Raw genomic sequence first — 115343 nt, 5'->3', positions numbered from 1 at the left:
ATGGCGATCGCTACTCGCCACTGGCGCAGATCACGCCGCAGAACGTCAGCAAACTGGTGCCCGCCTGGACCTACCGCACCGGCGACCTGCCTGGCCCGAACGACCCGGGCGAAACCACCGCCGAAAACACCCCGCTCAAAGCCAACGGCATGCTTTATGTCTGCACGCCGCACAGCCAGGTGATCGCGCTGGACCCGGACACCGGCAAGGAACTCTGGCGTTTCGATCCGAAGCTCTCCACGCAAAACGCGGCGAACTTCAAGGGTTGGGCACACATGACCTGCCGTGGCGTGACCTATCACGATGACGCCGCCTACGCGTCCGAGCAGAGCCCTACCGGCACTGCCAACGCGCCAGTGACCAGCGTCTGCCCGCGCCGGATCTTCCTGCCGACCGCCGACACTCGTCTGATCGCCCTGAACGCCGACACCGGCAAAATGTGCGAAGACTTCGGCAACGGTGGCCAGGTTGACCTGACGACTAACATCGGTGAATTCACCGCCGGCGGTTATTACTCCACTTCGCCACCGGCGGTCACCAAAGACCTGGTGGTGATTGGCGGCCACGTCACCGACAACGTTTCCATCGACGAGCCAAGCGGTGTCATCCGTGCGTTCGACGTGCACACCGGCAAACTGGTATGGAACTGGGACAGCGGCAACCCGGACGACACCACGCCGATTGCCGAAGGCAAGGTCTACACCCGCAACTCGCCGAACATGTGGTCCATCTTCAGCGTCGACGAAAAACTCGGCATGATTTACCTGCCGATGGGCAACCAGACCCCGGACCAGTTCGGTGGCGCGCGCACCCCTGAATCGGAACTGCACGCCGCCGGCCTGACCGCGCTGGACATCGCCACCGGCAAGGTGCGCTGGCACTTCCAGTTCACCCACCATGACCTGTGGGACATGGACGTCGGTGGCCAGCCAACCCTGATGGACCTGAAAACCGCAGACGGTGTGAAACCGGCGGTGCTCGCGTCCACCAAGCAAGGCAGCATCTACGTACTGGACCGCAGCAATGGTCAGCCGATCGTGCCGATCAAGGAAATCCCGGTGCCGCAAGGCGCAGTGGAAGGCGACCACACTTCGCCGACCCAACCGATGTCCGACCTGAACTTCGTGCCGCCGACCCTCAAGGAACGCGACATGTGGGGCGTGACCCCGTTCGATCAGATGCTCTGCCGGATCGACTTCAAATCCCTGCGTTACGACGGCATGTTCACCCCGCCGTCGCTGCAAGGCTCGCTCGTTTATCCCGGTAACTTCGGCGTGTTCGACTGGGGCGGCATCTCGGTTGACCCGGTGCGTCAGATTGCGTTCGTGAACCCGAGCTACATGGCGTTCAAATCGAAACTGATCCCGGCCGCCGAAATCGCCAAACAAGGCCCTCGCGTCAGCGAAACCGAAGGCGTGCAGCCCAACAAAGGCGCGCCTTACGGCGTGATCCTCGAAGCCCTGCTGTCGCCAATGGGCCTGCCTTGCCAGGCACCAGCCTGGGGTTACGTGGCGGCGGTCGATTTGACCACCAACAAAACCATCTGGATGCACAAGAACGGCACCGTGCGCGACAGCTCGCCGGTTCCGATCCCTCTGAGCATGGGCGTACCGAGCCTGGGCGGGGCCTTCACCACTGCCAGTGGCGTGGCCTTCCTGAGCGGCACCCTCGACCAGTACCTGCGCGCCTACGACGTGAAAAACGGCAAGCAACTGTGGGAAGGTCGCCTGCCAGCCGGCGCGCAAACCACACCGATGACCTACACCGGCAAAGACGGCAAGCAATACGTGCTCGTTGTTGCTGGCGGTCACGGATCGCTAGGCACCAAGCAAGGTGACTATGTGATTGCGTACAAACTGTCGGAATAAGCGGTAGCGGCAGTAAAACGAAAGGCGACTCCTGAGAGGGGGTCGCCTTTTTTGTGCTCGATTGTTTCAGGTCACCCATCCCCTGTAGGAGCTGCCGAAGGCTGCGATCTTTTGATCTTGTGTTCTTGAAGACGCCGGAAGATCAAAAGATCGCAGCCTTCGGCAGCTCCTACAGACGTGGTGAATTTTTGAGAACTTTCCGACATGTTTTGACGGTTGTCGCTCGGAAGTGGGGTGGATAGGCTTTGGGAGTTGCTGCAAATCAGCGATCGGGCGTCGCGGCCTGAATTTTTACTTGGTGCTTTTCCATTTCCTATTTGGAGCATCGCCATGTCTACACCAGAAACCGACAACGTTTCGCCCTACGAATCCAACGATTCAAAGAAATTCCACGAAGCCGCTAACCGCGCGCTCGATCACTACCTCAACCCATCCGCCCTCAAAGCCCCCGTGGCCCGCAAGCCGAGCACGATGTATATGATCGCGCCGGATATCAAAGACGAAGACCTGCTGGCCCACACCTGTGAATCGTTGGCCCAGGCCAGTGTGATGGCGAGTGATTTTGCAGGGTATCTGGAAGGGCCGCACCGGCACACGGCGATGGCGATTCAACAGATCGTCATGCTGGCCGAACTGGCGGTGAACCGGATGCTGGATAACGTTGCCATCCCAAAAACTGCGCCACACAGCTAGTCCCTGTAGGAGCGAGGCTTGCCCGCGAAGACGGCCTGACATTCAACATTGATGTCGCCTGACACGCCGCCATCGCGAGCAGGCTCGCTCCCACAGTTGAACCGGGTACATCTGCAAGAGATTGGTCGGCTATCAGGCCGCCTTCGCGGGCAAGCCTCGCTCCTACAAGTGGGTCGGCGTATGTCTGAAAGAGATTGGTCGGCTGTCAGGCCGCCAAGACCTGTCAAAACCCTGAACACACAAGCTGAAATATCCAGGCCCATTGAAACCACCCCCCACCTGCCCCATCTAAGACCCATACCCTATTGCGCAGGTGCCCCATGACCGACCAGCAAGAATTCCCCGAAGACACGAGCGAATACGCCGAAACAGACAACGTCGAACACCACTCCACCGGCAAAGGCCTCGCCCTGCCTGGCCAGAACCTGCCGGACAAGGTCTACATCATCCCGATCCACAACCGGCCCTTCTTCCCGGCGCAAGTACTGCCGGTGATCGTCAACGAAGAGCCGTGGGCCGAAACCCTCGAACTGGTCAGCCAATCCGATCATCACTCCCTGGCCCTGTTCTTCATGGACGCTCCCCAGGAAGACCCGCGCCACTTCGATACCAAAGCCCTGCCGGAATACGGCACCCTGGTCAAAGTCCACCACGCCAGTCGCGAAAACGGCAAACTGCAATTCGTCGCCCAGGGCCTGACCCGGGTGCGTATCAAAACCTGGCTCAAACACCATCGCCCGCCGTATCTGGTGGAAGTCGAATACCCGCACCAGCCCACCGAGCCGACCGACGAGGTCAAGGCCTACGGCATGGCGCTGATCAATGCGATCAAGGAACTGCTGCCGCTCAACCCCCTGTACAGCGAAGAGCTGAAGAACTACCTCAACCGCTTCAGCCCCAACGACCCGTCGCCGCTGACCGACTTCGCCGCCGCGCTGACCTCGGCCACGGGCAGTGAGCTGCAAGAAGTGCTCGACTGCGTGCCGATGCTCAAGCGCATGGAAAAAGTCCTGCCGATGCTGCGCAAGGAAGTCGAAGTCGCGCGCCTGCAGAAAGAAATCTCCGCCGAAGTTAACCGCAAGATCGGCGAGCATCAGCGCGAGTTCTTCCTCAAGGAACAGCTCAAGGTCATCCAGCAAGAGCTGGGCCTGACCAAGGATGACCGCAGCGCCGACATCGAGCAGTTCGAGCAACGTCTGACGGGCAAGGTGTTGCCGCCTCAGGCGCAGAAACGCATCGAAGAGGAAATGAACAAGCTGTCGATCCTCGAGACCGGCTCACCGGAATACGCGGTGACCCGCAACTACCTCGACTGGGCGACTTCGGTACCGTGGGGCGTGTATGGCGAGGACAAACTCGACCTCAAACACGCGCGCAAGGTGCTGGACAAACACCATGCCGGCCTCGATGACATCAAGGACCGCATCCTCGAATTCCTCGCGGTCGGTGCCTATAAAGGCGAGATCAGCGGCTCCATCGTGTTGCTGGTGGGCCCGCCGGGCGTGGGCAAGACCAGTGTCGGTAAATCCATCGCCGAAACCCTGGGCCGGCCGTTCTATCGCTTCAGCGTTGGCGGCATGCGCGACGAAGCCGAGATCAAGGGCCATCGCCGCACTTACATCGGCGCGCAACCGGGCAAACTCGTCCACGCGTTGAAAGACGTCGAAGTGATGAACCCGGTGATCATGCTCGACGAGATCGACAAAATGGGCCAGAGCTACCAGGGCGACCCCGCCTCGGCGCTGCTGGAAACCCTCGACCCGGAACAGAACGTCGAATTCCTCGACCATTACCTGGATTTGCGTCTGGACCTGTCGAAAGTGCTGTTCGTCTGCACCGCCAACACCCTGGATTCGATTCCCGGCCCGTTGCTGGACCGGATGGAAGTGATTCGTCTGTCGGGCTATATCACCGAAGAGAAAGTCGCGATCGCCAAGCGTCACCTGTGGCCGAAGCAGCTTGAGAAAGCTGGCGTGTCCAAGGGCAGCCTGAGCATCAGCGACAACGCATTGAAAGCCTTGATCGACGGCTACGCCCGTGAAGCCGGGGTGCGGCAGCTGGAAAAAAACCTCGGCAAACTGGTGCGCAAGGCCGTGATGAAGCTGCTTGACGAGCCGAAAGCAGTAATCAAACTCGGCCCGAAAGACCTGGAAGCCTCACTCGGCCGACCGGTATTCCGCAATGAGCAAGTATTGTCCGGCATCGGTGTGATCACCGGGCTGGCCTGGACCAGCATGGGCGGCGCGACCCTGCCGATCGAAGCAACCCGTATTCACACCCTCAACCGTGGCTTCAAACTCACCGGGCAATTGGGAGAAGTGATGAAGGAGTCGGCAGAAATTGCCTACAGCTACGTCAGCTCCAATCTGAAGCAATTTGGCGGCGATCCGACGTTCTTCGACGAAGCCTTCGTCCACCTCCACGTACCGGAAGGCGCCACGCCGAAAGACGGCCCGAGCGCCGGCGTGACCATGGCCAGCGCCCTGCTCTCGCTCGCCCGCAACCAGTCGCCGAAAAAAGGCGTGGCCATGACCGGTGAACTGACGCTGACCGGGCATGTACTGCCGATTGGCGGGGTGCGAGAGAAAGTCATCGCGGCGCGTCGGCAGAAGATTTTCGAGTTGATTCTGCCGGAACCAAACCGTGGAAGCTTTGAAGAGTTGCCGGATTATCTGAAGGAAGGGATTACCGTGCACTTCGCCAAGCGCTTTGCGGATGTGGCGAAGATATTGTTCTGATAGTCATGTAGCGCCTGCACCGCCGCCATCGCGGGCAAGCCCGCTCCCACAGTGGTCCGGGGTGTTCACAAATCTTGTGTTCACCACAAAACCCTGTGGGAGCGGGCTTGCCCGCGATGACGGCGGCACTGACGACACCATCCCGGTCTGGCTGTCACACTTTGTCTCATCTTCAGTTATGCTCGCCGTTCGTCGTGAATGCCGGAGCCACTGATCTTATGTCCCCCACCCGCCTGTTGATCCCCCTCGCCCTCGCCCTGCTGAGCGCTTGCGCCACGCAATCGAAACAGAACGTGACCGTGGAAAAACAAAGCGAATGCCCGGCGAAGCTGCATAACGGGCAAAACCTGATCCTGACCCTGCCCAGCAACCCGACCACGGGTTACCGCTGGACGATTCAGGATTCGGCCGGTGGCGTGTTGCGCGGGCTCAGCCCCGAGGTTTACAGCAACCCGGAAGACGCCGGTGTCGTCGGCAGTGCCGGCCTTTCGACCTGGCGCTTCCAAGCCTTTGCCACCGGTACTGGCCGCTTGCGGCTGACGTATTCACAGCCGTGGGCACCGGAAGTACCGGCGGTAAAAACCTTCGACTGCGCCATCGCGGTTAACTGATCGTGGGTTGGCTGATTCTGGCGCTGATGGGCGCGGTGACCTTTCTGTATGGCCTGAGCGTGCATGCCGCGTTGCTATGCTTGCTGGTCAAACCGATGCCGGTGCTGGCCCTGCTCGGCTGGCTGCACGACGCGCCGCCCAGTGACTATCGGCGCTGGATCAGCCTGGGTTTGATTTTCTCCCTGATCGGCGATGTGTTGCTGGCATGGCCGGGGGATTTGTTTGTGTTTGGGCTCGGTGCGTTTCTGGTCGCGCATTTGGCATATCTGAAGGCTTATTTGAGCGATTGCCGGCATCTGGCGCTGTTGCCGTTGATCCTCGCGTTGAGCGTGGGCGCGGTGCTGCTGGGGATTCTGATTTCCAATGGCTTGGGACCGCTGCTGATCCCGGTGATCGTCTATGGGCTGGCCATCAGCGCCATGCTCTGGCGCGCCCTGGCCCGCCTCGGCACTGAGGTGCCCAAACGCTCGGCGCTGTTGGCGGCGGCGGGCGCGGTGGCGTTTGTGTTTTCTGACAGTGTGATTGGCATTAACCGATTTGTGATGCCATTCCATGCCGCGCCTTACGTGATCATTCTTAGCTACTGGCTGGGGCAGTGGGGGATTGCGGCGTCGGCGTTTTCGAAAAAAATGCCAACCGATTAAACCCGATTCTGAAAATTTCGCATCCGCAGCAACATAACCAATACATCCTACATAGCGAAAGGTCATATAAAACTATCAGATCTGACAGTACCCCCCCTTCACTCGCAAACTTATTATTTATGTGGCTTTACACAACCACACATCTAACGCAAGGAAGGACATTATGAGTTTTTTTACAAGCAAAAAACGTGGCGCTGCTGATCCGATTATCACTGTCAGTGCTGAAACACTGGCCACTGTTTCCAAACGTGTGAAACTTGAAAGCCAAATCATTGAGTTCGAAGCCGACCCTAACAGTAGCTCGATCGTATTTGCCACTCGTGCAAACACACAAGACTACTCGCGCACAAATAAAAAGGGCTTGGTACTGAAATTCGATAAAAACATTCAATCCGGCACTTACAACAATCAAGAAATCGTTGCGTACTATTTTGAAACAGCCAGTCGCCCAGGCCGTAGTGAATATGTAGAATTTCATGCGACAACTGGATCTTACACCGTAGAAGCAATCGAAAACAGTGATAAAAAACTGCATTATCAAATCGGCTTTGAATTTAAAGGCCTAAACGAAAGTAACGAAGAACTCCAGATCAAGGGTCAATCTACCTATATCGTGTTAATGAAAGCACTGTAATCACACTCTAAACCATGAATGGCGAAGTCTCGGCTACCGGGCTTAGCCATTCAATCATTCATCATTTAGTGTCTTCTCTACATCTGCTCCCTTACCTTCGCTGCTCAGAAGCCTCGCTGGACTTTCCCCACGCTTTATCAGACAACCCGCGCATCCCCCCGTCAATTTGGCTAAAATGCCGGCCTTTTCCACCTACGCCGCTGGAACCGCCGTGAGCAAAGAATCCGATCGCCTTTTCGCCCAGCCTTTGACCCAGGTGCCTGACTTCGCCTTTAACGAGGACGTGGTTCGGGTGTTCCCGGACATGATCAAGCGCTCGGTGCCGGGTTATCCGACCATCGTGGAAAACCTCGGCGTGCTCGCCGCGCAGTTCGCCCAGCCCAACAGCGTTCTCTACGACCTCGGTTCGTCCCTGGGCGCCGTGACTCAAGCGTTGCGCCGTCACGTGCGCACCGACGGCTGCCGCGTCATCGCTGTGGATAACTCCGCAGCCATGGTCGAGCGTTGCCGCGAATACCTCAACGGCCAGGACTCAATGTTCCAGGAGTTGCTGCCGGTGGAAGTGATCGAAGGCGACATCCTCGCTCTCAACTTCCAGCCGGCCTCGGTGGTGGCGCTGAACTTCACCCTGCAATTCATCGCCCCGGACCAGCGCACCGCGCTGCTCTCGCGCATCCGCCAATCGTTGTTGCCCGGTGGCGCGCTGATTCTCTCGGAGAAGCTGCGCTTCAACGACCCCGAAGAACACGCGCTGCTCACTGACCTGCACGTGGCCTTCAAACGCGCCAACGGCTACAGCGAACTGGAAATCGCCCAGAAGCGCAGCGCCATCGAAAATGTCATGAAGCCCGACAGCCTCGAAGAACACCGCGAGCGCCTGCTGGCCGCCGGGTTCTCGAAAGTCGTGCCGTGGTTCCAGTGTCTTAACTTTGCCTCGTTGATTGCCTTGCCATGATTGATCTGTCTCCCCTCGCCCGCCGTCTGGCCGGTACACCGCTGGCCGAATGGGCCAATACCCTGCAAGCACAACTCGACAAGAAAATGGAAAAAGGTCACGGCGACCTGGAACGCTGGCAGAGCGCGCTGGACGCGTTGCCGAAGATTCAGCCGAGCGAAGTCGACTTGCTCAACGGCCTGACACTGGACACCGATTGCGACGACGAAACCCGTGCGCAAATGCGTACTGCGCTGATGGGTTTGTCGCCGTGGCGCAAAGGGCCCTTCGACTTGTTCGGCGTGCATGTCGACACTGAATGGCGTTCGGACTGGAAGTGGTCCCGGGTGGCTCCGCACCTGGACCTGAAAGGCAAACGCATCCTCGATGTCGGCTGCGGCAACGGTTATTACATGTGGCGCATGCTCGGTGCCGGTGCCGACAGCGTGATCGGCGTCGACCCCAACTGGCTGTTCTTCTGCCAGTTCCAGGCCGTGCAGCGTTACCTGTCCGAGCCCAATGCCTGGCACTTGCCGTTTCCCTTTGAGGATCTCCCTCCCAATCTGGAAGGCTTCGACACGGTGTTCTCCATGGGCGTGTTCTATCACCGCCGCTCGCCGATCGAGCATTTGCTGGCGTTGAAGGATTGCCTTGTCAAGGGCGGAGAACTGGTGCTGGAGACGCTGGTGATCGAAGGCGATCAACAGCAGGTGTTGGTGCCGGAAGACCGCTACGCGCAGATGCGTAACGTGTGGTTCCTGCCATCAGTGCCCGCGCTGGAACTGTGGCTGCGCCGCGCCGGCTTCAGCGATGTGCGTTGCGTGGATGTGAGCGTGACCACGGTCGAGGAACAGCGCGGGACGGAGTGGATGAAGTATCAGTCGTTGAGCGACTTCCTTGACCCGCAAGATCACAGCAAAACGATCGAAGGGCTGCCGGCGCCGATGCGTGCCGTCATCGTCGCCCGCAAGTAGTCTCAATCTCCCAGACACCAGAAAAACCTGTGGGAGCGGGCTTGCTCGCGAATACGGACTAACATTCAACAGAGATGTTGACTGATCCACCGCTTTCGCGAGCAAGCCCGCTCCCACATTTGATGTGTGTTTTAGTCTGCTGGCTTGGCTCTACGGGCCTTGAAAAACTCAGTCAACACCGCGCTGCATTCTTCCGCCAATACCCCACCCTCATACAACACCCGATGATTCAAAAAGCCCTGGGTAAAAAATTGCCCCTGGCTCTGCACAATTCCGGCCTTGGGCTCCAGCGCGCCATACACCACCCGCGCGATCCGCGAATGCACGATCAGCCCGGCGCACATGCTGCACGGCTCCAGGGTCACGTAGAGCGTGCTGCCCGGCAGGCGATAGTTGCTGGCGGCCTGGGCGGCAGCACGGATCGCGACCATCTCGGCGTGGGCGCTGGGGTCGTTGCCGCTGATTGGGCAATTGAAACCGCGCCCGATGATTTCACCGTCCTGCACCAGCACCGCGCCCACCGGCACTTCGCCAAGGGCCGCGCCTTGAGCAGCGAGGGCCAGGGCTTCGCGCATGAAGTCGCGATCACGGCTGCGGTCGATAATCGCTGCGGGGCGAATCTGACGCATCACGCCACCTCGATGGCGGCCATCAGGCCGGTTTCCATGTGGTCGACCACATGGCAGTGGAACATCCAGACCCCAGGGTTATCCGCCACCAGCGCCACTTGCGCACGCTCGTTCTTGCCCAACAGGTACGTGTCGGTGAAGTACGGGATAACCTTGTGCCGGTTCGAGGCAATGACCTTGAAGCTCATGCCATGCAGGTGGATCGGGTGTTGATACTGAGTCATGTTCTTCAATTCGAAAATATAGCTTTTGCCCTTTTCGAGCTTGGCAATCGGCCGATCGGCGCAGGTCTTGTCGGTGATGTCCCAGGCCTTGCCGTTGATCTGCCACAGGCTTGGCGGCTTGCCGTTTTCGACATTGACCGACACTGAACCCACCCATTCAAAATTGAAGTTGAGTTTCTGGGCATTGGCCAGGTCCGGCTCGGCCACCGGGTTGGCGGGCAGCGCCGGCGGCCACTCGGTCGGCGCATCGGTGTTCGCTACTGAGCGGAAGGTGCCCAGGCGTACCGGGCCATTGCGCAGGGATAATTCTTCGCCGGCCGGCGGTGCCTTGATCGCCAGGCAAATGCGCATGCCAGGACCCAGCCAGTATTCCTTGCCCAATGGGCGCGGTGCAATCGGATTGCCGTCCAACGCGTAGATCTGCGCTTCGACGCCAGGAATGTTGAGGCGGTACGTCAGCGTGTTGTCGAGGTTGAGCAACCGTACGCGAGTGATCTGCCCGGCGGGCAAATCGATCACCGCTTGTGAGACGCCGTTGATGGTCGACAAGCCCCCCGCCGTGCCGCCACGGGCCGCTTCACGAGGAATGCTGAACGCTACGAAAGCACCCTCTTCATCGACGTGCCAGCTCTTGAGGCTCAAGGTCTTTTCGTATTTGAAACCGGTGGGCTCGCGCTCTTCGATAATCAACGGGCCGACCAATCCGCGACCCAGTTCTTCGCTGCTGTTCACGTGCGGGTGATACCAGTAGCTGCCGGCATCGGGCACGCGGAATTTATAGTCGAAGTACTCGCCCGGCAGCACTGGCAATTGCGAGACATACGGCACGCCGTCCATTTCCAGCGGCAGGCGGATGCCGTGCCAGTGAATGGTGGTCGCCACCGGCAAGTGGTTGATGAAGCGCACCCGCAGCCATTCACCCTGACGCACGCGCAATTCAGTGCCCGGCGCCGATGGGCCGAACGCCCAAGCCTGAGTCTTGTGCCCGGCCACCAGTTCGACGTCCAGCGGTGCGGCGATCAACTCATAGTCGTGGCCGGCGTCAGCGTCGGCCATTTTGCCCAGCCAGTAACGCGACGCGCCACCGGCCCCCACGCCAACCACCACAAGACCGGCCAGACCACCGAGTATTTGTCGACGGGTAAAGGACATGAACTCAACTACCTCACGTATCAGCGACAGGCACGAGGGCCTGCAAAAGGCGAATACGATACACCTGCGGTTGAGAAACAGTAAGGGCAGCGCGGCGGATGGTCACAGGCTGTGGCGAGGCCCTTTAAAAGATCGCAGCCTTCGGCAGCTCCTACGGGGTGTATACCGATCAAATGTAGGAGCTGCCGAAGGCTGCGATCTTTTAAGGCCCACACAGGTATGTCCTGATGAAATGCGATTGCAGGTTTTGGGACCGCTTCGCTGAACGTTATTGAGTCGCTGCTAATCAGCGAATCCCCCTACATCCATTTCCACCTTTCCCGACTTCTTTCCTGATCGATCCCCCGCAAAGTCCCCGCGCCTAATTTTCTGCCTACAGGATTGAAGTCTTCCCATATTTGGCGGTCTGCCTCGATTCCGTAGGAGCGAGGCTTGCCCGCGAAGGCGGTCTTACAGACGGTGAAATTTCTGGGCAAGGTCATCGGAAGTTTCCTTCAACTCGTAGCGGTTTCCATGAACTGGTGTGAAATGCGCTCCATCGATAGTCTTTGGCTGTCACTGCGAATGCAGTGGCAGGGTGTGCTCTGCGCCATTCCATTGCGCGATGGGTGTGATGTGCTGGATGTGATCCACTAACGTTGCTGAATGATCGTTCCCACGCTCTGCGTGGGAATGCAGCCCGTGACGCTCTGCGTCACATCGGTGTCTGGCTCGACAGCGGCGGTGTGGCTGGAACGCGGAGCGTCCCTTGAGGCGTTCCCACGCGGAGCGTGGGAACGATCACCGTGTAGAGTTGGCGACATCAGGATTGTCCGCAGCCCAGCGGGAGCAAGCTCCCTCGCCCCAGGCAAGCCCCCTCACCACAAAGGTCCGGTTATGGCTGAAGACCGGTGATCAGATGAACCACTCCATCCTCCAGCATCATCACTCCCGGCACCCCAGCCACCGTCAACGCCTGCCGATCCATTCGCGTCATATCCCGCAATTCCACCCGCACCCGGGTCAGCGCCACCGGCTGTTGCGACTTGAGGTTATCCACACCGCCCAGCGCGGCCACGACATTCGCGGCCAAACCGAAAACAGGCTGAGCCTCCACTTTCGGCTCATCCATCACCAAATCCGGCGTCAACGCTTTCCAGAACGCCCGCTGCATTTTCTCGAACATGCTCAGTTCTCCAGAATCAATGAAGTATCGACCGTCGCCTCATGGTGCAGCCGCAATGCCTCGCGTACCTGCTCGGCACTTTCCAGCCCCAGCACTTGCTGGGCGATGGCTTGGCAGTCCAGCAGATCCACTTCACGAACCGCCGCTTTGATCGCTGGAATCAACGGCACGCTCACCGACAGCTCATCCACGCCAAGCCCCAGCAACAGCGGCACCGCCAGTTTTTCCGAAGCCATGGCGCCGCACACACCGACCCATTTGCCATGGGCATGAGCGGCTTTCACGGTATTGGCGATCAGCCGCAGAACCGCCGGATGAAAACTGTCGGCTTGACTGGCCAGCCGTGGGTGATCGCGGTCCATGGCCAGGGTGTATTGGGTCAGGTCGTTGGTGCCGATGGAGAAGAAATCCACCTCGGGTGCAAACAGATCAGCCATCAGCGCCGCCGCCGGTACTTCGATCATGATTCCCAGTTTCGGCAGTTCGGTAAGCCCTAATGCCAGCGCCTCTTCTTCAAGCAGCTGACGAGCCAGCCGCAACTCCGACAGCTGCGCGACCATCGGCAGCATGATGTGCAGGCGCGCCGACCCGGCGCTGCTCAGAATCGCCTTGAACTGATCGCGCAACAGCTGCGGACGCTCCAGGCACAAACGAATCCCGCGCATACCCAAAAACGGGTTGGTTTCGCGCTCCATCGGCACATAGGCCAACGGTTTGTCACCGCCGACATCCAGGGTGCGCACCACCAGATTGCGCGCCGGCCCCAAGGCGCGGGCGATGGCACTGTAGGTGGATGCCTGCTCGTCATGGCTTGGCGCGTGATTGCGATCCAGATAAAGAAACTCCGAACGCAACAGACCGACGCCCTCACCGCCCAGCGTCATGGCCTGTTCGGCTTCGGCCAGCGAAGCGATATTGGCGGTGATTTCAAAGTGATGCCCATCACGGGTACAGGCGGCCAGTCCTGCATTTTCCAACTCGTATTGTTGGCGCTTCTTTTGTCGCTGACGATTGGCTTGCAGCTGCTCAATGGCGGCCAGCTCGGGATCCAGCTGCAACTCACCCTTGTCGGCATCGAGCAAAACCCGGGTGCCATTGATCAATGTCAGCACCTGAACCGGCAAGCCGCAGATCGCCGGCAAACCAAAGGCCCGCGCAAGAATTGCCACGTGGCTGGTGGCGCCACCGCCGACCGTCGCGAACCCCAGCACCTTGCGCGTGTCCAGGCCAGCCGTTTGGGAGGGCGTCAGTTGCTCGGCAATCAGAATCGCCCCGTCCGGCAACTCCATCGCACGATCTTCTACGCCGAGAATCAGCTTGAGTACCCGTTGACCGACGTCGGCCAAATCCGCCGCCCGTTCAGCCAGCAAGGCATTGCCCAGGCTTTTGAACAAGGTTGCCGTCGACTCGGTGGCCGCACGCCAGGCGAAAGCAGCGCTTTTGCCTGCATCGATCAGTGCCAAGGCCTGATCCAGCAGGCCAGGGTCTTCGAGCAGTTCCTGATGAGCCTTGAAGATGTCTGCCTGAGCGTCACCCGTGGCGTTGTCACGCAACTGCTGCAAGGCCAGAACCGCCGCCGCCAATGCCCGGGACAAGTGCTCGCGCTCAACTTGTGGACTCACGCCGAACTCATTCACCTCCAGGGTTTGCTCGGCAATCTGCACCACTTGGCCAAACGCCGACCCCGGCGATGCACAGACGCCGCGCAGCACCTTCAGCGATGAGGCCTCAGCAGCAACCGTCTCAACCTCTGCCATCACCGTCACGGCTTCCCCGCAACCGGCGGCCAGCAACTCGGCCAGCGTCTTGATCGCCACTTCGGCATCCGCGCCCGCTGCGCTGACTTGCAGGACGTCACCCTGGGCGGTCTGCAACGCCATGATCGCCACCAAGGATTTGGCGTTCGCGCTGTCCTGCTGTTTATGCAGGCAAATGCTCGCCGAAAAGCCTTTCGCCGCTTGGGCAAACACGGCCGCAGGGCGCGCGTGCAAGCCGTTGGCATTGGGCAGCGTCACCGGTTTGGAGAACAACGCTTCGCCCTCCTGCGCAATCCCCTCATCGGCCGCCACTTCGGATGGATTCAGACTCAGCAGCGGCTGACCGCTTTCCACTACACCCGTTTCGGGCGTCAGCCAGGTGAACGGCTCGCCGCTGACCACCAGCATCAAGGTCAACAAACTGCGGGCGTTCAAGGCGATGTAATCGGCGTCGAACTCGATCAGCGCCTGCCCCACTACTACCCGCTGACCTTCCTCCACCAACCGGGTGAAACCCTTTCCAGCCAGGTTCACGGTATCGAGGCCGATGTGCATCAGCACCTGCACGCCATTGTCGTCGGTGATGCTGACGGCATGCCCACTGACCTGCACATTACTGATCACCCCGGCCAGCGGTGCGCACAAGGTTTGCGAGGTCGGATCGATGCACAGACCGTCGCCGATCACGCGACTGGAAAACACCTGATCGGGCACTTGGTCCAGCGGCATCAGCACGCCGGACAAGGGTGCCAGCAGTTGCAATTGTTGGGGTGTGGCCATGACGTCACCTGCTGTTTTGTTCTTTATAAAAGACGCTTGCGATCTCGCGATACCCGTAGGAGCTGCCGAAGGCTGCGATCTTTTGATCTTCCGCTTGAGATTCAAGTGAGCCCAAGAGAAAAGATCGCAGCCTTCGGCAGCTCCTACGGGGTTATGCGGCGTTCATTTCCACCAATACTCGACCTGCAATCCGACGTTCGCACCGTGTCGCGCTGTGCCGAAGGCGCCGGTGTCGGACAACGCCGAACCTGCCGCCAGTTCATTGGCCGCCCGTTTGGCCGCCTCGTTCCAGCTGGCATAGGTGTAATACAGACGCACCTCGGGGCGCGCCCAGAATTCCGGGCCCTTGGGCGACCACGTCGGGGCGAAGGTGAACTTGCTCAGCTTGCGCGTCCCGCCCGTGGCTTCAACCTGATCGTGGCCCAGTTCGGTCACCAGTTTGAACTGCTCGGTGATCGCATAGGCCGGGCGAATCCCGAGGGAAATCCAGTTCTGGTCGGCGCCGTCCGGGCGAATGTCTTTCTGGTAGACCGCTTCGACTTGCCCGCCGAAACGCGGCGTCACTTGCCAGTCGAAGAACTCCACTACCCGGTAGCTTTTGCTGCTGTCATCCAGCCTCACGTTACCGGTATAGCCCAACCCGGTGCCGGGGCCTTCGCCGTACTGAAAGGCCAGTTTATTCTTGCCGCCCAGAAAGCCCTTTTGCACATGCTGGGTGGTGATCGCCCAACCGCGATGAGCGTCGCGGCTGTCGGGTTTGTCGATGTAGCTCAGGCCGAATTCCAGCTCACCACCAGGGTTAGTGTTGAAGCCGGCGACGTTGAAATCGTGACGGTTGATGTAGTCCTTCTGGTACAGGTTGTCCTTGCGCGAGAAGGCGTAGCTGTACTTCAGATCTCCGATCAGCACATCTTCGATACCGCCACCGGTGGCGCTCTGGTTCCAGTAGTAGAAGTCGGAAATGTGGATATCGTTCCGTTTGTAGTAACGCCGACCGGCCCACAGCGAACCGCCGTTGAGACTGGGCATGTTCGACCACTGCGCATACAGCTGCGGCAGGCGCACCGAGCCGTTGTCACCGTTGAATGTCAGGTCCTTGTCGTACTGGTTATACAGCGATGCCATGCCGTCGACGCTGAGTACCGAACCGTCGTCCAGGGTGAACAGATCCTGGCGCAACTCCAACTCCGCATACTGTTCGCATTCGTTACCCAAGCGGTATTTGGTCTGCGCTCCCGGCAGCTGAAAACACTGCTGTTTACCGCTGTTAACCGAGGTCCCGACGCCGCTGCGCACGTAACCGGCGAATTCCAGCGCCTGGGCCGACAGTGGTAATGCCAGGCACACGCCCGCCGCTACAAGGCTGCGATTTATTGTTGTTTTCAAGAACCACCTCATTATTTTTATTGTGTGATGCAGCAAAAATCGGCGCACAAACTCCCCCGCGCAGCGTTCTGCGTGTTTTTTGAAACGGTATTTTTGTTGGTTAAGGGCTAGTGGTGAGTCAGGTGCAGCACGAACGATTCAAACGGCCGTAAAAACACCTGCTGATTGCGCAGCGGACAGTCCGGGTAGTTGCTGATCACCAGACGTTGAGCCATCGCTTCATTGATCACGTCTGGCGGTAGTTCGACTTCGCACGGCGCGCCGTAGAAGTTGTTCAGCACCAGCAAACGCTCGCCATGGCCTTCACGCACATACACCCAGATTTTCGTGTGCTCAGGCAATAACTGCCGATAAACGCCATCGGACATCAGCGTTTCACTGCGGCGCAGGGCAATCAGTTGACGGTAGTGATGCAGCACCGAATCCGGATCATCGAGTTGATGCGCGACGTTGATCTTCGCCGCGTTGGCCGGCACGCCGATCCAGGGCTCGACCGCACTGAAACCGGCATTCGGCTCGGCGTTCCAGTGCATCGGCGTGCGACCGTTGTCGCGGGACTTCTGCATGATCGCCGCCATGTTGTCGGCGTCGCTGCTACCGGCTTCGCGCTTGAGCCGGAAGATGTTCAGGGTTTCGACATCGCGGTATTGATCGATGTGATCGAAGCCCGGATTGGTCATGCCCAGTTCTTCACCCTGGTACACGAACGGCGTGCCCTGAAGGAAATGCAGCGCCGTGCCGAGCATCTTAGCCGACACCACCCGATGCTCGCCGTCATGACCAAAACGCGAGACCACCCGCGGCTGGTCGTGGTTACACCAGAACAGCGCGTTCCATCCGCCGCCAGCCTGCATCCCGGTCTGCCAGTCGGAGAGGATGCGCTTGAGTGCGAGGAAATCGAAATCGGCGCGAACCCACTTTTGCAGGTTCGGGTAATCCACCTTCAAGTGATGAAAGTTGAAGGTCATCGACAGCTCTTTCGACTCCGGTCGCGAGTAGCGAATGCAGTGTTCCAGGCTGGTGGATGACATCTCGCCGACGTTGATCAGGTCATGGCCTTCGAACACTTCGCGGTGCATTTGCTGCAAGTATTCATGGACGTTCGGGCCGTCGGTGTAGAAGCGCCGACCGTCGCTGTTGTCCTCGGGAAAATCCACCGGTTTGGAAATCAGGTTGATCACGTCCAGACGGAAACCGCCCACGCCTTTGTCGCGCCAGAAACGCATCATCTTGAAGACTTCGGCACGCACCTGGGGGTTGTCCCAGTTCAGGTCGGCCTGAGTGTGGTCGAACAAGTGCAGGTAGTACTGACCGGTCTGGGCCTCGTACTCCCAGGCCGAACCGCCGAACTTGGATTCCCAGTTGTTCGGCTGGTCGCGCCAGATGTAGAAATCGCGGTAAGGGTTGTCGAGGCTGCTGCGGGCCTGCTGGAACCAGATGTGTTCGATCGAGGTGTGATTGACCACGATGTCGAGCATCAATTTGATCCCGCGCTTGCCGGCCTCGGCGATCAACAATTCACAGTCGGCCATGGTCCCGTAGCTCGGGTCGATGGCGTAGTAATCGCTGATGTCGTAACCATTGTCGCGCTGGGGCGAACGCAGGAACGGCGTGATCCACAGGCAGTCGACACCCAGCCAGTGCAGGTAGTCGAGCTTGGCCACGACGCCGAGCAAATCCCCCGTGGGGTTGCCGGCGTGGCTGTGAAAACTCTTCGGGTAGATCTGGTAGATCACCGAACGTTGCCAGTCTTGCATGGCGGGGTTCCCTCTTAAATATGTACTGGCCCCGTAGGAGCTGCCGAAGGCTGCGATCTTTTGATCTTGGTCTTTCAACAACACCGCCGAAGATCAAAAGATCGCAGCCTTCGGCAGCTCCTACGGGCGAATGCGATCTATCAAGCGACCCGATACCCGGGCCGGACAATCCTCATGCTCAACCCGCAGGTCAGAACAAACGGCACGACTATGGCAATCACCATCCCGACCACGAACATCGGAATGAACTGGGGAATGATCGAGATAAAACCGGGCAAGCCGCCGACGCCAATCGCCGAGGCCTGGACCTTGTTCAGCGACAGGAAGATGCAGCCCAGCGCAGAGCCGATCAGGGCCGCATAGAACGGAAATTTGTAGCGCAGGTTGACCCCGAACATCGCCGGTTCGGTGATGCCGAAGTACGCAGAAATCGCCGAGGTCGAGGCCATGCTTTTGTCCCGCACACTGCGGGTCATGTAGAACACCGCCAACGCCGCGCTGCCCTGGGCAAGGTTGGACATGACGATCATCGGCCAGATGAAGGTGCCGCCCTGGGTGGAGATCAGTTGCAGGTCGACCGCGAGAAACATGTGGTGCATGCCGGTGATCACCAGCGGTGCGTAGAGCAGGCCGAAAATCGCGCCGCCGACCATGGGCGCCAGGTCGAACAGGGCGACCACACCTTCGGTGATGAGAATCCCCAGATGGCGGGTCACCGGGCCAATCACTGCCAGCGCCAGCACGCCGGTGACGACGATGGTGGTGATCGGCACCACCAGCAATTGCACCGCATTAGGCACCCGCGCCCGCAGCCACTTTTCGATGACACTCATCACATAGGCGGCCAGCAGGATCGGCAGGATTTGCCCCTGGTAACCGACCTTCTCGATCTGAAACAGGCCGAGGATGTCGAAGTACGGCAGGCTCTGGCCCTCCAACCCCGCCACCGCTTTGCCGTAGTTCCAGGCATTGAGCAGATCCGGGTGCACCAGCATCAGGCCGAGCACGATGCCGAGGATTTCGCTGCCGCCAAAGCGCTTGGCCGCCGACCAGCCCACCAGGGCCGGGAGAAACACGAACGAGGTGTTGGCCATCAGGTTGATCAGACTCCAGAGCCCGTCAAGCTTAGGGTAGGCGTCCAGCAGGGTCTTGCCCTCAATGAACATGCCCTTGGCGCCGATCAGGTTGTTGATGCCCATCAACAGGCCGGCAATGATCAGTGCCGGGAGGATCGGCATGAACACGTCGGAAAACACCCGCACCAATCGCTGCATCGGGTGGATCTTGTCGGCGCTTTTCTGTTTGACGTCGGCGATGGTCGAGGCGGCGAGCCCGGTTTGCCGGCGCAGTTCGGCGTAGACCTTTTCCACTTCGCCGGGGCCGATCACCACCTGGAACAGGCCACCGGTAAAGAACGAACCTTTGACCAGATCGATCTGGTTCAGCGTGGCGCTGTTGACCAGTTTCGGGTCCTTGAGGGCCAGGCGCAGGCGTGTGACGCAATGCGCGGCCTGCTCGAGGTTGTCGCTGCCACCGAGGCTGTGCAGCAGCTCAGAGGCGATATTCGGGTAGTCGTGGCTCATGCTCGTTCTTCCACTGTAGTTTTTTGTTATTGGCAGCACGCCGAAGCGAAAAGTACTCGTCTGTACGAGTTATTGCAACAACTCGTACAGACGAGTTTGATTTTGTTTCCCCCGAACCCGACAGGCGGCGACATTTCCTACCTCCGAAGTCAAAGAAACCCAAAGCCGCATGGACAAACCCCTACCCTGCCCTTAAGGTTCAAAACCTTGAGCACAGCGCGGCACAGAGCCATCCCCATGAGTAAATACAACCAGATCTACAGCGATCTGCTTGCCAGCATTACGACCGAACGTCTGGAACGCGGCGCACGACTGCCTTCCGAAACCGAACTGATGGACAGCTATCAGGCCAGTCGCGGCACTGTGCGCAAGGCCATCGAGCAATTGCAGGAGCGCGGTTTCGCCCAGAAAGTCCACGGCAAAGGCACCTTCGTGCTGTCGACCAACCCGATCGAGTTTCAGCTCGGCGGCATCGTCAGCTTCCAGGAAACCTACCCGCGACTGGGCAATGACGTCAGCACCGAGGTGGTTGAGTTCGCACAAATCCCCCTCGAAGGCCCGCTGCTCGAACACATCAAGGCTGCAGAAGGCAGCCTGATCACGCGGATCAAGCGAGTACGGCGGATCGACGGCAAACGGGTGATCCTCGACATCAACCATTTCGTCAGCGACGTGATTCCCGGTTTGTCCCGCGATATCGCCGAACAATCGATCTACGCCTTCATCGAGCAGACCCTGCAACTGCAAATCGCCTACGCCCAGCGCACCATCGAAGCAGTGCCCCGCAGCAAGGACGACCAGCAACATCTGGACCTCGATGGGCGAAGCCATGTGATCGTGGTTAGTAACCAGACGTTTTTGCAGGATGGCAGGCAGTTCGAGTACACCGAATCGCGACATACCCTGGACAAGTTTTACTTTTCGGATGTGGCCCGGCGCTGAGATGCGCTACGGCCGGATAAAGGGAAATGAAGGCGGTCGCGTGCGTTTAACTTGCACGAACAAATAGGATGGGATGTGTTAGCTGCCTGACACTGGCAGCTAACAATCAATCGATCTTGTAACCCCTGCGCTTATCGAACTCCTGATACTTCTGCGAAATGGCCGGGTCATCGAAGGTTCCTTCAATAGTGTCCACCGAAACGAGTCCATTAAGCCCCTTAACTGACTGAATGGCGGCTTCCCATTCGCCCGGTTCCAGAGGCGGCTCGATAAAGTCTTTCAAGTAATCATCCAGGATTCCCTTGTCGGGCGTCTCGATCTCGCTACTTAACGCCGACAGGTAAGCGGACTTTGTCGTCCTGCTCCAGTTGATTGAAAACCCTGCTCGATCACACAACACCGAGTGAACCACGAGCATCGTTCGGCCATTGCCATCCAGGAACGGATGACCATAGGCAAAAAAACCCATCACTACACCGGGGGATTTTCTGAGCAAGTCTTTGTTCTGACCGAGACGAAGCCCTTCTTCTACAGCCCTTTTAGCCTCAAACGGAGGACAGAAGAATATATCGGCCTTGGAAATGGCCAAATCAGGAGAAGTGCTCAATCTGTCCTTGCCCGCCCAAGGATAAAGATCCCCAAAAAGAAGTTTGTGAACGTGTAAAAAATCACCGTAAGTGATCGTTCTCTTCTTGGCCAGGAAAGCCATTGCATCCAACAGGTTCGCGGTAAACAAGTCGTGCTCAAGGTGTTTGACGATGTTGAGGTCTTTTTCACCCACAACATTCCTGAGATACCCTTTCGCTTCGAAATCCTTGAACGGATCAAACACGCTGTCTTTCTCTCAAGTAGTTGGCGAGCAAATGAACCGCTTCTGTGCCGGTAACCTTTTTCTCTTTTTTCAACGCAATGACCAACTGCTCAATTGAGTCGGTACGAACATCATCCCCGGCCAATCTCGAGACATTTTCTGCCCATTCATCGGCAAATGTTTTGACGTACGAAACCTTGTTGAGCTCGGCGAGATCCAGCACGTATCGTTTGAGTCCAACAGTCGGGATGATCAAGCCACCGGTTTGTGGGTGACGCCTCACTGTATTTTTCGCTTTCCGGGAGGGCGCCCGTTCATTGATGTAAACCACCGACCTTCCGCCCAACGACAATTTGCGGCGGATTCGGCGATTGCCCTGCACGCATATTTTCGCTTCCTTGCGGGCGACCGAACGGCGCTGTTCTGAAGGCGTCATTTGCACTGAAGCGCTCATGCCTAACCGTCTAAATGCTTCGACCGCCAGTGTTTCAAGATCCTCGACAGGCGTAATGAGTCCGGTGTCAGGATTTCTGAACGCTTTGGCATAAACTCCAATGCCCATCCGAACAATTACGCCCTTTTTCTGCAGCTCATCGAGAGCGACGGAAACTTGAGAGTGACCACCCAGCGATGCAACATCCGCGCGCAGGATCACATTACCCGACGTGCGCTGGATGGCCATCCGCATGCGTTCTTCAAGCTTCATGTTCAATCCTCCCGACAGCGAGCGAATACTTTACCACCTGTCGAAGCAAAACTTCTGCTGGCCATGTCGCTCACTTTATACGTTACAGAAACAGACGTTTCAAAAGCAGTTAGGCATAAAAAAGCCCCTGACCGAGACCGGTTCAGGGGCTTTCGCAACGATGACTCTAGTGCGGGATCACTCCCACTCAATCGTCGCCGGCGGCTTGCTCGACACGTCGTAAGTAACGCGGGAGATGCCTTCGATTTCATTGATGATGCGGCCGCTGACGGTTTCCAGCAGTTCGTAAGGCAGGTGTGCCCAACGCGCGGTCATGAAGTCGATGGTTTCCACGGCACGCAGGGCAACGACCCATGCGTAACGACGGCCATCGCCGACAACGCCAACCGACTTCACCGGCTGGAACACCACGAATGCCTGGCTGACCTTGTGGTACCAGTCGGCCTTGCGCAGTTCTTCGATGAAGATGTGGTCGGCGCGACGCAGCAGGTCGGCGTATTCCTTCTTCACTTCACCGAGAATGCGCACGCCCAGGCCCGGGCCCGGGAACGGGTGACGGTAGACCATGTCGTACGGCAGGCCCAGTTCCAGGCCCAGACGACGGACTTCATCCTTGAACAGCTCGCGCAGGGGTTCAACCAGCTTGAGGTTCATTTCTTCCGGCAGGCCGCCCACGTTGTGGTGCGACTTGATCACATGAGCCTTGCCGCTTTTCGCGCCAGCCGACTCGATCACGTCCGGGTAAATGGTGCCTTGGGCGAGGTATTTGATGTTATCCAGTTTGTTGGACTGGGCATCGAAAACGTCGATGAAGGTACGGCCAATGATCTTGCGCTTCTTCTCTGGGTCGCTTTCGCCTGCCAGATTGTCGAGGAACTGGTCCTCGGCGTTGGCGCGAATCACTTTGACGCCCATGTTCTCGGCGAACATGGCCATCACTTGCTCGCCTTCGTGCAAGCGCAGCAGGCCGTTGTCGACGAAGACGCAGGTCAACTGGTCGCCGATAGCCTTGTGCAGCAGCGCGGCAACCACCGAGGAGTCAACGCCGCCGGACAAGCCGAGCAATACGTTGTCGGTGCCCACCTGGGCGCGAACCTGGGCGATGGCGTCTTCAGCAATCTTCGAAGGTGTCCACAGGGCTTCGCAGCCGCAGATATCGAGGATGAAGCGCGAGAGGATGCGACCACCCTGCTTGGTGTGGGTCACTTCCGGGTGGAACTGCACGCCGTAGTAGCCGCGAGCATCGTTGAACATGCCGGCAATCGGGCAGCTCGGGGTGCTGGCCAGGATGTGGAAGTCTTCCGGCATCTTGGTGACCTTGTCACCGTGGCTCATCCATACGTCGAGGCCGAACAGGCCATCGGCGTCGATATGGTCTTCGATGCCATCGAGCAGACGGCTCTTGCCGACCACGTCAACGCGGGCATAACCGAACTCACGCAGCTCGGAACCTTCGACCTTGCCACCCAGCTGTTCAGCCATGGTCTGCATGCCGTAGCAGATACCGAAGACCGGTACGCCCAGGTCAAACACCGCTTGCGGGCAGCGCGGGCTGTCGGCTACGTGCACGGACTCGGGGCCGCCGGCGAGAATGACGCCTTTTGGAGCGAATTCGCGAATCGCTTCGTCGTCCATGTCGAACGGATGCAGTTCGCAGTACACGCCAATTTCACGCACGCGGCGGGCAATCAGCTGGGTGTACTGGGAACCGAAGTCGAGGATCAGGATGCGGTGGGCGTGAATGTCGAGGGCCATGTGGTCAGTCTCGTCTATGCAGTTCGGTGAAGAGAATCAGAAACAACTCGGGGCTGAAAACAGCCCCGGTTACTTAACTTATTGCTGGAAGCCTCAACCTACGCGGTAGTTTGGCGCTTCTTTGGTGATTTGCACGTCGTGAACGTGGGACTCGGCCATGCCAGCGCCGGTGATCCGCACGAACTCAGGCTTGGTGCGCATTTCTTCGATATCGGCGCTACCGGTGTAGCCCATGGAAGAACGCAGGCCGCCCATCAGTTGATGGATGATGGCGCTCAGGGTGCCCTTGTACGGAACACGCCCTTCGATGCCTTCCGGAACCAGTTTCTCGGCGCCTGCCGAGGAGTCCTGGAAGTAACGGTCGGAGGAACCTTGAGCCTGGGACATGGCGCCCAGCGAACCCATGCCGCGGTAAGCCTTGTACGAACGGCCCTGGAACAGTTCGATCTCGCCCGGCGCTTCTTCGGTACCGGCGAACATCGAGCCCATCATCACGCAGGAGGCACCGGCAACGATGGCCTTGGACAGGTCACCGGAGAAACGGATGCCGCCGTCGGCGATCAACGGAACGCCAGTGCCTTCGAGGGCAGCGGCGACGTTGGCGATGGCACTGATTTGCGGGACACCGACACCGGCGACAATACGGGTGGTGCAGATCGAGCCAGGGCCGATACCGACCTTGACTGCGTCAGCGCCAGCTTCGGCCAGGGCCTTGGCGGCAGCGCCGGTGGCGATGTTGCCGCCGATGACCTGCACTTCAGGGAAGTTCTGCTTGACCCAGCGAACGCGGTCGATCACACCTTTGGAGTGGCCGTGAGCAGTGTCGACCACTACTACGTCAACACCAGCGTGAACCAGGGCGGCTACGCGGTCACCGGTGTCTTTACCGGTACCGACTGCAGCGCCAACACGCAGACGACCTTGATCGTCCTTGCTGGCCAGCGGGTAAGCCTTGGCTTTTTCGATGTCGTTGACGGTCATCATGCCTTTGAGGGCGAATTTGTCGTCGACGATCAGCACGCGTTCGATACGGTGCTTGTGCAACAACTCACGGACGTCGTTCTTGTCGGCGCCTTCCTTGACCGTGACCAGACGCTCTTTAGGCGTCATCACTTCACGGACGCTGGCGTCCAGACGGTTCTCGAAACGCACGTCACGGGAAGTGACGATGCCGACCAGGTCGCCATCGTGCAGTACCGGAACGCCGGAGATGTTGTGCTGGCGAGTCAATTCGAACAGTTCACGAACCGTGGCGTCAGCCTCGATGGTGATCGGGTCCTTGACCACGCCGGCCTCGTACCGCTTGACCTTACGCACTTCGGCAGCTTGCTGCTCGATGGTCATGTTCTTGTGGATGATACCGATGCCACCTTCCTGAGCCATGGCAATTGCCAAACGGGCTTCAGTAACGGTGTCCATGGCAGCAGAAACCAGTGGAATATTCAGCTCGATGCCACGGGTAAGGCGGGTCTTGAGACTGACTTCGTTAGGAAGAACCTCGGAATAACCGGGCACTAAAAGAATGTCGTCGAAGGTCAGAGCTTCTTGGCTGATACGCAGCATCGCGGGGGCTCCCGAGCGGGAAAATGGAAGCGCGCCATTATAGTCAGACACCCCCTCGGGTTCAATGTAAAACTCTGTCTATTATTGGCATTACTGACATACGGAAAAACGACACCTCTGTAGGAGCTGCCGAAGGCTGCGATGTTTTGACTTTGATTTTCAAAAACAAGATCAAAAGATCGCAGCCTGCGGCAGCTCCTACAAAGGCGCCCGCGTTCAGAGTTCGACTTTGACCCAGCTCACGGGCTGATCCAGCCAATCGGCAAATTCGTCGATAAAGCTCTGCTTGAACCCAGCCTCGAGCCAGTTGTTGAAGATGAAACCCAAGTTGGAAAAACCGCATTCCTGCAAGAACAGAAACCCGTTGATGTCATCTTCATGCCCGCATTCAGGGCACGTGAAGTTATCGGTGCGCCCCGGCATCCACTCTTCCAGGCTTTCGAACAGCGCTTCGCCGATTTCCTTGCGACACTCGGCGCAGCCGGCTTCTTCGAGGAATCCCTTGGCCGGTGTATAGATGCAGCGCTTGGTGATGATTTCCAGGCCATTGACCGGCTCGCCGAACGGCAGCGCTTCAGGGTGCAGGACCACGGCGCGGGCACCGTCGGCGATGGCGTGGGCCATGCGATTGCCGGTGCGGCCACAGGTGGTCAGTTCTTCTTTAATGATGTTCTTGCGCACCAGCCAACGCACGACCGCCCGGGCCCGGGGTTCGTGTACCGGCAGGGTGGAGATTTTCGGGACGATGATGCTTTGGGAATTCATGGTGCAAGCCTACTGCGTCAAATGGATATTTCTGCGGTGTTCGTCCTGACGCCATCGCGGGCAAGCCCGCTCCCACACGATCTCGGTCGTAAACACATTTGTGCTCACCTGAAATCCTTGTGGGAGCGGGCTTGCCCGCGAAGGCGTCAGGGCGGCCGGCAGCTTAATCCCTGACGAAATCCGGTCAAGTACTCAAATAGCGCCCGATCAAGGCAATCCCGCTGGCCAGCACCAGCCAGGTGACCAGCCGCACGAATGCCTCGCGGGACAATTTCATGGTCAACCGCCGGCCGATCCACAACCCCAGCGCCATCGCTGGCAACAAACACAGCGCCAACACCAACAAGGGTAGCTCGGCATACACACCGGCGACGGCAAACAGGCTCAAACGCACCACGGTGCTGCAACTGATCAGCGCACTCTGGGTCGCCCGGGCCGCGTCCTTGGGCAGCCGACTGTTCAAATAGATCGCATATAAAAAGCCGCCACTGCCAAACAGCGCCCCGAACATCCCGCCCACCGTGCCCATCGGCACCGCCCACCCGGCGGACAATCGCGCCGGACGGGTTTTAATCCACAGGCTGTAAATCGCATAGGCACTGATAAACAGCCCCATCAACAGCAGCAATACATCGGATTTCAGGTTCAGCAGAAAAATCACCCCCAACGTGCAGCCCACTGCCATGCACGGCAGCAATCGCAGCAATTCGGGCCTCGCCACATTCCGTCGTGAGGGCAGCAGATTGCCGAACGCCGCGACGAAATCCAGCAACACCAGCAGCGGCACGATTTTCGACAGCGGCATGAACAGGATCAGAATCGGCCCGGCCACCAGCGCGGTGCCAAAACCGGCGATGCCGAACACGATGTAGGCCAGGGCGACGCCCAACCCGATCACCAGCCAATCCACCGCACCCCACGGCCATTGGTTTAATAACTCCAGCACATTCATCGACACGGCTTCCTTTTATTCCTGCGATGACTTTAGCCAGCGCCGAGCGTTGCGACTAATATCTTCAAAGTCGACTACCCATCTCGAAAAGGCATACCTCGTGCTTTCAACCCGCCAATTGCGTTACTTCGTGGAAATCGCCGAGAGCGGCAGCTTCAGTGCTGCAGCCGAACGACTGTTCATTGCTCAATCGGCCTTGAGCCGGCAGATCAAGGACATGGAAACCCGGCTGCAAACGCCGCTGTTCGAACGCACCGCGCGCCAGCCCCGTTTGACGGCGGCGGGTGAAGCCTTTTTGCCTCGGGCCAGAAACCTATTGAACGAACTGACCAAGGCCAGCGAGATGGCCACCCAAGTGGGCACCGGTCAACTGGGCGTTTTGCGCCTCAGTCACTCCAGCACCGTGCCCATGAGCGGTCGGCTACTGCGAGGAATCAGCGTCTACCTGGATCGGCACGCTGGTGTGTCGATGGACATTGTCAAGCTGTCCTCCGAGGCGCAACTGGAAGAATTGGTCGAAGGTCGCCTCGATGTGGGCCTGTTGCGCCTGCCGGTGCTGCGTCAGCGTGAAGGGGTGCAAATTGTTCCGCTGTACAGCGAGCGCCTGTTGCTGGCGGTGCCGCCAAATCATCGGCTGGCTGTGGATAAGTCCGCGCAAGGCATCGATCTGGCGCAGTTGAAGAATGAAGCGTTTATTTCCATCCCTCATCCACAGCGTGGCGGTCTGAGCTATCTGTCCGCCGAGTTGTGCATGCGCCAAGGGTTCTTTCCCCGGGCGGCTCGAGTGGTGTCGCGCAAAACCACGCAACTGCAACTGATCCAGGCCGGGTTCGGCATTGCGCTGTTGCCCGAATCGATGCAAGACATTGCGCCGCCGGATATCCACTTTCTGTCCTTGGACGACCCGGATTGCCACAGCACTGTCGCCCTCGCCTGTCGGCAGAGTCCCACTGCGCTGGTTCAGCAATTCATTCAGCATTTCACCCAATCCCTATAGGAGCTGCCGCAGGCTGCGATTTTTTCGGCTGACCGACCAGCAGATCAAAAGATCGCAGGCTGCGCCAGCTCCTACGGGGCTTTGAGTGCATCCGCTCAATCAGCGGTGTACTCGGTCAATGTAGGAGCTGCCGAAGGCTGCGATCTTTTGATCTTCAGCAATTTCAGCCTCGCCGAAAATCAAGATCAAAAGATCGCAGCCTGCGGCAGCTCCTACAGGGGGATCGTGCATTGCGCAGGAGATTGCCTTTATCATGCGCCCCATGATTAAAGATCCCTTTGCAAGACTCGGCCTGGACCGGGAAGTCCTGACTGTCAGCCAGCTCAACGGCCGCGCGCGGGTGTTGCTCGAAGACGTGTTCAGCAACATCTGGGTCGAAGGCGAAATCTCCAACCTCGCCCGCCCGGCGTCCGGCCATGTGTATTTCACCCTCAAGGACAGCGGCGCCCAAGTGCGTTGCGCGCTGTTCCGGCAGAACGCCGCGCGGGTTCGGCAGGCGTTGAAGGACGGCTTGGCGGTCAAGGTTCGCGGCAAGGTTTCGCTGTTTGAAGGCCGTGGCGATTACCAGCTGATTCTCGACACCGTGGAACCGGCCGGTGATGGCGCCCTGCGCCTGGCCTTCGATGCGTTGAAGGAAAAGCTCAGTGCCGAAGGCCTGTTCAGTGCCGAGCGCAAAGTGCCGCTGCCGGCGCACCCGCAACGCATCGGCATCATCAGCTCGCCCACCGGTGCGGTGATCCGCGACATCATCAGTGTGTTCCGCCGCCGCGCGCCGCAGATCCAACTGACGCTGATCCCCACCGCCGTGCAAGGCCGCGAAGCCACCGCGCAGATTGTCCGTGCACTGAAACTGGCGGATGCCCGCGGTTTCGACGCGTTGATCCTGGCCCGTGGCGGCGGTTCGCTGGAAGACCTCTGGTGTTTCAATGAAGAAGCCGTGGCCCGCGCCGTGGATGCCTGCGTGACACCGATTGTCAGCGCCGTCGGCCACGAAACCGACGTGTCGATCAGTGACTTCGTCGCCGACGTCCGCGCCCCGACACCGTCCGCCGCGGCCGAACTGCTCGCGCCGGACTCCAGTGATCTGGTGCGTCGCGTCGAAAGTCTGCATCGGCGCCTGGTGATGCGTATCCGCGACCGTTTGATGCGCGATCGGCTGCGTCTGGAAGGCATGGCCCGGCGCCTGCGTCATCCCGGCGAACGACTGCGTCAGCAAGCACAACGTCTGGATGATCTGGACATGCGCATGCGCCGCGCCTTCGAACGCAGCCTCAATACCCGTCGCGAACGTTTGATCCGCCTGGAAACCCGCCTCGCCGGGCAACATCCCGGGCGACAACTGGCGATGCTTCGCCAACGTCTCGACAGCCTCGCCGAGCGTCTGCCCCGGGCCATGCGTGAAGGTCTTAAATCCCGTCGCCTGCAACTGCAAAGTCAGATGCAGACGCTGCATGTGGTCAGCCCGTTGGCGACACTCGCGCGTGGCTACAGCATTCTGCTGGACGAGCGCGGTAACGCGATTCGTAGCGCCGCGCAGACCCATACCGGCCAGCGCCTGAAAGCCAAACTGGGCGAAGGCGAGCTGCAAGTGCGCGTCGAAGACAATCACCTGACGCCTGTCACCCTTTCTCTACTGGATTGATCCATGCCGCGTTTTTTAGCTCCGCTGCTGTTGCTGTGCCTGACCTTCAACGCCCACGCCGACAGTTACATCACCCGCCTGTTGAACAAACCGGTGCCGGGTGGCGTGGCGGTGGTGGATCTGGGCAACTCCGCCCAGGCACCGAAAGCCAGCTATCAAGGCAAACCGGTATTGGTGGTCAAGGAACAGAACAACTGGCTGGCCATTGTCGGCGTGCCGCTGACTGTCAAACCGGGCAGCCAGTCGCTTAGCAGCGGTGGTCGCAACCTGAACTTCACCGTCGGCGGCAAGAAATACCCGGAACAGCACATCACCCTGAAAAACACTCAGCAGGTCAATCCGAACCCGGAGAATCTCAAGCGCATCGAGGGTGAGCTGGCGGAGCAGATCCAGGCCTACCGCAGCTTCATCCCGAACACCCCGAGCAATCTGCTGCTGGACAAACCGGTCAACGGGCCGCTGTCGAGCAAGTTCGGCGTGCGCCGCTTTTTCAATGGCGAAGAGCGCAATCCCCACGCGGGCCTCGACTTCGCGGTGCCTGCCGGCACGCCGATCAAAACCCCGGCCGCCGGCAAGGTGATTCTGATCGGTAACTACTTCTTCAACGGCAATACGGTGTTCGTCGACCACGGCCAAGGCTTTATCAGCATGTTCTGCCATATGTCGAAGATCGACGTGAAGGTCGGCCAGCAACTGGCCCGTGGTGGCGTGGTCGGGAAAGTCGGCGCCACGGGGCGCGCGACCGGGCCGCATATGCACTGGAACATCAGCCTGAACGATGCGCGGGTGGATCCGGCGATTTTTATTGGGGCGTTTCAGCCATAGATAGTTGTTGAGGCTACCGGCCTCTTCGCGGGCAAGCCACGCTCCCACAGTATCTGTGTCGTTCCCAGATTTTGTGTACGACACAGATACTGTGGGAGCGTGGCTTGCCCGCGAAGGCAATGTCACAGGCGCCGCTTATTCCGCCTCAAGGTCCTCAATCCCGTGGACCTCCCTATGCGCCAGACGCTCTTTGATCCAGACTTGAGTTTCCTCCGAGAAACCAGCCAATTCTTCAGATGTGATCAGCTCATGAGTACACAGCCCCAGCAAATGAGCAGGCGCCTCATTGCGTGAGTGTCTGAAAACGCCAAACGCCCAATACAGCTCCTGCTGGCCGGCCTTCAGCCTTTCTTCACTGGCTTCAATACGTTCATAAGGCGCCAGGCTTTTATCCAGCACCGTGCGCTCGACCTCCTCCATGATCCGGATACACATCCGCTCATGGGCTACCGGACGCAATGCGCTATAGAGCTTCCAATCCGACTCGTTCATTGCCAACTCCTGCTTCCTGGTCGCCTGGTTGAGGCTTTAAGAATAGCTGCGTCGACCGAACTACAATCGCCAACTTTCAATTGCGCATCGCTCAAACCTCGCGCAAACATCAATACAATCCCTGTCATTTACCGCAACAAAATCTCAATAAACTCGACTTTTCGAGTATTCCTCTCAATTTTTTTCGACTGCTTGCCATCCTTTCCCCCCGCGGTTAGGGTTGAAGGCATGAAAACCTCTCACACCCTCATTCAGCTTCGCCAGCACCGCAGCCTGTGCCTCGTCAGCGCACGACTGCCAGGCTGAATCGCGGTGCCTCGTCTTACGTTTTATCCCCAGAACATTTGATCCACCGGCAGGCCGCCTTTTTTCGGCCCACACAATAAGGATTTTCCGATGAGCATGCTCAAAGACCCGTCTTCGAAATACCGCGCGTTCCCGACCATCGATATCCCGGACCGCACCTGGCCATCGAAGACCATCACCGCAGCGCCGATCTGGTGCAGCTCGGACCTTCGTGACGGTAACCAGTCGCTGATCGAGCCCATGGACGCGGTCAAAAAGCTGCGCTTCTGGAAAACGCTGGTGCAAGTCGGTGTGAAAGAAATCGAAGCCTCGTTCCCGGCTGCTTCGCAAACCGACTTCGACTTCGTGCGTACCCTGATCGAAGACGGCCACATCCCGGACGACACCACCATTCAGGTGCTGACCCAGGGCCGTGAAGACTTGATCGCACGCACCTTCGAATCCCTGCGCGGTGCCAAGAAAGCCATCGTTCACCTGTACAACGCGACCTCCCCTTCCTTCCGCCGCATTGTCTTCAATCAGGACAAGGACGGGATCAAGGCCATCGCCGTGAACGCCGCCAAGCTGTTCGTCAAATACGCCGCCCAGCAGCCAGACACCGAGTGGACCTTCGAGTACTCGCCAGAAACCTTCAGCGCCACCGAGCTGGAGTTCGCCAAGGAAGTCTGCGACGCGGTCATCGAAGTGTGGAACCCGACGCCTGAGCACAAGGTGATCCTCAACCTGCCTGCCACCGTCGAATGCGCCACCCCGAACATCTATGCCGACCAGATCGAATGGTTCGGTCGCCACATCAACCGTCGTGACAGCGTGATCATCAGCCTGCACACCCACAACGACCGTGGCACTGGCGTAGCCGCCACCGAGCTGGGCCTGATGGCCGGCGCCGACCGTGTCGAAGGTTGCCTGTTCGGCAACGGCGAGCGTACCGGTAACGTCGATCTGGTGACCGTGGCATTGAACCTCTACACCCAGGGCATCCACCCTGAACTGGACTTTTCCGATATCGACGGCGTGCGCAAAGTCGTCGAAGAATGCAACCAGATCCAGGTGCACCCACGTCACCCCTATGTCGGCGACCTGGTTCACACCGCGTTCTCCGGTTCCCACCAGGATGCGATCCGCAAGGGCTTCTCCCAGCAGAAACCGGACGCCCTGTGGGAAGTGCCGTACTTGCCGATCGACCCGGCCGACATCGGCCGTAGCTACGAGGCAGTGATTCGCGTCAACAGCCAGTCGGGCAAGGGCGGTATCGCTTACCTGCTGGAACAGGAATACGGCATCAACTTGCCGCGCCGCATGCAGATCGAGTTCAGCCAGGTCGTGCAGCGTGAAACCGATCGCCTGGGCCTGGAGATGACAGCCCAGCAGATCCACGCGCTGCTGCACAGCGAGTACTTGCAGGCCAACACCCCGTACGCGCTGGTCAGCCATCGCTTGCAGGAAGAAAACGGTCACAGCGCCGTGGAAGTGGAAGTCTCCAGCAAAGGTCAGGGCGAAACCAACCTGCACTGGCGTGGCAAAGGCAACGGCGCGCTGGAAGCACTGGTGGCCGGTCTGCCGATCCCGGTGGAAATCATGGACTACAACGAACACGCCATCGGCGCGGGCACCAATGCCAAGGCTGCGGCCTACATTGAACTGCGCGTAAACGGTGAACGTGCGGTGCACGGCGTCGGCATCGATGAAAACATCACCACCGCCAGCTTCAAGGCCCTGTTCAGCGCGCTGAACCGCTCCCTGAGCCAGCCGGAAGCGAAAGCGGCGTAAGTTTGCGCTGCAACGCAAAAGGCCCCGGGGTGTGAACCTCGGGGCCTTTTTGTTTGCCTGGGATTTTTGTGTTGCCTGTTCTGGCTTCTTCGCGAGCAAGCCCGCTCCCACAGTGGATTTTTGGTGTACACAAAATCTGTGTTCACACCGATCAAGTGTGGGAGCGGGCTTGCTCGCGAAGACGGACGGTCAGGCAGCGAAAGTCTCAGGTGAACTCGAAGGTATCCGCATCCAGATTCGCCGGAAACCGCGTGCGATAAGCAGCCAGCTCCGCCGCATCCAGAACAACCTTGAAGACCCCATCGGCATCACCTGCGCTGAGCAACGTCTCACCCTGAAAATCCAGGACCTGACTGTCACCGGTATACGCAAAGCCTTTGCCATCGGTACCGATGCGGTTCACCGCCGCCACATAGCAGAGGTTTTCAATCGCCCGTGCCGGTAGCAAACGGTTCCAGTGCTGACGTCGTGCGCCTGGCCAATTGGCGGTGTACAACAATAGATCGGTGTCTTGAGGGTCGCGGCTCCAGACCGGGAAACGCAGGTCGTAGCAAATCAGCGGCCGCACTCGCCAGCCCTTCAATTCGAACTGCACCTGACGCTCGCCCGGGGTGAAATGGTTGTGCTCACCCGCCATGCGGAACAGATGACGCTTGTCGTAGTGCCACACCTCCCCGTCCGGCCGCGCCCACAACAGACGATTGCGATGACTGCCGTCAGGCACCTGAACGATGATGCTGCCGGTGATCACCGCATCCAGTTTCGCCGCCTGAACCCGCAGCCATTTACTGGTGGGGCCATTTTCCGGCTCGGCGAGGGTTTCCGATTCCATGGAGAAACCGGTGGTGAACATCTCCGGCAGGATGATCAGGTCAGCGCCGCGAGCCTGTTCCAGCAAGGGCTCGAAATGCTCCAGATTGGCCTGACGATCATGCCAGGCCAGGGTGGTCTGGATCAGCGCAACATTCAGATTGGGCAGAGCACTCAGATCACGCATAGTTTTGCCGCTGCTTCACGCAGGGTCTCCTCGCGTTTGGCAAAGCACAGGCGCACCAGGCGCTGGCCGACCGGTGGCGTCTGGTAGAACACCGAGATCGGGATGCTCGCGACGCCATGTTCGCGGGTCATCCATAGCGCCATCTCGACGTCATTGAGGTCCGGGCGAATCTGCGAGTAATCGACCAATTGGAAATAAGTACCGGCCACGCGGCTGAAACTGAAGCGTGACGGCGCCAGCAGATCACAGAACAGATCGCGCTTGGCCTGATAGAAATCCGGCAACTCTTCGACGTGTTCCGGGTGCTCGGCCATGTAATCGGCCAACGCGTATTGCAGGGGCGTCACGCCGCAGAAACTGACGTATTGGTGAACCTTGCGCAGCTCGGCGGTGAGGGCTGGCGGTGCCACTACATAACCGGTTTTCCAACCGGTGACGTGGTACGTCTTACCGAACGAGCTGACCACAAATGCGCGTTGATAGAGTTCTTCGTGGGCCAATACGCTGACGTGAGGCACGCCGTCGAATACCAGGTGTTCGTAGACTTCGTCGCTGATTACATAGATATCGCGGTCGCGGATCAACGCTGCTAACTGATCCAGCTCGGCACGATTGATCAACGCGCCGCTGGGGTTGTGCGGGGTATTGAGGATAATCATCCGCGTACGCGGCGTAATGGCTTCAGCAAGCTTCTGGAAGTCGATGCTGAAATCGTTAAGGCCCAGTTGCACATGCACGCAACGGCCACCCGCCAGCTCCACCGAAGGTTCATAACTGTCGTAGGCCGGGTCAAACACGATGACTTCGTCACCGCTATGGATCACCGTCTGAATGGCGCAGAAGATCGCCTGAGTCGCGCCAGGGGTGACCGTCACTTCGCTGTCGCCATCGACATGGGCGCCGTAGCTGCGAGCGATCTTCGCCGCAATCTGCTGACGCAACACCGGCAGGCCAGTCATCGGTGAATACTGGTTGTGGCCACTGGCGATATGCCGACCGACTGCATCGCGCAGGGCCTGCGGGCCGTCGAAATCGGGAAAACCCTGGGACAGATTGATCGCCCCGGTTTGCGCCGCGAGCTGAGACATCTGCGTGAAGATAGTGATGCCGACATTCGGCAGCTTACTGGTGATCATCGGTGATTCCCTGCGCTACACCCGGCTCTACGACGGCACGGGAGAGCTCGAGAATAGCCCAAACGGCGCCCATAAAAAAAGGCGCATAAAGCGCCCTTTCTGTAACCCGATCCTGTGGGAGCGTGGCTTGCCCGCGATAGTCACGCCGCGGTGTTACAGGTACACCGCGTTATTGTTCATCGCGGGCAAGCCCGCTCCCACAGGAACCGGGTTAGCCATAAATCAGCGCTTGTCGCGGCGCTTTTTGTCGGCCTTCTTGTGGTGCGACATCATGCGACGCTTCTTGTTGACCTGACGGTCGGTGAGCGAATTTTTGTTGCCTTCATACGGGTTCTCGCCGCCCTTGAACTCGATGCGGATCGGCGTACCGACCAGCTTCAAGACACGACGGTAAGTGTTTTCCAGGTAACGAACGTAAGACTTCGGCACCTTCTCGATCTGGTTACCGTGGATCACGATGATCGGCGGGTTGGCACCACCCAAGTGGGCATAACGCAGTTTGATCCGGCGGTTGTTGACCATCGGTGGCGCGTGCTCGCCAACCGCATCTTCCAGAATCTGGGTCAGGCGGTTGGTCGGCCAGCGGGTGACCGCGGACTTGAACGAGTTCTGTACCGAGGCGTAGAGGTTGCCTACGCCGGTGCCGTGCAGCGCCGAGATGAAGTGGATGTCGGCGTAGTCAACGAAGAACAGTCGACGTTGCAGCTCGACCTTCACGAAGTCGCGCTCGCTCGGCGTCATGCCGTCCCACTTGTTGATCGCGATGACCAGCGCACGACCCGATTCAATGGCGAAGCCCAGCAGGTTGAGGTCGTGGTCCACCACGCCTTCGCGGGCATCCATCACGAAGATCACCACGTTGGCGTCTTTGATCGCTTGCAGGGTTTTGACCACGGAGAACTTTTCGACTTCTTCGTGGATCTTGCCGCGCTTGCGCACACCGGCGGTGTCGATCAGCGTGTACTTCTCGTCGTTACGCTCGAACGGGATGTAGATACTGTCGCGGGTGGTGCCGGGCTGGTCATAAACGATTACCCGGTCTTCACCGAGCATGCGGTTGACCAAGGTCGATTTGCCAACGTTCGGACGGCCGATGATGGCGATCTTGATACCGTCTTTTTCGCTTGGGCCAGGAATGCGCTTGGCTTCCTCGCCTTCGGCAACGATCTCTTCCTCGCCTTCTTCCGGTTCTTCTTCGTCTTTCGGGAAGTCGCTGAGGGCGATTTCCAGCATCTGGGTGATGCCACGACCATGAGCACCGGCGATCGGGATCGCGTGGCCCATGCCCAACGGGGCGAATTCGGCGCGGGCCATTTCAGGGTCGATGTTGTCGACCTTGTTGGCAACCACGTAAGAACGCTTGTTACGCTTGCGCAAGTGCTCGGCGATCATCTGGTCGGCCGCGGTGAAACCGGCCTTGGCATCTACCAGGAATAGAACGACATCCGCTTCTTCAATGGCCAGCAGCGACTGCTCGGCCATTTTTTCGTCCATACCGTGCTCGTCACCGGAGATACCGCCGGTGTCGACCAGAATGTAGGAACGCCCTTGCCACTTGGCCTCACCGTACTGGCGATCACGGGTCAGACCGGACAAGTCGCCGACGATGGCGTCGCGAGTCCTGGTCAGGCGGTTGAACAAGGTGGACTTGCCGACGTTCGGTCGGCCCACCAGGGCGATTACGGGAACCATGCGGCTCTCCACTTCGTTATTTCAGAAAATACAAAAGCCGCTGCGAGGCAGCGGCTGGTGCTCGGGGCAGCGCCTGTAAGCACTGCGAGCCCCGCAAAACGGGGCCGCTTGGGGGTTAAACCCCAAGCATAGTCTTTACTTAATGGTCAGGGCTTCCAGTTTGCCACTGTTGCCATACAGATAAATCGTGTCACCCACCACCAGCGGACGGGCACGCAGGCCGTCGCTGTCAATGCGCTCGCGGCCGACGAAACGACCGTCCACCTGACTCAGCAGGTGCAGGTAACCTTCCATATCACCGACTGCAACATAGCTGGAGAACACTTCCGGAGCCGACAGTTGACGGCGGGCCAGCGAATCGTTGCTCCACAAAGCAGTGGTAGAACGTTCGTCGACGCCTTCAACGGTGCCTGCGGACAGGCTCACGTAGACGCTGCCAAAACCCTGAGCAACGCCGGCATAGCTGGAAGCATCACGCTGCCAGAGTTGACGACCGCTTTCCAGGTCCAGTGCCGCGACACGACCCTGGTAGCTGGCGACATACAGTGTACCGCCGGACAGCAGCAAGCCACCGTCGATATCGACCACACGCTCCAGTTCCGAACGACCTTGTGGAATCGCTACGCGTTGTTCCCATACCGGCACGCCGTTGGAAACATCCAGAGCGACCACTTTACCGGTCGACAGGCCAGCCACCGCGAGGCGGTTGGTGACGATCGGTGCGCTGGTGCCGCGCAGGGTCAGAACCGCTGGCGTGCTGTCGTACAACCAGCGCTGGTTACCGGTAGCGGCATCCAGACCGATCAGACGGTCATCCTGGGTCTGAACCACAACAACGTCACCGTTGGTGGCCGGCGGCGCGAGCACTTCACTGGTCACGCGAGCGCGCCATTTCTCTTCACCGCTGCTGGCGTCCAGGGCAACGATTTCGCCCTTCAGCGTGCCGATCATGACCAGACCGTAACCCACGCCAACGGCGCCGGAAACAGGCAGTTCGAGATCTTTCTTCCATTTGACGTCGCCATTGCTGCGATCCATCGCCATCACCACACCGGTGACGTCGCCGGCATAGATGGTATCGCCATCGATCGCCGGAACCAGCATGTTGTAGGTTTCGCCCTGACCGTCACCGATCGAACGACTCCACTGCTTTTGCAGAACCACTTCTTCTTTGAAGTCGGTCAACTCGGCCGGTGGCAATTCTTTTTTGCTGTTGCTGCTGCAACCCGCGGCCAATATGGCCAGAGCCAGCAATGCTGCATGTTTCCAACGGATCACGTCACGCATCCCCTTTGGCCAGGTCGTCCAGCTTGATTTGTAGGCCACCGACCGCCGCTTCATCCGACAGTGCCGCCTTGGCTTTTTGATACGCCGTGTTCGCTTCGTCGGTACGACCCAACTGCACCAGCAGGTCGCCTTTGAGTTCTTCGCGAGTAGCCAGGAAGGCTTTGTCGGCATCGCCTTCGAGCAGTTTCAGGGCTTCATCGACCTTGTTCTGCGCGGCCAGTACCTGCGCCAGGCGCTGACGGGCAATTTCGCCGAGTGCCGGATTGGCCGGTTTGTCGACAATGGCTTTCAGCTCGCTGACTGCGTCGTCCAGCTTGCCGCTATCGACCGCGACTTTCGCCACGAACAGGCTGCCGTATTGCGCGTAAGCGGTGCCGCCGAACTCGCTGTTGAGCTTGCCAGCCAGATCCGAAACACGTGCAGCATCAGGCTTGCCATCAGGCGTCAGCGTGGTTTCGAGCAATTGCTGATAGAGAATCGAGGCGCCTTGCGACTGATTGCTCTGATACTTCTGAAAGGCCTGCCAGCCGAACACGATGACCAGCGCCAACAGGCCGCCAGTGACCAGGGGCTTGCCGTTGCGTGTCCACCAGTCCTTCAACTCCGCCAGATGTTCGTCTTCGGTACTCGACACCCCAATACTCCTTAATCGCTAAATCGGCTGTTTGACAGCTTCAACCCTGCACGACGCAGGTGGCCAGGTGTGCAGCAAGCGCATCCCAGGCAATGCTTTGTTGTTCGCCCTGGCCACGCAGGGGTTTGAAACCTACCACTTGCTGGGCCATTTCGTCGTCACCGAGGATCAATGCGTACAGCGCACCGCTCTTGTCGGCTTTCTTGAACTGGCTTTTGAAGCTGCCGGCGCCGGCATTGACTTGCAGGCGCAGGTTGGGCAATTGATCACGAACGCGCTCGCTCAGGACCAGACCGGCCAGCTCGGCGGCTTCACCGAAGGCGCAGAGGTAGACATCGACCTGACGGGAGATTTCTTCGGGAATCTGCTCCAGGGTTTCAAGCAATAGCACCAAGCGCTCGATACCCATGGCAAAACCAACGCCCGTGGTCGGCTTGCCGCCCATCTGCTCCACCAGACCGTCGTAGCGACCACCGGCACACACGGTGCCCTGGGCGCCCAACTTGTCAGTGACCCATTCGAAAACGGTCTTGCTGTAGTAATCCAGCCCGCGAACCAGCTTAGGGTTGATTACATAAGGAATGCCGGCGGCGTCCAGACGAGCCTTGAGGCCCTCGAAGTGCACGCGGGATTCTTCGTCGAGGTAGTCGGCCATTTTTGGCGCGTCGGCCAACGCCGCTTGAGTGTCGGGATTCTTGGTATCCAGAACCCGCAGCGGGTTGGTCTTCAGACGGCGCTGGCTGTCTTCGTCCAGTTGATCCAGGCGAGCGGACAGGTATTCGACCAGTGCTTCACGATAACGACCACGGGACTCGCTGGTGCCCAGGCTATTGAGTTCGAGCTTGACCGCATCGCGGATACCCAGCTCTCCCCACAGGCGCCAGGTCAGCACGATCAGCTCGGCGTCGATGTCCGGACCGTCGAGGTTGAAGACTTCGCAACCGATCTGGTGGAACTGGCGATAACGACCTTTCTGTGGACGTTCGTGACGGAACATCGGGCCGATGTACCAGAGCTTCTGCACCTGGCCGCCGCCGGTGATGCCGTGCTCGAGCACCGCACGCACGCAGGCCGCTGTGCCTTCAGGGCGCAGGGTCAGGGAATCGCCGTTGCGGTCGTCGAAGGTGTACATCTCCTTTTCGACGATGTCGGTCACTTCACCGATGGAGCGTTTGAACAGCTCGGTGAACTCGACGATCGGCATGCGAATCTGCTTGTAACCGTAGTTATCCAGCAAACGCGAAACAGTGCCCTCAAAATGACGCCACAGGGGAGTCTGTTCGGGCAGGATGTCGTTCATGCCACGAATGGCTTGCAGAGACTTGCTCACTTTAAATCCTTAAATTCGTTCGACTTAGCCGCGCGCAATGACTGCTGCGTCAGCTTCGACCTTTTCGGCCGCTTTCTGGCGGATCAAGCGTTCAAGCTCATCCACCAGATTGTCATTAGTCAGTTTCTGCGCCGGCTTGCCGTCGATGTAAATCAGGTTTGGCGTGCCGCCGGTCAAGCCGATATGGGCTTCCTTGGCTTCGCCCGGTCCGTTGACCACGCAACCGATCACCGCGACATCCAGCGGCACCAGCAGGTCTTCGAGACGCCCTTCCAGCTCGTTCATGGTTTTGACCACATCGAAGTTCTGCCGCGAGCAGCTCGGGCAGGCGATGAAGTTGATGCCACGGGAACGCAGGTGCAGGGATTTGAGAATGTCGTAGCCGACCTTCACTTCCTCGACCGGGTCGGCCGCCAACGAGATGCGAATAGTATCGCCAATCCCTTCGGCGAGCAGCATACCGAGGCCCACGGCGGATTTCACCGTGCCTGAACGCAAACCACCGGCTTCGGTGATGCCCAAGTGCAGCGGCTGGACGATTTCCTTGGCCAGCAAGCGGTAGGCGGCGACGGCCATGAACACGTCGGAAGCTTTCACGCTGACCTTGAAATCCTGGAAGTTCAGGCGCTCGAGGTGCTCGACGTGACGCAAGGCAGACTCGACCAGCGCGGCTGGAGTCGGCTCGCCATATTTCTTTTGCAGGTCTTTTTCCAGGGAACCGGCGTTGACGCCGATGCGGATCGGAATCCCGCGATCACGGGCAGCATCGACCACCGCGCGCACGCGGTCTTCACGACCGATGTTGCCCGGGTTGATTCGCAGACAATCGACGCCCAGTTCAGCGACGCGCAAAGCGATTTTGTAGTCGAAGTGGATATCAGCCACCAACGGCACTTTGACCAACTGCTTGATCTTGCCGAAGGCTTCGGCGGCGTCCATGTCCGGCACGGAAACCCGCACGATATCGACACCTGCGGCTTCCAGACGGTTGATCTGGGCCACGGTGGCGGCCACGTCATTGGTATCGCTGTTGGTCATGCTCTGCACAGCGATAGGCGCATCGCCGCCCACGGGCACGTTGCCGACCCAGATCTTGCGGGATTCGCGACGTTTGATTGGAGATTCGCCGTGCATGACTTATTGACCCAACTTCAGGCGAGCAGTCTCGCCACTGGTGAACGGAGCGACATCAACCACCTGCCCGTTGTAGCTGACCTGCGCGCCACGGGCGAAGCCCAGACGCACGGAAAAAGGCGGTTTGCCGCTGACAGTAACATTTTCGCCTTTACGCTTGAGACCACTCAACAGCACCTTACCCGTGCCATCGGTCACTTGCGTCCAGCAATCGGCGGTGAATTGCAGTTGAACCTGGCCTTGGCCAGCCACCGGAGCTGCCGGAGCCGGAGCCGGAGCCGGGGCGGTCGGAGCAATCGGAGCTGTGATAACCGGTGCAGGTACAGCGGGAACAGCCGGGGCTGGCGTCGCTGGTGTCGCGACAACCGGAGCAGTGCTGTGGGCCGCAGCCGCAGGCATTACTGCTGGAGCCGCTGACGCTGGAACCGGAGCGCTCGTTTCGGCACTGACTGGCTCCTCGGTCGAAGTCTCGGCCTGAGGCAGCGCAAGAGGCGTTTCACCTTCAGCCTGACCTTGCGCAACGGCCTGATCTTCCGGCTCGTCCAGAGGATGGATCTGGGTGGTGCCGTCGGCGCCTTCGACTTCAACGTGTTCCGGAGCCAGGCCGGTCAGGTCCTTGGTGCGCAATGAAGTTTGATCCTGCCACCAGATAAAACCACCGCCAATCACCGCGAGCAGCAACAGCAGGCTGACAATTCGCAAAATGGTGTGGGAAACCCGAACCGGCTCTTCGATACGTCCCAGGCTGTGGACGTTGCTGCCCTGGGAGTCGGTACCGGTGGATTGGTCGAACTGCTGGACCAGAACGGTTTGGTCCATGCCGAGCAATTTGGCATACGCGCGAATATAGCCACGGGCAAAGGTGTGCCCAGGCAGCTTGTCGAAAGCGCCGGCTTCCAGATTACTCAGGGAATTGACGGTGAGGTTGAGCTTGAGGGCCACTTCGGCCAGCGACCAGCCATTGCTTTCGCGGGCCTGGCGCAAAGTCTCACCGGGGTTAACGCGATTCGCTGCTACAACTTCGGGATGCGCCGCTTTCATCATTGCTCCGACAGGTATTGCTGATATTCCGGCGTACCGGGATAGAGTCGTTTTAATTGCAGGCCAAAACTGGCGGCCTTGTCGCGATCTTCGAACACTTTTGCCAGCCGAACGCCGAGCAATAGACTACGTGCATTTTGTTCGGTGAGCAGGCTAAAACGGTCGTAATAGTCACGCGCGGGCACATAATGCCTGTCTTCGTAAGACAACTCAGCCATTTCCAGCAATGCACGTGGTTGTTGGCGATTCAAACGCAGGGCTTTTTCCAGTTGCTGGCGGGCCAGATCACGCTGGCCAAGCTTTGAAGCGGTCATGCCCAGGTTTTCGAAAACCCGTGAACGCTCAGGATACAGGGTATCGGCGGCGGCCTGTTCGAAGCGTTCGTATGCCTCTTTGTAACGTTTCTCTTCGAAAAGAAAACTGCCGTAGTTATTCAGGATTCGCGCATCGGCGGGACGAGAAGACAGTGCCTTGCGAAAATGCTGATCGGCCAGTTCCGGCTCCATCTCGGCCTGGAACACCAGCCCCAGCGCCGCGTTGGCGTCAGGATCCGAGCTATCCAGGTCCAAAGCCTTCTTCAACGGGACTTTGGCGCGCTCGGTCATGCCTTGCTGCAGATACCCCAGGCCCAGCTGCACGTAAGCGGCACGCGCTTCATCACGGCCCTTGCTGGTCTTCATCGGGTTGAAATCGCCCGACAGGACACAACCAGCACAGAGGCTGGCCAACAGCACAAGCAGCGCGAAGCGCAGGGACATAGAGATCCTCTCTTAATTATTGTTCGCGGCGTTTGTTGCGATATCGTTTTCGGCGCTCAACTCGCGCACGGCGATATAACGTTCGCTGCGACGGGTGCGATCCAGCACCTGCCCTACCAATTGGCCACACGCGGCATCGATGTCTTCACCGCGGGTGGTGCGTACGGTGACGTTGAAGCCTGCATGGTGAAGCTGATCCTGGAAACGGCGAATCGCGTTGTTGCTCGGGCGCTCGTAACCGGAATGCGGGAACGGGTTGAACGGAATCAGGTTGATCTTGCACGGAATGTTCTTGAGCAACTCGATCATCTCAACGGCATGTTCAACCTTGTCGTTGATGTCCTTGAGCAAGGTGTACTCGATGGTCAGCACGCGCTTTTCGCCCAGGGACGACATGTAGCGCTGGCACGACTCGAGCAGCATCTTAAGCGGATATTTCTTGTTGATCGGCACCAATTGGTTACGCAGTGCGTCGTTTGGTGCGTGCAGCGACAACGCCAGGGACACATCGATGTGCTTGGACAGCTCATCGATCATCGGCACCACGCCCGAAGTGGACAGGGTTACGCGGCGCTTGGAGATCCCGTAGCCCAGGTCATCCATCATCAGATGCATGGCGGCCACGACGTTGTCGAAGTTCAGCAGCGGCTCACCCATGCCCATCATCACCACGTTGGTGATGGCACGGTCGGCGGTCGCCGGGATGCTGCCGAACGATTTATTGGCAATCCACACCTGACCGATCACTTCGGCGGCGGTGAGGTTGCTGTTGAAACCTTGCTTGCCGGTGGAGCAGAAACTGCAATCCAGGGCACAGCCTGCCTGGGACGAAACGCACAGAGTGCCGCGTTTGCCCTGGGGAATGTACACGGTCTCGACGCAGCTACCGGACGCCACGCGCACCACCCACTTACGGGTGCCATCGGTGGAGATGTCCTCGCTGACCACTTCGGGGCCGCGGACTTCAGCAATGGCCTTGAGCTTGTCGCGCAAGGCCTTGCTGACGTTCGTCATGGCGTCGAAATCATCAACGCCAAGGTGGTGAATCCATTTCATTACCTGACCGGCACGGAAACGCTTCTCCCCGATTGAGTCGAAGAATTTTTCCATTTCCTGTTGAGTCAGACCCAGCAGGTTGGTTTTTACAGTCGATGTAGTCATGGATTCACCTTCACTCTTAAGCCAATGCTTAGCGAGTGGTTACTTCAGTAGCTGCGAAGAAGTACGAGATTTCGCGAGCAGCAGCGGCTTCGGAGTCCGAACCGTGTACAGCGTTGGCGTCGATGGAATCAGCGAAGTCAGCGCGGATGGTGCCGGCAGCAGCTTCTTTAGGGTTGGTAGCGCCCATCAGCTCACGGTTCAGAGCGATAGCGTTTTCGCCTTCCAGAACCTGAACGACAACCGGACCGGAGATCATGAAAGCAACCAGGTCGCCGAAGAAACCACGAGCGCTGTGCTCAGCGTAGAAGCCTTCAGCTTCAGCTTTGGACAGTTGCTTCAGTTTCGAAGCTACAACGCGCAGGCCAGCTTTTTCGAAACGAGTGGTGATCTCGCCGATAACGTTTTTTGCAACAGCGTCAGGCTTGATGATGGAGAAAGTACGTTGAACAGCCATGGTGTAACTCCAGAAACGGTAATTTGCGAAAAATTAAACCCGCGAATTATACGCGGGTTCTTTGGTATTGCCTAACTGCGTACGGTGCAGATTCAGTCTGCTTCTTCGATCCAGGCGGCCTGAATGGCTTCAAGCACCTTCTCGCCACCGCGGGTCGGATCATCACTGAACTCCGGCAATGCCAGCACCCATTTGTGCAGATCGACGAAGTTCACGTAACGCGGATCCACTTCCGGCTTGGCTTCAGCCAGCTGGATCGCGATTTCAAGCACATCAACCCATTTCAGACTCATGTCGGTTCCTTGAATCAGTGCGGCGCTTCGGCTGCATGGTTGAGCGAGTATTTCGGAATTTCGACGGTCAGGTCTTCATTTCCGACGATCGCCTGACAGCCTAGACGCGATTGCGCTTCCAGACCCCAGGCCCGATCAAGAAAGTCTTCTTCCAACTCATCCGCTTCTTCCAGCGAATCAAAACCTTCGCGGATGATGCAATGGCAGGTAGTGCAGGCGCAGACGCCGCCACAGGCGCTTTCCATCTCGATATGGTGTTCATGGGCCAGTTCGAGAATGGAAATACCGGGCTCAGCCTCCACAACCATGCCTTCCGGGCAGAACTTCTCGTGTGGCAGAAAAATGACCTGCGGCATCAGTTATCCTCGATTTCATTCAGGTTGCGCCCCGCCAGAGCGGCTTTCACCGTCGAGTCCAGGCGGCGGGCAGCAAAGGCATCGGTCACTTGCGACAGACGCTTGGTCTGCTGCTCGATGGCGTAACCATCGGTACCTTTCATCAATTCGGTCAGTTCCTGCATCTGCAATTCGATGACCATGCGCTCTTCGGCGTCGAGCAAACGTTCGCCGTCAACCTCCAGAGCGCCCTGCACCGCTTCGATCAGGCGCTGGGCATCGACCTGCTGCTCACGCAATACGCGGGCGACTTTATCGTCGTTGGCGTGCTGGAACGAATCCTTGAGCATTTTGGCGATTTCGCCGTCGGTCAGGCCGTAGGACGGCTTGACCTGGATGCTGGCTTCGACGCCCGAACCCAATTCGCGGGCCGAGACACTGAGCAGACCGTCGGCGTCGACCTGGAAGGTCACGCGAATCTTCGCCGCACCGGCCACCATCGCCGGAATACCGCGCAATTCGAAGCGTGCCAGGGAGCGGCAGTCGCTGATCAGCTCGCGCTCGCCCTGCAATACGTGGATCGCCATGGCCGACTGGCCATCTTTATAAGTCGTGAAGTCCTGGGCGCGGGCGACGGGGATGGTGGTGTTGCGCGGAATCACCTTCTCCATCAGGCCGCCCATGGTTTCCAGCCCCAGGGACAACGGAATCACGTCGAGCAACAGCAGTTCGCCGCCGTCACGCTTGTTGCCGGCCAGGGTATCGGCCTGGATCGCGGCACCGATGGCGACGACTTGATCCGGATCGATTTCGGTCAGCGGTTCGCGACCGAAGGCGTGCGCAACAGCTTCACGGACGCGAGGCACGCGCGTCGAGCCGCCGACCATGACCACAGCGTGAACGTCCTCCAGCTCGATACCGGAATCACGCACCGCGCGGCGGCAGGCTTTCAAGCTGCGAGCGACCATCGGCTCGATCAGCGCATTGAAGGCTTCACGGGTCAGCTCGGCCTTCCAGTCGCCATAAGCAACTTCGACGGACGAGCAGTTGGTCAGGGCTTCTTTGGCCGCACAGGCGGTTTGTAGCAGATGGCGCTGTGTACCCGGATCGAGGTCGGCCGACAAACCGGCACCCTCAATAATCCAGCCTGCAATGGCGTGATCGAAGTCATCGCCACCCAGGGCGCTGTCGCCGCCGGTAGCCAGCACTTCGAAGACACCGCCGGTCAGGCGCAGAATCGAAATATCGAAGGTGCCGCCGCCCAGATCATAAATCGCGACCAGGCCTTCGGCGTGCTGATCCAGACCGTAAGCGACCGCGGCGGCGGTTGGCTCATTGAGCAAACGCAGCACGTTCAGACCGGCCAGCTTGGCAGCATCCTTGGTAGCTTGACGCTGAGCGTCATCGAAATAGGCCGGAACGGTGATCACCGCACCAACCAATTCGCCACCCAAGGTCGCTTCAGCGCGCTGACGCAGCACCTTGAGGATATCGGCGGAGACTTCGACCGGGCTTTTCGGGCCTTGCACCGTGTCGATGAACGGCATGTGCGATTCGCCGTCGACAAAACGGTACGGCAGCTGATCGCCCAATTGCTTGACGTCGGACAGACCACGACCCATCAAGCGCTTGACCGACAGCACAGTGTTCAAAGGATCGGACGCGGCGGCCAGCTTGGCCGACTCGCCGACTTCGACGTGATCGGCGTGATAGCGCACGGCAGACGGCAGGATGACCTGCCCTTGCGCGTCAGCCAGAGGCTCGGAAAGACCACTGCGCAATGCAGCGACCAGCGAATTGGTAGTGCCCAAGTCGATCCCCACAGCCAGACGACGCTGGTGCGGTTGAGGACTTTGGCCGGGTTCGGCGATCTGCAGTAGGGCCATCGTTATCAGGACTTATCTGTATATCAGGCGTGCGACCGGAGCGGCACTGGGTTAATCGTCGAGGCGCTCTTCTAACTGGCGCACTTCGTAGGTGAGCTTGTCGAGGAACTGCATGCGCCGCATCAGGCGTTCGGCCTGCTCACGTTGCGCTGCATCATCCCAACAGGCTGCGAAGCTTTCGTTCAGTTCATCCTGCGCGGTCTTCAGGCGACGCTTGAACACTGCGACACCCGCCAGATCGGCGCTGTCTTGCAGGTCTTCGAGCTCTTCACGCAACTCCATCTGCTGCAGAAGAAACTCCGGATCATGCACCGTGACCTCCAGCGGCAGCTCGCGACCGCCCATGGCGAGCAGGTAGCGCGCGCGTTTGGGAGGGCTTTTGAGCGTCTGGTAGGCCTCGTTGAGGCTCGCGGATTGCTCGAGCGCCAGCCGCTGCTCACGCTCGGAAGCGTCTGCAAAGCGGTCCGGATGAACACCGCGCGCCAACTCACGGTAGCGCGTGGCCAACTGATCGAGATCCAGACGGAAGCTCGGTTTCAGCTCAAATAAAGCGAAATGACAAGGAGTACCCACGCGCAGCCTCAGATGTTGAAGCTTTCGCCGCAGCCACATTCACCGCGCACGTTGGGATTGTTGAACTTGAAGCCTTCGTTCAACCCTTCCTTGACGAAATCGAGTTCGGTGCCGTCCAGGTAGGCGAGGCTTTTCGGGTCGATGATCACTTTCTCGCCGTGACTTTCGAACACCTGATCCTCTGCCACCACCTCGTCGACAAACTCCAGCACGTAGGCAAGGCCGGAACAGCCCGTGGTGCGAACACCCAGACGAATCCCTTCACCTTTGCCGCGCCCGTTGAGGGAGCGTCGCACGTGTTGAGCAGCCGCTTCTGTCATGCTGATAGCCATCGGTGACTCCTTACTCGTCGCCAAATCTTGAAAGTCAGATCAAGCCTTTCTTCTGCTTGTAGTCGCGAACAGCCGCTTTGATAGCGTCTTCAGCAAGTACGGAGCAGTGAATTTTTACTGGTGGCAGAGCCAGTTCTTCGGCCAGCTGAGTGTTCTTGATGGTCTCTGCTTCATCCAGAGTCTTGCCTTTCATCCACTCGGTCGCCAGGGAGCTGGAGGCGATTGCCGAACCGCAACCGTAGGTCTTGAACTTGGCGTCTTCGATGATGCCTTGCTCGTTGACCTTGATCTGCAGGCGCATCACGTCGCCGCACGCCGGAGCGCCGACCATGCCGGTGCCGACATCAGGATCTTCCGCGTCCATCTTGCCGACGTTGCGCGGGTTCTCGTAGTGGTCGATGACCTTTTCGCTGTAAGCCATGATTCTTAATCCTCACTCATCAGGAGTCGCTCTTGAAGCCCTGCCAATCGTGGATTCGCAGGGCCCGGTTGCGGCGACTTGAATATCAGTGCGCCGCCCACTCGATTTTCGAAATGTCGACGCCATCTTTGTACATGTCCCACAGCGGCGAGAGAGTACGCAGCTTGGTAACGGCCTCGCAGACTTTCTGCGCGGCGTAGTCGATTTCTTCTTCGGTGGTGAAACGGCCGAAGGTGAAGCGAATCGAGCTGTGTGCCAGTTCGTCGTTGCGGCCCAGGGCGCGCAGTACGTACGAAGGCTCAAGCGACGCCGAGGTGCAGGCCGAACCGGACGAAACCGCCAGATCCTTGAGCGCCATGATCAGCGACTCGCCCTCAACGTAGTTGAAGCTCAGGTTCAGGTTGTGCGGTACGCGGGCGGTCATGCTGCCATTGACGTACAGCTCTTCCAGGCCTTCGACCTGCTTGAAGAAACGGTCGCTCAGGGCTTTGATGCGTACGTTCTCGGCAGCCATGTCTTCCTTGGCTACACGGAAAGCTTCGCCCATGCCGACGATCTGGTGGGTCGCCAGGGTGCCGGAACGCATGCCACGTTCGTGACCGCCGCCGTGCATGGTCGCTTCGATGCGAACACGCGGCTTGCGGCTGACGTACAGCGCGCCGATGCCTTTAGGGCCGTAGGTTTTGTGGGCAGAGAACGACATCATGTCGACTTTCAGTTTCGACAGGTCGATCTCGACCTTGCCGGTAGACTGAGCAGCGTCGACGTGGAACAGGATCCCCTTGGAGCGGGTCAATTCGCCGATGGCTGCGATGTCGTTGACGGTGCCGATTTCGTTGTTCACGTGCATGATCGACACCAGGATGGTGTCGTCGCGCAGGGCAGCTTCGACCATCTCTGGAGTGACCAGACCATCTTCACGAGGGTCGAGGTAGGTCACTTCGAAACCTTCACGCTCCAGTTGGCGCATGGTGTCGAGGACAGCCTTGTGCTCAATCTTGGTGGTGATCAGGTGCTTGCCTTTGGTGGAGTAGAAATGCGCCGCACCCTTGATTGCCAGGTTGTCGGACTCGGTGGCACCGGAGGTCCAGACGATTTCACGCGGGTCGGCGTTAACCAGGTCAGCGACCTGACGGCGAGCGTTCTCGACGGACTCTTCAGCTTTCCAGCCGAACACGTGGGAACGGGACGCCGGGTTACCGAAGTTTCCGTCGACCAGCAGGCATTCACTCATCTTTTGCGCGACACGTGGATCAACCGGGGTCGTCGCAGAGTAATCAAGGTAAATCGGCAATTTCATGGACTATCTCCTAAATCAGGCTGGCTGGCGTGCCGCTAGCTCTTTGGCTGTCATTCGACGGCGGACGCTTCAATCTTGTCCAGGCGTGGCGCCTTGCTGTTGCAACGACGCTGGTCCTGACGCTGGGCTACTTCTTGCACCTCACGGCGAGTTACAAGGTCAGCCAAGCTGATACCGCTCAGAAATTCGTGAATCTGCAGGCTCAGATCGCACCACAAGTGGTGGGTCAGACAGGTGTCGCCTTGATGGCAATCGCCCTGGCCCTGGCATTTGGTTGCATCGACCGATTCGTTGACCGCATCGATCACCTGGGCGACCTGGATGCCCTGCATGTCGCGGGACAGCTGGTAACCACCGCCTGGACCGCGAACACTGGACACCAGATTGCTGCGGCGCAATTTGGCAAAAAGCTGTTCGAGGTAGGACAGGGAGATGCCTTGGCGCTCGGAGATATCGGCCAGGGACACCGGCCCGTGCTGCGCGTGCAACGCCAGGTCAAGCATGGCGGTCACGGCGTATCGGCCTTTTGTAGTCAGTCGCATGGACAATTACCACGGAGTTCGGAATGGGGCGAGTATGCAATTCCCGAGTATTTAAGTCAACTATAAGACCTAGTACTTTAGTCAGGTTTACCCGCAAAAGAGCGCGCGCATCATAGCAAAGGCTGACCGCGTACAGCCAGCAATTGCGCGCTATCGTTCTTCGCGGGCAAGCCTCGCTCCTACATGGGTTGCGCGAATCCTGTAGGAGCGAGGCTTGCCCGCGAAGAAACTGACACGGTCTAGCTGGCCTGGCTCTGATCCTTGTCCTTCACACAGGCAAAGTCTTCTTCGCGCAGTTCAGGCAGATCTTTCGCACAGTAATTGCTACCCAGATCCTTCAGCGCCCCGCACATCCCTTCAAGTCGACCATCTACAGCCTGCAGATGATCGAGCAACTGGTTAATGGCTCGGGCCACCGGGTCCGGCATATCCTCACCGACACCGTAGGCATCGAAACCAATCTTCTCGGCCATGGCCTTGCGCTTGGCATCCTGTTCTTCATCGGACTTGACGATGATCCGTCCAGGAATCCCCACCACTGTCGCCCCGGGCGGAACCGCCTTGGTGACCACGGCATTGGAACCCACCTTGGCCCCGGCACCAACAGTGAACGGGCCGAGCACCTTGGCGCCCGCCCCGACCACTACGCCGTCTTCCAGGGTCGGGTGACGCTTGCCCTTGTTCCAGCTGGTGCCACCAAGGGTCACGCCCTGATACAGGGTGACATCGTTGCCGATCTCGGCAGTTTCACCGATAACAATGCCCATGCCGTGGTCAATAAAGAAGCGACGACCGACCTTGGCCCCCGGATGAATCTCGATCCCGGTCAACCAACGACCGAAGTTCGACACCAGTCGCGCCAGCCATTTCCAGCCCATGCCCCACAACGCTGATGACAGGCGATGGATCCAGATGGCGTGCATGCCCGGGTAGCACGTCAAAACCTCAAAAGCATTACGCGCCGCCGGGTCACGATGGAAAACACTTTGGATATCTTCACGCAAACGCTCGAACATCATTAATCCTTCCGCTTTAGAAGCTCGCCACGGGCCGCTTTCTGGGTTTCCGTGAGGATGCCACGCAATATATTCATTTCCGCCCGGCTGACCGAGCTGCGTCCGTACAACCGGCGCAGACGCGCCATCAAGTGCCGTGGTTTTTCCGGGTCGAGGAACTCGATGGCCACCAGGGTTTGCTCCAGGTGTTCATAGAATCGCTCCAGCTCATCCATGGTCGCCAGCTCACCACTCTTGGTGGACGCCACTTCATCCTTCTCGACCTTGCTCGGCTGACCTTCGGCCGCCAACCAGGACATGCGCACTTCATAGCTCAACACCTGCACCGCCGCCCCAAGGTTCAGCGAACTGAACTCAGGGTCTGATGGGATATGCACGTGATAATGACATCGCTGCAGCTCTTCATTGGTCAGGCCGGAATCTTCACGACCGAACACCAAGGCAATCTCGGCACCCTGCCCAGCTTCCTCGACCACTTTCGTGCCGCATTCGCGGGGATCGAGCAAAGGCCAAGGAATGCGACGATCACGAGCACTGGTACCGAGCACCAGATTGCAACCGACCAAGGCATCTTCCAGGGTGGCGACGACCTGAGCATTTTCAAGGATGTCACCGGCGCCGGACGCACGCGCGTCAGCCTCGTGGTGCGGGAACAACCGCGGTTCGACCAGCACCAGCCGCGACAGGCCCATGTTCTTCATGGCACGCGCAGCCCCGCCGATATTTCCGGGGTGACTGGTATTGACCAGGACGACACGAATGTTTTGCAGCAAGGGAGGCGCTCTCGAACACTTTAATGGGAGCAGAATCTTACAGCTCAACCTACCGTTAAGCTATGAAAGCGAACGCCGACCTTCACCTGTAGAAACTTTCTGATAGAATGCCCGGCTTTCTTTAACAACCTTAGGTGACACATCCATGCAGCCCATGCTGAATATCGCGCTGCGCGCCGCCCGCAGCGCCAGTGAATTGATTTTCCGCTCCATCGAGCGCCTGGATACCATCAAGGTCGACGAAAAAGACGCCAAGGATTACGTATCCGAGGTGGATCGCGCCGCCGAACAGAAAATCATCGATGCGCTGCGCAAGGCCTACCCTAATCACTCGATCATGGGTGAAGAAACCGGCATGCACGCCGGCACCGGGATCGAAGGCGAAGAATACCTGTGGATCATCGATCCACTGGACGGCACCACCAACTTCCTGCGCGGCATTCCTCACTTCGCTGTCAGCATTGCCTGCAAATACCGCGGTCGCCTGGAGCACGCTGTTGTTCTGGACCCGGTTCGCCAGGAAGAATTCACCGCCAGCCGTGGTCGCGGCGCCCAACTGAACGGTCGTCGCCTGCGCGTCAGCGGTCGTACCAGCCTGGACGGCGCCCTGCTGGGTACCGGCTTCCCGTTCCGTGACGACCAGATGGACAACCTCGACAACTACCTGGGCATGTTCCGCGCCCTGGTTGGCCAGACCGCCGGCATCCGCCGCGCTGGCTCGGCGAGCCTGGACCTGGCCTACGTGGCTGCCGGCCGTTTCGATGCGTTCTGGGAATCGGGCTTGTCCGAATGGGACATGGCTGCAGGCGCCCTGCTGATCCAGGAAGCTGGCGGCTTGGTGAGCGACTTCACCGGCGGTCACGACTTCCTTGAGAAAGGCCACATCGTCGCCGGCAACACCAAGTGCTTCAAGGCAGTATTGACGGCGATCCAGCCGCACCTGCCAGCCTCGCTGAAGCGCTAAACGCAAAAGCACCTCAAGAAAACGCCCCGACTTGTTCGGGGCGTTTTTTTTGCGCAGAAAAAAGCCCTCAATGCCGCACACCCCCTTGTGGGAGCGGGCTTGCCCGCGAAGGCGGCATACCAGGCAACATCAATGTCGACTGACACACCCTCTTCGCGGGCAAGCCTCGCTCCTACAGGTTCCGCACCATAACGAAAAATGCCCCGCATCTTTCGATACGAGGCATTTTCTTGAATCGCCAGCCTGAACAGGCTGGCGTTTCGGCATCGGAAGCTGGACTTAAGCCAGTTTTTCCTTGATGCGAGCTGCTTTACCGGACAGGTCACGCAGGTAGTACAGCTTGGCTTTACGTACGTCACCGCGACGCTTAACGGCCATGCTGTCGATTTGCGGGCTGTAGGTCTGGAAAGTACGCTCTACGCCAACACCGTTGGAGATTTTACGAACGGTGAAAGCACTGTTTACGCCGCGGTTACGCTTGGCGATAACTACGCCTTCGAACGCTTGCAGACGCGAACGATCGCCTTCCTTCACTTTCACCTGAACGACAATGGTGTCGCCCGGGGCAAAGGTAGGGATTTCTTTGGTCATCTGCTCTGCTTCGAGTGCAAGGATGATTTTGTTAGTCATGCTGTGCTCCTAAGGTAAATCGTCGGATTTACCATCGATACGTTGTTAACTATCGTCCCGCTCGCGGATGTATTCCTCGAGCAGCTTCTTCTCTTCTCCAGAAAGCGAGCGGCTTTCCAGAAGATCGGCGCGTCGTTCAAAGGTCCTACCAAGGGACTGCTGTAAACGCCAACGCCGGATGTGCGCGTGATTGCCACTTAGCAATACGTCGGGAACACGCTGATCCGCATACACCTCCGGTCGGGTGTAGTGCGGGCAATCCAGCAAACCATCCGTAAAGGAATCTTCCTCGGCGGAGTCCGCATGCCCTAAAGCTCCAGGCAGCAGTCGTGTAACCGCATCGATCAGGACCATCGCCGGCAGCTCGCCGCCAGACAGTACATAGTCGCCAATCGACCACTCTTCATCGACATGAGCATCAATAAAACGCTCGTCAATGCCTTCATAGCGGCCGGCAATCAGGATCAATGCATCCAGATTCGCCAACTCGCGTACCGCCGACTGAGTCAGTTGACGGCCTTGGGGGGACAGGTAAATTACCTTCGCCGCCTCCCCGGCTGCTGCCTTGGCCTGAACCAGAGCATCTTCCAGGGGCTTGATCTTCATCACCATGCCCGGACCACCGCCAAATGGGCGATCGTCCACAGTGTGATGTCGATCCGTCGTGTAGTCTCGCGGATTCCAACAGGTGAGCTGCAACAGCCCCTGTTTCACCGCACGACTGGTGATGCCGTACTCGCTGATGGCGGAGAACATCTCGGGAAACAAACTGATCACTTCTACGCGCAGGTTAGCCACGTTTAGAAGTCCGCATCCCATTCCACCTTCATCTCGCCTGCGGCAAGGTCGACAGCCAACACGCATTGCTCCGTATAGGGCAACAGGCGTTCGCGATCATCCAGGCTGCCAGCGCAAGGCTTGACCACCATTACATCATTGGCGCCGGTTTCCAGAAGATGATCGATTTTCCCGAGCAATTGCCCGAGTTGATCAATAACCTTCAGACCTTCCAGCTGGTACCAGTAGTACTCGCCGTCGGTCAATTCAGGGAACAGGTTGCGCGGCACACAGATCTCATAACCAGCCAGAAGACGTGCTTCTTCACGATCATCAAGACCCTTGAGCTTTGCGACCAGGAACTTGTCGTTCCCACGCCCGCTGACCAGCTCGACCTGTTTCACATTGCCTTCGCGCTTGAGCGTCCAGGTTTTGTACTGCAACAGGTTTTCAGTCGGATCAGTAAAGGAATACACCTTCACTTCGCCGCGAACGCCATGAACAGAATAAATTTTGCCAATAACGATCAAATCATCGGCAACAGCTGGCGTCGCGTTCATATAGCTCAGGCCGCAGCCTTAGCAGATTCCTTCAACAACTGAGCAACGCGCTCAGAAGGTTGTGCACCAACGCTCAGCCAGTAGGCTACGCGCTCTTGGTTCACGGACAGACGAACTTCTTGACCACGAGCAACAGGGTTGAAGAAACCAACCTGTTCCTTGTGCGAACCGTCGCGCGGGTTGCGGCTGTCGGTTACGGTCAAGTGGTAAAACGGGCGCTTTTTGGAGCCGCCAAGGGCAAGACGGATTGTTAGCATGTGAACATCGTTCCTGTAGTCGGTGCTGCAAATCTAAAGGCACAGCGGGCATAGGTGCCCGAAAGGCCGCATATTCTAAGGAATATCCGGACTTTTGCAAATGTCTTTTTCCGGCGGCCTATCGGTCGCCATGCAGATTTGCTATAGAGCCGTCGTTGAAAACGGCCAGTCAGCTCCCGCCAAGTGCGGGTTTGCTGGAGATCCCACTTCCATGTGGGAGATGCAAGGGCAAGCCCTTGCGTGAATACTTTACATTTTCGGCATGCCGCCGCCGGGCAACATACCGCCCATGCCGCGCATCATTTTGGCCATTCCGCCTTTCGCGGAGAATTTCTTCATCATCTTCTGCATCTGCTTGTGCTGCTTGATCAAGCGACCGATGTCCTGCACCTGAGTGCCGGAACCCATGGCGATCCGGCGCTTGCGCGAACCGCTGATCAGCTCAGGGTCGCGGCGCTCGGCCGGGGTCATGGAGTTGATGATGGCTTCCATCTGCTTGAACTGCTTCTCTGCCGCGCCCTGGGCGTTGCCCATTTGCGCCAGATTCACACCGCCGATGTTCGGCAGTTTGTCCATGAGGCCGCCGAGGCCGCCCATGTTCTTCATCTGTTGCAGCTGATCGCGGAAGTCTTCGAGGTCGAAGCCCTTGCCCTTCTTCAGCTTCTTGGCCAGTTTGTCGGCTTTGTCTTTGTCGAGGGTCTGTTCGGCCTGCTCGATCAGGCTGAGCACGTCGCCCATGCCGAGGATGCGCGAAGCGATACGCTCAGGATGGAACGGTTCGAGCGCTTCGCTCTTCTCGCCCATACCGATGAACTTGATCGGCTTGCCAGTGATGGCACGTACCGACAGCGCGGCACCGCCACGGGCATCGCCGTCGACCTTGGTCAGGATCACACCGGTCAGCGGCAGCGCATCGCCGAAGGCCTTGGCCGTGTTGGCGGCGTCCTGGCCGGTCATGGCATCGACCACGAACAGGGTTTCAACCGGGTTGATCGCGGCGTGCAGCGCCTTGATCTCGCCCATCATCTCTTCGTCGATGTGCAGACGACCGGCGGTATCGACGATAACCACGTCGATGAATTTCAGTTTTGCTTCTTTAATAGCGGCTTGCGCGATGTCGACCGGCTTCTGGCTCAGGTCGGACGGGAAGAAGGTAACGCCAACTTCACCCGCGAGCATTTCCAGCTGCTTGATCGCTGCCGGACGGTAAACGTCCGCGGACACGACCATGACCGACTTCTTCTTGCGCTCTTTAAGGAAGCGCGCGAGTTTGCCGGCGGTGGTGGTTTTACCCGCACCCTGCAAACCGGCCATCAACACGACAGCAGGAGGAACGGCGCTCAGGTTCAAATCTTCGTTGGCCGCGCCCATCAGGCTTTCGAGTTCGGCCTGGACGATTTTCACGAAGGCCTGGCCCGGCGTCAGGCTGCGCGACACCTCGGTGCCAACAGCGCGTTCCTTGACCGAGTTGACGAAGTCTTTGACCACCGGCAAGGCGACATCGGCTTCGAGCAACGCCATGCGCACTTCGCGCAGGGTGTCTTTGATGTTGTCTTCGGTCAGCTTGGCTTTGCCGGTGACATGGCGCAGCGTCTGCGAGAGACGGTCGGTTAAGTTTTCAAACATTGCGCGATCCTTTCAGGCCCTGTGTAGACCGGGATAATGGCGGCCCAGACCGGAATAAACATGTGCTCGGCGAGCCTGCGGCGTGGGCAGGTCGCGGATTATAGCGAAGACTGCGTCTGGCGGACACCTCGCCGTCAGGTTGCATGGTCTTTCGTGCTGTGGGGGTTCTATGCCAAACTCAGCGCCTTTCGGGCTTGCCTAACAGGATTTATGCTCCCCTTGTCACCCAGTTTGCTTACCACCCTCGCCGCCGCCTGCTTATATGCCGCTGCGACCCTCTATCAGGGCACCCGTCTGGCCACCGGCGCCAAGGCGAACAAGCGCCTGCTGGTCACGCTCGGTGTGCTGGCCGTGCTGGCCCACAGCGTCAGCCTGATCACCTATCTGCTGACACCGATCGGCCTGGCCCTGGACTTCTTCAGCGCCGCCAGCCTGATTGCCGCAGCGGTCATCGCCCTGACCCTGCTGGCCTGCTCGCGGATTCCGGTGGAAAACCTGCTGCTATTGCTGTTCCCGTTGGGCGCCGCCACCGTGCTGCTGGCACAGTTCGCCCCCGCCGGTACGGTGCAGATCATTGACGAAGAACCAGGCATCCTCGCCCACATCCTCTTGTCGATCCTCGCTTACGGCATGTTCACCATCGCGGTGTTCCAGGCATTGCTGCTGCTGGTTCAGGACCATCAGCTCAAACACAAGCATCCGTCCGGGCTGATCAAGAATTTCCCGCCGCTGCAAACCATGGAAAGCCTGCTGTTTGGTTTCCTCTGGGCCGGCTGGAGCCTGCTGTCGTTGTCGCTGATCTCCGGCTGGTTGTTCGTCGAGAACCTGTTCGCCCAGCACCTGGTGCATAAAACCCTGCTGGCGTGCCTGGCCTGGATCGTGTTCAGCGTGCTGCTTTGGGGGCGTAACCGCCTCGGCTGGCGCGGACACAAAGCCATCCGCTGGACCCTTGCCGGTTTTTGCCTGCTGATGCTGGCGTATTTCGGCAGCAAGCTGGTCCGCGAATACATTCTGCATATCTGACGGGCGGCATTAATGGACGACTTGCCCATAGGGCCGATGCTCGCGGTGCTGGCTCTGCTGATTTTATGGTCGGGGCTGTTTACCGCCATCGAAATTGCACAACAGCACTTGCTGGCCCAGCGAACGGCCTCGCGCTCGAGCGACAAGCCAGTGGCCAAGCTGAGTTTCCCACTCAACAGCCTGATCCTCTGCAACACCCTGTGCCGCGCGCTGGTGGTGGTCATCAGCACCTTGCTGGCGATTTTCACCTGGGCACAAAACGGTCCATGGATTGCCTGCCTCGGCGCCAGCGCGGTGCTGCTGGTGTTCGCCGACTACCTGCCGCGCACCCTTGCCGTGCGCTATCCGGATGCCGTCCTGACACTGGGCAACACACTGCTCGGCATACCCTTGAAGATCGTCTACCCGGCGGCCTGGTTACTCAATGCCATCAGCCAACTGCTGATGCGACCATTCGCCCGCAAAATCAACGTGGTGCAGCAAAGCGAAGACGAGATACCGTCAGATCGGCGCGACGATCACGAACACGCAGCCAGTCGCCCGCATTCGCTGTCAGGTATCCACGCGCTGGATAACATCACGGTCAACGATATTCTGGTACCGCGCAGCGACGTCGACGGAATCAATCTGGACGATTCCCTCGAAGAAATCATCGAACAACTGCGCCATAACAGACGCACCCGCCTGCCGGTATTCCACAGCGATATCAACCAGGTCGAAGCGGTGCTTAACACTCGACAGATCCGTCATTTGCTGGCGGATTCGAGCCTGACCCGGGAAGCGCTGCTGACAGCCAGTCACGAACCTTACTTCGTACCGGAAAGCACCCCGCTGCAGCTGCAATTGCTGAACTTCCACAAGCAGCAGCGGCGCTTGGGCATGGTGGTCGACGAGTACGGCGAAGTGCTGGGCATCGTGACCCTGGAAGACATTCTCGAAGAAATCGTCGGTGAATTCGAAAGCCAGCACAGCCTGGATAACCCGCACATCCATCCGCAGACCGATGGGCGTCTGGTCATCGAGGGTGCGGCGTCGATTCGCGAATTGAACAAAAGCCTTGGCTGGCACTTGCCCAGCGATGGCCCGAAAACCCTCAACGGGTTGGTGACCGAGGCGCTGGAAACGATTCCGGACAGTGCGGTTTGCCTGAAGATCGGGCGTTATCGGCTGGAGATTCTGGAGACGGAAGACAATCGCGTCACGCGCGTGCTGATCTGGCATACCAGTTCGACGCCTGCGATTGCCTCCAGCCGTTAGATAGTTAAAAGATCGCAGCCTCGCTTCGCTCGACAGCTCCTACAGTTTGGAATGCGCTCCTCTGCAGGAGCTGTCGAGCGAAACGAGGCTGCGATCTTTTTCAATATCTATGCCCTTGTTCGATCGTTAGCCGCCTTCCTATAATCAAGCCGCTTACCCAAGCCCCCGCCGAACCACGTGCTTACCCCGCGCGCAGCAGGTTCCGGCCAGATCATCGACAATATCCGCACCACTGCGACGACTGTTCCTACCTTGAACAGCGACCGTATCTCAGCCCACATCCCTGGGTATTCGACCATAATAATTCGCTCCACTGGGGCACATGACTGTCAGGGATTACCGCATGACGACCAGCACAACGTTCAGCGACACCGCGCCTGTCCAACCAACCAACTCCGCCACCCGAGTAGCCACCGCGAGTTTCATCGGCACGGCCATCGAGTTCTACGACTTCTACGTCTATGCCACGGCGGCAGCTCTGGTGATCGGGCCGGTGTTTTTTCCGCAGACCTCCGGCACCGCCCAGATGCTGTCGGCGTTCCTCACCTTCGGCATCGCCTTCCTTGCACGGCCTTTGGGTTCGGCGCTGTTCGGCCACTTCGGTGACCGCATCGGGCGTAAATCGACACTGGTCGCTTCCCTGCTGCTGATGGGCGTGTGTACCACGCTGATTGGCGTGCTGCCGGGTTACGACAGCATTGGCGCCTGGGCGCCGATCCTGCTTTGCGTGCTGCGCTTCGGCCAAGGCCTGGGATTGGGCGGTGAATGGGGCGGCGCCGCATTGCTGGCCACGGAGAACGCGCCCAAGGGCAAGCGCGCCTGGTACGGCATGTTTCCGCAACTCGGCCCATCGATCGGGTTTCTGGCGGCCAACGGCTTGTTCCTGACCCTGGCCATGAGCCTGAACGACGAACAGTTCCGTTCGTGGGGCTGGCGGATTCCGTTCCTGCTCAGTGCCGCGCTAGTGATGGTGGGCTTGTACGTACGCCTCAAGCTCCACGAGACCCCGGTGTTCGCCAACGCCATGGCTCGCCAAGAGCGGGTGAAGATCCCATTGGTCGAGCTGTTCAGCCAATACTGGGCGCCGATGCTGCTAGGTGCCGGGGCGATGGTGGTGTGCTATGCGCTGTTCTACATCTCGACAGTGTTTTCGCTGAGCTATGGCGTGTCGACGCTCGGCTACACCCGAGAAACCTTCCTCGGCCTGCTGTGTTTCGCTGTGTTGTTCATGGCGGCCGCGACACCGCTGTCGGCCTGGGCGAGTGATCGTTTCGGGCGCAAACCGGTGCTGATCATCGGCGGTGTGCTGGCGATTCTGTCCGGATTCCTGATGGAGCCGCTGCTGACCCAAGGCTCGACCTGGGGCGTGGCGCTGTTCCTGTGCATCGAGCTGTTTCTGATGGGCGTGACGTTTGCGCCGATGGGCGCGCTGCTGCCAGAGCTGTTTCCGACCCACGTGCGCTATACCGGCGCATCGGCGGCGTACAACCTGGGCGGGATTGTCGGAGCCTCGGCGGCACCGTTCTTTGCGCAAAAACTGGTGGCGATGGGCGGTTTGAGTTATGTCGGCGGGTATGTGGCGGCGGTGCTGAGCTTGATTGCGGTGCTGTGCCTGAAGGAGACGCGGCATAACGATTTGAATCGGGTGGCCTGAAGAAAAAGCAAAAGCTTCGCGAGCAAGCCCGCTCCCACATTAGATTTTGGATGTATACAAAATCTGTATTCACACCGATCAAGTGTGGGAGCGGGCTTGCTCGCGAATGGCGCGCCTCGGTTTAGAGCTCTACACCAACAGCCTGAGAAGCACGGGTCGCTTTAGCCCGGGCAGCCTCGATCGATTCATCACGCGCCAACGCCACACCCATCCGGCGCTGGCCATTGACCTCTGGCTTGCCGAACAGACGCAACGCAGTATCCGGTTCGCTCAACGCAGCGCCCAAATTGGCGAATGCGGTTTGAGTCGACTGCCCTTCCACCAGAATCACCGCCGAAGCCGAAGGCCCGAACTGACGGATCAATGGAATCGGCAGGCCCAGGATCGCCCGTGCATGCAGCGCGAACTGCGACAGGTCCTGGGAAATAAGGGTCACCAGACCGGTGTCATGCGGGCGCGGCGAGACTTCGCTGAACCAGACCTGATCACCCTTGATGAACAACTCGACGCCAAACAAACCACGGCCACCCAAGGCTTCGGTCACCGCTTTAGCAACGCGCTCGGATTCAGCCAGAGCAACCGGGCTCATGGCTTGTGGCTGCCAGGATTCCTGGTAGTCGCCTTTCTCCTGACGGTGGCCAACCGGCGCACAGAACGTAGTGCCGCCAACGTGACGCACGGTCAGCAGGGTGATTTCGTAGTCGAAATCGATGAAGCCTTCGATGATCACGCGACCTTTACCGGCGCGGCCACCTTCTTGAGCGTAATCCCAGGCCTTCTGCACGTCATCGACACTGCGCAGCAGGCTCTGGCCTTTGCCCGAGGAACTCATGACCGGTTTGACCACGCATGGGAACCCCAGATCTTCGACAGCCTTGTTGTAGTCCTCGAAGGTGTCGGCGAAGTAGTACGGCGACGTCGGCAGGCCCAGCTCTTCGGCGGCCAGGCGACGGATGCCTTCGCGGTTCATGGTCAGCTGTGCGGCGCGAGCGGTCGGGATCACGGTGAAGCCTTCGGACTCCAGTTCAACCAGGGTCGCGGTGGCGATGGCTTCGATTTCCGGCACGATGAAGTCCGGTTTCTCGGCTTCGATCACTGCACGCAGGGCCGCGCCGTCGAGCATGTTGATCACATGGCTGCGATGGGCGACTTGCATGGCCGGCGCATTGGCGTAGCGATCGACGGCAATCACTTCAACGCCCAGGCGTTGCAGCTCGATCACCACTTCCTTGCCCAACTCACCACAGCCACACATTAATACGCGGGTCGCGGTTGGCGACAATGGAGTTCCGATACGGGTCATCTCAGGTCCTCAAGAAGCGGATCATCGAGGGAAGCGCGCTTCCCATGGGGAGAAAGCGCGGCATTTTACATGAACCTGAGGGTTTGGCTTCAGCTGACGACGGCCTGATTACGCAAGCGCCAGGCCATGATCAGCCACACGACCGTCACACCTGCGAACTTCGAACCCATGGCGGTGAGGATCACGGCCGGAGTGAACGCATCAATCATGCCGAAGAAGATGAAGGTGTCCAGCGGGATGCTCAGCGCCGAACTTATCCACAGGCGATCATGCAATGGACGCTTGGTGATGCTGAACACCAGCCAGTCGATGCACTCGGACACAGCGAATGCGATGGCGCTGGCCAGCGCGATGGACGGGTCGGAGGTGGCGTACGACAGCACCAACGCCACCAGCATCGCCGCGATCGCGCCGTGACCGAAGCGGGTTTGCACCATGTCGCGCAGCACGAACACCAGACCACCCCAGGCCGACCAGATGATGTCCAGGTGCGGGGCGCTGGAAAAGGCGTAATTGATCAGCACGACGCTGCTGATGTAGGCGATCAGGAAGAGCATGGGGCGGGGAATACCTGTCAATTTTGTGCACAGGGTACCGTAGGAGCTGACGAGTGCAACGAGGCTGCGATCTTTTGACGTTGTTTTTTAAAGGCAAGATCAAAAGATCGCAGCCTCGTTGCACTCGTCAGCTCCTACAGGTCTGGTGTTTTACCCAACATCCAGATCAACCCGCTCGACTTCGCCCGCTCATGGCACAACCCCAACACCTTGCGCCGCTCTGCGTTGTCCATCCGGCTCCAGCGGGTGATTTCTTCCACCGTGCGCTGACACCCGGTGCAAATGTCATCCTCATCCAGCGCACAAATGTTCACGCACGGCGATGGAACAGGTCGTTCAATAGTGCTCATTCTTCCTGCTCGACCAGATCGCGGGCATAACGCTGCGAGTTGTGCACATAGTGGGCGGCGCTGGCTTCGAGCATCTTCTTTTGCGGCTCGGTCAACTCGCGCACCACCTTGCCCGGTGAGCCCATGACCAATGAACCGTCCGGAATTTCCTTGCCCTCACCGATCAGCGAGTTGGCGCCGATGATGCAATTCTTACCGATTTTCGCACCGTTGAGAATCACCGCGTTGATGCCGATCAGGCTGTAATCGCCCACCGTGCAGCCGTGGAGCATGGCGTTGTGGCCGATGGTCACGCCGGTGCCAATGGTCAGCGGGTAGCCCATGTCAGTGTGCATGACGGTGCCGTCCTGCACGTTGCTGTTCTTGCCAATCAGGATCAATTCGTTGTCGCCACGCAACACGGCGTTGAACCAGACGTTGGCGCCCTCTTCCAGTTTGACCTTGCCCACCAGCACGGCATTGGGGGCGACCCAACTCTGCGGATGGGTATCGACGCGGGCGTCGCCCAGGCGGTATTTCATCTTATTTTCCTCAAGGCTCAGACTGCCGCGGGTTCACGGGTTCACGCCATACGCGCGATGGCTTCAGGTTTTGATAAAACTCTTGGGTGGTTGATGCAGGCTGATTTTCGCGTCATAGAGCAGGTTGATCAACTCGACAATCATGATCGCCGTCAGGCCCCAGATCTTGTACTCGCCGTAACGGTAGCTCGGCACGTACCAACTGTGGCCCTGATAGTCGATGCGGTGGGTGTGCTCGCGCGGGTCTTTGCGGAAGAACTCCAGCGGCACGCTGAACACCGCGGCGATCTCGGCATCGTTGGCCTGGTATTCGACGAAATCCGGAATCACGCCGACATAGGGCGTGACCTTGATGCCATGCAGGGAGATCAGTGGGCTCAGCGGGCCGATCACTTCGACCAGCCCCGGTGGCAGGCCGATTTCTTCTTCGGCTTCGCGCAGGGCAGTAAAAATCAGGTCTGGGTCTTCGGGGTCGCGTCGACCGCCAGGGAAGGCAACTTCGCCGCCATGGGTCGAGAGCCCGCTGGCGCGAAGGGTTAGCACCAATTCCGGTTCGTCACTGCGCGTGATAGGCACCAATACCGCGGCTTCGGGGAAACGTCGGTCGGTTTCCAGCGTACGCGGCGTGTGATTGCTTACCCGGTGCAGTAGCTCGTCCAGCATGAGTCTTCTCGATCTGTGCCTTACCCTGCATCATGCACCAATCACACCGGCCGCCCAAGCCCCGAACAGCCTCATGTCGCGAAACGACAACTTGCCGACCGACACCGCTGCACGCCAAGATAGGCGCAGCATTCAGGAACCCAAGCATGAAATTTTGCAGCCAATGCGGCAACCCGGTAACCCAGCGCATTCCCGAAGGCGATTCGCGCCTGCGTTTTGTCTGCGATAGCTGTCATACCATCCATTACCAGAACCCCAATATCGTCGCCGGTTGCGTGCCGACCTGGGGTTCGAAGGTGTTGCTGTGCCGTCGCGCCATCGAACCACGGCTCGGTTACTGGACCCTGCCTGCCGGTTTCATGGAAAACGGTGAGACCATCGAACAGGCCGCCATTCGCGAGACCGCCGAAGAAGCCTGTGCCCGGGTGCGCAACCTGAGCATCTATACGCTGATCGACGTGCCACACATCAGCCAGGTGCATGTGTTCTTTCGCGCCGAGCTGGTGGATCTGGATTTTTCCGCGGGACCCGAGAGCCTGGAAGTGCAACTGTTCGAAGAAGCCGACATCCCTTGGGGCGAACTGGCTTTCCGCACGGTGGGGCGTACCTTAGAATGCTTCTTCGCTGACCGGCGGACCGAGGTCTACCCCGTGCGGTCCGAATCGATCCCACCGCTCGTCCAGCCCGCCATCATTTAACGCGCCTACACGTAAAAGCATCTATAAAATCAATAATCGCGACACCTCTTAGGGATATCGTTTCAATGCGCTGGTTGCTTGCCGTTTTTTGCTTGTCGTTCGTCGCTGTCAGCCAGGCTTCCTCCACGGAAACGCTGGACGGCAAAGTCATCGAAAAAGTTCTGGTTCTGAAATCTGCCCACCAATTGCAATTGATCAATGACGGCAAGCCGATCAAGACCTATCGCATTTCCCTGGGCAAACGCCCCAAGGGGCCGAAGCTGATGGAGGGCGACAAACGTACCCCCGAAGGCTTTTATTGGGTGGACTGGCGCAAGATCAGCGACCGCTTCAACCTGGCGATGCACATCTCCTACCCTAATATCAGCGACGCCGCCCGCGCCCGGCGCGAAGGCGTCGAGCCTGGCGGCATGATCATGATCCACGGCACCCCAGACACCGAAGACAACCCGGAAGACCTGTTCCATACGCTGGACTGGACCGACGGCTGCATCGCCATGCGCAATATGGACATGCGCGAGGTTTGGGGCTTGGTGCCGGATGGCACGATGATTGAGATTCGGCCGTAACGGGTGAAACTTCAAGGCTGATGATGATCGTTCCCACGCTCCGCGTGGGAATGCCACTACGGACGCTCCGCGTTCGGCTTTAAGTGGGACGCGGAGCGTCCCGGGCTGCATTCCCACGCGGAGCGTGGGAACGATCGAGTGACTACCTTCGGTCGGCCTCGAAAAAATAAATTCAAAAGATCGCAGCCTGCGGCAGCTCCTACAGGGTAGATACCAATCCCATCTGTAGGAGCTGCCGCAGGCTGCGATCTTTGCTTTTAAAATCCCCGACCCTAATACCACTTAGAACAAAGCCCCCTAAAGACCATCATGCAGGGCAAGCTTTGCTGCGCCCACAGCAAAGTACTGGCATTGACATGGTATTTAAGTGGTATTAGTTTTCGCCCCACAACCGGGCGACAACAGTCCTACATCCGCATCGGACCAAACCTAAATGAATGACCTCCAGGCCCTACGCCCTGACGACACCCAGCCCACGCCGTTGTACCTGCAACTGGCGCGCAATCTGGAAGCGGCGATCCATGCCGGCCAGTGGAAAGCCGAACAGGCGATGCCATCGGAACGCAATCTCAGCGAACTACTGGGCATCTCTCGCGTCACCGCACGCAAAGCGCTGGAAGTGCTGTTCGAGCAAGGCCTGATCCGGCGCAATCAAGGCTCTGGCACGTTCATCACGCCACGCCTGGAACAACCGCTGTCACGCCTCTCGGGCTTTAGCGAAATGCTCCGGCTCAAGGGTTTCGTCCCCGGCTCGCAATGGCTGGAACGGGAAATCACCCCGCCGACCCACGAAGAATTGATCCGCCTCGGCCTGTCGCCCAACGACAAGGTTGCGCGGCTCAAACGCTTGCGCAAAGCCGACGACACGGTGATGGCGATCGAGATGAGCACCCTGCCCGCCTCGATCATTCCCAAGCCGCAAGCGGTGGGCGATTCCCTCTACGAATACCTCGATGGCATCGGTAAACCGGTGGTCCGCGCCCTGCAACACATTCAGGCGATCAACGCCTCGGACGAATTCGCCGCCCTGGTGGGCATCGCTCCTGGCACCGCCATGCTGCTGATGACCCGGGTCGGCTATATGGAAGACAACACGCCAATCGAAGTCACCGACACCTATTGCCGCAACGACTACTACGACTTTGTCGCAGAGCTTCGTAGATGAAGAGCTTCGTAGATAAAGAGCTCCGCAGATAAAGAGCTTCGTTGCTAAACGAGCAAACGAGAACCGATCATGTCCGAAGACAACATCCTCACCGCCCACGGCTGGGTTCGCGGCCGGCTGATCCACGAACACGGCAAGGTCGTGTCCATCGAAGGCCAACCGTGCGATCCGGCGGACAATGACCTGCCTTACCTGCTGCCGGGTTTCATCGACCTGCACGTTCACGGCGGCGGTGGCAAAGACATCATGGAAGGCGCGCCAGCCTTCGAAACCATCACCAGAACCCACGTGCGCTTCGGCACCACGTCGCTGCTGGCGACCACCATGACAGCGCCGAACGAAGAGATTTCGCGAGTGCTCAAGGACGTCGGAGAGTTTTGCGAACAGCGGCCAAAAGGCAGCGCCCGAGTCCTCGGCGTGCATCTGGAAGGCCCGTACATCAACCCGGGCAAACTCGGCGCCCAGCCGAATTTCGCTCACACCGCATTGATGGCCGAAGTCGAAGAATACCTGGCGCTGGCGCCGATCCGGGTGATCACCATCGCCCCGGAAATCGCCGGCCACGACGGTTTGATCCGTGCCCTCAGCGCTCGCGGCGTGCGCATGCAAATCGGCCACACGCTGGGCAGTTACGAGGAAGGTGTCGCTGCGCTTGCGGCCGGGGCCAGCAGTTTCACCCATCTCTACAACGCCATGAGCCCGCTGCACCACCGCGAGCCGGGCATCGTCGGTGCGGCGCTGGCCCATGCCAAATACGCCGAGCTGATTCCAGACTTGCTGCACGTGCACCCCGGCGCGATCCGCGTGGCCCTGCGCTCGATCCCGTGCCTGTACTGCGTCACCGATTCCACCGCCGCCGCCGGCATGCCGGACGGCGAATACAAACTCGGCAGCCACACCGTGACCAAATGCCTGGGCGGCGTGCGCCTGCCCGACGGCACGCTGGCCGGCAGCACCCTGACCATGGATCAGGCTTTGCGCAATCTGGTGAAGATCGGTTTGCCGATTGCCGAAGCCTCGCAACGACTTTCGCAATTCCCCGCCGACTACCTCGGCCTTCAAGAACGCGGACGCCTGCAACCCGGCGCCTGGGCCGACTGCGTGCGGCTGGATCGCTCACTCACACTGACCGCCGTCATGGTCGAAGGAGAAGACATTGACTTCAAAAATGCTTGAAGAGGCGCTGTCCTCGTTCGAGGCGGTGCAAGCTCAATTGCAGCAGCTCGACCCGCAGATGATCGAAATCGCCGGGCGCCTGCGTCGTCAGCCGCCGCAAGTAGCGATGACTGTCGCTCGCGGCAGCTCCGACCATGCCGCAAGCTACTTTGCCTACCTGACCATGCAGCAACTGGGCATTCCGGTGGCGTCGTTGCCGATGTCGGTGGTGACCATGCAGCAAGCGCCGCTGAAGGTCAGCGGCCAGGTCGCGTTCGCCTTCTCGCAGTCGGGGCAAAGCCCGGATCTGGTGAACAGCCTGCGTCTGCTACGCAAGCGCGGCGCCCTGAGCATTTCGATGGTCAACGCCGAGAACTCGCCTTTGGAAGCCGCCTGCGAATTCAGCCTGCCGCTGTGCGCCGGCACCGAAAGCAGCGTCGCCGCGACCAAGAGTTTTATCGCCACCCTCACCGCCAGCGCCCGCCTGATCGCCCACTGGAAAGAAGACGTGGAGTTGCTGGAAGCTGGCCTTGCCCTGCCGGAAGGTCTGCGCGAAGCGGCAAAACAGGACTGGAGCCTGGCCATCGACGCGTTGCGTGATTGTCAGCGTTTGATGGTGATCGGCCGTGGCGCCGGTTTCGCCATCGCCCAGGAAGCGGCCCTCAAATTCAAGGAAACCTCAGCGATCCAGGCCGAAGCCTTCAGCAGCGCCGAAGTCCGGCATGGCCCGATGGCGTTGATCGACGAGAATTACCCATTGCTGATCTTCGCTCCGCGCGGCGCCGAGCAGGCCGGGTTGCTGAGCCTTGCGGCGGACATGCGCCAGCGCGGCGCCCGCGTGCTACTGGCCGCGCCGGATGACGTCGCCGAACGCGACCTGACCCTGAGCCGCGCCGAACACCCGGCCCTGGACCCGATTCTAGCGATCCAGAGTTTTTACGTCATGGCCGCAGGCTTGGCCCTCGCCCGAGGCATGGACCCGGACCAGCCGCGTCATTTGAGCAAAGTGACGCGCACGCACTAATTCGAATGGCGGGTGAGTAACCCTGTAGGAGCTGTCGAGTGAAACGAGGCTGCGATCTTTTGATCTTGCTCTTTAAAAACAACGTCAAAAGATCGCAGCCTCGTTTCACTCGTCAGCTCCTACAGAGGACACGTTAATCCGTACAGGGCGAGTTGATCCGAACCGTAGTTTTTACTGATGAGACCGAGCCATGCACAACAACAATAAAGAGCTGACCCTCAGCGCCCCGCTCAGCGGCCCGGTGCTCACACTCGCGAAAGTCCCGGACCCGGTGTTCGCCAGTGGCGCCATGGGCGACGGGATCGCCATCGATCCGCTGAACGACACCCTGTACTCACCCTGTGAAGCTGTGGTGACCCACGTCGCCCGCACCGGTCACGCCATCACCTTGCGCGCCGATAACGGTGCCGAGTTGCTGCTGCATCTGGGCCTCGATACGGTCGAGTTACAGGGCGTCGGTTTCTCGATGCTGGTCAAGGAAGGTGCGCGCGTCAGCAATGGCCAGCCGCTGTTGCGTTATGACCTGGACCAGGTCGCGCAGCAGTGCAAAAGCCTGGTCAGCCTGATGATCCTGACCAACAGCCAGGACTTTCAGGCGCGGCCGATTACGCTGAAATCGGTGAAGGTCGGCGATCCGCTGCTGCACATCGTGCCGAAAGTGGCCAACGGTGTGCAGATCGACATTGAGGTCGTCGGCATCGAGGTTCAGGGGCATATTCATGTCGCCCATCGCGGTGGCCTGCACGCCCGGCCTGCCGCACTGATCCGCCAGACCGCCCAACAGTTCAAGAGCAAATCCCGACTGCACTTCGCCGGCAAATCGGCGGCCTGCGACAGTTTGATCGGCCTGATGGCGCTGGCCGTCGGTGAGCAGGATGAAATCAAAGTCAGTTGCCAGGGACCGGACGCCGAGGCCGCGCTGCAAGCCCTGTTGGCGGCGTTATCCACAGCCCTGGCCGAAGACAGCCACGCCGCTGCGCCAGCACCGATGATCCAACGTAATCGCCCTGCCGAAGCGGGCGTGCTGCATGGCGTGTGCGCAGCGCCCGGTCTGGTGGCTGGGCCGTTGTTTCGTCTGAACTCGATCAGTCTGCCGATGGATGCCGGCAATCATGATCGCGAGCAACAACGGCAAAGTCTGGACACTGCACTGACTGGGGTCCGCAGCGACATCGACGCCACTCTGGCCCAAGCGAAGAAGCACAAGAATACTGACGAAGAAGCCATCTTCGCCGCGCACCTGGCGCTGCTCGAAGACCCGGCGCTGCTTGACGCGGCTTATCAATCCATCGACCACGGCACCGCTGCGACTCACGCCTGGAGCCAATCCATCGACGTGCAGTGCGAGGTGCTTCAGCAACTTGGCAGCCCGTTGCTGGCCGAACGCGCCAACGACCTGCGCGACCTCAAACAGCGCGTGTTGCGCGCCCTGCTCGGTGAAACCTGGCAGTACGACGTACCGGCCGGCGCCATCGTCGCGGCCCATGAGCTGACGCCATCCGACTTGCTGCAACTGAGCCAGCAAGGTGTGGCCGGATTGTGCATGGCCGAAGGCGGCGCGACTTCCCATGTGGCGATTCTCGCTCGCGGGAAAGGCTTGCCGTGCATGGTTGCACTGGGTTCGACGCTGCTCGATCAGGAGCAAGGTCAAGCGGTGGTGCTGGATGCCGATGGTGGACGTCTCGAACTGACGCCCAACGCCGCGCGCCTGGCCGAGGTGCATCAGGCGCAACTCGATCATCAACAACGTCGCGCCCTTCAACAGGCTCAGGCTCACACCCCGGCACTGACGCTTGATGGTTTGCACATCGAAGTCGCCGCCAATGTCGCTTCCAGCGCTGAAGCGGCTGATGCACTGACCAATGGCGCGGATGGCGTCGGCCTGCTGCGCACCGAATTTCTGTTTGTGGACCGCAACACCGCGCCGGACGAACAGGAACAACGCGTCGCCTATCAAGCCGTGCTCGATGCCATGGGCGACAAGTCGGTGATCATCCGCACCATCGACGTCGGCGGCGACAAGCAACTCGACTATTTACCGCTTCCGGTCGAAGCAAATCCGGTGCTCGGTTTGCGCGGCATTCGCTTGGCTCAGGTCCGTCCGGAACTGCTGGATCAGCAACTGCGTGCACTGCTGCAGATCAGCCCGTTGTCCCGCTGCCGGATCCTGCTGCCGATGGTCACCGAAGTCGATGAACTGCTGCACATCCGCCAGCGCCTCGATGCGCTGTGCGGGGAACTCGGCCTGACCCAACGCCCGGAACTGGGCGTGATGATCGAAGTCCCGGCCGCCGCATTGCTGGCCGAGCAACTGGCCGAACACGCGGACTTCCTGTCGATCGGCACCAACGACTTGTCCCAATACACCCTGGCCATGGACCGCGACCACGCCGGCCTCGCCTCACGGGTCGATGCGCTGCACCCGGCATTGCTGCGGCTGATCGCCCAGACCTGCGCCGGTGCGGCGGTGCATAACCGTTGGGTCGGCGTCTGCGGCGCCCTCGCTTCCGATCCGTTGGCCACGCCAGTGTTGATTGGCCTGGGGGTCAGCGAGTTGTCGGTGAGCCCGGTGCAGATCGGCGAAATCAAGGACCGCGTCCGCCACCTCGACGCCAGAGAATGCCGACGCATCAGCCAGGACCTGCTCAAGCTGAGCAGCGCCAGCGCGGTGCGTCACGCCTGTCACCAGCAATGGCCTCTGAGCTGAGCGACGACAGTACAAAAACAACAAGAACCCAGGGAGATTCGCCATGTACCAATACTTCATCGAAGGCTTGCAGCGCCTCGGTCGCGCTCTGATGCTGCCGATCGCGATCCTGCCGATTGCAGGGTTACTGCTGCGCCTGGGTGACACCGACTTGCTGAACATCGCGATCATCCACGACGCCGGTCAGGTGATCTTCGCCAACCTGGCATTGATCTTCGCCATCGGCATCGCGGTCGGTTTCGCCAAGGACAACAACGGCACCGCAGGCCTGGCCGGAGTGATTGGCTATCTGGTGATGATCTCCACCCTCAAGGTGCTCGATGCGAGCATCAACATGGGCATGCTCGCCGGGATCGTCAGCGGCCTGATGGCCGGCGCGCTGTACAACCGCTTCAAAGACATCAAGTTGCCGGAGTATCTGGCGTTCTTCGGCGGTCGGCGTTTTGTACCGATCGTCACCGGGTTCGCCGCCGTCGGCCTGGGCGTCGTGTTCGGGTTCATCTGGCCACCGATCCAGCACGGCATCAATGGCTTCGGCGCGTTAATGATGGACAGCGGCAGCTTCGGTGCTTTCGTCTTCGGCGTGTTCAACCGCCTGCTGATCGTCACCGGCCTGCACCACATCCTCAACAACATGGCGTGGTTCGTATTCGGCAACTTCACCGACCCGACCACGGGCGCACTCGTGACAGGCGACCTGTCGCGCTACTTTGCCGGCGACCCGAAAGGTGGCCAGTTCATGACCGGCATGTTCCCGATGATGATCTTCGGCCTACCCGCCGCCTGCCTGGCGATGTACCGCAACGCCTTGCCGGAACGGCGCAAAGTCATGGGCGGGATTTTCTTGTCCATGGCCCTGACCTCGTTTCTGACGGGTGTGACCGAACCAATCGAATTCGCCTTCATGTTCCTCGCGCCGATGCTGTTTTTGCTTCACGCGCTGCTGACCGGGTTGTCGATGGCCGTCACCAATTTGCTGAACATTCACTTGGGCTTTACCTTCTCAGGCGGCTTCATCGACATGGTTCTGGGCTGGGGTGAATCCACCAATGGCTGGCGAGTGGTTCCGGTGGGGCTGGCGTATGCGCTGATCTACTACGTGGTGTTTGATTTCTGTATTCGTCGATTCAATTTGAAGACGCCTGGGCGTGAAGATGTGCCGACCGGTGACAAGGTGATAGTCGCCGAGAATGAGCGCGCCGGGGCTTACATCAAGGCGCTGGGTGGTGCGCAGAATTTGATCACGGTAGGTGCATGTACGACACGGTTGCGGCTGGACATGGTTGATCGCAACAAGGCATCCGATGCGGACTTGAAAGCGCTGGGGGCGATGGCTGTTGTTCGTCCGGGCAAGGGCGGCAGTTTGCAGGTCGTAGTTGGGCCGATGGCAGACAGCATTGCCGATGAGATCCGGTTGGCGATGCCGGCCTTGGGGCGAGCGGTTATCGCCTCCCCCGCTGCCGTTGTCGACGTTCCTGAAACTGCCACTGTGGCGAACACAGAAGCCCAGCAATGGCTGAAGGCACTGGGCGGCGGCGACAATGTGCTGCAAATGGATTGCGTGGCCATGACCCGGATTCGGTTGCAACTGGCGGATGGCAAGGCGTTGTCGGAGGGTCAGTTGAAAGCGCTTGGTTGCATGGGTGTCAGTCAGTTGGACGGTGGGGTTTGGCACCTGTTGATTGGCGACAAAGCGCCGAGTTTGAGTTGTGCGCTGGAAGCTTTGGTTAATCGCAGTGAGGTGAGTGCCAGGGTTTAGGTCGTTGTCGATCTGAAGTCAGTCTTCGCGGGCAAGCCTCGCTCCTACGGGTTATGTGTCGGTCGCATGTTAAATATCGACACCACTCCCCTGTAGGAGCGAGGCTTGCCCGCGAAGAGGCCCTCACGACCACGAAGATCGTGCTTGGACGCTGGCCGGCTTTGGCCTTCTTTTGGGAAGGTGGCGCGAGATAGTGATCGAGTGCACGGATTGCGGCGTCGTGGAGCTTTTTGGAATTGAGGCAGGCGTAGGGGGAAACGGATTCGTTTTCCATGTTTGTTTCCACATCTTCTACGTCTGTTTCTGGGAGATCGGGATTGTCTTTGATCATGGTGGAGCTCCTAAAAAATTGGAGCGACCGACATCACTTATTGATGCGGCGCCTATAAGCGCCTAACGATTCTTCGGGCTTGCAGTCCCGGTCACTGCATTGGCAGCGACAGCCAAAGGTTAGAGAACCCACTTCCGACGGACAACCTGAAAGTATTGTGGGAAGGTTCTGATGTTTTGCCTGATGAATAAACGCCATCACTTATCCAAGCGGACAGCAAAAACCCGACCTAGGCCGGGTTCTTGCCATGCAGCTTAAGCTCAGGAAAACGTTGCGCGCTGCTCAGCTTCGTAGTGCCTAGTCTGGAAAGGCATGAGGGATTGAGCCTTCAAGCCAAGGCCTTCATTCAGCCCCCAAGCAATGGCGAGTTCATCACGGCGCCGACGAAGCGGTACGGTTGCTTGCGGTATCACTTCATGCTTGGAAGTCGAGTGTGCAAAAAGCTCAATAGCGTTAAGGGTTTCCGACACGCGGCTATCAGACACGCAGGCAAAGCGAGTGAATCGTTCGAGCAGATAACCTGCACGTCGAACTTCCACCTCATCAGAGTGGCAGTTCAGGAACGCTGTCACCTCACTTTCAAGATTCAATTTCGAGTACCAAACAGCTTTAGCCGCGCTCACAAGCGCCGCGTCATCTGCTTGATTTAGAGGACGTTTGACCAATGTGTCCAAGGCGGATGAGAGGACGTGGCCGTTAGCGGGCTTCGTCATCTGTATTCTCCAAGTAGTCTTGCAAAATATGGGTAAGAACGGATGCTGGTGGCTCTTTGTTGCCAACATATACATCAATCGCCTGCAATGCCAGTCGACGAAGCTCGGTGGTCACTATGAAGCCAGCCCGGAGAAGCATCATGATATCGCCAACGTCTTGATCTGTGGCCCTGCCCAGTTTGGAGATGGCAATGTCGATAGGTGCCGCAATGTGAACGTGCAACGGAGACTCAACCGGGAACTCTATGAGAGGAATACTCCGTCCCCAGTAATCCTCGTGAATGGGGCCAAAACTTGTGTTGTATTGAAGGTCATAGTTCAGCTCCATCAATCGACCGGTTCGCTCATCGACAAATTGCTCAGGAACCTCCGCGAGCAAGGTCTGAAGATGGAGGCCTTCAGGGACAGAAGCTTCATAAAACTCGGCATCGACGTCTGTGGAAACACGATGATTTGTGTAGAGGTGAACGGCGCACCCACCGAACACGATGACTTTCACCGCCCCTGATTCTGCGCTCTCAAGTGCCAGCTCTGCTTCGACAGATTTGAACATCGAAATCAAGGCCCGTCCCAACGCCGTGTTCGTATTAACGCGGGGAGTGATTACGTCAGGCAATATCATTTTTTTGAACCTCAATCACTGATATGGGCGCCTGACAAACTATCTGGCAGCTTGAATTGGCAGCGATACCGAAACGTTAGAGAGGCCACTTCCGACGGACAACCTGAAAGTCTTGTGGGAAGGTTCTGATGTTTTTTCTGATCAATAAACATCGTTGCCTGTAAGGCCGTCTTCGCGGACAAGCCTCGCTCCTACAAGTAGGGCGGTGTATGTCTGAGAGATTGGTCGGCTGTCAGGCCGCCATCGCGGGCAAGCCCGCTCCCACAGTGGAGCGGCGTACACCCGCCCCTCACCACTCAACAGGCCGAGCGTTAGCTCGCTTGCAGCTTTTGATCTGGCTTTTGATTTTGATCCACCCGCCCCTTCGGGAGGCTGAGTGGAGGTGTTCATCTGGGGATTGGCGCGCAGCGCCGTTCGACGCAGTCGAACCCATCGCATGTAGGTCGTAGCGAAGCAGACCGTAGGGCGATGCCCCCAGATGGATACCGGAGCGAAGGAACGCCGAGCCTCAGCGAGGGGCCGGACGCTTGGGGCGAGACCTTTTGGTTCCTTTTGGGGCGTTCCCTCCGTGTCAGGCTACCTGTCGCCCTTGTTGATTGACTCATTCATTCAAGAGGGCGAAGGTATTTAGCAATGCCCAAACGTTATGACGACAACTTCAAAGACTGGGTTGTCCTGCAGATGATGCCGCCCCTTAATCGCTCGGTGGCAGAGCTCGCGATTGCGCTCAAACTCACGCCACAGTCACTGCGTAACTGGAGACAAATGGCTAGAGATAAAGGTCTGATCGTGCCCGGGAACGGAAAGACCAGTGATCAATGGTCCAGCGCCGACAAATTCAATGCCGTCATGGAAACCGCACCGTTGAGCGAGGTGGAGATCTCTCAATATTGCCGAATAAAGGGCATTTATCCGGAGCAAATCCAGCAATGGCGCGAAGCCTGCCAAAACGCCAACACCTTGGCTGATCTGAAGCCCGGCGCAGAGAAAACTGCCGAGCAACGACGGATCAAAGAGCTGGAGCGTCAGTTGATCCGATCAGACGCTGGTCGGGCCGAAGCGGAGGCTTTGCTGGAACTCAGAAAAAAAGCCAATGCGATTTGGGGCAAGGACAAGGAAGACTGATCAGCGCCTCTGATCGCACGCAAGCCATGAAGTTGATTACTGAAGCGGTCTTGGGTGGGGCTCGCCGATATCGAGCATGTGATGAGCTGGGACTGAGCCTGCGCACGGTTCAACGTTGGCGACACACCGACGGCGACGGGCGCCTGCTAGCTCAGCGGACAGCACCGTCAAATAAACTCAGCGAGGCAGAACGCCAAGCAGTGCTTGATGCCGCTAATCAGGCTGGCTACGCCAGCCTCACACCCCACCAGATCGTGCCCAAACTGGCAGATGAAGGTATTTATCTGGCTTCGGAATCGACCTTTTATCGCGTATTAAAAGCCGCCAATCAAAACGTTCGCCGTGGTCGGGTCAAAGCCCCGAAACGCAGAGTGCTGACGACACATCGTGCTGAGGGCCCCAATCAGGTTTGGTGCTGGGATATCACCTGGTTGCCGAGCACAGTTAAGGGCCGTTTTTTCTACTGGTATATGGTCAAGGACATCTACAGCCGTAAATTGGTAGCCAATGAAGTGCATGAAGTGGAGTGCGCCGAGCATGCATGTGAGCTGCTTGAAAAGGGCTGTCTACGAGAGCAAACAGCGGGACGTCCTTTGGTGCTGCACTCGGACAACGGCCACGTCATGAGAGGCTCTTTATTACGCGAAAGCATGGTTGCTCTGGGCGTCGAGCCTTCATTTAGCCGCCCGCGAGTAAGCAACGACAATGCCTACGCCGAAGCACTTTTTCGTACGGCAAAGTACTGCCCGCTCTGGCCGGACCAACCGTTTGATACGCTCACTGAAGCAAGGCTTTGGGTGCAAAAATTTATCGAGTGGTACAACGAAGACCACCGTCACAGTGCCTTGAAATACGTGACGCCGAACGAGCGCCACGAAGGCAAGGCAACGGCTCTATTACAAGCCAGAGCAGCACTGTATGAAGACGCCAGGGAAGCTAATCCGAGCCGCTGGAGTACCAGAACGCGCAACTGGAAATTGGCAGATGCGGTGTATTTGAACCCCGAACGCCCTGATGTTAAGGCCGCGATGGCATAGCAGCAGGAGTACCAAGGCGACAGGTACCTTGACACGTACCGCGTTTGCCAAAAGGGACTCGCCGTAAGGGCGAAACCATAAGCCGCCGTTACCGCAGCAATGGATATGTACTCAATCAACAAAAACCTGGTCGGCCCTAAGGCCGCCACGCCCTAAATCGCAGCCAATAAAAAACCCGCTGAAATCACTTTCAGCGGGTTTCTCATTTCAGCGGCCAGGAAGATCAGAAATCCTCCAACCGCCACACCTCGTAAGCCGGCGTCTCATAGGGATGGCTCTCTTTCAGAGCCACCACCACCGCCCGAATCAACTCATCGCTGACCACAAGCTCAACCTTCCATTCCTCAACCTGCTCGACCTGCCCCGCTTCACCAATAAACGGCTGACTGCCATCCAAAGGCCGAAACTGACCCAACCCGAACACCTGCCACGCACAATGATCATAAGCCCCTATCCGCCCGCCACCGGCAGCGAACACAGCGCTTTTGACCACCTCGACATGACTGGCCGGAACAAAAAAACTGAGCTTGTACACGGCGCTTAGTTAACCCAGACGCGCGCGTTACGGAACATACGCATCCAAGGTGCGTCTTCGTTCCAGTCTTCCGAACGCCACGAGTTCTGCACGGCGCGGAATACACGCTCCGGGTGCGGCATCATGATGGTCACGCGACCGTCACGGCTGGTCAAACCGGTGATCCCGCGCGGCGAGCCGTTCGGGTTAGCCGGGTAGTTCTCGGTGACCTTGCCATGGTTGTCGACGAAACGCATCGCCACGCAACCCGACAGATCGGCTTCCAGCAACGCTTCTTCGCTGGCGAATTCGGCATGGCCTTCACCGTGTGCGATAGCGATCGGCATGCGCGAACCGGCCATGCCCTGCAGGAAGATCGAGTTCGATTCCTGGATCTGTACCATCGCCACGCGAGCTTCGAACTGCTCGGAACGGTTACGCACGAAGTGCGGCCAGAACTCGCTGCCCGGGATCAGCTCGTGCAAGTTGGACATCATCTGGCAACCGTTGCACACGCCGAGGGTGAAGCTGTCGTTACGTTCGAAGAAGCCCTGGAAGGCATCGCGAGCGCGGCTGTTGAACAGCGCGGACTTGGCCCAGCCCTCACCGGCACCCAATACGTCGCCGTAGGAGAAACCACCGCAAGCCACCAGACCTTTGAACTCGTTCAGGTCGACACGGCCGGCCAGAATGTCGCTCATGTGCACGTCGATTGCGTTGAAACCGGCGCGGTCGAACGCGGCCGCCATTTCCACCTGACCGTTGACGCCCTGCTCACGCAGCACGGCAACCTGAGGGCGAATGCCTTTCTTGATGTAAGGCGCGGCGACGTCCTGGTTGACGTCGTAGCTGAGCTTGACGCTCAGGCCCGGGTTGTCTTCTTCCAGCAGCACGTCGAATTCTTGTTCGGCGCAGTCGGCGTTATCACGCAGACGCTGGATCTGGTAGCTGGTTTCAGCCCACTGACGTTGCAGCAGACGACGCTGACCTTCGAACACGGTGTCGCCGTTGAACGTGATGCTGATCTCGCCGTTGTTCATCGGCTGACCGATCACCGACACGCAGTCACCCAGGCCAGCTGCGCTGAACTGCGCGAGGATGTCTGGAGTAGCGTCCTGGCGAACCTGGATCACAGCGCCCAGTTCTTCGTTGAACAGGATCGCGGCGATATCGGCGGAGGTTTCTGCCAGACCGTCGAGGTTCAGGCTCAGACCGCAGTGACCGGCGAAGGCCATTTCCACCACGCTGGTCAGCAAACCACCGTCGGAACGGTCGTGGTAAGCCAGCAGGTGACCGTCGGCGTTGAGGCCCTGGATCACGGCGAAGAAGGCTTTCAGGTCTTCGGCGTCATCGACGTCCGGAGCCTGCTTGCCGAGTTTGCCGTGAACCTGAGCGAGGATCGAAGCGCCCATGCGGTTCTGACCGCGACCGAGGTCGATCAGGATCAGGTCGGTGGTGCCCTTGTCCATGCGCAGTTGCGGGGTCATGGTCTGACGGATGTCAGCCACGGGCGCGAAACCGGTCACGATCAGCGACATCGGCGAGGTCACGGTCTTGTCGACGCCTTCGTCGTTCCAGCGGGTGGCCATGGACATCGAGTCCTTGCCCACCGGAATGGTGATGCCGAGGTCCGGGCACAATTCCATGCCGACTGCTTTCACGGTGTCGTACAGGCGCGCGTCTTCACCCGGGTGACCGGCGGCAGACATCCAGTTCGCCGACAGTTTGATGTCGGAGATTTTGGCGATGCGCGACGCCGCGATGTTGGTCAGGGTTTCGCCGATGGCCATGCGGCCCGACGCCGGAGCGTCCAGCAGAGCCAGCGGAGTACGCTCGCCCATGGCCATGGCTTCACCGGTGTAGACGTCGAAGCTGGTGGCGGTGACGGCAACGTCAGCCACCGGAACCTGCCACGGGCCGACCATCTGATCACGGGCCACGAGGCCTGTGATGGTGCGGTCGCCGATGGTGATCAGGAAGCTTTTGCTGGCCACGGCCGGGTGATGCAGAACGCGCTCGACGCAGTCGGCGATCTCGAGGGTCGACGGATCGAAATCGTCGCCCAGCTCGTTTTCGCGAACGGCCGAACGGTGCATGCGCGGGGCTTTGCCCAGCAGTACTTCGAGCGGCATGTCCACCGGGCTGTTGCCAAAGTGGCTATCCGTGACAGTAAGCTGCGGTTCGGCAGTGGCTTCACCGACCACGGCAAACGGGCAACGCTCACGTTCGCAAATCGCCTGGAAGCGTTCGAAGTCCGCAGGGCCGACCGCCAGAACGTAGCGCTCCTGGGATTCGTTACTCCAGATTTCGTGCGGGGCCATGCCCGGCTCGTCGTTTGGAATGTTGCGCAGTTCGAAGCGACCGCCACGATTGCCGTCGTTGACCAGTTCCGGGAAGGCGTTGGACAGACCGCCCGCGCCGACGTCGTGGATGAAGCTGATCGGGTTTTTGTCACCCAACTGCCAGCAACGGTCGATGACTTCCTGGCAGCGACGTTCCATTTCCGGGTTTTCGCGCTGTACGGATGCGAAGTCCAGATCCGCCGAGCTGGTGCCGGTGGCCATGGAGGAAGCAGCGCCGCCGCCCAGACCGATGAGCATTGCCGGGCCGCCGAGCACGATCAGCTTGGAGCCAACAGTGATCTCGCCTTTCTGTACGTGTTCGGCACGGATGTTACCCATGCCGCCGGCCAGCATGATCGGCTTGTGGTAACCGCGAACTTCGTCGCCACGCGGGGTGGTGATCGATTGTTCGAAGGTACGGAAGTAGCCGGTCAGGGCCGGACGTCCGAATTCGTTGTTGAACGCGGCGCCACCCAACGGGCCTTCAATCATGATGTCCAGCGCGGTAACAATGCGCTCAGGCTTGCCGTACGGCACTTCCCACGGCTGTTCGAAGCCCGGGATTTGCAGGTTGGACACGGTGAAACCAGTCAGGCCAGCCTTGGGCTTGGCGCCGCGACCGGTTGCGCCTTCGTCACGAATCTCGCCACCAGAGCCGGTGGACGCGCCCGGAAACGGGGCAATCGCGGTCGGGTGGTTGTGAGTTTCGACTTTCATCAGGATATGCACCGGTTCCTGCACCGCGCCGTACTGGCGGGTTTCAGGGTCCGGGAAGAAACGGCCAGCGACGGAGCCGACGATCACCGAGGCGTTGTCCTTATAAGCCGACAAAACACCTTCGCTGTGCATCTGATAGGTGTTCTTGATCATGCCGAACAGGCTTTTTTCCTGGCTCTGACCGTCGATATCCCAACTGGCGTTGAAGATCTTGTGACGGCAGTGCTCGGAGTTTGCCTGGGCAAACATCATCAGCTCGATGTCGTGCGGGTTGCGCTTCAAGCCGACGAAGGCTGCGACCAGATAGTCGATCTCGTCTTCGGCCAGGGCCAGGCCCAGCTCGGTGTTGGCTTTTTCCAGCGCGGCGCGGCCGCCACCCAACACGTCGATCGCGGTCAGGGGCTTGGGTTCGGCATGGCTGAACAGGCCGGCGGCTTGTTCAAGGTTGTCCAATACGATCTGGGTCATGCGGTCATGCAGCGCGCCTGCGATCAGCTGCGCTTCGGCGTCGCTGAACTGGCCGGCGACGTAGAACGCAATGCCGCGCTCCAGGCGCTGGATCTTGGTCAGGCCGCAGTTGCGAGCGATGTCGCTGGCTTTACTCGACCACGGCGAGATAGTGCCGAAACGTGGCAACACCAGAAACAGACGACCGGTTGGCTCTTGTACTGGAACGCTTGGGCCGTACTTCAGAAGGCGCGCGAGCACCTGCTGTTCGTCGCCGGTCAGGACGCCGGTAACTTCGGCGAAGTGAGCGAATTCAGCATATAAGCCACTGACAGCCGGAACCTTCTGGCTCAGTTGCTCAAGGAGTTTGCTGTGGCGAAAGGCAGAAAGGGCAGGAGCGCCGCGCAGGATCAACATCTTCGGGACAGCCTCGGGAAGGGATGTGCTTTGAGGCCGTGCATTCTAGCCTAAACCGCCCGCGACAGCACCCGAAACGGTACGCACGGCTGCACCCGAACGTCGGGCCGGGTATTCGGGCCCTGAACAGGAGCGCTCCGAGGGTTATTTTTTCTGTCACAAAATGCTGTTCGGGCCCATTCCTGCGGGCTCCAAGCGGGTTTTAGACTCTCTAGCAGACAAGCCCTTCGCTGTCGAGATATGGCGCTCGTGGTCCTTTGCGTATACTGCGCAGATGTTTTCCCCAACGGCTTTGCGTCCGCGGTACGCCAAATGGCTGATCGCAACCGGACTCTTCCTGGTGCTCGGTGGCTGTGTTGATAAACCCAACACGCTGGAGCGCGTAAAGGAGGATGGCGTGCTGCGGGTGGTTACCCGTAACAGTCCCGCCACCTACTTTCAGGATCGCAACGGTGAAACCGGCTTCGAATACGAGCTGGTGAAGCGTTTCGCCGACGATCTGGGGGTCGAACTCAAGATCGAAACCGCCGACAATCTCGACGACCTGTTCAATCAGGTGGGCAAGCCCAATGGCCCGGTGCTGGCTGCTGCCGGTCTGGTCAGCAGCGAGCAACGCAAACAGCAGGTGCGGTTCTCTCACTCTTACCTTGAAGTCACCCCACAGATCATCTACCGCAACGGTCAGTCACGGCCGACCGACGCAGGCGATCTGGTCGGCAAGAAGATCATGGTGCTCAAGGGCAGCACCCACGCCGAGCAACTGGCGGAGCTGAAAAAGAAATTCCCTGGCATCCAGTACGAAGAATCCGACCAGGTTGAAGTGGTCGACTTGTTGCGCATGGTCGATGAAGGCCAGATCGACCTGACCCTGGTCGATTCCAACGAAGTCGCGATGAACCAGGTGTACTTCACCAACATACGGGTCGCCTTCGATCTCGGTGACGCCAGCAATCAGAGCTGGGCCGTGGCCGCCGGCGAAGACAACAGCCTGCTCAACGAGATCAATACCTATCTCGACAAAGTGAAGAAAAACGGCACCCTGCAACGCCTCAAGGATCGCTATTACGGGCACGTCGACGTGCTGGGTTATATGGGCGCCTACACCTTCGCCCAGCATCTGCAACAGCGGTTGCCCAAGTACGAACAGCATTTCAAGACGTACGCCAAGAAAGAGAAAGTCGACTGGCGCTTGTTGGCCGCGGTCGGTTATCAGGAATCGCTGTGGCAAGCGGCAGTCACGTCGAAGACCGGCGTGCGCGGATTGATGATGCTGACCCAGAACACGGCGCAAGCCATGGGCGTGTCCAATCGCCTGGACCCCAAACAGAGCATCATGGGCGGCGCGAAGTACCTGGCCTACATGAAGGAGCAACTGGATGAATCGATCCAGGAGCCGGATCGCACGTGGTTCGCGCTCGCAGCCTACAACGTTGGCAGTGGTCATCTGGATGACGCGCGCAAACTGACGGCCAAGGCAGGGTTGAACCCGGACAAGTGGCTGGACGTGAAGAAAATCCTGCCGCGCCTGTCGCAGAAACAGTGGTACAGCAAGACTCGCTATGGCTACGCCCGGGGCGGCGAGCCGGTGCATTTCGTGGCGAACATCCGTCGTTACTACGATATCCTGACGTGGGTGACGCAGCCGCAGCTGGAAGGCAATCAGGTCGCCGAGGGCAACCTGCATGTGCCGGGGGTCGACAAGACCAAGCCGAGCCAGGAAACCCCTCCGCTTTAAATCTTCGCCGCCTTCAAAGACGCCATCGCGGGCAAGCCACGCTCCCACAGGTCCGCGTCGAGCACACAATTGTCGTTCAACCCGGACCCGTGGGAGCGTGGCTTGCCCGCGATGGCAGCGCCGCCGATCTAACCTTTCAACGCAGCCGCCAGAATCAGCGCCTTCATCTCCGACACCGCCGACTTGAACCCGACGAACAACGCGTGGGCCACCAGCGCATGGCCGATGTTCAACTCGTTGATGCCCTTGATCGCCGCAACCGCCTCGACGTTGTGATAGTGCAGACCGTGACCGGCATTGACGATCAGCCCTTGGGCCAGACCGAATGCCACGCCATCGGCCACGCGCTTCAGTTCTTCAGCGACTTCGGTTGGCGTCTCGGCATCCGCATAACGCCCGGTGTGCAATTCAATGGCCGGCGCACCGACACGACGGGACGCTTCGATCTGCCGCTCGTCTGCGTCGATGAACAGCGACACTTCACAACCGATCTTCGCCAGACGATCCACCGCCGCCTTGATCCGCTCCTCCTGCCCTGCCACGTCCAGACCGCCTTCGGTGGTCAGCTCCTGACGGGTTTCCGGGACCAGGCAAATGTGCGCCGGACGGATGCGTTCGGCGAACGCCATCATTTCTTCGGTGACGCCCATTTCGAAGTTCATGCGGGTTTGCAGCACGTCCTTGAGCAGCAGCACGTCGCGCTCCTGAATGTGTCGGCGGTCTTCGCGCAAGTGCACGGTGATGCCGTCAGCGCCCGCCTCTTCCGCGTCCAGCGCTGCCTTGACCGGATCCGGGTAACGAGTACCCCGGGCCTGACGCAGGGTGGCAACGTGGTCAATGTTCACGCCAAGAAGAATGCGATTGCTGGTGGTCACGGAAGCGCTCCTGAAATAAGGGAAAGTTCGGTGCACAGCATACGGGGAGACTACGGCTTGCGAAACAACTCGCGACTGACCAGCGGACGACCGCCCAGATGGACAGCAAGCGCCTGACGCATCAGGCGCTTGGCAGCAGACAACGCGCCAGGGGCGGACCAGTCAGCGTCGGCCATGGCCAGCAGTTCGATGCCATTGAACAAACCGGGTTGCAGCAGATAGACCCGCTCCAGACCCGCGTCCACCTGTAGACGGTAGAGGCCATCCGGCGCGATGGAGTCGCCGTGAATGTCGGTGTTCAATGCAAAGCCATAACCGAGGTCGTCGAGCAGACGCCATTCGAAGGAGCGCAGCAAAGGCTCCAATGGACGGCCTTCGGCCAGGGCGAGCAAGGTCGCGGCGTAGTGATCGAAAACCGCGGGATGAGGGTCTTCGGCCGGTAGCAGACGGATCAGCAATTCGTTGAGGTAGAGGCCGCTGAACAGCGCCTCGCCGTTGAGCCAGGTGGAAACACCGGCGCTTTCCATGCGACCAACGTTTTTCAACTCACCCCGACCACGGAACTCGACTTCCAGCGGTACGAACGGCCGCGCCAGGGTTCCAGCCTTGCCCCGCGCGCTACGCAACACCGCCCGCAGCCGACCTTGCGGCGTAAGGAAATCCACCAGCGCACTGCTTTCGCGGTAGGCGCGGCTGTGGAGGACGTACGCGGGTTGGCCTATGGGGGCTTGAGACATGGAAGTCAGGGTTCTCAATGACGGAGCGCAGTTTTAAAAACAACCCAAAACCAATGTGGGAGCGGGCTTGCCCGCGATGGCTGACTTACATTCAACATCTCTGCTGAATGTTACATCCTCATCGCGGGCAAGCCCGCTCCCACAGGGTTCTACGGTGCAGCGCAGACCGGTGTTACAGGTCGCCGTAGCCCAGCGAACGCAACGCACGCTCGTCATCGGACCAGCCGCCCTTAACCTTAACCCACAGGTTGAGCATGATCTTGGAGTCGAACAGCAGCTCCATGTCCTTGCGCGCCTCGGTGCCGATACGCTTGATGCGCTCGCCCTTGTCGCCAATGATGATTTTCTTCTGGCCGTCACGTTCGACGAGGATCAAGGCGTGGATGTGCAGGGTTTTGCCCTGCTGCTTGAACTCTTCGATTTCCACGGTGATCTGGTACGGCAGCTCGGCGCCCAACTGGCGCATGATTTTCTCGCGCACCAGTTCGGCGGCGAGGAAACGACTGCTGCGGTCAGTGATCTGATCTTCCGGGAAGAAGTGATCGTTTTCCGGCAGGTGCTCGGCGATCACTCGTTCCAGCGCGTCCAGGTTGTGCCCGTGCTGGGCCGAGATCGGCATGATCTGCGCGTTCGGCAGCTGTTCCTGCAACCAGCTCAGGTGCGGCATCAGTTCAGCTTTATCTTCGATACGGTCGGTCTTGTTCAGCGCCACGATCAGCGGGCCGGTCACGTATTGAACGCGCTCGAGGACCATCTGGTCTTCGTCGGTCCACTTGGTGCGGTCAACCACGAAGATCACCACGTCGACGTCTTTCAACGCCGCCGAAGCGGTCTTGTTCATGTAACGGTTCAGGGCCTTTTCGCCACCCTTGTGCATGCCCGGGGTATCGACGTAGATCGCCTGAACGGCGCCTTCGGTCTTGATGCCGAGCATGTTGTGACGGGTGGTCTGCGGCTTGCGCGAGGTGATCGCCAGCTTCTGACCCAGAATGTGGTTCAGCAGCGTGGACTTGCCCACGTTGGGACGGCCGACGATGGCAACATAGCCACAGCGAGTTGCAGTTGAATCAGTCATTGCCATTCTCCACACCCAGGGCAATCAGTGCTGCTGCGGCCGCTACCTGTTCGGCAATACGACGACTCACACCCTGACCTCGGCTTTTTTCATTCAGTAAGGTGATTTCACATTCGACGAAGAACGTCCGGCAATGTGGCTCACCCTGGATATCCACCACTTCGTAACGTGGCAGCTCACAACCACGGGACTGCAGGAATTCCTGCAGGCGGGTTTTCGGATCTTTGTTGGTGTCGACCAGCGTCAAGCCTTCGAACTCCCCGGCCAGCCAGGCCAGCACGCGCTCACGCGCCATGTCCATGCCGGCGTCCAGGTAGATCGCACCGATCAGCGCTTCCAGGGCATCGGCCAGAATCGACTCGCGGCGGAAACCGCCGCTTTTCAACTCGCCGGAGCCCAGGCGCAGGTATTCGCCCAGGTCGAAACCACGGGCCAGTACGGCCAGGGTCTCACCTTTCACCAAGCGTGCGCGCAAGCGCGACAACTGGCCTTCGCGGGCCAGCGGGAAGCGATCGAACAGCGCCTCGCCAGCGACGAAGTTGAGGATGGCATCACCGAGGAACTCCAGGCGTTCGTTGTTGCGCCCGGCAAAGCTGCGGTGAGTCAGGGCCAGGACCATCAGTTCCTGGTCCTTGAAGGTGTAGCCGAGCTGACGCTCTAGACGGCTTAAGGAGACGCTCACGGTTTACCCACGCTGAGTTCGTGGCTGGATTCCACCGCCATCGCCGTGGTGCGGCGCAGGCTTGGGACAATTAACGCTGTGTTCAAAAATAACGTCCTGAATATCGTTGTTTTCATGCTTCTGTCACCGGTTATGCCGACTCCAGAAATGCATTCGGCGCTGTGTTCAACAGCGCCGTGTGTGATTACTTGATCAGGCCAACCCGCGAGAAATTCGGCAGGTGACTGAGTTTGGGTTCCGGCCAGCTCATCCAGACTGCGAAGGCCTTGCCGACGATATTCTTGTCGGGAACCATGCCCAGCAGATCCTTGGGAATACTCGGATCATCCCAGTAGCGACTGTCGTTCGAGTTGTCGCGGTTGTCGCCCATCATGAAGTAGTGCCCGGCAGGCACGGTCCACGAACGATCCGGCGCTGCGCGGTAGCGGCTCATTTCCTTGCGGATAAGGTGCTCGGCGATGCCGAGTTTTTCCTTGTAGAGCTCAGCGCTGCCCAACGTGCCCGGCTCGGAGCCGACCAGTTGTTCGGCGATCGACTCACCGTTGACGAACAGACGCTTGTCAGCGGTGTAGCGAATCTGGTCACCCGGCAGGCCTACCACACGCTTGATGTAATTGACGTTCGGGTCGCTCGGGTAGCGGAACACCATGACATCGCCGCGCTGTGGATCACCGACTTCGATGACTTTCTTGTCGATCACCGGCAGGCGGATCCCGTAAGAAAATTTGTTCACCAGAATGAAGTCGCCGACGTCCAGGGTCGGTTTCATCGAGCCGGAAGGAATCTGGAACGGTTCCACCAGGAACGAACGCAGCACCAGCACGATGAACAACACCGGAAAGAACGACTTGCCGTATTCGACCAGCAGCGGCTCTTTGTTCAGTTTCTCGACCACCACCATGTCAGCCTGGCTGACGCTACCCTGGTAAGAGTTAATGGCAGCCCGGCGCCGTGGCGCCAGGAACAGCAGATCGAGCAACGCCAACAAGCCGCAGACGAACACGGCGATGACCAGCAACAGCGGGAAATTTAGTGACATAGGACCTAACTATCCAACCTGAGCACTGCAAGGAAGGCTTCCTGTGGAATCTCCACGTTACCGACCTGCTTCATGCGTTTTTTACCGGCCTTTTGCTTTTCCAACAGCTTGCGCTTACGGCTAACGTCACCGCCGTAGCATTTGGCCAATACGTTCTTTCTGAGTGCCTTGACGGAAGTCCGCGCAATGATCTGCCCGCCGATGGCGGCCTGGATCGCGACGTCGAACATCTGGCGCGGAATCAGTTCTTTCATCTTCTCGGTCAACTGGCGACCTTTGTAGTGCGCATTGTCGCGGTGCACGATCAGCGCCAGGGCGTCGACCTTGTCACCGTTGATCAGCACATCCAGTTTCACCAGATTAGCTGATTGATAACGGTCGAAATGGTAATCCAGCGAAGCATAGCCACGGCTGGTGGATTTCAGACGATCGAAGAAGTCGAGGACCACTTCGTTCATCGGCAAATCGTAGGTCACTTGTACCTGGGTACCGAGGAACAGCATGTCGTGCTGCACGCCACGCTTTTCGATACACAGGGTGATGACGTTACCCAGGTGCTCTTGCGGCACAAGGATATTGGCCCGCACGATCGGTTCACGCATGTCTTCGATCGACGACAGGTCCGGGAGCTTCGACGGGTTATCGACGTAAATCGTTTCGCCGGTTTTCAGCAGCAGCTCGAAAATTACCGTCGGCGCGGTGGTAATCAGGTCCAGGTCGTACTCGCGCTCCAGGCGCTCCTGGATGATTTCCATGTGCAGCATGCCGAGGAACCCGCAACGGAAGCCGAAGCCCAGGGCGTCGGAGCTTTCCGGGGTGTACTGCAAGGACGAGTCGTTGAGCGTGAGCTTTTGCAGGGCTTCACGGAAATCTTCGAAGTCGTCGGAGCTGACCGGAAACAGACCGGCGTACACCTGCGGCTGAATGCGTTTGAATCCTGGCAGCACGTCAACGTCTGGCGTGGAGCTCAAGGTCAGGGTGTCACCGACCGGTGCACCGTGAATGTCCTTGATACCGGCAATGATGAAGCCCACTTCGCCGGCCTTCAGGTCAACGGTGGCGGTGTGTTTCGGGTTGAAGACACCGACGCTGTCCACCAGGTGGATCTTGCCGGTGGATTTGACCAGAATCTTGTCGCCCTTCTTCACACGACCGTGACGCACGCGGACCAGGGAAACAACGCCCAGATAGTTGTCGAACCAGGAGTCGATGATCAACGCTTGCAGCGGATCTTCGTAGTTGCCGGTCGGCGCAGGAATGGTGTGAACCAGGCGTTCGAGCACTTCGTCGACGCCCAGGCCAGTCTTGGCGCTGCACTCGACCGCATCGGTGGCATCGATGCCGATGATTTTTTCGATTTCTTCTTTGACGCGGTCCGGATCGGCCTGTGGCAGGTCGATCTTGTTCAGGACTGGCATGACTTCCAGGCCCTGCTCGATCGCCGTGTAGCAGTTGGCAACCGACTGCGCTTCAACGCCCTGACCGGCATCGACCACCAGCAATGCACCTTCACAGGCCGCCAGCGACCGGCTGACTTCGTAGGTGAAGTCAACGTGGCCCGGGGTGTCAATGAAGTTCAACTGGTACTTGATGCCATCGCGAGCGGTGTAATAAAGGGTGACGCTGTGGGCCTTGATGGTGATCCCGCGTTCACGCTCCAGGTCCATGGAGTCCAGCACCTGGGCTTCCATTTCGCGCTCGGCAAGGCCGCCGCACATCTGGATGAAGCGATCGGCCAGCGTCGACTTGCCATGGTCAATGTGGGCGATGATGGAGAAATTGCGGATATGACTCAAATCACTCACGGATCAACACTCAAAAAGGCTGCAGGCATAGCCCGCCGAAAAATAGCCGGGAATTGTACCTGATCCACGGCGCAAGCGTCACGTTTGCAGGTCAGACGGCGCGTACAAAAACGCCCCGGTCTTGCGACCGGGGCGTTTTGAGTGACAAGCAATCTCGGGAATAACCCGCGATCAACCGGCCCGGCGCAACAACCAGACCCCGGCCAGGGCACAGACACCGGCCGGTACCAGCACCGCAAACAGCGGCGAGAAACCGAATACCAGGCTCGAAGGCCCGAGCAAATCCTGAACGATGCGGAAGGTGAAGCCCACCAACACACCGGTAAAGACCCGCTGACCGAGGGTCACCGAACGCAGCGGGCCGAAGATGAAGGAAATCGCCATCAGCACCAATGCGGCGGTCACCAGCGGCTGCAACACCTTGACCCAAAATGCCAGCCAGTAACGACCATTGCTCAAGCCCTGGTCAGCCAGGTAGTGGATGTAACTCCACAGACCGGTGATCGAGAGAGATTCAGGCGCCATCACCACAGTGCTCAGCAGTTGCGGGCTCAGGGCTACTTCCCAACGCTCCACCGGAGTCGTCACCACTTCGGTGTTCTTTTCATGGAACAACGTGGTCGTGACATCGCTCAGTTGCCAGTGATCCGTATCGAATTCCGCGCGCTTGGCGAAGCTCGAAGACAACATGTGGCGTTGATCGTCGAAGCGATAACGGGTCACGCCGTACAGCAGGCCATTGGGTTGCACAGAGTTGACGTGAATGAACTCGTCACCCTGACGGTGCCACAGACCGTGCTTGGCGCTTTGCGCGTCGCCACTGCCCTGGGCCAGCGAGCGGTTGGCCTGAGCGGTGACTTCCGTGGCCGGCGCGACGTATTCGCCAATCACCAGCCCCACCGCCATCAGAAGCAGCATCGGCTTCATGACAGCCCAGACGATCCGCCCGAGCGATACGCCCGCAGCGCGCATGATGGTCAATTCGCTGTGGCTGGCCAGACTGCCGAGGCCGATCAGGCAACCGATCAGCGCAGCCATCGGCAGCATGTCGTACAGACGGCGCGGAGCGGTCAGCAGCACGTAGCTCAGGACATCCGCCAGCGTGTAGGTATCGCTTACGTCGCCCATCTCATCGATGAAGGCAAACAACGTTGCCAGACCCAGAATGATCCCCAATACCGCCAGGATCGCCATGAACACGCTGCTACCAATGTAGCGATCGAGCTTATCCACGGGCCACCTCCAGCGCACTGCGGCGACTCGCCATCTTCAAGCGCAATGGCTCCCAGTACAGCAAGCCCAGGCCGATGGCCAGGAAGATTGCATGCACCCACCACAAGCCCAATGCCGGCGCAATCTTGCCCTTTTCGAGGGCGCCGCGAGCGGCAATCAGGATGGTCAGGTAAGCCATATAAAGAAGAATCGCCGGCAGCAGCTTGAGGAAACGGCCCTGGCGCGGATTGACCCGCGACAGCGGCACCGCCATCAGGGTCACGATGAAGACCAGCAGCGGCAGAGACAGACGCCATTGCAGTTCGGTACGCGAACGGATGTCGTCACTGCCCAGCAGGGAACGAGTGGTCATCGCATCGCGATCGGTGACTTCGTCGCTGACGTCCGGCTTGGGCAGCAATACGCCGTACTCCTCGTATTTGATGGCACGGTAGTCGGCCTGACCCGGATTACCGTCGTAGCGGTAGCCGTTATCGAGGATCAGATAACGGTTGCCGTCGGGGCGAATTTCCTGACGGCCTTTCTCGGCCACCAGTACGGAAATCCCGCGATCCTTTTTGTCGGAGTTTATATTTTTCTGCGAAATGAATACGCCGCTCAGATTGATGCGGTCATCCGACAATTGCTCGGTGTAGGTCACCCGAGTACCGTCGCGCAGGGCCTGAAAGCGGCCGGGCTCAAGGGTATCGAACTCAGTCAGTGCGTCCTGTTTGTTCAGCAGCAACTGGAACTGGTTGGCACCTTGTGGCGCCAGGCTCAGGCTCAGCCATGCCACCATCAGCGCAACCAGCGTGGCCGGAAACAAGGTGATGCGAAACAGTCGCTGTTGGCTCATGCCAGTGGCGGACAGCACGGTCATTTCGCTGTCGAGGTACAAGCGACCGTAGGCCAGCAAAATCCCGAGAAACAGCCCCAAAGGCAGGATCAACTGCAGGAACCCCGGCAGACGGAAGCCCATGATCAGGAACAGTGAACCCGGATCCAGCTGGCCGGAAGCCGCCTGGGCGAGGTATTTAATGAAGCGTCCGCTCATGATGATGACCAGCAGCACGGCGCTGACGGCACTCAAGGTCAACAGGACTTCGCGGGATAGGTAACGGAAGACAATCAAACCAGACACTCCAGGGTTGTCAGGCTAAGCGGCCAAACAAACAAACGTATCAGCGGCCCGCAGGGCAGAGCCGCCGAAAAAGATGCGCATTATCCTGTGATTGGGTCCGCCTGTCACTGCGCATGCTCAAGCAGGCGCGTGAACCGCTGAAGTTCGTGCAGCCGAGGGTTGTCAGGCGCAGGCAGCGAGGTTCAAACTGCGGCCTTTGTCGCTGGCACTGCACCGGCGTATTTCTACTTATATAAGCAAGCCTCTGCGCATCGCGCACTTGGACCATTAATTCAGGGACCCGGACATGGAACTGGTTGTAAAAAGCGTTAGCCCGGAAACGTTGAAGACTGCCACGCTGGTGGTTGCCGTCGGCGAAGGCCGCAAGCTCGGCACCGTTGCCAAACAACTCGACGAACTGAGCGGTGGCGCCATCAGCGCCGTACTCAAGCGCGGCGATCTGGCCGGCAAAGTCGGCCAGAGCCTGTTGCTGCACAGCCTGCCCAACCTCAAGGCCGAGCGCGTGTTGCTGGTGGGCGTGGGCAAGGATGAAGAGCTGGGCGATCGCCCGTTCCGCAAATTCATCGCCGGCATCCTCAACACCCTTAAAGGCCTGGGCGGCAGCGATGCAGTACTGGCCCTGGACGAAGTCGTGGTCAAAGGCCGCGACAGCTATGGCAAGACCCGCCTGCTGGCAGAAACCCTGGTAGATGGCGAATACACCTTCGACCAGTTCAAGAGCCAGAAAGCCGACCCGCTCTCCCTGAAGAAAGTCACCCTGGTGACCATCAAGGCCGCACAGGCTGAAGTCGAACGCGCCGTGGCCCACGCCACTGCGATCGCCAATGGCATGGCCTTCACCCGTAACCTGGGCAACCTGCCGCCAAACATCTGCCACCCGACGTTCCTGGGCGAGCAAGCCAAGAATCTGGGCAAAGAATTCAAGAGCCTGAAAGTCGAAGTCCTCGATGAGAAGAAGATCAAGGACCTGGGCATGGGCTCGTTCTACGCCGTTGGCCAGGGCAGCGCCCAGCCGCCGCGTCTGATCGTCATGCAATACAACGGCGGCAAGAAATCCGAGAAGCCATACGCACTGGTCGGCAAGGGCATCACCTTCGACACCGGCGGCATCAGCCTGAAACCGGGCGCCGGCATGGACGAAATGAAGTACGACATGGGCGGCGCCGCAAGCGTGTTCGGCACCCTGCGTGCCGTGCTTGAGCTGAAACTGCCAATTAACCTGGTGTGCATCCTGGCCTGCGCCGAGAACATGCCGAGCGGCAACGCTTCGCGCCCGGGCGACATCGTCACCACCATGAGCGGCCAGACCGTGGAAATCCTCAACACCGACGCCGAAGGCCGTCTGGTGCTGTGCGATGCCCTGACCTACTCCGAACGCTTCAAGCCACAAGCGGTGATCGACATTGCCACCCTGACCGGCGCTTGTGTCGTCGCACTGGGTTCCCACACGTCGGGCCTGCTGGGCAACAACGACGAGCTGATCGGCCAACTGCTGAGCGCCGGCAAATCCGCCGACGACCGCGCCTGGCAACTGCCGCTGTTCGATGAATATCAAGAGCAGCTGGACAGCCCGTTCGCCGACATCGCCAACATTGGCGGCCCGAAAGCCGGCGCCATCACCGCCGCCTGCTTCCTGTCGCGCTTCACCAAGAACCTGAACTGGGCGCACCTGGACATCGCCGGCACAGCCTGGACCAGCGGCGGCAAGGACAAGGGCGCCACTGGCCGTCCGGTTCCCCTGCTGACCCAATACCTGCTGGACCGCGCCAAAGCCTGAAACCGATGACCTTGGGCGGCGTCACTTTCGGGTGGCGCCGCTCAGGGCTCAGGAACCGCAATGACCAAAGTCGACTTCTATATCCTGCCCAGCGCCGATCCTTCGGCACGGCTGGATTTCGCCTGCAAGCTCACCGAAAAAGCCTGGCGCATGGGCCATCGCATTTACCTGCACTGCAGCGATGCCGCCCAGCGTGATGACCTCGATGCACGTTTGTGGGCCTTCAAGGGCGAAAGCTTCGTGCCCCACGGTCCCGCTGAAAGCGAGCCGGAGGGTTTGATTGTCCTGGGTCTTGGCGATGACTGCGGTCAACATCAGGATCTGCTAGTCAATCTGGACCTGAAAGTCCCGGTATTTGCCAAACAGTTCGCCCGCGTGGCGGAAGTGGTGGTGGAAGATCCGACGATTCGTTCGGCTGCGCGGGAGAGTTTCCGTTTCTACCGCGAACAGGGCTATCCTCTGCAAGATCACCGTTTACAGCGACTCTGAGCATTCCGATGGACACTCCAAAACCGCAGCAAAATTCCGCGCATCTACTGGATGACCTCGAGTCGATCCGCCAACTGCTCGGCGATGACAACCTGCAACCGCCGTTGCTGACCGACACGGTCATTGAAGGTGATCAGGAACAGATCCCCATGCTGTTCGACACCGTCGGCAATGCGCCGCAACCGGTCGAAACGACACCACCAGCCGCGCAACCGTCGGCTGCCGCCAGCAAAGGCCCCGACGCCCTGCTGCACCTGGACAGCGAACTGCGCGCCGCCGCGCTATTGATCATGCAAGACGTGATCGACGACTTCGCCCCGCACATCGAAACCGAAATCAAACGCCGTCTTGATGCGCGGATGGAACGGTTGCTCAGCCAGTACGAATAAACACCACCATTCCAATGTAGGAGCTGCCGCAGGCTGCGATCTTTTGACTTTGATCTTCAGTGTTCTTGAAGACGCCAAAAGATCGCAGCCTGCGGCAGCTCCTACAGGGTTAGCCCCCCGCCCCACAAATTGCCTCCACATTTGATTCGCGTTGTTATTGATCTGCGCCCTGTCTGCACCTGCTCGCCCTACGCCCCACGCCCCGCTATACTTGCCGGCTTTTCCTGAATAAATGCCAATAGGGTCCCGCCGCGCATGGATAAGACCTACCAGCCGCACGCCATTGAAACTTCCTGGTACAACACCTGGGAGTCTGAGAATTACTTCGCCCCGCAAGGCGCGGGCGAGTCCTACACCATCATGATTCCGCCGCCGAACGTCACCGGCAGCCTGCACATGGGTCACGGCTTCAACAACGCGATCATGGACGCCCTGATCCGTTTCCGCCGCATGCAGGGTCGCAACACCCTGTGGCAGCCGGGTACCGACCACGCCGGTATCGCCACGCAAATGCTGGTGGAACGCCAACTCGAAGCCCAAGGCCAGAATCGCCACGATCTGGGCCGCGAAAAATTCCTCGAGAAAGTATGGGAATGGAAGGATCAGTCCGGCGGCAACATCAGCCGTCAGATCCGCCGTCTCGGCTCGTCCGTGGACTGGAGCCGTGAGCGCTTCACCATGGACGACGGCCTCTCGGAAGCGGTTAAAGAAGCGTTCGTGCGCCTGCACGAAGACGGCCTGATCTACCGCGGCAAGCGTCTGGTCAACTGGGACACCAAGCTGCACACGGCGATTTCCGACCTCGAAGTGGAAAACCACGACGAAAAAGGTTTCCTGTGGAACCTGAAATACCCGTTGGCCGACGGCGCCAAAACCGCTGAAGGCAACGATTACCTGATCGTCGCGACCACGCGTCCGGAAACCATGCTCGGCGACGCCGCCGTGGCGGTTAACCCGAACGACGAACGCTACAAAGCTCTGATCGGCAAATTTGTCGAGCTGCCGCTGGTTGGCCGCCGCATCCCGATCATCGCCGACGATTACTGCGATCCTGAATTCGGCACCGGTTGCGTGAAAATCACCCCGGCCCACGATTTCAACGACTACGAAGTCGGCAAGCGCCACAACCTGCCGCTGCTGAACATCTTCGACAAAAACGCCCACGTGCTGCCGGCTTGTCAGGTGTTCAACCTCGACGGCACGCTTAACGAAAGCATCGACGGCAAGATCCCGGCCGAATACGCCGGCCTCGACCGCTTCGAAGCGCGCAAGCAGATCGTGGCAGCGTTCGAAGCCGCCGGCCTGCTGGTCAGCGTCGACGATCACGCCCTGAAAGTGCCGAAAGGCGACCGCTCCGGGACCATCATCGAGCCGTGGCTGACCGACCAGTGGTACGTCTCCACCAAGCCATTGGCTGAGCCGGCCATCGCTGCGGTTGAAGACGGCCGCATTCAGTTCGTGCCAAAACAATACGAAAACATGTACTTCTCGTGGATGCGCGACATCCAGGATTGGTGCATCAGCCGTCAGCTGTGGTGGGGCCATCGGATTCCGGCCTGGTACGACGAGTCGGGCAAAGTCTACGTCGGTCGCGACGAAGCCGAAGTGCGTGCCAAGAACAACCTCGGCCCGGACGTTGCACTGCAACAGGACAACGACGTTCTCGACACCTGGTTCAGTTCGGGCCTGTGGACTTTCTCCACGCTCGGCTGGCCGGAGCAGACCGAATTCCTGAAGAAATTCCACTCCACCGACGTGCTGGTGACCGGTTTCGACATCATTTTCTTCTGGGTTGCCCGGATGATCATGCTCACCATGCACTTGGTGAAAAACGAAGATGGCACGCCGCAGGTTCCGTTCAAGACCGTTTATGTGCACGGTCTGGTGCGTGATGGCCAGGGCCAGAAGATGTCCAAGTCCAAGGGCAACGTCCTGGACCCGCTGGACATCATCGACGGCATCGAGCTGGAAGAGCTAGTGCAGAAACGCACCTCCGGCATGATGCAGCCGAAACTGGCGAAGAAGATCGAGAAGCAGACCCGCGACGAGTTCGCCGACGGCATCGCCAGCTACGGCACCGACGCCCTGCGTTTCACGTTCTGCTCGTTGGCGTCGACCGGTCGTGACATCAAGTTCGACATGGGCCGCGTCGAAGGCTATCGCAACTTCTGCAACAAGATCTGGAACGCTGCGCGCTACGTGCTGGACAAAGGCGAAGACTGCGGTCAGAACGGCGAAGCCTACGAGCTGTCCCTGGCGGATCGCTGGATCATTTCGCAGCTGCAACGCACCGAAGCCGAAGTGACTCGTCAGCTCGATCAGTTCCGTTTCGACTTGGCCGCACAAGCCTTGTACGAGTTCATCTGGAACCAGTATTGCGACTGGTACCTGGAACTGTCCAAGCCTGTGCTGTGGGATGAAAATGCACCGGTCGAACGTCAGCGCGGCACCCGTCGCACGCTGGTTCGAGTGCTGGAAGTCGCGTTGCGTCTGGCGCACCCGTTCATGCCGTTCATCACCGAAGAAATCTGGCAGCGCGTCGCGCCGCTGGCCGGTATCGAAGGCAAGACGATCATGCTGCAACCTTGGCCAGTGGCCAATGAAGCACGCATCGATCAGGGCGCCGAAGACGACATCGAATGGCTCAAGGGCCTGATGCTCGGCACGCGCAACATCCGTGGCGAAATGAACATCGGTCCGGGCAAGCCGCTGAACCTGTTCCTGAAAAACGTCAGCGCCGAAGATCAGCGCCGTCTCACCGAGAACGAAGCGCTGCTGAAGAAGCTGGCGCGTCTGGAGTCGATCACCGTTCTGAAGGCCGGCGAAGAAGCACCGCTGTCCGCCACCGCACTGGTCGGCGAGATGGAAGTGCTGGTGCCAATGGCCGGCCTGATCGACAAGGACGCCGAACTGGCTCGTCTGGACAAGGAAATCCTGCGTCTGCAGGGTGAAGTTCAGCGAGTCGGCGGCAAGCTGTCCAACGCCGGTTTCGTTGACAAGGCTCCGGCCGAAGTCATCGAGAAGGAACGTGCCAAACTGGCTGAAGCTGAACAGGCTTTGGGCAAGCTGGCCGAGCAACATGCGCGGATTGCCAGTTTGTAACGGCAAGTCGCAATGAAAAAGGGAGGCCAGAAGGCCTCCCTTTTTCATGCCCGCCTGTTTCGCTTTGTAGGAGCGAGGCTTGCCCGCGAAGAACGATGACGCGGTCTATCTGTTGCACCGCGTTATCGTTCTTCGCGGGCAAGCCTCGCTCCTACGGGATCCCCCGCGCAGTCATTGTCTGTGGGACAATACCCGCCACTTTTAGCCATACCCGAATCGACAACGCCCATGAACGCCCCCCGCACACCAAGACCTGCGCGCAAGAAGCCTGACTCCGCTACCCCGGCCAAAGCCGTGGAACCCCGCGAGAAGGCCAGCCTGCATCCGCGCAATCGCCATCAGGGTCGTTATGACTTCCCGGCGCTGATCAAAACCACGCCGGAACTGGCGAAGTTCGTGATCATCAACCCGTATGGCAAGGAAAGCATCGACTTCGCCAGCCCGGACGCGGTTCGGGTGTTCAACCGGGCGCTGCTCAAGTCGTTCTACGGCATTGCCCATTGGGACATCCCGGCCGATTACCTGTGCCCACCGGTGCCGGGCCGCGCTGACTACGTGCACTTCCTGGCCGACCTGCTGGCCAGCGTCAACGATGGCGAGATTCCTCGCGGTGCGCCGGTCAAGGTGCTCGATATCGGCATGGGCGCCAACTGCGTCTATCCGTTGATCGGCTACAGCGACTACCGCTGGCACTTCCTTGGCTCGGAAATCGACCCGACGGCCGTGGCCGCCGCCAAAGCCATCGTGCAGTCCAACGGGCTGAACAAGGCCATCCAGCTGCGCCAGCAAAGCAATCCCAAGCACATTCTGCTGGGCCTGCTCGAGCCCGGCGAACGCTTTGACCTGACCATGTGCAACCCGCCGTTCCACGCCTCGATGGACGAGGCCACCAAGGGCAGCGAGCGTAAGTGGCGCGCCTTGGGCCGCGCCGACCCAAAACGCAAACTGCCGGTGCTGAACTTTGGCGGCCAGTCCGCCGAATTGTGGTGTGAAGGCGGCGAAGCACGGTTTGTGACACAACTGATCGCCGAGAGCGCGCACTTCCAACACAAAGTGCTTTGGTTCAGCACCCTGGTCTCGAAAGCCTCGAACCTGCCGGCGATCCAGACGGCGCTGAAAAAGGCCGGCGTATTGGAAAGCCAGGTCGTGGAAATGTCCCAAGGGCAGAAGCAAAGCCGCTTCGTCGCCTGGACGTTCCAGACTAAAAGCGAGCAGCAAGTCTGGCGCGAACGCTGGGCGCGTAAAAGCTGATTAGCTGACCGACGTAGATCAACTGTGGGAGCGGCGGTGCGACTTGCTCGCGAAGGCGGTGTGTCAGTCACCATTGAATTCGACTGACACACCGCCTTCGCGAGCAAGCCCGCTCCCACATTGGTCATAGGGTGTTTGCGGGTAAATCACAGACACAAAAAAACCGTGCCCGGATTGCTCCGGAGCACGGTTTTTTTATAACAAGTCTTACTTGTTAACAGCGTCGGTCAGGCCTTTGGCCACAACCAGCTTGATAACTTTCTTGGCAGCGATTTCGATGGCAGCGCCAGTCGAAGGGTTGCGGCCGGTACGGGCAGGACGCTCAGTCACTTTCAGCTTGCCGATACCTGGCAGGGTGATTTCGCCGCCGTTTTCCAGCTGATCAGCAACGATTTGGCCCAGTTGGTCCAGAGCGTTACGCGCGGTGGTTTTTGGCGCGTCGATAGCTTCAGCGATGTCGGCGATCAGTTGGTCTTTAGTAAGAGCCATGTAATGTTCCTTCCCTATCAAATTCATATGGATTGCAGAGTGCAGTGTCAGCCATCGAGCCCGATCTTCTGGATCTGGCACCCTCGGCCATAACCACGACGAGTCGGGGTTATAGATACCGAAATCAGGGTTTGGTTCGACCTGACAAATGCTGAATGCACGCTTAACGCAGTGACTTCGCGTAAGACCGGGCAAAACTAGCACAGAGACGGGGAAATATCCGCCTCTAGCTACCCATTTGGTCAGCTTTATTGCTCTAAATCGGCAAAAAACTGCATAAGGGCCGGCGGACAGCTGCAAATTGCCCTTGGCACCACGCCAAAACCAGTGGTTGCGGTACACTGAGCGCTTTTTCGGGGGAGCACGCCCTCCTCTCTTCAATCAGCCGAGAAGCCCATGCCGATCCGTCATTGCATCGTCCACCTGATCGACAAAAAACCCGACGGCACACCCGCAGTTCTTCATGCCCGCGATTCCGAACTGGCCGAGTCCAGCGCTATCGAGTACATGCTTGCCGATCTCAACGAGAGCTACAACGCCAAACAAGGCAAGGCCTGGGGTTTCTTCCATGCCGAGTCCGGGGCGCATCCGTTCAGCGGCTGGCTGAAGGAATACCTCGACGGCGGGAAGGACTTCACAGCCTTCAGCCGGGTGGCGGTGGAACATCTGCAAAAGCTGATGGAAGAGTCGAACCTCTCTGTGGGCGGCCACGTGCTGTTTGCTCATTACCAGCAGGGCATGACCGATTACCTCGCCATCGCCCTGCTGCACCACAGCGAAGGCGTGGCAGTGACCGATCAGCTGGACGTGACCCCTTCGCGACACCTGGACCTTGGCCAGTTGCACCTGGCAGCGCGAATCAACGTATCCGAGTGGCAGAACAACAAGCAGTCCAAGCAGTACATCTCGTTCATCAAAGGCAAGAACGGCAAAAAGGTTTCGGAGTACTTCCGTGACTTCATCGGCTGCCAGGAAGGCGTCGACGGCCCCGGCGAAACCCGTACCCTGCTCAAGGCCTTCAGTGACTTCGTCGAAAGCGAAGACCTGCCGGAAGAATCCGCGCGCGAAAAGACCAAGACCCTGGTGGATTACGCCAGCAGCCAAGCAAAAATGGGCGAGCCCATGGGCCTGGAAGAATTATCCGAACTGATCGACGAAGAGCGCCCTAAAGCCTTCTACGATCACATCCGCAACAAGGACTACGGCCTGTCGCCTGAGATCCCTGCGGATAAGCGCACCCTGAACCAGTTCCGCCGCTTCACCGGCCGCGCCGAGGGCTTGTCCATCAGCTTCGAAGCGCACCTGCTGGGTTCGAAGATCGAATATGACGAAGAAGCTGGTACGCTGATTATCAAAGGCCTGCCGACCCAATTGACCGACCAGCTCAAGCGACGCAACTGATGCTCGGCGGCGTATTGAAGAAATGCTTGCTGATCTTGCTGGTGGTCGTTGTTTACCAGAACTGGGGCAAGATCGAGCGGGTGTTTCACCCCTCGCAAGTGGTGTCTGAGCAGACCCAGGCCAAGGCCAACGTCGTGCTCTATGCCACCGATTGGTGCGGCTACTGCAAGCTGACCCGGCGCTTTCTCGACCAGAAGGGCATTGCGTACAAGGAATTCGATATCGAGAAAGATGCCCAGGCGCGTAAAGCCTACGAGGCGCTGGGCGGACGCGGAATTCCGCTGATCGATGTGAACGGGACGTTGATACGCGGGTATGACCCGGACAAGGTTCTTGCCGCTCTGAAGTAACCACCGTCCCTTGTGGGAGCTGGCTTGCCTGCGATGACGTCAGCCCAGCAACATTGATGTTGCCTGACACTCCGCTATCGCAGGCAAGCCAGCTCCCACAGGTTAGTGCATGACCAGAAAATGAGTGGTTAGCACCTACTGCACTTCGATGCGAAACCCGAACCGCGGAAAGTGCACATGCACAACGCCGGCCCGCTCGTCTTCGCGACGCAAAATCAATTCTTCGCTACCCGCAAACAGCAATTCACCCGCCACCGGATCAACCCCGTAATCGGTCGCAGCGATCACCACTTGCTGACCAACCTCAAACCCGTTTGGCTCCTCAAACTGCTCATCCGGCAACGCGGCCGGTGTGGCATTGCGGGCTATCTCCAGCGCTTCCTCGGACGTCATCTCGCTGAACGCGCCATGACCAAACCCCATCACACGACCAAACCACGCCAAAACACCCGGATAAGCATCCACCAACGGTGACGTCACGTGCGTCGCTTTTAGGAACCACAACGAGTGGGCCAGGGCAAAGTCGGCAATCGATGGCTCACCGAACAGGAAGTCCCCCTGCTCACGCTGAAGTTGCTGCTCCAGACGCGCCATGATCGTTGGCCATTGGTGCCGAGCCTGCTCGGCGGACAACCGTGTGGCGCTGCCACCGCTGAACAAGCCGGCGCGATCGGCCAGGAACCCCTTGATCGCTTCCGGCGACAACTTGCCAAAGCGCACCGCCACCGACGCCGGCTGGAACACCAGGCTGACCGCATGCTGGAACACCACCGAATCGACCCACGCCGCGAAGGTTGCGGTGATCATTTCCTGACCTTCCGGGAAGAACGCCGGCAAGGCTTTTTCCTGCTCCAGGCGACGAGCCATCAACGCGGTGTCGCAATAGATATCAGCGCCAATCTGCAATACCGGCGTCTTGCGATAGCCGCCGGTCAGCGCCGTCAGATCGGGTTTTGGCATCACTGGCGAGATGTTCACCGAGCGCCAGGACAGCCCCTTGAAGCCCAGCAGCAAACGAGCCTTTTCGGCGAAAGGGGACGTCGGGTAATGATGCAGAATCAACTCGGACATGCTCGGCTCCGGCGCTCGGATAAGGAGCTCGCAGCTTAACGCGCAATCCACAAGCAGCCTACCCATCTGCCTGATGGGCGCTTATCAGTCAGATTGATAAGCCCGCAACCGCGCTTGCCACCAGACACTCCTTGGCGCTTTTCTTGAGTTTTTTGATCAGCCGTTCCTGGCGCAGCGCTTCGCTTTTGTCGCGGCAGACTTCGGTGTAGACCAGTGCCACGGCCGGGCTGGACAGAAAGAAGCGTGCGCCTTTGCCACTTTGGTGGGTGGCGAAACGGCGGACGGGATCATCGCTGATCCCGCAGTAGAGCGAACCATTGGCCGCGCGAACGAGGTAGACGAACCAGGGTTTGCTGACGGGCAGCGGCGGTTCGGCGGCAATGACGGAAGATTCGCTCGAGGTGCTCACGTGACGATCAAGGCTTGTAGGAAACAAGCCGCGATCTTATCAGCGACTGGCCTGAAATGCCTTCAGCCCCTTCAAGGCCTGGGCACGAACGGCGTTTCTCACCACCGGCGTCCAGCCCAACAACAGCCCTTTGAAACCCAGCGCCTGACGCGACCAGCGCCACAGATCAAAGCTGTCGTGATGTTCGCAGATCTTGCCGTCGCGAAACACGAAACGCGCCTGGATGTCGTTGACCACGGTATTGCCGGTCTGGCTGAACAGGTAGGTCGCCACCCAATGGGCACCGCCCGTGCGCTCATCGCTGCGCACGTTATCGAAGGTCAGGGAGAAGTCCTTGGCCCGGGTGGTGAGCATGCGCCACATGTCGCCGGCATCACGCCCGCGCAGTTCGCCGAACGCCGGATCACTGAACACCACATCGTCGGTGTAGCAGGCGCTCATGGCCTCGGCATCCAACTGCTGGAAAGCTTGGTAGAACCGGGTGATCAAGACGTTGTGGGCATCACTCATGGACAGGCTCCGGAGAATAGGCAGATTGCCAGCACGATAATCTGCCAACGGACGAAACACCATCAGCATTCGCACTCCGAATACCGACAGTGTGTGCGAATCAGATTTTTTCGCTTTGAACCTGAACGTACAACGAACGCCCGGCTCCGAGCCCGGCGATGATCGCACCGAGGCCGATGACGCCGAAGATCCAGCCCAGGGCGCTCCAGCCGCCGGTCCAGTCATGCACCACGCCGACCGCGAACGGCCCCATGGACGCCAAGGTGTAACCGAAGCCTTGGGCCATGCTCGACAGGTTGGCCGCGACATGAGCATCCCGCGAACGCAGCACGATCAGGGTCAACGCCAGGCTGAACGTGGCGCCCTGCCCCAACCCCAGCAGGATCGCCCAACCCCACAAGCCATCGATCGGCGCATAAAGGCAACCGAACAAACCGCCGAGGGTCATTGCCATGACGATCACGATCGCCAGCCGTTGGTCCTTGCCACGCGTCGCCAACCAGGGTGCTGCCAGGGAGCTGATCAACTGGACAATCACCGAACCCGACAACACCAGACCAGCCTGGGTTGGTGTCAGACCGCGGCCGATCAGAATCGACGGTAGCCAGCCAAACACGATGTAGGCCAAAGACGATTGCAGACCCATGTACAAGGTCACTTGCCAGGCCAGCGGATCACGCAACAGCCCTCGGACCCGATAGGCAACATGATGCGCGCCGTGCTTCTGGCCAACTTGCGGCAGCCAGAAAATCGCCGCGACCAACGCTGGAAGCACCCAGAAACCGAGGCCCAAGGCCCAGCTTTTGTCGAAATGTTCGCTCAACGGCACGGTCGCCCCAGCCGCCATGGCCGCGCCCAGGCACAGGGCCATGGTGTAGACGCCGGTCATGGTGCCGGCCTGTTTCGGGAAGTCGCGTTTGACAATGCCGGGCAGCAGGACACCGATCACCCCGATGCTGGCGCCGGCCAGCACGCTGCCAGCGAACAGGCCGATCTCGCCGAACGAACTGCGCAAAATGATCCCGCCGGCCAGCATCAGAAGAATCCCCAACACCACTCGCTCGGCCCCAAAACGTCGCGCCAGCACCGGCGCCAAGGGCGCGAACAGACCGAGGCAAAGTACCGGCAAGGTCGTCAGCAACCCGGCCTGGGCAGCCGATAACCCCAGCGTCTTCGAGATCTCGCTGAGCATCGGCGCCATGCTCGATAACGCCGGACGCAGATTCAGCGCCACCAGAATCAGGCCGAGCAACAACAGCCAGGGCCGCTGAAGGATCGGATGAGTTTGCTGAACCTGCTCGTCATCGGCCTCGGCGTCGATCAACAGCTCTTCGAGCTCCGCCGTGCGCTTGAGCTCAGTGATGCTGCTGTTGCTGGCTTGCTGGGTGGACATGGGGTTCTCGGTTTCAAGGTTCATTGATCAGCTGCCTCGACAAGGCTTTGGCCCGTTCCGGGTCGCGTTGCTCGACGGCATCGAGCAGTTCGACATGAAGGTCGAACACCGCTTGGCGTCGGGGAGAGATGTTCAGGGTCTGGCGCAAGTGCGCGCCGACGATGCTGGAGAAGTAGCGATACAGCTCGCTGAGGGTCGGGTTGTGCGCCGCATCCACCAGCCGACGGTGAAACACCAGATCGCAAGCAATGTAGGTGTCGAGATCGCCGTGGTAGTGACTGCCGCTGACGCCTAGCGCTTCGCGCAATGCCACCAGGTCTTCATCGGTGCGGCGTAACGCTGCGAGGCCGATGGCTTCGACTTCCAGTATGTGCCGGGTTTCCCGAGCCTGTTCCTGAGTGCAACGGGACAGCGCCTTCATGGTGTCCAGTGGATCGATCACCGCCCGCAGATAACTGCCGTCGCCCTGGCGAATCTCGATCAACCCGGAAAACGCCAACACGCGCATGGCTTCGCGCACGGTATTGCGGCTGATGCCCAGCTCAGTTGCCAGTTCCGGCTCGGTGGGCAAGCGCTGGCCGACCGTCCAGACGCCTTGATTGATGCGCAGGCGTAACTGGTCCAGAGCCTGATCGACCAGGGATCGTTTAATTAATGGAGAAATGTCTGACATGGAGTTCGCCCTTTCATCCAATCATAGGATGAATTTTCTGACATGTTAGTCAGCTTCGTGTAGGACGGCAACCGCCTACGGTCAGAGAGAAGGAATGGAGCGGGATTTTCGATTGGTCAAAATTACCCTTTAAGGGTAATTTCTAGAACAGGTTCAAGGTTTCTTATGGAGAAGCACACACCCCATTACAACCTGGTGGTGATCAAGGAGGATGTCAGGCGGCTCGGGAAAAACGCGTTTACCAAGACGGCACGGAAAAACGGCAGAGACCTGGGCTTTAGCATCAGGGAAATGCAAGAAGTCATTTTCGAATTGCACAGCAAGATGTTGTACAAATCGATGACTACCTATGGCGATCATCGGATTTGGCAAGACGTGTACCACATCACTTCGCACGATCTGGAGATTTACATCAAGGTCACTTATTGCTCAGGCAGTGAACCTCCGGTGATCTCCTTCAAGGAGAAAAACCCATGAATACAAAACAATGCTTCAGCTGCGGCGCGCGAGAGGGAATGAGGCACTTCGAAGGTCGCGGCGAAACCATGAGCGTCAAGGGTATGGAGCGCCGGGTCGATGATTTATCCGGATGGGAGTGCCAAGGATGCGGAGAAGTCATACTCGACCCCGGTTGCTCGGAGCGCTATTCCGATGCGTGCGACGAGCTGGTCATCGCCGGAAGACAAATGATCGGCAACGAAATGAAGCGCATCCGCCGCAAGCTGCATCTATCGCAAAAAGAAGCGGTGCTGCTGTTATCCGGTGGTGGACACAACGCGTTTTCCCGTTACGAGCGCGGCGAATTACTCCCGCCCAAGGCGCTGATGGTGCTGATGCGCTTGCTTGATCGCTATCCGCACTTGCTCGCGGATGCGAGAACCCTGGGTGAAGGGGCGGACTTGAGGGGTTTCAAGGATACGGTGCACAAGGAACATGAAACGCTCACCGTGTCCTGAGCTCCAGAATACAAAAAACAAACCCGGCGCGAGGCCGGGTTTGTTTTTGCGAGTCAGTCTGGCATCAATGCAAAATCTGGCTCAGGAACAGCTTCGTACGCTCATTCTGCGGATTGTCGAAGAAGTCATTCGGCGCCGCCTGTTCAACGATTTCACCCTTGTCCATGAAGATCACGCGGTTGGCCACGGTACGGGCGAAGCCCATTTCGTGGGTCACGCAGAGCATGGTCATGCCGTCTTCGGCCAGGCCGATCATGGTGTCCAGAACCTCTTTCACCATCTCTGGGTCGAGTGCCGAAGTCGGTTCGTCGAAGAGCATGATTTTCGGTTTCATGCACAGGGCACGGGCAATCGCCACACGCTGTTGCTGACCGCCGGATAGTTGCCCCGGGTATTTATGCGCCTGCTCCGGAATGCGTACGCGCTCCAGGTAATGCATGGCGATTTCTTCGGCCTTGCGCTTGGGCATCTTGCGTACCCACATCGGCGCCAGAGTGCAGTTCTGCAGGATGGTCAGGTGCGGGAACAGGTTGAAGTGCTGGAACACCATGCCGACTTCGCGGCGGACCGATTCGATCTGCTTGAGGTCGTTGGTCAGTTCCACGCCATCGACCACGATGCGGCCCTGCTGGTGTTCTTCCAGACGATTGAGGCAACGGATGGTGGTGGATTTGCCGGAACCCGATGGGCCGCACAAAACGATACGCTCGCCTTGCTTGACGTTCAGGTTGATGTCTTTCAACACGTGGAACTGGCCGTACCACTTGTTCACGCCCTGCATCTGAATAATGCCTTCAGGGCTCACAGGCTGTTTGATCGCTTCACTCATAAACTACGCTCCTAACGCTTGTGGCCAGTGTCCAGCTTACGTTCCAAATGCATGGAGTAGCGGGACATACCAAAACAGAAAATCCAGAACACCAAGGCCGCGAACACATAGCCTTCAGTGGCCATGCCCAGCCATTTCGGGTCGGCGGCGGCTTGCTTGACGCTGTTGAGCAAGTCGAACAGGCCGATGATGATCACCAGGCTCGTGTCCTTGAACAGCGCAATGAAGGTGTTGACGATGCCAGGGATCACCAGCTTCAGGGCTTGCGGCAGAATCACCAGGCCCATGCTGCGCCAGTAACCGAGGCCCATCGCTGCAGTCGCTTCGTACTGACCTTTGGGGATCGCTTGCAGACCGCCACGCACCACTTCAGCGATGTAGGCCGACTGGAACAGGATCACGCCGATCAGCGCCCGCAGCAGTTTGTCGAAGTTCATGCCTTCGGGCAGGAACAACGGCAACATCACCGAAGACATGAACAGCACCGTGATCAACGGCACGCCGCGCCAGAATTCGATGAAGGTCACGCAGACCACGCGAATCGCCGGCATGTTCGAACGCCGGCCCAGGGCCAGAACGATACCCAGAGGCAATGCGCCGACGATACCGACGGTAGCGATCACCAGGGTCAGCATCAGGCCGCCCCACTGGCTGGTCGGCACTTCGGTCAGACCAAACCAGCCACCGTGCAACAAGGTGTAGGAAATGATCGGATAGAGCACCAAAAAGCTCAGGCCGTAGATTGCCTTGTGTGGAACGCGTGCGACGAACAGCGGCGCCACGCCAATCACCGCCAGCCACACGGTCAGATCCACGCGCCAGCGCAAGTCCACCGGGTAGTAGCCATACATGAACTGGCCAAAGCGCTGCTGGATGAACACCCAGCAGGCGCCCTCCTTGGTGCAGTCGGCGCGGGTGGTACCGACCCAGTTGGCATCGAGAATCGCCCAGCTCACGATAGGCGGAACTATCAGGTAAATCAGATAGAACGCGAACAACGTCAGCAGGGTGTTGATCCAGCTGGAGAACATGTGCGCCCGCATCCACGCCACGATACCGATGCTACTGCTCGGTGGTGGCATGTCGGGTTTGAAAGTATGAGTCGTCATGCGCTTTTCCTTACCGCTCGATCAGCGCAATGCGCTTGTTGTACCAGTTCATCAGCAAGGAAATGCTGATACTGATCGCCAGGTACACGCTCATGGTGATGGCAATGACTTCGATCGCCTGCCCGGTCTGGTTCAGCACCGTACCGGCAAACAACGACACCATCTCCGGATAACCGATACCGGCCGCCAGCGAGGAGTTTTTCGCCAGGTTCAGGTATTGGCTGGTCAGCGGTGGAATGATCACGCGCAGGGCTTGCGGGATGATCACCTTGCGCAGGGTCGGACCGTTGCGCAGCCCCAACGAGTGAGCCGCTTCGGTCTGGCCGTGGCTAACCGACTTGATGCCCGAACGCACGATTTCGGCGATAAACGCCGCGGTGTACACCGTCAAGGCCAGGGTCAGCGCCAGCAGTTCCGGGATCAGAACCCAGCCACCGACGAAATTGAAGCCCTTGAGCTCCGGCATTTCCCAGTGCAATGGCGCGCCGAAGATCAATGCGCACAGCGCAGGGATCACCAGGAACAGCGCCAGGCCTACCCAGAATTTGTGGAACGGTACGCCGGTCGCTTCGAAACGCTTGTTGGCCCAGCGGCACATCAGCACGATCGCGACGATGGCCACGACCACACTCACCACAAACGGCCAGAAACCATCCGCCGCCAACGCTGCGGGCATGTTCAGGCCGCGGCTGCTGACAAAGAAGGTGTCGCCGAAGTTATGGCTGTTGCGCGGCCCTGGCATGGTCAGGAACACAGCAAAGTACCAGAACAGGATTTGCAGCAGCGGCGGAATGTTACGGAAGACCTCTACATACACCGTCGCCAGCTTGGCAATGATCCAGTTCTTCGACAGCCGTGACACACCGACGATGAAACCCAGGATCGTCGCCAGGATCACACCGATAAAGGTGACCAGCAGGGTGTTGAGCAGGCCGATGACAAACACCCGGGCATAGCTGTCCGATTCGGTGTAGTCGATCAGGTGCTGAGCGATGCCGAAACCGGCACTGCGCTCAAGAAAGTCGAAACCCGAGGTAATGCCCCGGTGCTGGAGGTTGGTTTGCGTGTTGTCGAACAGAAACCAGCCCAGCGAGACCACCGCCACAATGGTGATGATCTGGAATACCCACGCACGCACTCGTGGATCGCTGAGGCTGAGCCTCTGCTTTGGTGCGCCGATTGAATTTTGCATGAAGTGCCCCGGAAATAATGGAACAGAACATCACCCGGCGGTTGGCCCGCCGGGTGATAGAACCATCAGCGCACTGGTGGTGCGTATTGAATGCCGCCAGCGTTCCACAGAGCGTTCAGCCCGCGGTCGATTTCCAGCGGAGTTTTCTTGCCGAGGTTCTTCTCGAACACTTCGCCGTAGTTACCGACTTGCTTGATGATCTGGACGACCCAGTCTTTCTTCACTTTCAAGTCTTTGCCGTACTCACCGTCAGAGCCCAGCAGACGAGCGACGTCCGGGTTCTTGGTGGCTTTGGCTTCGGCTTCGACGTTCGCCGAAGTGATGCCTGCTTCTTCAGCATTGAGCATGGCGTAACCAGTCCAACGCACGACAGCCAGCCACTCGTCGTCGCCATTACGTACGACCGGACCCAGCGGTTCTTTGGAGATGGTTTCCGGTAGAACCACGTAGTCCTTCGGAGAGGCCAGCTTGCTGCGCTGGGCGAACAACTGGGACTTGTCGGAGGTCAGCACGTCGCAACGACCGGATTCAAGCGACTTGGCGCTTTCGTCGGAGGTGTCGAAGGTGATCGGGGTGTATTTCAGACCGTTGCCGCGGAAGTAGTCGGAAACGTTCAGTTCAGTGGTAGTACCGGCCTGGATGCAGATGGTCGCGCCATCCAGCTCTTTGGCGCTCTTGACGCCCAACTTGTTGTTCACCAGGAAGCCGATGCCGTCGTAGTAGGTGATGAAGCCTGGGAATTTCAGGCCCATACCTGCGTCACGGGAGCTGGTCATGGTGGTGTTGCGCGACAAGATGTCGATTTCACCGGACTGCAGCGCGGTGAAGCGCTCTTTGGCGTTCAACTGGCTGAATTTGACCTTGGTCGCATCACCGAAAACGGCAGCGGCCACAGCACGGCAGAAATCAGCGTCGATACCGACGATCTTGCCAGTGGAGTCCGGAACCGAGAAACCCGGCAAACCGTCACTTACACCGCACTGTACGAAACCTTTCTTCTGTACTGCATCCAGGGTTGCACCCGCCTGAGCGAACCCACTGACACCGAGCACTGCGGCTGCAGTCACGACGGCCAGGGTGGATTTCAACATCTTCATTCAAACCTCCAGTTTTGCTCTTGTTGTGTCGGAGCTTGAGCCCTGTCGCACCCTTTTGAGGCGTTGCTGACCCTTGTTGGCTTTTTTTAGGGTCAACCGACGTAAGGACCATCGCCATGAGTCTAGTAGGAGAAAATCCACATCATGGATAACTCCCTTCTCACCAATCGGCCGAACGGGCTGTAGCCCTTTCACGTTCGCGAAGCCCGTAGCGGCCACTGGCGAACATCCATCACCGGATTCTTTGCTATCCCACGACCAGCCGTACACTGATAGTGTTACCGCCAGGCATGAGATTGGTTGCACAGCTTTCCCCATAGCAAACCCCGTACCAGACCGCTCGCTAAAGCGATTAAGCGACAGGTCAATAGCAAAACTTTCAGCCTTGCGACATCTTCTTAACTGATCAACCAGACGCGCACTCAGAGCTCGCACTTAAATGAGAACGCACGCACACATATGGAGCACCCATGACCGAGCCCTTGATTCTGCAACCCGTAAAGCCCGCAGATGCCTGCGTTATCTGGCTGCACGGGCTGGGCGCCGACCGCTACGACTTCCTGCCGGTGGCTGAAGCGCTGCAGGAAATCCTGTTGACCACTCGCTTCGTCCTGCCCCAGGCACCGACTCGCGCCGTGACTATTAACGGTGGCTACGAAATGCCGAGCTGGTACGACATATTGGCCATGAGCCCGGCGCGCGCGATCAGCCGAGAGCAGCTGGAAGCGTCCGCGCAACGGGTCTTTGATTTGATCGAAGAGCAGAAGGCCAGCGGAATAGACGCCTCGCGCATCTTTCTCGCCGGTTTTTCCCAAGGCGGCGCCGTGGTGTTGCACACGGCCTTTTTGAAATGGCAGGGACCGCTGGGTGGCGTACTAGCGCTCTCTACTTATGCGCCGACATTCAGCGATGAACTGGAGCTTTCCGCCAGCCAGCAACGCATTCCGGTGCTGTCATTGCACGGCCAGTACGATGACGTGGTTCAAAACTCCATGGGCCGGACCGCCTACGAGTATTTAAAGCAACATGGTGTCACCGTGACATGGCAGGAATACCCAATGGGCCACGAAGTGTTACCCGAAGAAATCCGCGACATTGGCGTCTGGCTCGCCGAGCGTTTGCGTTAAAAGCTACCCATTGATCCATCCCACTACGCCGCGCCTGATTCTTGCATTACACTGGCCGGCGTATATTCCTTAACCAATTGATGAGATGACCGTGCTCAAAGCACTCAAGAAAATGTTCGGTAAAAGCGAGACTGAGCAGCTCGCGCCAGTCTCCAGCGCTCCTTCTCATACTCCCAGCCACCGCACCGACGGTAATCAGCCTGGCCGGACCGCAACCGTAGCGGCACCGAAACACGAGCCGGTGACCACACCGACCGCCCCCGCAGCCCCGGCCATCGCCTCTGAGCAGCCGCGCAGCGAAACCCCGAAACCGCCAAAACCGCGTCGCGAACCAAAGCCAAAAGCGCCGGTTATTCCCTGGAAACTCGAAGACTTCGTCGTCGAACCCCAGGAAGGCAAAACCCGCTTCCACGATTTCAAACTCGCCCCCGAACTGATGCACGCCATTCAGGACCTGGGCTTTCCGTATTGCACGCCGATCCAGGCGCAGGTGCTTGGCTTCACCCTCGCGGGCAAAGACGCCATCGGTCGCGCCCAGACCGGCACCGGCAAAACCGCCGCCTTCCTGATTTCGATCATCACTCAGCTGCTGCAAACCCCGCCGCCCAAAGAGCGCTACATGGGTGAACCGCGGGCACTGATCATCGCCCCGACCCGGGAACTGGTGGTGCAGATCGCCAAGGACGCAGCCGACCTGACCAAGTACACCGGCCTCAACGTCATGACATTTGTCGGCGGCATGGACTTCGACAAGCAACTCAAGCACCTCGAAGCCCGTCACTGCGACATTCTCGTCGCGACACCGGGCCGCTTGCTCGATTTCAACCAGCGCGGCGATGTGCACCTGGACATGGTCGAAGTCATGGTGCTGGACGAAGCCGACCGGATGCTCGACATGGGTTTCATCCCACAAGTGCGTCAGATCATTCGCCAGACTCCGCCGAAGAACGAGCGTCAGACGCTGCTGTTCTCCGCGACCTTCACCGAAGACGTGATGAACCTCGCCAAGCAATGGACCACCGACCCGTCGATCGTCGAGATCGAAGCGCAGAACGTGGCCAGCGAAAACGTTGAGCAACACATCTACGCGGTGGCCGGTGCCGACAAATACAAACTGCTCTACAACCTGGTCAACGATAACGGCTGGGAACGGGTGATGGTCTTCGCCAACCGCAAGGATGAAGTGCGGCGCATCGAAGAACGCCTGGTACGCGATGGCGTCAACGCGGCGCAACTGTCTGGCGATGTGCCGCAGCACAAGCGCATCAAGACCCTGGAAGGTTTCCGCGAAGGCAAGATCCGCGTGCTGGTGGCCACCGATGTTGCCGGTCGCGGCATTCACATCGACGGCATCAGCCACGTGATCAACTTCACCCTGCCGGAAGTCCCGGACGACTATGTGCACCGCATCGGTCGTACCGGTCGTGCCGGCGCGGATGGCGTGTCCATCAGCTTTGCCGGTGAAGACGACTCCTACCAGCTACCGTCCATCGAGGCGTTGCTGGGTCGCAAGATCAGTTGTGAAACGCCACCGACGCATCTGCTGCGGGCGGTTGAGCGCAAGCGCCCGTAACTCGGGCTTACAGAAAGAGGCGCAGCCGGAAACGGACTGCGCTTTTTTTTCGTCCGGCTTTTTTCAAAGGAGCTTGCTCGAGACAACTAAAAGTCCATAATGGACAAATTAGTTTACTTTCAGCGCCCGGAGCCGACCATGCCCAGCACGCCTTACGTGATCACCCAACCTCAAGCCCGCGAACTGCTGGCACACGTTGACGTGCCGCAGATCCTGCGCAAGCTGTTCCGCGACCTGGCCGCCGGGCATGCCGTGCAGCCGGCGCAACAGCTGGTGGAATTCCCGCAGGGTGCCGGGGACTTCATCAACTACCTGGGTGTGCTGGCCGAAGACGGGGTATATGGCGTCAAGACGTCGCCTTACATCGTGCGCGAGCAAGGCCCGTTGGTGACCGCCTGGACGCTGCTGATGTCGATGCAGACCGGCCAGCCGCTGCTGCTCTGCGATGCCGGTGAACTGACCACCGCACGCACCGCCGCGACGACGGCGGTGGCGGTTGATGCGCTCGCGCCGCTGAAGGCCCAGCGTCTGACGATCATCGGCAGCGGCAAGGTAGCCCAAGCGCACCTGCACTACGTCAAGGGCCTGCGAGACTGGCAAAGCATCAGCCTCTACTCGCCGAGCCTGAGCGACAAGAATCCCGAAGCGCTGGCACAGCTCAAAAGCCTTGATCCACGACTGGCCCTCGCCGACAGTTGCGAAGCTGCGATTCAGGACGCCGACGTGATCATGCTCTGCACCTCGTCCGCCGGACCGGTAATCGACCCGTCGATTTTGAGCAAACCGGCGCTGATCACTTCCATCAGCACCAACGCCCCACGCGCCCATGAAGTGCCACCGCAGAGCCTCAATGACATGCAGGTGTTCTGTGACTATCGTCAGACCACTCCGGGCTCGGCCGGTGAAATGCTGATCGCCGGCGAGCAGCATGGCTGGGACAAGCGTTCGATTGTCGGCGACCTGCCCGACTTGCTCAGCGAAAAAGTCCAGCGCCCTGAATACGACCGCTCGGTGTTCTTCCGCTCCATCGGCCTGGGCCTGGAAGACATCGCCCTGGCCAATGCCCTTTACCGCCTACAGCGCTAACACCACAAACCCCTGTAGGAGCTGCCGAAGGCTGCGATCTTTTGATCTTGCCTTTAAAAAGCAAAGTCAAAAGATCGCAGCCTCGTTTCACTCGGCAGCTCCTACAGAGGATCTCTAACAATTTCGGCATTTGCGCCCCCCACAGGAGACGTTCATGAGCCAGGCAGATTTCATCATCATCGGCGGCGGAATTGCCGGCGCTTCCACCGGTTTCTGGCTGTCGCAGCACGGGCGGGTGATTGTGCTCGAACGCGAATCCCATCCGGCCTATCACTCCACCGGACGCTCGGCGGCGCTGTTCACCGCCGCCTACGGCACACCGCAGGTTCGGGCATTGACCCAGGCCAGCCGCGACTTCTTCGACGCGCCGCCGCCCGGTTTCTGCGAACACCCATTGCTGACCCCCCGCGGCGAGATGACCGTCGACTTCACCGGCGATCCGGCCGAATTGAACAATCAATACCTGAGCGCCAAAGCCACGGTGCCGGAAATGCAATTGCTCAGCGCCAGCGAAGCCTGTGCGCGCCTGCCGATCCTGCGTCCGGAAAAAGTCCATGGCGCGATCTACGACCCGACCGCCAGCGACATCGATACCGACGCTCTGCACCAGGGCTATCTGCGCGGTATCCGGCGCAATAAAGGCGAGGTCCATACCGATAGCGAAGTGCTGAGTCTGAGCCGTGATGCCGCTGGGTTGTGGCAGGTTCAAACCAACACTCAGACCTTCAGCGCCCCGATCATCATCAATGCCGCCGGTGCCTGGGCCGACAAGATTGGCGAACTGGCCGGCGCTAAACCGCTGGGTTTGCAACCCAAGCGCCGGGCAGCCTTTATCTTTGCCGGCCCCGAGGGCCTGGATATCCATGACTGGCCAATGCTGGTCAGCCTTGATGAGTCGTTCTACATGAAGCCCGACGCCGGCATGTTCCTCGGTTCACCGGCCAACGCCGACCCGGTAGAACCGCACGACGTGCAGCCCGAAGAGCTGGACATCGCCATGGGTATTTACCAGATCGAAGAAGCCACCACCCTGACCATCCGCCGCCCGACCCGCACCTGGGCCGGCCTGCGCAGTTTCGTGCGTGACGGGGATTTGCTGTCCGGCTTCGATCAGCAGGTGCCGGGGTTGTTCTGG

At 59.1% G+C, this 115343-nt stretch carries 108 protein-coding genes (2 of these 108 cut by a window edge); 40 read left to right on the top strand and 68 right to left on the bottom strand.

Translation table 11 applies throughout. The features are described 5' to 3' along the window. The 8 genes from TU81_RS13090 to cmoB all read left to right on the top strand — a co-directional run. Window positions 1–1868: the 3' portion of a glucose/quinate/shikimate family membrane-bound PQQ-dependent dehydrogenase gene (locus TU81_RS13090; protein WP_048395504.1), read on the top strand. Its footprint begins 541 nt before the window's first position; 1868 of the gene's 2409 nt are visible here — the last part of the coding sequence; its start codon lies beyond the left edge, outside the window; the stop codon is at window positions 1866–1868. 330 nt (window positions 1869–2198) lie between these two features. After that, complete coding sequence (locus TU81_RS13085) at window positions 2199–2561, top strand: DUF6124 family protein (RefSeq protein ID WP_048395502.1); 363 nt, start codon at window positions 2199–2201, stop codon at window positions 2559–2561. A gap of 320 nt (window positions 2562–2881) precedes the next feature. Continuing rightward, on the top strand, window positions 2882–5299 hold the full coding sequence (gene lon, locus TU81_RS13080; RefSeq protein WP_038981784.1) for an endopeptidase La: 2418 nt from the start codon (window positions 2882–2884) through the stop codon (window positions 5297–5299). Between the two features lie 218 nt (window positions 5300–5517). Further along, complete coding sequence (locus TU81_RS13075; RefSeq protein ID WP_038981782.1) at window positions 5518–5910, top strand: protease inhibitor I42 family protein; 393 nt, start codon at window positions 5518–5520, stop codon at window positions 5908–5910. Window positions 5911–5912: 2 nt separating this feature from the next. Continuing rightward, a complete protein-coding gene (locus tag TU81_RS13070; protein WP_048395500.1) occupies window positions 5913–6554 on the top strand; it encodes a lysoplasmalogenase in 642 nt (213 codons plus the stop codon). 163 nt (window positions 6555–6717) lie between these two features. Then, window positions 6718–7188, top strand: a complete 471-nt coding sequence (locus tag TU81_RS13065) for a hypothetical protein (RefSeq protein WP_048395498.1) — start codon at window positions 6718–6720, stop codon at window positions 7186–7188. Window positions 7189–7363: 175 nt separating this feature from the next. Next, the gene (gene cmoA / locus TU81_RS13060; RefSeq protein ID WP_173667519.1) at window positions 7364–8143 is read left to right on the top strand and encodes a carboxy-S-adenosyl-L-methionine synthase CmoA; all 780 of its coding nucleotides are present in this window, start codon (window positions 7364–7366) and stop codon (window positions 8141–8143) included. Further along, window positions 8140–9096 carry a tRNA 5-methoxyuridine(34)/uridine 5-oxyacetic acid(34) synthase CmoB gene (cmoB, locus tag TU81_RS13055; protein ID WP_048395495.1) on the top strand — a complete coding sequence of 319 codons (957 nt, stop codon included), beginning with the start codon at window positions 8140–8142 and terminating at the stop codon, window positions 9094–9096. Before cmoA ends, cmoB begins: the two co-directional genes overlap by 4 nt. Before the next feature lie 131 nt (window positions 9097–9227). Here cmoB and tadA read toward each other — a convergent pair whose 3' ends face one another. After that, window positions 9228–9725, bottom strand: a complete 498-nt coding sequence (tadA, locus tag TU81_RS13050) for a tRNA adenosine(34) deaminase TadA (protein WP_048395492.1) — start codon at window positions 9723–9725, stop codon at window positions 9228–9230. Then, window positions 9725–11101: a multicopper oxidase family protein gene (locus TU81_RS13045; protein ID WP_048395490.1), complete on the bottom strand. Its 1377-nt coding sequence runs from the start codon at window positions 11099–11101 to the stop codon at window positions 9725–9727. The genes tadA and TU81_RS13045 overlap by 1 nt, the downstream gene beginning before the upstream one ends. A gap of 513 nt (window positions 11102–11614) precedes the next feature. Between TU81_RS13045 and TU81_RS30940 the strand changes: the two genes are divergently transcribed. After that, a complete protein-coding gene (locus TU81_RS30940) occupies window positions 11615–11737 on the top strand; it encodes a hypothetical protein (protein ID WP_267885920.1) in 123 nt (40 codons plus the stop codon). Between the two features lie 238 nt (window positions 11738–11975). On the opposite strand, the gene TU81_RS13035 is transcribed toward TU81_RS30940, so the two are convergent. The 5 genes from TU81_RS13035 to treP all read right to left on the bottom strand — a co-directional run bounded on the left by TU81_RS13035 (window position 11976) and on the right by treP (window position 19529). Next, a complete protein-coding gene (locus TU81_RS13035; protein ID WP_048395486.1) occupies window positions 11976–12266 on the bottom strand; it encodes a PTS transporter subunit EIIB in 291 nt (96 codons plus the stop codon). A gap of 2 nt (window positions 12267–12268) precedes the next feature. Beyond that, window positions 12269–14803, bottom strand: a complete 2535-nt coding sequence (gene ptsP, locus TU81_RS13030; protein ID WP_048395485.1) for a phosphoenolpyruvate--protein phosphotransferase — start codon at window positions 14801–14803, stop codon at window positions 12269–12271. A gap of 162 nt (window positions 14804–14965) precedes the next feature. Next, window positions 14966–16189 carry a maltoporin gene (locus TU81_RS13025; RefSeq protein ID WP_048395483.1) on the bottom strand — a complete coding sequence of 408 codons (1224 nt, stop codon included), beginning with the start codon at window positions 16187–16189 and terminating at the stop codon, window positions 14966–14968. Between the two features lie 107 nt (window positions 16190–16296). After that, complete coding sequence (gene treC / locus TU81_RS13020; protein WP_048395481.1) at window positions 16297–17946, bottom strand: alpha,alpha-phosphotrehalase; 1650 nt, start codon at window positions 17944–17946, stop codon at window positions 16297–16299. Between the two features lie 140 nt (window positions 17947–18086). Further along, window positions 18087–19529, bottom strand: coding sequence for a PTS system trehalose-specific EIIBC component (gene treP, locus TU81_RS13015; RefSeq protein WP_048395480.1), 1443 nt, complete (start codon window positions 19527–19529; stop codon window positions 18087–18089). Between the two features lie 237 nt (window positions 19530–19766). Here treP and treR point away from each other — a divergent pair, with 237 nt between their 5' ends. Continuing rightward, entirely contained in the window at window positions 19767–20471 is a 705-nt protein-coding gene (gene treR, locus TU81_RS13010) for a trehalose operon repressor (protein ID WP_048395477.1), read from the top strand. 106 nt (window positions 20472–20577) lie between these two features. Here treR and TU81_RS13005 read toward each other — a convergent pair whose 3' ends face one another. From TU81_RS13005 to TU81_RS12980, 6 genes are all read right to left on the bottom strand, one after another. After that, window positions 20578–21303, bottom strand: a complete 726-nt coding sequence (locus TU81_RS13005) for a Fic/DOC family protein (protein WP_038981761.1) — start codon at window positions 21301–21303, stop codon at window positions 20578–20580. Next, complete coding sequence (locus TU81_RS13000; RefSeq protein WP_038981760.1) at window positions 21296–21988, bottom strand: hypothetical protein; 693 nt, start codon at window positions 21986–21988, stop codon at window positions 21296–21298. Before TU81_RS13000 ends, TU81_RS13005 begins: the two co-directional genes overlap by 8 nt. 177 nt (window positions 21989–22165) lie before the next feature. Further along, complete coding sequence (gene guaA / locus TU81_RS12995) at window positions 22166–23743, bottom strand: glutamine-hydrolyzing GMP synthase (RefSeq protein WP_007903619.1); 1578 nt, start codon at window positions 23741–23743, stop codon at window positions 22166–22168. Window positions 23744–23836: 93 nt separating this feature from the next. Further along, window positions 23837–25306: an IMP dehydrogenase gene (guaB, locus tag TU81_RS12990; protein WP_038981759.1), complete on the bottom strand. Its 1470-nt coding sequence runs from the start codon at window positions 25304–25306 to the stop codon at window positions 23837–23839. Window positions 25307–25522: 216 nt separating this feature from the next. Beyond that, window positions 25523–26071: a hypothetical protein gene (locus TU81_RS12985; RefSeq protein WP_038981758.1), complete on the bottom strand. Its 549-nt coding sequence runs from the start codon at window positions 26069–26071 to the stop codon at window positions 25523–25525. Between the two features lie 184 nt (window positions 26072–26255). Further along, a complete protein-coding gene (locus TU81_RS12980; RefSeq protein ID WP_038981757.1) occupies window positions 26256–27023 on the bottom strand; it encodes a sulfite exporter TauE/SafE family protein in 768 nt (255 codons plus the stop codon). Between the two features lie 100 nt (window positions 27024–27123). Between TU81_RS12980 and TU81_RS12975 the strand changes: the two genes are divergently transcribed. Further along, window positions 27124–28020 carry a LysR family transcriptional regulator gene (locus TU81_RS12975; protein ID WP_038981756.1) on the top strand — a complete coding sequence of 299 codons (897 nt, stop codon included), beginning with the start codon at window positions 27124–27126 and terminating at the stop codon, window positions 28018–28020. A gap of 99 nt (window positions 28021–28119) precedes the next feature. On the opposite strand, the gene TU81_RS30305 is transcribed toward TU81_RS12975, so the two are convergent. After that, window positions 28120–28284 carry a hypothetical protein gene (locus TU81_RS30305; RefSeq protein ID WP_156320472.1) on the bottom strand — a complete coding sequence of 55 codons (165 nt, stop codon included), beginning with the start codon at window positions 28282–28284 and terminating at the stop codon, window positions 28120–28122. On the opposite strand from TU81_RS30305, the gene xseA reads away from it, so the two are divergent. After that, window positions 28283–29662 (top strand): exodeoxyribonuclease VII large subunit, encoded by a 1380-nt coding sequence (xseA, locus tag TU81_RS12970; RefSeq protein WP_038981755.1) that lies wholly within the window; start codon window positions 28283–28285, stop codon window positions 29660–29662. The two genes, TU81_RS30305 and xseA, sit on opposite strands and share 2 nt — an antisense overlap. 3 nt (window positions 29663–29665) lie before the next feature. Further along, window positions 29666–30487, top strand: a complete 822-nt coding sequence (locus TU81_RS12965; protein WP_048395474.1) for a M23 family metallopeptidase — start codon at window positions 29666–29668, stop codon at window positions 30485–30487. Between the two features lie 135 nt (window positions 30488–30622). Here the strand turns inward: TU81_RS12965 and TU81_RS12960 are convergent, their stop codons facing one another. Continuing rightward, window positions 30623–30979 (bottom strand): hypothetical protein, encoded by a 357-nt coding sequence (locus TU81_RS12960; protein ID WP_048395472.1) that lies wholly within the window; start codon window positions 30977–30979, stop codon window positions 30623–30625. A 396-nt stretch (window positions 30980–31375) separates the two neighbouring features. On the opposite strand from TU81_RS12960, the gene leuA reads away from it, so the two are divergent. Further along, window positions 31376–33055, top strand: a complete 1680-nt coding sequence (gene leuA / locus TU81_RS12955; RefSeq protein WP_038981750.1) for a 2-isopropylmalate synthase — start codon at window positions 31376–31378, stop codon at window positions 33053–33055. Between the two features lie 205 nt (window positions 33056–33260). Here the strand turns inward: leuA and TU81_RS12950 are convergent, their stop codons facing one another. From TU81_RS12950 to trmJ, 21 genes are all read right to left on the bottom strand, one after another. Next, complete coding sequence (locus TU81_RS12950; protein WP_038983610.1) at window positions 33261–34052, bottom strand: amidohydrolase; 792 nt, start codon at window positions 34050–34052, stop codon at window positions 33261–33263. Beyond that, on the bottom strand, window positions 34040–35188 hold the full coding sequence (locus TU81_RS12945) for a pyridoxal phosphate-dependent aminotransferase (RefSeq protein WP_048395469.1): 1149 nt from the start codon (window positions 35186–35188) through the stop codon (window positions 34040–34042). Before TU81_RS12945 ends, TU81_RS12950 begins: the two co-directional genes overlap by 13 nt. Before the next feature lie 222 nt (window positions 35189–35410). Then, window positions 35411–36880, bottom strand: coding sequence for a ribosome biogenesis GTPase Der (gene der, locus TU81_RS12940; protein WP_038981746.1), 1470 nt, complete (start codon window positions 36878–36880; stop codon window positions 35411–35413). Between the two features lie 135 nt (window positions 36881–37015). Further along, window positions 37016–38167 (bottom strand): outer membrane protein assembly factor BamB, encoded by a 1152-nt coding sequence (bamB, locus tag TU81_RS12935; RefSeq protein WP_038981745.1) that lies wholly within the window; start codon window positions 38165–38167, stop codon window positions 37016–37018. Then, window positions 38160–38801: a tetratricopeptide repeat protein gene (locus TU81_RS12930; RefSeq protein WP_038981743.1), complete on the bottom strand. Its 642-nt coding sequence runs from the start codon at window positions 38799–38801 to the stop codon at window positions 38160–38162. Before TU81_RS12930 ends, bamB begins: the two co-directional genes overlap by 8 nt. A gap of 40 nt (window positions 38802–38841) precedes the next feature. Next, entirely contained in the window at window positions 38842–40131 is a 1290-nt protein-coding gene (gene hisS / locus TU81_RS12925; protein WP_038981740.1) for a histidine--tRNA ligase, read from the bottom strand. 24 nt (window positions 40132–40155) lie between these two features. Further along, window positions 40156–41265: a flavodoxin-dependent (E)-4-hydroxy-3-methylbut-2-enyl-diphosphate synthase gene (gene ispG, locus TU81_RS12920; RefSeq protein ID WP_008070966.1), complete on the bottom strand. Its 1110-nt coding sequence runs from the start codon at window positions 41263–41265 to the stop codon at window positions 40156–40158. Between the two features lie 3 nt (window positions 41266–41268). Continuing rightward, window positions 41269–42306, bottom strand: a complete 1038-nt coding sequence (locus TU81_RS12915; protein WP_048395466.1) for a RodZ domain-containing protein — start codon at window positions 42304–42306, stop codon at window positions 41269–41271. Next, window positions 42306–43064: a type IV pilus biogenesis/stability protein PilW gene (gene pilW, locus TU81_RS12910; protein WP_007903601.1), complete on the bottom strand. Its 759-nt coding sequence runs from the start codon at window positions 43062–43064 to the stop codon at window positions 42306–42308. Before pilW ends, TU81_RS12915 begins: the two co-directional genes overlap by 1 nt. A gap of 12 nt (window positions 43065–43076) precedes the next feature. Continuing rightward, window positions 43077–44225, bottom strand: a complete 1149-nt coding sequence (rlmN, locus tag TU81_RS12905; RefSeq protein ID WP_007903600.1) for a 23S rRNA (adenine(2503)-C(2))-methyltransferase RlmN — start codon at window positions 44223–44225, stop codon at window positions 43077–43079. A gap of 28 nt (window positions 44226–44253) precedes the next feature. Beyond that, a complete protein-coding gene (gene ndk, locus TU81_RS12900) occupies window positions 44254–44679 on the bottom strand; it encodes a nucleoside-diphosphate kinase (protein ID WP_007916882.1) in 426 nt (141 codons plus the stop codon). Window positions 44680–44771: 92 nt separating this feature from the next. After that, window positions 44772–44972 carry a Fe-S cluster assembly protein IscX gene (gene iscX, locus TU81_RS12895; RefSeq protein ID WP_038981733.1) on the bottom strand — a complete coding sequence of 67 codons (201 nt, stop codon included), beginning with the start codon at window positions 44970–44972 and terminating at the stop codon, window positions 44772–44774. Window positions 44973–44986: 14 nt separating this feature from the next. Beyond that, the gene (gene fdx / locus TU81_RS12890; RefSeq protein ID WP_048395462.1) at window positions 44987–45328 is read right to left on the bottom strand and encodes an ISC system 2Fe-2S type ferredoxin; all 342 of its coding nucleotides are present in this window, start codon (window positions 45326–45328) and stop codon (window positions 44987–44989) included. Beyond that, a complete protein-coding gene (hscA, locus tag TU81_RS12885) occupies window positions 45328–47193 on the bottom strand; it encodes a Fe-S protein assembly chaperone HscA (RefSeq protein WP_038981731.1) in 1866 nt (621 codons plus the stop codon). The genes fdx and hscA overlap by 1 nt, the downstream gene beginning before the upstream one ends. A gap of 51 nt (window positions 47194–47244) precedes the next feature. Beyond that, complete coding sequence (hscB, locus tag TU81_RS12880; RefSeq protein ID WP_008070981.1) at window positions 47245–47766, bottom strand: co-chaperone HscB; 522 nt, start codon at window positions 47764–47766, stop codon at window positions 47245–47247. Between the two features lie 8 nt (window positions 47767–47774). Further along, the gene (gene iscA / locus TU81_RS12875; protein ID WP_007903589.1) at window positions 47775–48098 is read right to left on the bottom strand and encodes an iron-sulfur cluster assembly protein IscA; all 324 of its coding nucleotides are present in this window, start codon (window positions 48096–48098) and stop codon (window positions 47775–47777) included. Window positions 48099–48132: 34 nt separating this feature from the next. Further along, on the bottom strand, window positions 48133–48519 hold the full coding sequence (gene iscU / locus TU81_RS12870; protein ID WP_003443374.1) for a Fe-S cluster assembly scaffold IscU: 387 nt from the start codon (window positions 48517–48519) through the stop codon (window positions 48133–48135). 85 nt (window positions 48520–48604) lie between these two features. Continuing rightward, a complete protein-coding gene (locus TU81_RS12865) occupies window positions 48605–49819 on the bottom strand; it encodes an IscS subfamily cysteine desulfurase (protein WP_030129843.1) in 1215 nt (404 codons plus the stop codon). A gap of 50 nt (window positions 49820–49869) precedes the next feature. Further along, the gene (gene iscR, locus TU81_RS12860) at window positions 49870–50361 is read right to left on the bottom strand and encodes a Fe-S cluster assembly transcriptional regulator IscR (protein WP_007903581.1); all 492 of its coding nucleotides are present in this window, start codon (window positions 50359–50361) and stop codon (window positions 49870–49872) included. Between the two features lie 239 nt (window positions 50362–50600). Further along, a complete protein-coding gene (gene cysE / locus TU81_RS12855) occupies window positions 50601–51377 on the bottom strand; it encodes a serine O-acetyltransferase (protein WP_007903579.1) in 777 nt (258 codons plus the stop codon). 2 nt (window positions 51378–51379) lie between these two features. Next, the gene (trmJ, locus tag TU81_RS12850; protein WP_038981726.1) at window positions 51380–52150 is read right to left on the bottom strand and encodes a tRNA (cytosine(32)/uridine(32)-2'-O)-methyltransferase TrmJ; all 771 of its coding nucleotides are present in this window, start codon (window positions 52148–52150) and stop codon (window positions 51380–51382) included. A 145-nt stretch (window positions 52151–52295) separates the two neighbouring features. Here trmJ and suhB point away from each other — a divergent pair, with 145 nt between their 5' ends. Beyond that, entirely contained in the window at window positions 52296–53114 is an 819-nt protein-coding gene (suhB, locus tag TU81_RS12845; RefSeq protein WP_008014726.1) for a type III secretion system regulator SuhB, read from the top strand. Window positions 53115–53393: 279 nt separating this feature from the next. On the opposite strand, the gene rplS is transcribed toward suhB, so the two are convergent. From rplS to ffh, 5 genes are all read right to left on the bottom strand, one after another. Further along, window positions 53394–53744, bottom strand: a complete 351-nt coding sequence (rplS, locus tag TU81_RS12840; protein WP_003175895.1) for a 50S ribosomal protein L19 — start codon at window positions 53742–53744, stop codon at window positions 53394–53396. A 45-nt stretch (window positions 53745–53789) separates the two neighbouring features. Next, window positions 53790–54563, bottom strand: coding sequence for a tRNA (guanosine(37)-N1)-methyltransferase TrmD (gene trmD / locus TU81_RS12835; RefSeq protein ID WP_173667518.1), 774 nt, complete (start codon window positions 54561–54563; stop codon window positions 53790–53792). After that, window positions 54545–55081: a ribosome maturation factor RimM gene (rimM, locus tag TU81_RS12830; protein WP_008014731.1), complete on the bottom strand. Its 537-nt coding sequence runs from the start codon at window positions 55079–55081 to the stop codon at window positions 54545–54547. The genes trmD and rimM overlap by 19 nt, the downstream gene beginning before the upstream one ends. 5 nt (window positions 55082–55086) lie before the next feature. Continuing rightward, entirely contained in the window at window positions 55087–55338 is a 252-nt protein-coding gene (rpsP, locus tag TU81_RS12825; protein ID WP_003198088.1) for a 30S ribosomal protein S16, read from the bottom strand. 249 nt (window positions 55339–55587) lie between these two features. Further along, entirely contained in the window at window positions 55588–56964 is a 1377-nt protein-coding gene (gene ffh, locus TU81_RS12820) for a signal recognition particle protein (protein WP_008014733.1), read from the bottom strand. A gap of 210 nt (window positions 56965–57174) precedes the next feature. Here ffh and TU81_RS12815 point away from each other — a divergent pair, with 210 nt between their 5' ends. The 3 genes from TU81_RS12815 (at window position 57175) to TU81_RS12800 (ending at window position 60898) form a co-directional block, all read left to right on the top strand. Continuing rightward, the gene (locus TU81_RS12815; protein WP_030129838.1) at window positions 57175–57987 is read left to right on the top strand and encodes a cytochrome C assembly family protein; all 813 of its coding nucleotides are present in this window, start codon (window positions 57175–57177) and stop codon (window positions 57985–57987) included. 12 nt (window positions 57988–57999) lie between these two features. After that, window positions 58000–59244, top strand: a complete 1245-nt coding sequence (locus tag TU81_RS12810; RefSeq protein ID WP_048395457.1) for an HlyC/CorC family transporter — start codon at window positions 58000–58002, stop codon at window positions 59242–59244. 343 nt (window positions 59245–59587) lie between these two features. Next, window positions 59588–60898, top strand: coding sequence for an MFS transporter (locus TU81_RS12800; protein WP_048395454.1), 1311 nt, complete (start codon window positions 59588–59590; stop codon window positions 60896–60898). 121 nt (window positions 60899–61019) lie between these two features. Here TU81_RS12800 and purT read toward each other — a convergent pair whose 3' ends face one another. The 5 genes from purT to TU81_RS12775 all read right to left on the bottom strand — a co-directional run bounded on the left by purT (window position 61020) and on the right by TU81_RS12775 (window position 64292). Then, window positions 61020–62201, bottom strand: coding sequence for a formate-dependent phosphoribosylglycinamide formyltransferase (purT, locus tag TU81_RS12795; RefSeq protein WP_048395451.1), 1182 nt, complete (start codon window positions 62199–62201; stop codon window positions 61020–61022). A gap of 89 nt (window positions 62202–62290) precedes the next feature. Then, window positions 62291–62758, bottom strand: a complete 468-nt coding sequence (locus TU81_RS12790) for a VUT family protein (protein ID WP_038981705.1) — start codon at window positions 62756–62758, stop codon at window positions 62291–62293. Between the two features lie 134 nt (window positions 62759–62892). Next, window positions 62893–63108 (bottom strand): DUF1289 domain-containing protein, encoded by a 216-nt coding sequence (locus TU81_RS12785; RefSeq protein WP_048395449.1) that lies wholly within the window; start codon window positions 63106–63108, stop codon window positions 62893–62895. Next, window positions 63105–63629, bottom strand: a complete 525-nt coding sequence (locus TU81_RS12780) for a gamma carbonic anhydrase family protein (protein ID WP_003221962.1) — start codon at window positions 63627–63629, stop codon at window positions 63105–63107. The genes TU81_RS12785 and TU81_RS12780 overlap by 4 nt, the downstream gene beginning before the upstream one ends. 63 nt (window positions 63630–63692) lie before the next feature. Next, window positions 63693–64292 carry a CoA pyrophosphatase gene (locus TU81_RS12775; protein ID WP_038981702.1) on the bottom strand — a complete coding sequence of 200 codons (600 nt, stop codon included), beginning with the start codon at window positions 64290–64292 and terminating at the stop codon, window positions 63693–63695. Between the two features lie 146 nt (window positions 64293–64438). Between TU81_RS12775 and TU81_RS12770 the strand changes: the two genes are divergently transcribed. From TU81_RS12770 to nagE, 7 genes are all read left to right on the top strand, one after another. Then, window positions 64439–64990, top strand: coding sequence for an NUDIX hydrolase (locus TU81_RS12770; protein WP_038981700.1), 552 nt, complete (start codon window positions 64439–64441; stop codon window positions 64988–64990). 65 nt (window positions 64991–65055) lie between these two features. Next, entirely contained in the window at window positions 65056–65559 is a 504-nt protein-coding gene (locus tag TU81_RS12765) for a L,D-transpeptidase family protein (RefSeq protein WP_038981698.1), read from the top strand. A 433-nt stretch (window positions 65560–65992) separates the two neighbouring features. Beyond that, a complete protein-coding gene (locus TU81_RS12760; RefSeq protein ID WP_038981696.1) occupies window positions 65993–66724 on the top strand; it encodes a GntR family transcriptional regulator in 732 nt (243 codons plus the stop codon). 69 nt (window positions 66725–66793) lie between these two features. After that, window positions 66794–67900: an N-acetylglucosamine-6-phosphate deacetylase gene (gene nagA, locus TU81_RS12755; protein WP_038981695.1), complete on the top strand. Its 1107-nt coding sequence runs from the start codon at window positions 66794–66796 to the stop codon at window positions 67898–67900. Further along, a complete protein-coding gene (locus tag TU81_RS12750) occupies window positions 67881–68903 on the top strand; it encodes an SIS domain-containing protein (protein WP_088500333.1) in 1023 nt (340 codons plus the stop codon). The genes nagA and TU81_RS12750 overlap by 20 nt, the downstream gene beginning before the upstream one ends. Before the next feature lie 190 nt (window positions 68904–69093). Continuing rightward, window positions 69094–71610 carry a phosphoenolpyruvate--protein phosphotransferase gene (gene ptsP, locus TU81_RS12745; RefSeq protein WP_048395445.1) on the top strand — a complete coding sequence of 839 codons (2517 nt, stop codon included), beginning with the start codon at window positions 69094–69096 and terminating at the stop codon, window positions 71608–71610. Between the two features lie 43 nt (window positions 71611–71653). Further along, window positions 71654–73369 (top strand): N-acetylglucosamine-specific PTS transporter subunit IIBC, encoded by a 1716-nt coding sequence (nagE, locus tag TU81_RS12740; protein WP_048395442.1) that lies wholly within the window; start codon window positions 71654–71656, stop codon window positions 73367–73369. A 591-nt stretch (window positions 73370–73960) separates the two neighbouring features. Here nagE and TU81_RS12735 read toward each other — a convergent pair. Both TU81_RS12735 and TU81_RS12730 read right to left on the bottom strand, forming a co-directional pair. Beyond that, window positions 73961–74413 (bottom strand): hypothetical protein, encoded by a 453-nt coding sequence (locus tag TU81_RS12735; RefSeq protein WP_038981687.1) that lies wholly within the window; start codon window positions 74411–74413, stop codon window positions 73961–73963. Further along, a complete protein-coding gene (locus tag TU81_RS12730) occupies window positions 74397–75035 on the bottom strand; it encodes a DUF6036 family nucleotidyltransferase (protein ID WP_048395440.1) in 639 nt (212 codons plus the stop codon). The genes TU81_RS12735 and TU81_RS12730 overlap by 17 nt, the downstream gene beginning before the upstream one ends. A 633-nt stretch (window positions 75036–75668) precedes the next feature. Between TU81_RS12730 and TU81_RS12720 the strand changes: the two genes are divergently transcribed. Next, window positions 75669–77197 (top strand): IS3 family transposase gene (locus TU81_RS12720; protein WP_390176087.1). Its coding sequence is split into 2 segments (ribosomal slippage): window positions 75669–76134 and window positions 76134–77197, totalling 1530 coding nucleotides; the frame shifts between segments, so codons are not numbered across the junction. Window positions 77198–77420: 223 nt separating this feature from the next. Here the strand turns inward: TU81_RS12720 and TU81_RS12715 are convergent. Next, a complete protein-coding gene (locus tag TU81_RS12715) occupies window positions 77421–77732 on the bottom strand; it encodes a Nif3-like dinuclear metal center hexameric protein (RefSeq protein WP_038981681.1) in 312 nt (103 codons plus the stop codon). 5 nt (window positions 77733–77737) lie between these two features. Further along, window positions 77738–81634 (bottom strand): phosphoribosylformylglycinamidine synthase, encoded by a 3897-nt coding sequence (gene purL, locus TU81_RS12710; protein WP_038981680.1) that lies wholly within the window; start codon window positions 81632–81634, stop codon window positions 77738–77740. Between the two features lie 274 nt (window positions 81635–81908). On the opposite strand from purL, the gene mltF reads away from it, so the two are divergent. Beyond that, window positions 81909–83369: a membrane-bound lytic murein transglycosylase MltF gene (gene mltF / locus TU81_RS12705; RefSeq protein ID WP_038981679.1), complete on the top strand. Its 1461-nt coding sequence runs from the start codon at window positions 81909–81911 to the stop codon at window positions 83367–83369. Window positions 83370–83497: 128 nt separating this feature from the next. On the opposite strand, the gene pdxJ is transcribed toward mltF, so the two are convergent. The 8 genes from pdxJ to lptF all read right to left on the bottom strand — a co-directional run bounded on the left by pdxJ (window position 83498) and on the right by lptF (window position 91926). Beyond that, window positions 83498–84244 (bottom strand): pyridoxine 5'-phosphate synthase, encoded by a 747-nt coding sequence (gene pdxJ / locus TU81_RS12700; protein WP_038981678.1) that lies wholly within the window; start codon window positions 84242–84244, stop codon window positions 83498–83500. 50 nt (window positions 84245–84294) lie between these two features. After that, on the bottom strand, window positions 84295–84981 hold the full coding sequence (gene recO, locus TU81_RS12695) for a DNA repair protein RecO (protein ID WP_048395438.1): 687 nt from the start codon (window positions 84979–84981) through the stop codon (window positions 84295–84297). Window positions 84982–85153: 172 nt separating this feature from the next. Beyond that, on the bottom strand, window positions 85154–86056 hold the full coding sequence (gene era, locus TU81_RS12690; RefSeq protein WP_048395436.1) for a GTPase Era: 903 nt from the start codon (window positions 86054–86056) through the stop codon (window positions 85154–85156). Then, window positions 86049–86738: a ribonuclease III gene (rnc, locus tag TU81_RS12685; RefSeq protein WP_010463056.1), complete on the bottom strand. Its 690-nt coding sequence runs from the start codon at window positions 86736–86738 to the stop codon at window positions 86049–86051. The genes era and rnc overlap by 8 nt, the downstream gene beginning before the upstream one ends. A 184-nt stretch (window positions 86739–86922) precedes the next feature. Further along, on the bottom strand, window positions 86923–87777 hold the full coding sequence (gene lepB, locus TU81_RS12680; protein WP_038981676.1) for a signal peptidase I: 855 nt from the start codon (window positions 87775–87777) through the stop codon (window positions 86923–86925). Window positions 87778–87782: 5 nt separating this feature from the next. Next, window positions 87783–89582, bottom strand: a complete 1800-nt coding sequence (gene lepA, locus TU81_RS12675) for a translation elongation factor 4 (RefSeq protein WP_038981674.1) — start codon at window positions 89580–89582, stop codon at window positions 87783–87785. Between the two features lie 171 nt (window positions 89583–89753). Then, on the bottom strand, window positions 89754–90815 hold the full coding sequence (gene lptG / locus TU81_RS12670) for an LPS export ABC transporter permease LptG (protein ID WP_038981672.1): 1062 nt from the start codon (window positions 90813–90815) through the stop codon (window positions 89754–89756). Then, a complete protein-coding gene (gene lptF, locus TU81_RS12665; RefSeq protein ID WP_038981671.1) occupies window positions 90808–91926 on the bottom strand; it encodes an LPS export ABC transporter permease LptF in 1119 nt (372 codons plus the stop codon). The genes lptG and lptF overlap by 8 nt, the downstream gene beginning before the upstream one ends. Before the next feature lie 295 nt (window positions 91927–92221). Here lptF and TU81_RS12660 point away from each other — a divergent pair, with 295 nt between their 5' ends. The 5 genes from TU81_RS12660 (at window position 92222) to rlmF (ending at window position 98943) form a co-directional block, all read left to right on the top strand. Next, window positions 92222–93712, top strand: coding sequence for a leucyl aminopeptidase (locus TU81_RS12660; protein ID WP_048395433.1), 1491 nt, complete (start codon window positions 92222–92224; stop codon window positions 93710–93712). Window positions 93713–93772: 60 nt separating this feature from the next. Further along, a complete protein-coding gene (locus TU81_RS12655) occupies window positions 93773–94201 on the top strand; it encodes a DNA polymerase III subunit chi (RefSeq protein ID WP_008072051.1) in 429 nt (142 codons plus the stop codon). Window positions 94202–94209: 8 nt separating this feature from the next. Continuing rightward, window positions 94210–94590 carry a hypothetical protein gene (locus TU81_RS12650; RefSeq protein WP_048395432.1) on the top strand — a complete coding sequence of 127 codons (381 nt, stop codon included), beginning with the start codon at window positions 94210–94212 and terminating at the stop codon, window positions 94588–94590. Window positions 94591–94845: 255 nt separating this feature from the next. Next, on the top strand, window positions 94846–97692 hold the full coding sequence (locus TU81_RS12645; RefSeq protein WP_048395430.1) for a valine--tRNA ligase: 2847 nt from the start codon (window positions 94846–94848) through the stop codon (window positions 97690–97692). 228 nt (window positions 97693–97920) lie between these two features. After that, entirely contained in the window at window positions 97921–98943 is a 1023-nt protein-coding gene (gene rlmF / locus TU81_RS12640) for a 23S rRNA (adenine(1618)-N(6))-methyltransferase RlmF (protein ID WP_007905515.1), read from the top strand. 207 nt (window positions 98944–99150) lie between these two features. On the opposite strand, the gene TU81_RS12635 is transcribed toward rlmF, so the two are convergent. Further along, window positions 99151–99432 carry an HU family DNA-binding protein gene (locus tag TU81_RS12635; RefSeq protein WP_007905514.1) on the bottom strand — a complete coding sequence of 94 codons (282 nt, stop codon included), beginning with the start codon at window positions 99430–99432 and terminating at the stop codon, window positions 99151–99153. Between the two features lie 396 nt (window positions 99433–99828). Here TU81_RS12635 and yejK point away from each other — a divergent pair, with 396 nt between their 5' ends. Together yejK and TU81_RS12625 are read left to right on the top strand one after the other, a co-directional pair. Then, window positions 99829–100833, top strand: a complete 1005-nt coding sequence (yejK, locus tag TU81_RS12630; RefSeq protein ID WP_038981666.1) for a nucleoid-associated protein YejK — start codon at window positions 99829–99831, stop codon at window positions 100831–100833. After that, the gene (locus TU81_RS12625) at window positions 100833–101183 is read left to right on the top strand and encodes a glutaredoxin family protein (protein WP_038981665.1); all 351 of its coding nucleotides are present in this window, start codon (window positions 100833–100835) and stop codon (window positions 101181–101183) included. Before yejK ends, TU81_RS12625 begins: the two co-directional genes overlap by 1 nt. A 135-nt stretch (window positions 101184–101318) precedes the next feature. Here the strand turns inward: TU81_RS12625 and TU81_RS12620 are convergent, their stop codons facing one another. The 5 genes from TU81_RS12620 to TU81_RS12600 all read right to left on the bottom strand — a co-directional run bounded on the left by TU81_RS12620 (window position 101319) and on the right by TU81_RS12600 (window position 105239). After that, window positions 101319–102254 (bottom strand): glutathione S-transferase family protein, encoded by a 936-nt coding sequence (locus TU81_RS12620; protein WP_038981664.1) that lies wholly within the window; start codon window positions 102252–102254, stop codon window positions 101319–101321. Between the two features lie 88 nt (window positions 102255–102342). Continuing rightward, the gene (locus tag TU81_RS12615) at window positions 102343–102663 is read right to left on the bottom strand and encodes a GIY-YIG nuclease family protein (protein WP_048395428.1); all 321 of its coding nucleotides are present in this window, start codon (window positions 102661–102663) and stop codon (window positions 102343–102345) included. Window positions 102664–102702: 39 nt separating this feature from the next. Next, complete coding sequence (locus TU81_RS12610) at window positions 102703–103173, bottom strand: nuclear transport factor 2 family protein (protein ID WP_048395911.1); 471 nt, start codon at window positions 103171–103173, stop codon at window positions 102703–102705. A gap of 100 nt (window positions 103174–103273) precedes the next feature. Beyond that, window positions 103274–104590: a CynX/NimT family MFS transporter gene (locus tag TU81_RS12605; protein ID WP_048395425.1), complete on the bottom strand. Its 1317-nt coding sequence runs from the start codon at window positions 104588–104590 to the stop codon at window positions 103274–103276. Then, window positions 104580–105239: a FadR/GntR family transcriptional regulator gene (locus TU81_RS12600; RefSeq protein WP_038981661.1), complete on the bottom strand. Its 660-nt coding sequence runs from the start codon at window positions 105237–105239 to the stop codon at window positions 104580–104582. Before TU81_RS12600 ends, TU81_RS12605 begins: the two co-directional genes overlap by 11 nt. Window positions 105240–105404: 165 nt before the next feature. On the opposite strand from TU81_RS12600, the gene TU81_RS12595 reads away from it, so the two are divergent. Then, window positions 105405–105716 (top strand): type II toxin-antitoxin system MqsR family toxin, encoded by a 312-nt coding sequence (locus TU81_RS12595; RefSeq protein ID WP_048395423.1) that lies wholly within the window; start codon window positions 105405–105407, stop codon window positions 105714–105716. Continuing rightward, complete coding sequence (locus TU81_RS12590) at window positions 105713–106195, top strand: type II toxin-antitoxin system MqsA family antitoxin (protein WP_048395421.1); 483 nt, start codon at window positions 105713–105715, stop codon at window positions 106193–106195. Before TU81_RS12595 ends, TU81_RS12590 begins: the two co-directional genes overlap by 4 nt. Window positions 106196–106259: 64 nt before the next feature. Here the strand turns inward: TU81_RS12590 and TU81_RS12585 are convergent, their stop codons facing one another. The 4 genes from TU81_RS12585 to TU81_RS12570 form a co-directional block, all read right to left on the bottom strand. Beyond that, a complete protein-coding gene (locus TU81_RS12585) occupies window positions 106260–107024 on the bottom strand; it encodes an amino acid ABC transporter ATP-binding protein (RefSeq protein ID WP_038981658.1) in 765 nt (254 codons plus the stop codon). Between the two features lie 11 nt (window positions 107025–107035). Beyond that, window positions 107036–108133, bottom strand: coding sequence for an amino acid ABC transporter permease (locus TU81_RS12580; RefSeq protein ID WP_048395419.1), 1098 nt, complete (start codon window positions 108131–108133; stop codon window positions 107036–107038). Between the two features lie 10 nt (window positions 108134–108143). Beyond that, complete coding sequence (locus tag TU81_RS12575; RefSeq protein ID WP_038981656.1) at window positions 108144–109325, bottom strand: amino acid ABC transporter permease; 1182 nt, start codon at window positions 109323–109325, stop codon at window positions 108144–108146. Window positions 109326–109390: 65 nt separating this feature from the next. Continuing rightward, window positions 109391–110422, bottom strand: coding sequence for an amino acid ABC transporter substrate-binding protein (locus TU81_RS12570; protein WP_038981655.1), 1032 nt, complete (start codon window positions 110420–110422; stop codon window positions 109391–109393). 470 nt (window positions 110423–110892) lie between these two features. Here TU81_RS12570 and TU81_RS12565 point away from each other — a divergent pair, with 470 nt between their 5' ends. The 4 genes from TU81_RS12565 to TU81_RS12550 all read left to right on the top strand — a co-directional run. Further along, the gene (locus TU81_RS12565; protein ID WP_038981654.1) at window positions 110893–111549 is read left to right on the top strand and encodes an alpha/beta hydrolase; all 657 of its coding nucleotides are present in this window, start codon (window positions 110893–110895) and stop codon (window positions 111547–111549) included. Window positions 111550–111634: 85 nt separating this feature from the next. Then, a complete protein-coding gene (gene rhlB / locus TU81_RS12560; RefSeq protein ID WP_038981653.1) occupies window positions 111635–113122 on the top strand; it encodes an ATP-dependent RNA helicase RhlB in 1488 nt (495 codons plus the stop codon). A gap of 138 nt (window positions 113123–113260) precedes the next feature. Further along, on the top strand, window positions 113261–114208 hold the full coding sequence (locus TU81_RS12555) for an ornithine cyclodeaminase family protein (RefSeq protein ID WP_173667517.1): 948 nt from the start codon (window positions 113261–113263) through the stop codon (window positions 114206–114208). Window positions 114209–114362: 154 nt separating this feature from the next. After that, on the top strand, window positions 114363–115343 hold the 5' portion of the coding sequence (locus TU81_RS12550; RefSeq protein WP_038981651.1) for an NAD(P)/FAD-dependent oxidoreductase. It continues 147 nt past the right edge of the window; 981 of the gene's 1128 nt are visible here — the first part of the coding sequence; the start codon lies at window positions 114363–114365; the stop codon falls past the right edge of the window.

Source organism: Pseudomonas lini (genome assembly GCF_001042905.1).
GTDB classification, from domain to species: Bacteria; Pseudomonadota; Gammaproteobacteria; order Pseudomonadales; family Pseudomonadaceae; genus Aquipseudomonas; species Aquipseudomonas lini.
Note: the sequence above shows the minus strand (reverse complement) of the source record. Positions and strands in the feature narration are given on the sequence as shown.

Excerpts from the sequence above, each read along its gene's own strand:
- TU81_RS13085 (WP_048395502.1), top strand. The coding sequence starts at position 2,199 with ATGTCTACACCAGAAACCGACAACGTTTCGCCCTACGAATCCAACGAT.
- lon (WP_038981784.1), top strand. The coding sequence starts at position 2,882 with ATGACCGACCAGCAAGAATTCCCCGAAGACACGAGCGAATACGCCGAA.
- TU81_RS13075 (WP_038981782.1), top strand. The coding sequence starts at position 5,518 with ATGTCCCCCACCCGCCTGTTGATCCCCCTCGCCCTCGCCCTGCTGAGC.
- TU81_RS13065 (WP_048395498.1), top strand. The coding sequence starts at position 6,718 with ATGAGTTTTTTTACAAGCAAAAAACGTGGCGCTGCTGATCCGATTATC.
- cmoA (WP_173667519.1), top strand. The coding sequence starts at position 7,364 with ATGCCGGCCTTTTCCACCTACGCCGCTGGAACCGCCGTGAGCAAAGAA.
- cmoB (WP_048395495.1), top strand. The coding sequence starts at position 8,140 with ATGATTGATCTGTCTCCCCTCGCCCGCCGTCTGGCCGGTACACCGCTG.
- tadA (WP_048395492.1), bottom strand. The coding sequence starts at position 9,725 with ATGCGTCAGATTCGCCCCGCAGCGATTATCGACCGCAGCCGTGATCGC.
- TU81_RS13045 (WP_048395490.1), bottom strand. The coding sequence starts at position 11,101 with ATGTCCTTTACCCGTCGACAAATACTCGGTGGTCTGGCCGGTCTTGTG.
- TU81_RS30940 (WP_267885920.1), top strand. The coding sequence starts at position 11,615 with ATGAACTGGTGTGAAATGCGCTCCATCGATAGTCTTTGGCTGTCACTG.
- TU81_RS13035 (WP_048395486.1), bottom strand. The coding sequence starts at position 12,266 with ATGTTCGAGAAAATGCAGCGGGCGTTCTGGAAAGCGTTGACGCCGGAT.
- ptsP (WP_048395485.1), bottom strand. The coding sequence starts at position 14,803 with ATGGCCACACCCCAACAATTGCAACTGCTGGCACCCTTGTCCGGCGTG.
- treC (WP_048395481.1), bottom strand. The coding sequence starts at position 17,946 with ATGCAAGACTGGCAACGTTCGGTGATCTACCAGATCTACCCGAAGAGT.
- treP (WP_048395480.1), bottom strand. The coding sequence starts at position 19,529 with ATGAGCCACGACTACCCGAATATCGCCTCTGAGCTGCTGCACAGCCTC.
- treR (WP_048395477.1), top strand. The coding sequence starts at position 19,767 with ATGAGTAAATACAACCAGATCTACAGCGATCTGCTTGCCAGCATTACG.
- TU81_RS13000 (WP_038981760.1), bottom strand. The coding sequence starts at position 21,988 with ATGAAGCTTGAAGAACGCATGCGGATGGCCATCCAGCGCACGTCGGGT.
- guaA (WP_007903619.1), bottom strand. The coding sequence starts at position 23,743 with ATGGCCCTCGACATTCACGCCCACCGCATCCTGATCCTCGACTTCGGT.
- guaB (WP_038981759.1), bottom strand. The coding sequence starts at position 25,306 with ATGCTGCGTATCAGCCAAGAAGCTCTGACCTTCGACGACATTCTTTTA.
- TU81_RS12985 (WP_038981758.1), bottom strand. The coding sequence starts at position 26,071 with ATGAATTCCCAAAGCATCATCGTCCCGAAAATCTCCACCCTGCCGGTA.
- TU81_RS12980 (WP_038981757.1), bottom strand. The coding sequence starts at position 27,023 with ATGAATGTGCTGGAGTTATTAAACCAATGGCCGTGGGGTGCGGTGGAT.
- xseA (WP_038981755.1), top strand. The coding sequence starts at position 28,283 with ATGATTAAAGATCCCTTTGCAAGACTCGGCCTGGACCGGGAAGTCCTG.
- TU81_RS30305 (WP_156320472.1), bottom strand. The coding sequence starts at position 28,284 with ATGGGGCGCATGATAAAGGCAATCTCCTGCGCAATGCACGATCCCCCT.
- TU81_RS12965 (WP_048395474.1), top strand. The coding sequence starts at position 29,666 with ATGCCGCGTTTTTTAGCTCCGCTGCTGTTGCTGTGCCTGACCTTCAAC.
- TU81_RS12960 (WP_048395472.1), bottom strand. The coding sequence starts at position 30,979 with ATGAACGAGTCGGATTGGAAGCTCTATAGCGCATTGCGTCCGGTAGCC.
- leuA (WP_038981750.1), top strand. The coding sequence starts at position 31,376 with ATGAGCATGCTCAAAGACCCGTCTTCGAAATACCGCGCGTTCCCGACC.
- TU81_RS12950 (WP_038983610.1), bottom strand. The coding sequence starts at position 34,052 with ATGCGTGATCTGAGTGCTCTGCCCAATCTGAATGTTGCGCTGATCCAG.
- TU81_RS12945 (WP_048395469.1), bottom strand. The coding sequence starts at position 35,188 with ATGATCACCAGTAAGCTGCCGAATGTCGGCATCACTATCTTCACGCAG.
- der (WP_038981746.1), bottom strand. The coding sequence starts at position 36,880 with ATGGTTCCCGTAATCGCCCTGGTGGGCCGACCGAACGTCGGCAAGTCC.
- bamB (WP_038981745.1), bottom strand. The coding sequence starts at position 38,167 with ATGCGTGACGTGATCCGTTGGAAACATGCAGCATTGCTGGCTCTGGCC.
- ispG (WP_008070966.1), bottom strand. The coding sequence starts at position 41,265 with ATGCACGGCGAATCTCCAATCAAACGTCGCGAATCCCGCAAGATCTGG.
- TU81_RS12915 (WP_048395466.1), bottom strand. The coding sequence starts at position 42,306 with ATGAAAGCGGCGCATCCCGAAGTTGTAGCAGCGAATCGCGTTAACCCC.
- pilW (WP_007903601.1), bottom strand. The coding sequence starts at position 43,064 with ATGTCCCTGCGCTTCGCGCTGCTTGTGCTGTTGGCCAGCCTCTGTGCT.
- rlmN (WP_007903600.1), bottom strand. The coding sequence starts at position 44,225 with ATGACTACATCGACTGTAAAAACCAACCTGCTGGGTCTGACTCAACAG.
- ndk (WP_007916882.1), bottom strand. The coding sequence starts at position 44,679 with ATGGCTGTTCAACGTACTTTCTCCATCATCAAGCCTGACGCTGTTGCA.
- iscX (WP_038981733.1), bottom strand. The coding sequence starts at position 44,972 with ATGAGTCTGAAATGGGTTGATGTGCTTGAAATCGCGATCCAGCTGGCT.
- fdx (WP_048395462.1), bottom strand. The coding sequence starts at position 45,328 with ATGCCGCAGGTCATTTTTCTGCCACACGAGAAGTTCTGCCCGGAAGGC.
- hscA (WP_038981731.1), bottom strand. The coding sequence starts at position 47,193 with ATGGCCCTACTGCAGATCGCCGAACCCGGCCAAAGTCCTCAACCGCAC.
- iscA (WP_007903589.1), bottom strand. The coding sequence starts at position 48,098 with ATGGCTATCAGCATGACAGAAGCGGCTGCTCAACACGTGCGACGCTCC.
- iscU (WP_003443374.1), bottom strand. The coding sequence starts at position 48,519 with ATGGCTTACAGCGAAAAGGTCATCGACCACTACGAGAACCCGCGCAAC.
- TU81_RS12865 (WP_030129843.1), bottom strand. The coding sequence starts at position 49,819 with ATGAAATTGCCGATTTACCTTGATTACTCTGCGACGACCCCGGTTGAT.
- iscR (WP_007903581.1), bottom strand. The coding sequence starts at position 50,361 with ATGCGACTGACTACAAAAGGCCGATACGCCGTGACCGCCATGCTTGAC.
- cysE (WP_007903579.1), bottom strand. The coding sequence starts at position 51,377 with ATGTTCGAGCGTTTGCGTGAAGATATCCAAAGTGTTTTCCATCGTGAC.
- suhB (WP_008014726.1), top strand. The coding sequence starts at position 52,296 with ATGCAGCCCATGCTGAATATCGCGCTGCGCGCCGCCCGCAGCGCCAGT.
- rplS (WP_003175895.1), bottom strand. The coding sequence starts at position 53,744 with ATGACTAACAAAATCATCCTTGCACTCGAAGCAGAGCAGATGACCAAA.
- trmD (WP_173667518.1), bottom strand. The coding sequence starts at position 54,563 with ATGGGATGCGGACTTCTAAACGTGGCTAACCTGCGCGTAGAAGTGATC.
- rimM (WP_008014731.1), bottom strand. The coding sequence starts at position 55,081 with ATGAACGCGACGCCAGCTGTTGCCGATGATTTGATCGTTATTGGCAAA.
- rpsP (WP_003198088.1), bottom strand. The coding sequence starts at position 55,338 with ATGCTAACAATCCGTCTTGCCCTTGGCGGCTCCAAAAAGCGCCCGTTT.
- ffh (WP_008014733.1), bottom strand. The coding sequence starts at position 56,964 with ATGTTTGAAAACTTAACCGACCGTCTCTCGCAGACGCTGCGCCATGTC.
- TU81_RS12815 (WP_030129838.1), top strand. The coding sequence starts at position 57,175 with ATGCTCCCCTTGTCACCCAGTTTGCTTACCACCCTCGCCGCCGCCTGC.
- TU81_RS12810 (WP_048395457.1), top strand. The coding sequence starts at position 58,000 with ATGGACGACTTGCCCATAGGGCCGATGCTCGCGGTGCTGGCTCTGCTG.
- TU81_RS12800 (WP_048395454.1), top strand. The coding sequence starts at position 59,588 with ATGACGACCAGCACAACGTTCAGCGACACCGCGCCTGTCCAACCAACC.
- purT (WP_048395451.1), bottom strand. The coding sequence starts at position 62,201 with ATGACCCGTATCGGAACTCCATTGTCGCCAACCGCGACCCGCGTATTA.
- TU81_RS12790 (WP_038981705.1), bottom strand. The coding sequence starts at position 62,758 with ATGCTCTTCCTGATCGCCTACATCAGCAGCGTCGTGCTGATCAATTAC.
- TU81_RS12785 (WP_048395449.1), bottom strand. The coding sequence starts at position 63,108 with ATGAGCACTATTGAACGACCTGTTCCATCGCCGTGCGTGAACATTTGT.
- TU81_RS12780 (WP_003221962.1), bottom strand. The coding sequence starts at position 63,629 with ATGAAATACCGCCTGGGCGACGCCCGCGTCGATACCCATCCGCAGAGT.
- TU81_RS12775 (WP_038981702.1), bottom strand. The coding sequence starts at position 64,292 with ATGCTGGACGAGCTACTGCACCGGGTAAGCAATCACACGCCGCGTACG.
- TU81_RS12770 (WP_038981700.1), top strand. The coding sequence starts at position 64,439 with ATGAAATTTTGCAGCCAATGCGGCAACCCGGTAACCCAGCGCATTCCC.
- TU81_RS12765 (WP_038981698.1), top strand. The coding sequence starts at position 65,056 with ATGCGCTGGTTGCTTGCCGTTTTTTGCTTGTCGTTCGTCGCTGTCAGC.
- TU81_RS12760 (WP_038981696.1), top strand. The coding sequence starts at position 65,993 with ATGAATGACCTCCAGGCCCTACGCCCTGACGACACCCAGCCCACGCCG.
- nagA (WP_038981695.1), top strand. The coding sequence starts at position 66,794 with ATGTCCGAAGACAACATCCTCACCGCCCACGGCTGGGTTCGCGGCCGG.
- ptsP (WP_048395445.1), top strand. The coding sequence starts at position 69,094 with ATGCACAACAACAATAAAGAGCTGACCCTCAGCGCCCCGCTCAGCGGC.
- nagE (WP_048395442.1), top strand. The coding sequence starts at position 71,654 with ATGTACCAATACTTCATCGAAGGCTTGCAGCGCCTCGGTCGCGCTCTG.
- TU81_RS12735 (WP_038981687.1), bottom strand. The coding sequence starts at position 74,413 with ATGACGAAGCCCGCTAACGGCCACGTCCTCTCATCCGCCTTGGACACA.
- TU81_RS12730 (WP_048395440.1), bottom strand. The coding sequence starts at position 75,035 with ATGATATTGCCTGACGTAATCACTCCCCGCGTTAATACGAACACGGCG.
- purL (WP_038981680.1), bottom strand. The coding sequence starts at position 81,634 with ATGTTGATCCTGCGCGGCGCTCCTGCCCTTTCTGCCTTTCGCCACAGC.
- mltF (WP_038981679.1), top strand. The coding sequence starts at position 81,909 with ATGTTTTCCCCAACGGCTTTGCGTCCGCGGTACGCCAAATGGCTGATC.
- recO (WP_048395438.1), bottom strand. The coding sequence starts at position 84,981 with ATGTCTCAAGCCCCCATAGGCCAACCCGCGTACGTCCTCCACAGCCGC.
- era (WP_048395436.1), bottom strand. The coding sequence starts at position 86,056 with ATGACTGATTCAACTGCAACTCGCTGTGGCTATGTTGCCATCGTCGGC.
- lepB (WP_038981676.1), bottom strand. The coding sequence starts at position 87,777 with ATGTCACTAAATTTCCCGCTGTTGCTGGTCATCGCCGTGTTCGTCTGC.
- TU81_RS12660 (WP_048395433.1), top strand. The coding sequence starts at position 92,222 with ATGGAACTGGTTGTAAAAAGCGTTAGCCCGGAAACGTTGAAGACTGCC.
- TU81_RS12655 (WP_008072051.1), top strand. The coding sequence starts at position 93,773 with ATGACCAAAGTCGACTTCTATATCCTGCCCAGCGCCGATCCTTCGGCA.
- TU81_RS12650 (WP_048395432.1), top strand. The coding sequence starts at position 94,210 with ATGGACACTCCAAAACCGCAGCAAAATTCCGCGCATCTACTGGATGAC.
- TU81_RS12645 (WP_048395430.1), top strand. The coding sequence starts at position 94,846 with ATGGATAAGACCTACCAGCCGCACGCCATTGAAACTTCCTGGTACAAC.
- rlmF (WP_007905515.1), top strand. The coding sequence starts at position 97,921 with ATGAACGCCCCCCGCACACCAAGACCTGCGCGCAAGAAGCCTGACTCC.
- TU81_RS12635 (WP_007905514.1), bottom strand. The coding sequence starts at position 99,432 with ATGGCTCTTACTAAAGACCAACTGATCGCCGACATCGCTGAAGCTATC.
- yejK (WP_038981666.1), top strand. The coding sequence starts at position 99,829 with ATGCCGATCCGTCATTGCATCGTCCACCTGATCGACAAAAAACCCGAC.
- TU81_RS12625 (WP_038981665.1), top strand. The coding sequence starts at position 100,833 with ATGCTCGGCGGCGTATTGAAGAAATGCTTGCTGATCTTGCTGGTGGTC.
- TU81_RS12620 (WP_038981664.1), bottom strand. The coding sequence starts at position 102,254 with ATGTCCGAGTTGATTCTGCATCATTACCCGACGTCCCCTTTCGCCGAA.
- TU81_RS12610 (WP_048395911.1), bottom strand. The coding sequence starts at position 103,173 with ATGAGTGATGCCCACAACGTCTTGATCACCCGGTTCTACCAAGCTTTC.
- TU81_RS12605 (WP_048395425.1), bottom strand. The coding sequence starts at position 104,590 with ATGAACCTTGAAACCGAGAACCCCATGTCCACCCAGCAAGCCAGCAAC.
- TU81_RS12600 (WP_038981661.1), bottom strand. The coding sequence starts at position 105,239 with ATGTCAGACATTTCTCCATTAATTAAACGATCCCTGGTCGATCAGGCT.
- TU81_RS12595 (WP_048395423.1), top strand. The coding sequence starts at position 105,405 with ATGGAGAAGCACACACCCCATTACAACCTGGTGGTGATCAAGGAGGAT.
- TU81_RS12590 (WP_048395421.1), top strand. The coding sequence starts at position 105,713 with ATGAATACAAAACAATGCTTCAGCTGCGGCGCGCGAGAGGGAATGAGG.
- TU81_RS12585 (WP_038981658.1), bottom strand. The coding sequence starts at position 107,024 with ATGAGTGAAGCGATCAAACAGCCTGTGAGCCCTGAAGGCATTATTCAG.
- TU81_RS12580 (WP_048395419.1), bottom strand. The coding sequence starts at position 108,133 with ATGACGACTCATACTTTCAAACCCGACATGCCACCACCGAGCAGTAGC.
- TU81_RS12575 (WP_038981656.1), bottom strand. The coding sequence starts at position 109,325 with ATGCAAAATTCAATCGGCGCACCAAAGCAGAGGCTCAGCCTCAGCGAT.
- TU81_RS12570 (WP_038981655.1), bottom strand. The coding sequence starts at position 110,422 with ATGAAGATGTTGAAATCCACCCTGGCCGTCGTGACTGCAGCCGCAGTG.
- TU81_RS12565 (WP_038981654.1), top strand. The coding sequence starts at position 110,893 with ATGACCGAGCCCTTGATTCTGCAACCCGTAAAGCCCGCAGATGCCTGC.
- rhlB (WP_038981653.1), top strand. The coding sequence starts at position 111,635 with ATGACCGTGCTCAAAGCACTCAAGAAAATGTTCGGTAAAAGCGAGACT.
- TU81_RS12555 (WP_173667517.1), top strand. The coding sequence starts at position 113,261 with ATGCCCAGCACGCCTTACGTGATCACCCAACCTCAAGCCCGCGAACTG.